Annotated in this window: 120 protein-coding genes and 1 pseudogene (2 of these 121 cut by a window edge); 36 read left to right on the forward strand and 85 right to left on the reverse strand. The window is 60.2% G+C overall.

Annotation, left to right across the window (positions count from 1 at the left end; genetic code table 11):
• The 13 genes from AB4O16_RS12875 to AB4O16_RS12935 form a co-directional block, all read right to left on the reverse strand.
• Positions 1-210, reverse strand: partial view of a S66 peptidase family protein gene (locus AB4O16_RS12875; RefSeq protein WP_460157858.1) — the 5' end (the start) only. The gene continues 741 nt to the left of window position 1, outside the view; 210 of the gene's 951 nt are visible here — the first part of the coding sequence; it begins with the start codon at positions 208-210; the stop codon falls past the left edge of the window.
• A gap of 171 nt (positions 211-381) precedes the next feature.
• Positions 382-1,380 carry a lipoyl synthase gene (gene lipA, locus AB4O16_RS12880; RefSeq protein ID WP_160385797.1) on the reverse strand — a complete coding sequence of 333 codons (999 nt, stop codon included), beginning with the start codon at positions 1,378-1,380 and terminating at the stop codon, positions 382-384.
• Positions 1,381-1,405: 25 nt separating this feature from the next.
• A complete protein-coding gene (gene lipB / locus AB4O16_RS12885; RefSeq protein ID WP_160385772.1) occupies positions 1,406-2,053 on the reverse strand; it encodes a lipoyl(octanoyl) transferase LipB in 648 nt (215 codons plus the stop codon).
• Positions 2,053-2,328 (reverse strand): DUF493 domain-containing protein, encoded by a 276-nt coding sequence (locus AB4O16_RS12890; RefSeq protein ID WP_460157859.1) that lies wholly within the window; start codon positions 2,326-2,328, stop codon positions 2,053-2,055. The genes lipB and AB4O16_RS12890 overlap by 1 nt, the downstream gene beginning before the upstream one ends.
• A gap of 83 nt (positions 2,329-2,411) precedes the next feature.
• Positions 2,412-3,569, reverse strand: coding sequence for a D-alanyl-D-alanine carboxypeptidase family protein (locus AB4O16_RS12895; protein WP_460157860.1), 1,158 nt, complete (start codon positions 3,567-3,569; stop codon positions 2,412-2,414).
• A 183-nt stretch (positions 3,570-3,752) separates the two neighbouring features.
• The gene (locus AB4O16_RS12900) at positions 3,753-4,763 is read right to left on the reverse strand and encodes a septal ring lytic transglycosylase RlpA family protein (protein ID WP_460157861.1); all 1,011 of its coding nucleotides are present in this window, start codon (positions 4,761-4,763) and stop codon (positions 3,753-3,755) included.
• Positions 4,763-5,773, reverse strand: coding sequence for a lytic murein transglycosylase B (gene mltB, locus AB4O16_RS12905; RefSeq protein ID WP_160385775.1), 1,011 nt, complete (start codon positions 5,771-5,773; stop codon positions 4,763-4,765). Before mltB ends, AB4O16_RS12900 begins: the two co-directional genes overlap by 1 nt.
• 17 nt (positions 5,774-5,790) lie before the next feature.
• Positions 5,791-6,894: a rod shape-determining protein RodA gene (rodA, locus tag AB4O16_RS12910; protein WP_160385798.1), complete on the reverse strand. Its 1,104-nt coding sequence runs from the start codon at positions 6,892-6,894 to the stop codon at positions 5,791-5,793.
• 31 nt (positions 6,895-6,925) lie between these two features.
• Positions 6,926-8,821, reverse strand: a complete 1,896-nt coding sequence (gene mrdA / locus AB4O16_RS12915; protein ID WP_160385776.1) for a penicillin-binding protein 2 — start codon at positions 8,819-8,821, stop codon at positions 6,926-6,928.
• Positions 8,822-8,831: 10 nt separating this feature from the next.
• Positions 8,832-9,299 (reverse strand): 23S rRNA (pseudouridine(1915)-N(3))-methyltransferase RlmH, encoded by a 468-nt coding sequence (gene rlmH, locus AB4O16_RS12920; protein ID WP_003185785.1) that lies wholly within the window; start codon positions 9,297-9,299, stop codon positions 8,832-8,834.
• 9 nt (positions 9,300-9,308) lie between these two features.
• On the reverse strand, positions 9,309-9,803 hold the full coding sequence (gene rsfS / locus AB4O16_RS12925) for a ribosome silencing factor (protein ID WP_110658309.1): 495 nt from the start codon (positions 9,801-9,803) through the stop codon (positions 9,309-9,311).
• 72 nt (positions 9,804-9,875) lie between these two features.
• Positions 9,876-10,565 (reverse strand): nicotinate-nucleotide adenylyltransferase, encoded by a 690-nt coding sequence (nadD, locus tag AB4O16_RS12930; RefSeq protein ID WP_160385777.1) that lies wholly within the window; start codon positions 10,563-10,565, stop codon positions 9,876-9,878.
• Between the two features lies 1 nt (position 10,566).
• Complete coding sequence (locus AB4O16_RS12935) at positions 10,567-11,838, reverse strand: glutamate-5-semialdehyde dehydrogenase (protein ID WP_460157862.1); 1,272 nt, start codon at positions 11,836-11,838, stop codon at positions 10,567-10,569.
• A 189-nt stretch (positions 11,839-12,027) separates the two neighbouring features.
• Here AB4O16_RS12935 and AB4O16_RS12940 point away from each other — a divergent pair, with 189 nt between their 5' ends.
• Positions 12,028-12,726, forward strand: coding sequence for a DNA-3-methyladenine glycosylase (locus AB4O16_RS12940; protein ID WP_460157863.1), 699 nt, complete (start codon positions 12,028-12,030; stop codon positions 12,724-12,726).
• A 193-nt stretch (positions 12,727-12,919) separates the two neighbouring features.
• Positions 12,920-14,236 (forward strand): bifunctional DedA family/phosphatase PAP2 family protein, encoded by a 1,317-nt coding sequence (locus AB4O16_RS12945; protein ID WP_160385780.1) that lies wholly within the window; start codon positions 12,920-12,922, stop codon positions 14,234-14,236.
• A gap of 341 nt (positions 14,237-14,577) precedes the next feature.
• On the opposite strand, the gene AB4O16_RS12950 is transcribed toward AB4O16_RS12945, so the two are convergent.
• The 5 genes from AB4O16_RS12950 to AB4O16_RS12970 form a co-directional block, all read right to left on the reverse strand.
• Positions 14,578-14,946 carry a hypothetical protein gene (locus AB4O16_RS12950; protein ID WP_460157864.1) on the reverse strand — a complete coding sequence of 123 codons (369 nt, stop codon included), beginning with the start codon at positions 14,944-14,946 and terminating at the stop codon, positions 14,578-14,580.
• A 203-nt stretch (positions 14,947-15,149) separates the two neighbouring features.
• Positions 15,150-15,314: a hypothetical protein gene (locus AB4O16_RS12955; protein WP_460157865.1), complete on the reverse strand. Its 165-nt coding sequence runs from the start codon at positions 15,312-15,314 to the stop codon at positions 15,150-15,152.
• 117 nt (positions 15,315-15,431) lie between these two features.
• Complete coding sequence (locus AB4O16_RS12960; protein ID WP_460157866.1) at positions 15,432-16,022, reverse strand: LON peptidase substrate-binding domain-containing protein; 591 nt, start codon at positions 16,020-16,022, stop codon at positions 15,432-15,434.
• A gap of 10 nt (positions 16,023-16,032) precedes the next feature.
• Entirely contained in the window at positions 16,033-16,749 is a 717-nt protein-coding gene (locus AB4O16_RS12965; protein WP_046041674.1) for an LrgB family protein, read from the reverse strand.
• Positions 16,746-17,108 carry a CidA/LrgA family protein gene (locus tag AB4O16_RS12970; RefSeq protein WP_160385784.1) on the reverse strand — a complete coding sequence of 121 codons (363 nt, stop codon included), beginning with the start codon at positions 17,106-17,108 and terminating at the stop codon, positions 16,746-16,748. Before AB4O16_RS12970 ends, AB4O16_RS12965 begins: the two co-directional genes overlap by 4 nt.
• Positions 17,109-17,302: 194 nt before the next feature.
• On the opposite strand from AB4O16_RS12970, the gene AB4O16_RS12975 reads away from it, so the two are divergent.
• The 3 genes from AB4O16_RS12975 to AB4O16_RS12985 all read left to right on the forward strand — a co-directional run bounded on the left by AB4O16_RS12975 (position 17,303) and on the right by AB4O16_RS12985 (position 20,260).
• Positions 17,303-17,758, forward strand: a complete 456-nt coding sequence (locus AB4O16_RS12975; RefSeq protein ID WP_160385785.1) for a MaoC family dehydratase — start codon at positions 17,303-17,305, stop codon at positions 17,756-17,758.
• 114 nt (positions 17,759-17,872) lie between these two features.
• Positions 17,873-19,591 (forward strand): C13 family peptidase, encoded by a 1,719-nt coding sequence (locus tag AB4O16_RS12980; protein WP_160385786.1) that lies wholly within the window; start codon positions 17,873-17,875, stop codon positions 19,589-19,591.
• 27 nt (positions 19,592-19,618) lie between these two features.
• Positions 19,619-20,260, forward strand: coding sequence for an oxidoreductase (locus tag AB4O16_RS12985; RefSeq protein WP_150715981.1), 642 nt, complete (start codon positions 19,619-19,621; stop codon positions 20,258-20,260).
• A gap of 48 nt (positions 20,261-20,308) precedes the next feature.
• On the opposite strand, the gene AB4O16_RS12990 is transcribed toward AB4O16_RS12985, so the two are convergent.
• From AB4O16_RS12990 to AB4O16_RS13005, 4 genes are all read right to left on the reverse strand, one after another.
• Positions 20,309-20,593 (reverse strand): YceK/YidQ family lipoprotein, encoded by a 285-nt coding sequence (locus AB4O16_RS12990; RefSeq protein WP_160385787.1) that lies wholly within the window; start codon positions 20,591-20,593, stop codon positions 20,309-20,311.
• The gene (gene ubiX / locus AB4O16_RS12995) at positions 20,586-21,218 is read right to left on the reverse strand and encodes a flavin prenyltransferase UbiX (RefSeq protein ID WP_160385788.1); all 633 of its coding nucleotides are present in this window, start codon (positions 21,216-21,218) and stop codon (positions 20,586-20,588) included. The genes AB4O16_RS12990 and ubiX overlap by 8 nt, the downstream gene beginning before the upstream one ends.
• The gene (mpl, locus tag AB4O16_RS13000) at positions 21,215-22,564 is read right to left on the reverse strand and encodes a UDP-N-acetylmuramate:L-alanyl-gamma-D-glutamyl-meso-diaminopimelate ligase (protein WP_160385789.1); all 1,350 of its coding nucleotides are present in this window, start codon (positions 22,562-22,564) and stop codon (positions 21,215-21,217) included. The genes ubiX and mpl overlap by 4 nt, the downstream gene beginning before the upstream one ends.
• Before the next feature lie 171 nt (positions 22,565-22,735).
• Positions 22,736-24,649, reverse strand: coding sequence for a sigma-54-dependent Fis family transcriptional regulator (locus tag AB4O16_RS13005; protein WP_460157867.1), 1,914 nt, complete (start codon positions 24,647-24,649; stop codon positions 22,736-22,738).
• A gap of 299 nt (positions 24,650-24,948) precedes the next feature.
• Between AB4O16_RS13005 and exaC the strand changes: the two genes are divergently transcribed.
• From exaC to AB4O16_RS13050, 9 genes are all read left to right on the forward strand, one after another.
• Positions 24,949-26,469 carry an acetaldehyde dehydrogenase ExaC gene (gene exaC, locus AB4O16_RS13010; RefSeq protein ID WP_223542021.1) on the forward strand — a complete coding sequence of 507 codons (1,521 nt, stop codon included), beginning with the start codon at positions 24,949-24,951 and terminating at the stop codon, positions 26,467-26,469.
• A 209-nt stretch (positions 26,470-26,678) separates the two neighbouring features.
• Positions 26,679-28,052, forward strand: a complete 1,374-nt coding sequence (gene eat, locus AB4O16_RS13015; protein ID WP_460157868.1) for an ethanolamine permease — start codon at positions 26,679-26,681, stop codon at positions 28,050-28,052.
• A 95-nt stretch (positions 28,053-28,147) separates the two neighbouring features.
• A complete protein-coding gene (locus AB4O16_RS13020) occupies positions 28,148-29,542 on the forward strand; it encodes an ethanolamine ammonia-lyase subunit EutB (protein WP_160390305.1) in 1,395 nt (464 codons plus the stop codon).
• A gap of 8 nt (positions 29,543-29,550) precedes the next feature.
• On the forward strand, positions 29,551-30,375 hold the full coding sequence (gene eutC, locus AB4O16_RS13025) for an ethanolamine ammonia-lyase subunit EutC (RefSeq protein ID WP_460157869.1): 825 nt from the start codon (positions 29,551-29,553) through the stop codon (positions 30,373-30,375).
• A gap of 114 nt (positions 30,376-30,489) precedes the next feature.
• Positions 30,490-30,951 carry a GNAT family N-acetyltransferase gene (locus AB4O16_RS13030; RefSeq protein WP_460157870.1) on the forward strand — a complete coding sequence of 154 codons (462 nt, stop codon included), beginning with the start codon at positions 30,490-30,492 and terminating at the stop codon, positions 30,949-30,951.
• A gap of 270 nt (positions 30,952-31,221) precedes the next feature.
• Entirely contained in the window at positions 31,222-31,878 is a 657-nt protein-coding gene (locus AB4O16_RS13035) for a DedA family protein (RefSeq protein ID WP_160390307.1), read from the forward strand.
• Between the two features lie 4 nt (positions 31,879-31,882).
• On the forward strand, positions 31,883-32,695 hold the full coding sequence (locus AB4O16_RS13040) for a M90 family metallopeptidase (RefSeq protein ID WP_460157871.1): 813 nt from the start codon (positions 31,883-31,885) through the stop codon (positions 32,693-32,695).
• Positions 32,696-32,808: 113 nt separating this feature from the next.
• Entirely contained in the window at positions 32,809-33,336 is a 528-nt protein-coding gene (gene ppa, locus AB4O16_RS13045) for an inorganic diphosphatase (protein WP_007894323.1), read from the forward strand.
• Between the two features lie 228 nt (positions 33,337-33,564).
• Positions 33,565-34,311, forward strand: coding sequence for a S24 family peptidase (locus tag AB4O16_RS13050; RefSeq protein ID WP_460157872.1), 747 nt, complete (start codon positions 33,565-33,567; stop codon positions 34,309-34,311).
• Between the two features lie 302 nt (positions 34,312-34,613).
• On the opposite strand, the gene AB4O16_RS13055 is transcribed toward AB4O16_RS13050, so the two are convergent.
• Positions 34,614-35,627 (reverse strand): PDDEXK nuclease domain-containing protein, encoded by a 1,014-nt coding sequence (locus AB4O16_RS13055; RefSeq protein ID WP_160390310.1) that lies wholly within the window; start codon positions 35,625-35,627, stop codon positions 34,614-34,616.
• A 239-nt stretch (positions 35,628-35,866) separates the two neighbouring features.
• Between AB4O16_RS13055 and AB4O16_RS13060 the strand changes: the two genes are divergently transcribed.
• Complete coding sequence (locus AB4O16_RS13060; RefSeq protein ID WP_160390311.1) at positions 35,867-37,042, forward strand: GGDEF domain-containing protein; 1,176 nt, start codon at positions 35,867-35,869, stop codon at positions 37,040-37,042.
• Here the strand turns inward: AB4O16_RS13060 and AB4O16_RS13065 are convergent.
• The 6 genes from AB4O16_RS13065 to AB4O16_RS13090 are packed head-to-tail and all read right to left on the reverse strand — an operon-like array spanning position 37,029 to position 47,199.
• The gene (locus AB4O16_RS13065) at positions 37,029-37,841 is read right to left on the reverse strand and encodes a YfaP family protein (RefSeq protein ID WP_160390312.1); all 813 of its coding nucleotides are present in this window, start codon (positions 37,839-37,841) and stop codon (positions 37,029-37,031) included. The two genes, AB4O16_RS13060 and AB4O16_RS13065, sit on opposite strands and share 14 nt — an antisense overlap.
• Before the next feature lie 3 nt (positions 37,842-37,844).
• Positions 37,845-39,449 carry a DUF2300 domain-containing protein gene (locus tag AB4O16_RS13070; protein WP_460158058.1) on the reverse strand — a complete coding sequence of 535 codons (1,605 nt, stop codon included), beginning with the start codon at positions 39,447-39,449 and terminating at the stop codon, positions 37,845-37,847.
• A gap of 16 nt (positions 39,450-39,465) precedes the next feature.
• A complete protein-coding gene (locus AB4O16_RS13075; protein ID WP_460157873.1) occupies positions 39,466-44,025 on the reverse strand; it encodes an alpha-2-macroglobulin family protein in 4,560 nt (1,519 codons plus the stop codon).
• On the reverse strand, positions 44,022-44,660 hold the full coding sequence (locus AB4O16_RS13080) for a DUF1175 domain-containing protein (protein WP_460157874.1): 639 nt from the start codon (positions 44,658-44,660) through the stop codon (positions 44,022-44,024). The genes AB4O16_RS13075 and AB4O16_RS13080 overlap by 4 nt, the downstream gene beginning before the upstream one ends.
• Positions 44,657-46,369, reverse strand: a complete 1,713-nt coding sequence (locus AB4O16_RS13085; RefSeq protein WP_460157875.1) for a DUF2138 domain-containing protein — start codon at positions 46,367-46,369, stop codon at positions 44,657-44,659. Before AB4O16_RS13085 ends, AB4O16_RS13080 begins: the two co-directional genes overlap by 4 nt.
• Before the next feature lie 38 nt (positions 46,370-46,407).
• Positions 46,408-47,199, reverse strand: coding sequence for a YfaP family protein (locus AB4O16_RS13090; protein WP_460157876.1), 792 nt, complete (start codon positions 47,197-47,199; stop codon positions 46,408-46,410).
• Positions 47,200-47,476: 277 nt separating this feature from the next.
• Between AB4O16_RS13090 and AB4O16_RS13095 the strand changes: the two genes are divergently transcribed.
• From AB4O16_RS13095 to AB4O16_RS13115, 5 genes are all read left to right on the forward strand, one after another.
• Positions 47,477-48,628 carry a Fic family protein gene (locus tag AB4O16_RS13095; protein ID WP_460157877.1) on the forward strand — a complete coding sequence of 384 codons (1,152 nt, stop codon included), beginning with the start codon at positions 47,477-47,479 and terminating at the stop codon, positions 48,626-48,628.
• A 90-nt stretch (positions 48,629-48,718) separates the two neighbouring features.
• Positions 48,719-48,961, forward strand: coding sequence for an exodeoxyribonuclease VII small subunit (locus AB4O16_RS13100; RefSeq protein WP_056728915.1), 243 nt, complete (start codon positions 48,719-48,721; stop codon positions 48,959-48,961).
• The gene (gene ispA / locus AB4O16_RS13105; RefSeq protein ID WP_460157878.1) at positions 48,958-49,845 is read left to right on the forward strand and encodes a (2E,6E)-farnesyl diphosphate synthase; all 888 of its coding nucleotides are present in this window, start codon (positions 48,958-48,960) and stop codon (positions 49,843-49,845) included. Before AB4O16_RS13100 ends, ispA begins: the two co-directional genes overlap by 4 nt.
• 91 nt (positions 49,846-49,936) lie before the next feature.
• Entirely contained in the window at positions 49,937-51,835 is a 1,899-nt protein-coding gene (gene dxs / locus AB4O16_RS13110) for a 1-deoxy-D-xylulose-5-phosphate synthase (protein WP_460157879.1), read from the forward strand.
• A gap of 157 nt (positions 51,836-51,992) precedes the next feature.
• Complete coding sequence (locus AB4O16_RS13115) at positions 51,993-53,876, forward strand: TonB-dependent receptor domain-containing protein (protein WP_460157880.1); 1,884 nt, start codon at positions 51,993-51,995, stop codon at positions 53,874-53,876.
• Between the two features lie 168 nt (positions 53,877-54,044).
• Here the strand turns inward: AB4O16_RS13115 and AB4O16_RS13120 are convergent, their stop codons facing one another.
• From AB4O16_RS13120 to nrdR, 12 genes are all read right to left on the reverse strand, one after another.
• Positions 54,045-54,845: a cobalamin-binding protein gene (locus tag AB4O16_RS13120; RefSeq protein ID WP_460157881.1), complete on the reverse strand. Its 801-nt coding sequence runs from the start codon at positions 54,843-54,845 to the stop codon at positions 54,045-54,047.
• The gene (locus tag AB4O16_RS13125; RefSeq protein ID WP_160390321.1) at positions 54,845-55,264 is read right to left on the reverse strand and encodes an MFS transporter; all 420 of its coding nucleotides are present in this window, start codon (positions 55,262-55,264) and stop codon (positions 54,845-54,847) included. Before AB4O16_RS13125 ends, AB4O16_RS13120 begins: the two co-directional genes overlap by 1 nt.
• Positions 55,261-55,878 carry a GTP cyclohydrolase II gene (gene ribA, locus AB4O16_RS13130; protein WP_007970170.1) on the reverse strand — a complete coding sequence of 206 codons (618 nt, stop codon included), beginning with the start codon at positions 55,876-55,878 and terminating at the stop codon, positions 55,261-55,263. The genes AB4O16_RS13125 and ribA overlap by 4 nt, the downstream gene beginning before the upstream one ends.
• A gap of 150 nt (positions 55,879-56,028) precedes the next feature.
• Positions 56,029-56,784: a substrate-binding periplasmic protein gene (locus AB4O16_RS13135; RefSeq protein ID WP_460157882.1), complete on the reverse strand. Its 756-nt coding sequence runs from the start codon at positions 56,782-56,784 to the stop codon at positions 56,029-56,031.
• Positions 56,785-56,835: 51 nt separating this feature from the next.
• A complete protein-coding gene (locus AB4O16_RS13140; protein WP_007970166.1) occupies positions 56,836-57,339 on the reverse strand; it encodes a phosphatidylglycerophosphatase A family protein in 504 nt (167 codons plus the stop codon).
• Positions 57,336-58,301 carry a thiamine-phosphate kinase gene (thiL, locus tag AB4O16_RS13145; protein ID WP_460157883.1) on the reverse strand — a complete coding sequence of 322 codons (966 nt, stop codon included), beginning with the start codon at positions 58,299-58,301 and terminating at the stop codon, positions 57,336-57,338. Before thiL ends, AB4O16_RS13140 begins: the two co-directional genes overlap by 4 nt.
• Positions 58,302-58,319: 18 nt before the next feature.
• Entirely contained in the window at positions 58,320-58,820 is a 501-nt protein-coding gene (gene nusB / locus AB4O16_RS13150) for a transcription antitermination factor NusB (protein ID WP_160390324.1), read from the reverse strand.
• A complete protein-coding gene (ribH, locus tag AB4O16_RS13155) occupies positions 58,817-59,293 on the reverse strand; it encodes a 6,7-dimethyl-8-ribityllumazine synthase (RefSeq protein WP_003228649.1) in 477 nt (158 codons plus the stop codon). The genes nusB and ribH overlap by 4 nt, the downstream gene beginning before the upstream one ends.
• Positions 59,294-59,384: 91 nt before the next feature.
• Positions 59,385-60,476: a bifunctional 3,4-dihydroxy-2-butanone-4-phosphate synthase/GTP cyclohydrolase II gene (ribBA, locus tag AB4O16_RS13160; RefSeq protein ID WP_160390325.1), complete on the reverse strand. Its 1,092-nt coding sequence runs from the start codon at positions 60,474-60,476 to the stop codon at positions 59,385-59,387.
• Positions 60,477-60,506: 30 nt separating this feature from the next.
• The gene (locus AB4O16_RS13165; protein ID WP_460157884.1) at positions 60,507-61,172 is read right to left on the reverse strand and encodes a riboflavin synthase; all 666 of its coding nucleotides are present in this window, start codon (positions 61,170-61,172) and stop codon (positions 60,507-60,509) included.
• A 46-nt stretch (positions 61,173-61,218) separates the two neighbouring features.
• Entirely contained in the window at positions 61,219-62,352 is a 1,134-nt protein-coding gene (gene ribD / locus AB4O16_RS13170) for a bifunctional diaminohydroxyphosphoribosylaminopyrimidine deaminase/5-amino-6-(5-phosphoribosylamino)uracil reductase RibD (RefSeq protein WP_160390327.1), read from the reverse strand.
• Entirely contained in the window at positions 62,349-62,813 is a 465-nt protein-coding gene (gene nrdR / locus AB4O16_RS13175) for a transcriptional regulator NrdR (protein WP_003228656.1), read from the reverse strand. Before nrdR ends, ribD begins: the two co-directional genes overlap by 4 nt.
• Before the next feature lie 127 nt (positions 62,814-62,940).
• Between nrdR and AB4O16_RS13180 the strand changes: the two genes are divergently transcribed.
• Genes AB4O16_RS13180 through trxA form a run of 3 tightly spaced genes read left to right on the forward strand, consistent with a single transcriptional unit; the run spans position 62,941 to position 64,970 of the window.
• Positions 62,941-63,405: a YbaY family lipoprotein gene (locus AB4O16_RS13180; RefSeq protein WP_160390328.1), complete on the forward strand. Its 465-nt coding sequence runs from the start codon at positions 62,941-62,943 to the stop codon at positions 63,403-63,405.
• A complete protein-coding gene (locus AB4O16_RS13185; RefSeq protein WP_160390329.1) occupies positions 63,402-64,058 on the forward strand; it encodes a class I SAM-dependent methyltransferase in 657 nt (218 codons plus the stop codon). Before AB4O16_RS13180 ends, AB4O16_RS13185 begins: the two co-directional genes overlap by 4 nt.
• Before the next feature lie 39 nt (positions 64,059-64,097).
• Positions 64,098-64,970, forward strand: a complete 873-nt coding sequence (trxA, locus tag AB4O16_RS13190; RefSeq protein WP_160390330.1) for a thioredoxin — start codon at positions 64,098-64,100, stop codon at positions 64,968-64,970.
• Between the two features lie 85 nt (positions 64,971-65,055).
• On the opposite strand, the gene AB4O16_RS13195 is transcribed toward trxA, so the two are convergent.
• Entirely contained in the window at positions 65,056-65,394 is a 339-nt protein-coding gene (locus AB4O16_RS13195; RefSeq protein ID WP_460157885.1) for a hypothetical protein, read from the reverse strand.
• Positions 65,395-65,529: 135 nt separating this feature from the next.
• On the opposite strand from AB4O16_RS13195, the gene AB4O16_RS13200 reads away from it, so the two are divergent.
• The 5 genes from AB4O16_RS13200 (at position 65,530) to AB4O16_RS13220 (ending at position 69,667) form a co-directional block, all read left to right on the forward strand.
• Positions 65,530-66,108, forward strand: a complete 579-nt coding sequence (locus tag AB4O16_RS13200; protein ID WP_460157886.1) for a DUF2796 domain-containing protein — start codon at positions 65,530-65,532, stop codon at positions 66,106-66,108.
• 131 nt (positions 66,109-66,239) lie between these two features.
• Positions 66,240-66,950 carry an ABC transporter ATP-binding protein gene (locus AB4O16_RS13205; protein WP_057713120.1) on the forward strand — a complete coding sequence of 237 codons (711 nt, stop codon included), beginning with the start codon at positions 66,240-66,242 and terminating at the stop codon, positions 66,948-66,950.
• 1 nt (position 66,951) lies between these two features.
• A complete protein-coding gene (locus AB4O16_RS13210; RefSeq protein WP_160390333.1) occupies positions 66,952-68,217 on the forward strand; it encodes an ABC transporter permease in 1,266 nt (421 codons plus the stop codon).
• Positions 68,218-68,228: 11 nt separating this feature from the next.
• Complete coding sequence (locus AB4O16_RS13215) at positions 68,229-68,747, forward strand: DUF3299 domain-containing protein (RefSeq protein ID WP_056728945.1); 519 nt, start codon at positions 68,229-68,231, stop codon at positions 68,745-68,747.
• Positions 68,748-68,968: 221 nt separating this feature from the next.
• On the forward strand, positions 68,969-69,667 hold the full coding sequence (locus AB4O16_RS13220; RefSeq protein WP_160390334.1) for an OmpW/AlkL family protein: 699 nt from the start codon (positions 68,969-68,971) through the stop codon (positions 69,665-69,667).
• 200 nt (positions 69,668-69,867) lie between these two features.
• Here AB4O16_RS13220 and AB4O16_RS13225 read toward each other — a convergent pair whose 3' ends face one another.
• Together AB4O16_RS13225 and AB4O16_RS13230 are read right to left on the reverse strand one after the other, a co-directional pair.
• A complete protein-coding gene (locus AB4O16_RS13225) occupies positions 69,868-70,797 on the reverse strand; it encodes an NAD-dependent epimerase/dehydratase family protein (protein ID WP_460157887.1) in 930 nt (309 codons plus the stop codon).
• Positions 70,790-71,674: a sugar nucleotide-binding protein gene (locus AB4O16_RS13230; RefSeq protein ID WP_160390336.1), complete on the reverse strand. Its 885-nt coding sequence runs from the start codon at positions 71,672-71,674 to the stop codon at positions 70,790-70,792. The genes AB4O16_RS13225 and AB4O16_RS13230 overlap by 8 nt, the downstream gene beginning before the upstream one ends.
• A gap of 307 nt (positions 71,675-71,981) precedes the next feature.
• On the opposite strand from AB4O16_RS13230, the gene AB4O16_RS13235 reads away from it, so the two are divergent.
• The gene (locus AB4O16_RS13235) at positions 71,982-76,289 is read left to right on the forward strand and encodes a DNA glycosylase AlkZ-like family protein (RefSeq protein WP_460157888.1); all 4,308 of its coding nucleotides are present in this window, start codon (positions 71,982-71,984) and stop codon (positions 76,287-76,289) included.
• A 145-nt stretch (positions 76,290-76,434) separates the two neighbouring features.
• On the opposite strand, the gene AB4O16_RS13240 is transcribed toward AB4O16_RS13235, so the two are convergent.
• Complete coding sequence (locus AB4O16_RS13240; RefSeq protein ID WP_460157889.1) at positions 76,435-78,558, reverse strand: mechanosensitive ion channel domain-containing protein; 2,124 nt, start codon at positions 78,556-78,558, stop codon at positions 76,435-76,437.
• 186 nt (positions 78,559-78,744) lie between these two features.
• Here AB4O16_RS13240 and AB4O16_RS13245 point away from each other — a divergent pair.
• From AB4O16_RS13245 to AB4O16_RS13265, 5 genes and pseudogenes are all read left to right on the forward strand, one after another.
• Positions 78,745-78,939: pseudogene (locus tag AB4O16_RS13245) on the forward strand (MFS transporter); the annotation flags it as partial.
• A gap of 177 nt (positions 78,940-79,116) precedes the next feature.
• On the forward strand, positions 79,117-79,254 hold the full coding sequence (locus tag AB4O16_RS13250) for a hypothetical protein (RefSeq protein WP_460157890.1): 138 nt from the start codon (positions 79,117-79,119) through the stop codon (positions 79,252-79,254).
• Positions 79,251-80,048, forward strand: a complete 798-nt coding sequence (locus tag AB4O16_RS13255; RefSeq protein WP_460157891.1) for an endonuclease/exonuclease/phosphatase family protein — start codon at positions 79,251-79,253, stop codon at positions 80,046-80,048. Before AB4O16_RS13250 ends, AB4O16_RS13255 begins: the two co-directional genes overlap by 4 nt.
• Positions 80,045-81,337, forward strand: a complete 1,293-nt coding sequence (clsB, locus tag AB4O16_RS13260) for a cardiolipin synthase ClsB (RefSeq protein ID WP_460157892.1) — start codon at positions 80,045-80,047, stop codon at positions 81,335-81,337. Before AB4O16_RS13255 ends, clsB begins: the two co-directional genes overlap by 4 nt.
• On the forward strand, positions 81,324-82,310 hold the full coding sequence (locus AB4O16_RS13265) for a lysylphosphatidylglycerol synthase domain-containing protein (protein WP_460157893.1): 987 nt from the start codon (positions 81,324-81,326) through the stop codon (positions 82,308-82,310). Before clsB ends, AB4O16_RS13265 begins: the two co-directional genes overlap by 14 nt.
• A 123-nt stretch (positions 82,311-82,433) precedes the next feature.
• Here the strand turns inward: AB4O16_RS13265 and AB4O16_RS13270 are convergent, their stop codons facing one another.
• The 3 genes from AB4O16_RS13270 to AB4O16_RS13280 form a co-directional block, all read right to left on the reverse strand.
• The gene (locus AB4O16_RS13270) at positions 82,434-83,192 is read right to left on the reverse strand and encodes an alpha/beta hydrolase family protein (protein WP_150716045.1); all 759 of its coding nucleotides are present in this window, start codon (positions 83,190-83,192) and stop codon (positions 82,434-82,436) included.
• A complete protein-coding gene (locus AB4O16_RS13275; protein ID WP_160390342.1) occupies positions 83,182-84,291 on the reverse strand; it encodes a DUF3182 family protein in 1,110 nt (369 codons plus the stop codon). The genes AB4O16_RS13270 and AB4O16_RS13275 overlap by 11 nt, the downstream gene beginning before the upstream one ends.
• A 260-nt stretch (positions 84,292-84,551) precedes the next feature.
• Positions 84,552-85,544: a GlxA family transcriptional regulator gene (locus AB4O16_RS13280; RefSeq protein ID WP_460157894.1), complete on the reverse strand. Its 993-nt coding sequence runs from the start codon at positions 85,542-85,544 to the stop codon at positions 84,552-84,554.
• A 101-nt stretch (positions 85,545-85,645) separates the two neighbouring features.
• Between AB4O16_RS13280 and AB4O16_RS13285 the strand changes: the two genes are divergently transcribed.
• Positions 85,646-86,194, forward strand: coding sequence for a cysteine hydrolase family protein (locus AB4O16_RS13285; protein WP_160390344.1), 549 nt, complete (start codon positions 85,646-85,648; stop codon positions 86,192-86,194).
• A gap of 97 nt (positions 86,195-86,291) precedes the next feature.
• Here the strand turns inward: AB4O16_RS13285 and AB4O16_RS13290 are convergent, their stop codons facing one another.
• Complete coding sequence (locus AB4O16_RS13290) at positions 86,292-86,810, reverse strand: single-stranded DNA-binding protein (protein ID WP_007984430.1); 519 nt, start codon at positions 86,808-86,810, stop codon at positions 86,292-86,294.
• Positions 86,811-86,819: 9 nt separating this feature from the next.
• Positions 86,820-88,217: an MFS transporter gene (locus AB4O16_RS13295; protein WP_460157895.1), complete on the reverse strand. Its 1,398-nt coding sequence runs from the start codon at positions 88,215-88,217 to the stop codon at positions 86,820-86,822.
• Positions 88,218-88,408: 191 nt separating this feature from the next.
• Between AB4O16_RS13295 and uvrA the strand changes: the two genes are divergently transcribed.
• Positions 88,409-91,243, forward strand: a complete 2,835-nt coding sequence (gene uvrA, locus AB4O16_RS13300; RefSeq protein WP_460157896.1) for an excinuclease ABC subunit UvrA — start codon at positions 88,409-88,411, stop codon at positions 91,241-91,243.
• Positions 91,244-91,307: 64 nt separating this feature from the next.
• Here uvrA and bfr read toward each other — a convergent pair whose 3' ends face one another.
• The 35 genes from bfr to rpoC form a co-directional block, all read right to left on the reverse strand.
• Positions 91,308-91,772, reverse strand: coding sequence for a bacterioferritin (gene bfr, locus AB4O16_RS13305; RefSeq protein ID WP_007970123.1), 465 nt, complete (start codon positions 91,770-91,772; stop codon positions 91,308-91,310).
• Between the two features lie 148 nt (positions 91,773-91,920).
• The gene (locus tag AB4O16_RS13310; RefSeq protein ID WP_460157897.1) at positions 91,921-93,375 is read right to left on the reverse strand and encodes a catalase; all 1,455 of its coding nucleotides are present in this window, start codon (positions 93,373-93,375) and stop codon (positions 91,921-91,923) included.
• A 235-nt stretch (positions 93,376-93,610) separates the two neighbouring features.
• A complete protein-coding gene (rplQ, locus tag AB4O16_RS13315) occupies positions 93,611-93,997 on the reverse strand; it encodes a 50S ribosomal protein L17 (RefSeq protein ID WP_007970429.1) in 387 nt (128 codons plus the stop codon).
• A 42-nt stretch (positions 93,998-94,039) separates the two neighbouring features.
• A complete protein-coding gene (locus tag AB4O16_RS13320) occupies positions 94,040-95,041 on the reverse strand; it encodes a DNA-directed RNA polymerase subunit alpha (RefSeq protein WP_007970428.1) in 1,002 nt (333 codons plus the stop codon).
• A 22-nt stretch (positions 95,042-95,063) separates the two neighbouring features.
• The gene (gene rpsD / locus AB4O16_RS13325) at positions 95,064-95,684 is read right to left on the reverse strand and encodes a 30S ribosomal protein S4 (protein WP_003176404.1); all 621 of its coding nucleotides are present in this window, start codon (positions 95,682-95,684) and stop codon (positions 95,064-95,066) included.
• 18 nt (positions 95,685-95,702) lie between these two features.
• Positions 95,703-96,092, reverse strand: a complete 390-nt coding sequence (gene rpsK / locus AB4O16_RS13330) for a 30S ribosomal protein S11 (RefSeq protein ID WP_002555466.1) — start codon at positions 96,090-96,092, stop codon at positions 95,703-95,705.
• A 30-nt stretch (positions 96,093-96,122) separates the two neighbouring features.
• Positions 96,123-96,479: a 30S ribosomal protein S13 gene (gene rpsM, locus AB4O16_RS13335; protein WP_009045849.1), complete on the reverse strand. Its 357-nt coding sequence runs from the start codon at positions 96,477-96,479 to the stop codon at positions 96,123-96,125.
• A gap of 130 nt (positions 96,480-96,609) precedes the next feature.
• Positions 96,610-96,726: a 50S ribosomal protein L36 gene (rpmJ, locus tag AB4O16_RS13340; protein ID WP_002555468.1), complete on the reverse strand. Its 117-nt coding sequence runs from the start codon at positions 96,724-96,726 to the stop codon at positions 96,610-96,612.
• Positions 96,727-96,750: 24 nt separating this feature from the next.
• Positions 96,751-98,079 carry a preprotein translocase subunit SecY gene (secY, locus tag AB4O16_RS13345; protein WP_003228718.1) on the reverse strand — a complete coding sequence of 443 codons (1,329 nt, stop codon included), beginning with the start codon at positions 98,077-98,079 and terminating at the stop codon, positions 96,751-96,753.
• Complete coding sequence (rplO, locus tag AB4O16_RS13350) at positions 98,080-98,517, reverse strand: 50S ribosomal protein L15 (protein ID WP_003228720.1); 438 nt, start codon at positions 98,515-98,517, stop codon at positions 98,080-98,082.
• Between the two features lie 3 nt (positions 98,518-98,520).
• Complete coding sequence (rpmD, locus tag AB4O16_RS13355; protein WP_003176408.1) at positions 98,521-98,697, reverse strand: 50S ribosomal protein L30; 177 nt, start codon at positions 98,695-98,697, stop codon at positions 98,521-98,523.
• A 2-nt stretch (positions 98,698-98,699) separates the two neighbouring features.
• On the reverse strand, positions 98,700-99,200 hold the full coding sequence (gene rpsE, locus AB4O16_RS13360) for a 30S ribosomal protein S5 (protein ID WP_003186035.1): 501 nt from the start codon (positions 99,198-99,200) through the stop codon (positions 98,700-98,702).
• Between the two features lie 3 nt (positions 99,201-99,203).
• Entirely contained in the window at positions 99,204-99,554 is a 351-nt protein-coding gene (gene rplR / locus AB4O16_RS13365) for a 50S ribosomal protein L18 (protein WP_003186037.1), read from the reverse strand.
• Between the two features lie 10 nt (positions 99,555-99,564).
• On the reverse strand, positions 99,565-100,098 hold the full coding sequence (gene rplF / locus AB4O16_RS13370) for a 50S ribosomal protein L6 (RefSeq protein WP_003176412.1): 534 nt from the start codon (positions 100,096-100,098) through the stop codon (positions 99,565-99,567).
• A 12-nt stretch (positions 100,099-100,110) separates the two neighbouring features.
• Positions 100,111-100,503, reverse strand: a complete 393-nt coding sequence (gene rpsH / locus AB4O16_RS13375) for a 30S ribosomal protein S8 (RefSeq protein WP_003186040.1) — start codon at positions 100,501-100,503, stop codon at positions 100,111-100,113.
• A 209-nt stretch (positions 100,504-100,712) separates the two neighbouring features.
• Entirely contained in the window at positions 100,713-101,018 is a 306-nt protein-coding gene (rpsN, locus tag AB4O16_RS13380; RefSeq protein WP_003176414.1) for a 30S ribosomal protein S14, read from the reverse strand.
• A 13-nt stretch (positions 101,019-101,031) separates the two neighbouring features.
• Complete coding sequence (gene rplE / locus AB4O16_RS13385; protein WP_003210069.1) at positions 101,032-101,571, reverse strand: 50S ribosomal protein L5; 540 nt, start codon at positions 101,569-101,571, stop codon at positions 101,032-101,034.
• Positions 101,572-101,593: 22 nt separating this feature from the next.
• Positions 101,594-101,908, reverse strand: a complete 315-nt coding sequence (gene rplX, locus AB4O16_RS13390; RefSeq protein ID WP_003176416.1) for a 50S ribosomal protein L24 — start codon at positions 101,906-101,908, stop codon at positions 101,594-101,596.
• Between the two features lie 11 nt (positions 101,909-101,919).
• Positions 101,920-102,288 (reverse strand): 50S ribosomal protein L14, encoded by a 369-nt coding sequence (gene rplN / locus AB4O16_RS13395; protein WP_002555479.1) that lies wholly within the window; start codon positions 102,286-102,288, stop codon positions 101,920-101,922.
• Between the two features lie 23 nt (positions 102,289-102,311).
• Positions 102,312-102,578, reverse strand: coding sequence for a 30S ribosomal protein S17 (rpsQ, locus tag AB4O16_RS13400; protein WP_003444370.1), 267 nt, complete (start codon positions 102,576-102,578; stop codon positions 102,312-102,314).
• Positions 102,579-102,580: 2 nt separating this feature from the next.
• The gene (gene rpmC / locus AB4O16_RS13405) at positions 102,581-102,772 is read right to left on the reverse strand and encodes a 50S ribosomal protein L29 (RefSeq protein ID WP_002555481.1); all 192 of its coding nucleotides are present in this window, start codon (positions 102,770-102,772) and stop codon (positions 102,581-102,583) included.
• On the reverse strand, positions 102,772-103,185 hold the full coding sequence (rplP, locus tag AB4O16_RS13410; RefSeq protein ID WP_003228729.1) for a 50S ribosomal protein L16: 414 nt from the start codon (positions 103,183-103,185) through the stop codon (positions 102,772-102,774). The genes rpmC and rplP overlap by 1 nt, the downstream gene beginning before the upstream one ends.
• A gap of 12 nt (positions 103,186-103,197) precedes the next feature.
• Positions 103,198-103,884, reverse strand: coding sequence for a 30S ribosomal protein S3 (rpsC, locus tag AB4O16_RS13415; RefSeq protein WP_007970424.1), 687 nt, complete (start codon positions 103,882-103,884; stop codon positions 103,198-103,200).
• A 13-nt stretch (positions 103,885-103,897) separates the two neighbouring features.
• Positions 103,898-104,230 carry a 50S ribosomal protein L22 gene (gene rplV / locus AB4O16_RS13420; protein ID WP_003103908.1) on the reverse strand — a complete coding sequence of 111 codons (333 nt, stop codon included), beginning with the start codon at positions 104,228-104,230 and terminating at the stop codon, positions 103,898-103,900.
• Between the two features lie 11 nt (positions 104,231-104,241).
• Entirely contained in the window at positions 104,242-104,517 is a 276-nt protein-coding gene (gene rpsS, locus AB4O16_RS13425; protein WP_002555486.1) for a 30S ribosomal protein S19, read from the reverse strand.
• A gap of 16 nt (positions 104,518-104,533) precedes the next feature.
• Positions 104,534-105,358, reverse strand: coding sequence for a 50S ribosomal protein L2 (gene rplB, locus AB4O16_RS13430; protein ID WP_003228734.1), 825 nt, complete (start codon positions 105,356-105,358; stop codon positions 104,534-104,536).
• A 14-nt stretch (positions 105,359-105,372) separates the two neighbouring features.
• On the reverse strand, positions 105,373-105,672 hold the full coding sequence (gene rplW, locus AB4O16_RS13435) for a 50S ribosomal protein L23 (protein ID WP_002555488.1): 300 nt from the start codon (positions 105,670-105,672) through the stop codon (positions 105,373-105,375).
• Complete coding sequence (gene rplD, locus AB4O16_RS13440; RefSeq protein ID WP_003228735.1) at positions 105,669-106,271, reverse strand: 50S ribosomal protein L4; 603 nt, start codon at positions 106,269-106,271, stop codon at positions 105,669-105,671. The genes rplW and rplD overlap by 4 nt, the downstream gene beginning before the upstream one ends.
• A 12-nt stretch (positions 106,272-106,283) precedes the next feature.
• On the reverse strand, positions 106,284-106,919 hold the full coding sequence (gene rplC / locus AB4O16_RS13445; protein ID WP_003186059.1) for a 50S ribosomal protein L3: 636 nt from the start codon (positions 106,917-106,919) through the stop codon (positions 106,284-106,286).
• 80 nt (positions 106,920-106,999) lie between these two features.
• On the reverse strand, positions 107,000-107,311 hold the full coding sequence (gene rpsJ / locus AB4O16_RS13450) for a 30S ribosomal protein S10 (protein ID WP_003186070.1): 312 nt from the start codon (positions 107,309-107,311) through the stop codon (positions 107,000-107,002).
• A gap of 157 nt (positions 107,312-107,468) precedes the next feature.
• The gene (gene tuf, locus AB4O16_RS13455; RefSeq protein ID WP_150716055.1) at positions 107,469-108,662 is read right to left on the reverse strand and encodes an elongation factor Tu; all 1,194 of its coding nucleotides are present in this window, start codon (positions 108,660-108,662) and stop codon (positions 107,469-107,471) included.
• 30 nt (positions 108,663-108,692) lie between these two features.
• Positions 108,693-110,798 carry an elongation factor G gene (gene fusA, locus AB4O16_RS13460; protein ID WP_160390348.1) on the reverse strand — a complete coding sequence of 702 codons (2,106 nt, stop codon included), beginning with the start codon at positions 110,796-110,798 and terminating at the stop codon, positions 108,693-108,695.
• Between the two features lie 30 nt (positions 110,799-110,828).
• The gene (gene rpsG, locus AB4O16_RS13465; protein ID WP_007970418.1) at positions 110,829-111,302 is read right to left on the reverse strand and encodes a 30S ribosomal protein S7; all 474 of its coding nucleotides are present in this window, start codon (positions 111,300-111,302) and stop codon (positions 110,829-110,831) included.
• Between the two features lie 108 nt (positions 111,303-111,410).
• The gene (gene rpsL / locus AB4O16_RS13470) at positions 111,411-111,782 is read right to left on the reverse strand and encodes a 30S ribosomal protein S12 (RefSeq protein ID WP_003186084.1); all 372 of its coding nucleotides are present in this window, start codon (positions 111,780-111,782) and stop codon (positions 111,411-111,413) included.
• 216 nt (positions 111,783-111,998) lie between these two features.
• Positions 111,999-112,269, reverse strand: partial view of a DNA-directed RNA polymerase subunit beta' gene (gene rpoC / locus AB4O16_RS13475; RefSeq protein WP_160390349.1) — the 3' portion only. It continues 3,929 nt past the right edge of the window; only the last 271 of its 4,200 coding nucleotides appear in the window; its start codon lies beyond the right edge, outside the window; its stop codon occupies positions 111,999-112,001.

Raw genomic sequence — 112,269 nt, forward strand, 5'->3', positions numbered from 1 at the left:
CACGTCATCGCTGCCGGCCAGGTAGCCGTCCTTCTCGTAGACCCCGGGAAACACTTTCAGTGAATAACCCCGGGCACGCATCCATTGCACCGCCTTGTCGGTGTCCAGCGGCGCGGGACCGGCAGGTGCGATAACGCCTATCACACCTTCCGACGGCAGTGCCGGTACGGGCGCGTGAGGGCAAAGGGTGTGGGTCGGTCGAGCGGTCATCCGTGAATCTCCCTGCGTAAATCTTCAGCACACAGTAGTCAGGAACGGGGACAAACAGAAGAGGAACGTTGCCCCGCAGGTTGCAGGAAAAATGGCCGTTGCCGCAGCCCAGGCAAAAAAACGCCCGCAAGGTAAAAGACCGTGCGGGCGCATTTCATTTCATTACGTCGATCAGGACGACATCAGCTCGGCCTTGACCAGCTTGGCCTGCTCGTCGGCGTGGTACGAGGAGCGTACCAACGGACCCGAGGCAACGTTCTTGAAGCCCATCTTGTAGCCTTCCTCGGCGAACCAGGCGAAGGTGTCCGGGTGCACGAAGCGCTGCACCGGCAAGTGGCTGCGCGACGGTTGCAGGTACTGACCGAGGGTCAGCATGTCGATGTCGTGCTCGCGCATGCGCTTCATGACTTCGATGACTTCTTCGTCGGTCTCGCCCAGACCCAGCATCAGCCCGGACTTGGTCGGAATGTGCGGCATCATCTGCTTGAAGCGTTGCAGCAGGGTCAGCGACCACTGATAGTCCGAACCCGGACGCGCAGCCTTGTACAGGCGCGGCACGGTTTCCAGGTTGTGGTTGAACACATCCGGCGGCTCGGCGGCGGTGATTTGCAGCGCGATGTCCATGCGGCCACGGTAGTCCGGGACCAGGGTTTCAAGCTGCACGTTCGGCGACAGCTTGCGGATTTCGCGGATGCAGTCGGCGAAATGCTGGGCACCGCCGTCACGCAGGTCGTCGCGGTCTACCGAGGTGATCACGACGTATTTGAGTTTCAAGTCGGCGATGGCGATGGCCAGGCTTTCCGGCTCGTTGACGTCCAGTGGCTTCGGACGGCCGTGGCCGACGTCGCAGAACGGGCAACGACGGGTGCAGATGTCACCCATGATCATGAAGGTCGCGGTGCCGCCGGAGAAACACTCGCCCAGGTTCGGGCAGGACGCTTCTTCGCACACGCTGTGCAGCTTGTGTTTGCGCAGCAGGGCCTTGATGCGGTCGACTTCCGGCGAAACCGGGATGCGTACACGAATCCAGTCCGGCTTCTTCGGCAGTTCGGTGGTCGGAATGATCTTCACCGGGATGCGTGCAACCTTCTCGGCGCCGCGCAGCTTGACGCCGGCTTCAACCTTGGGACGCGGGGCCGGGCGCTCGGTGACATCAAGCGTCGGGATCATGGTTTGCACTGCATCAGTAGTCATATCAGTCGATTCCGCCCGTCAGGGTCGTCTGCTCAGCATAGTCGAGGTGTTTGACGAGCTGCGCGCGCAGCCGGGCACTTACCTCGGCAAATTCAATCGATCCTGCGTGATCGCTCAGCTGGGTCATCGCCAGCCCGGCGTAGCCGCAGGGATTAATCCGTCGAAACGGTTCCAGGTTCATGTCCACGTTCAAGGCCAGGCCATGAAAGGAACAGCCGTGGCGGATCCGCAGACCCAGGGAGGCGATTTTCGCCCCGTCGACATAGACACCCGGTGCATCGGGCTTGGCCGCGGCGGTCACACCGTAACTGGCCAGCAGCTCGATGAGGCATGACTCCATGCGGGTCACCAGATCACGTACGCCAAAACCCAACTTGCGCACGTCCAGCAGCAGGTAAGCCACCAGTTGGCCCGGGCCGTGGTAAGTCACCTGACCACCGCGATCGACCTGCACCACCGGAATATCGCCCGGCAACAACAAGTGCTCGGCCTTACCGGCCTGACCCTGGGTGAACACCGGTGGGTGCTCGACCAACCAGATTTCGTCGGCGGCATTGCTGCCACGTTCGTTGGTGAAGCGCTGCATGGCATGCCAGACCGGCTCGTACGCCATCTGGCCGAGTTCGCGAAAGCCCAGCGTGCCGGACATCACAGCACCATGTGCACGAAACCGGTAGCCCGCAGAAAGCTGTTGATGTTGTACAGCTGATCCTGATCGGTCGCGACTATGTGCAACTGAATGGTGGTGTATTTGCCGTTGCTGCTTTGACGCTCATCGACACGCTCATCGTTGATGGTTGCGTATTTCTTGACGATTTCGATGATCGTGTCTTTGTTGCCAGCGCCCGTATCGCAGATCACCTTAACCGGATAATCAACCTGGGGAAATTCGATCTTTGGCGCCTTTACTTCGGTATCGGTCATGGCGTAACGGCCTCGTAAGCGTAAGCCGTGGCGACGGCAAAGCCCCGCGCCGGATCAGCACGGGGCCTTGCAGGAGCACACTATCAGTTGAACAAGCCGTAGAAGAATAGACGGATGCTATCCCACATGCGACGGAAGATACCACCCTCTTCGACGCCGTCCAGAGCGATCAGGTCGGCGCTGTGCACCACCTTGTCTTCCAGTTTGACTTCGACTTTGCCGATCACGTCACCCTTGGCGATTGGCGCAACCAGTTGCGGGTTCATGGTCATGCTGGCGGCGAGCTTTTTCAGCTGGCCTTTAGGCAGGGTCATGGTCAGGTCTTGCGCCAGGCCGGCCTTGACCTGGTTGGTGGCGCCTTTCCAGACAGGTGCCTGGGCCAGTTCGGTACCCTTCTGATAGAAGGTCTGGGTTTCGAAGAAACGGAAACCGTAGGTCAGCAGCTTCTGGGTTTCGGCGGCACGGGCCACTTCGCTGTTGGTACCGAACACCACGGCGATCAGGCGCATGCCATCACGCACGGCCGAGGACACCATGCAGTAGCCGGCTTCGTCGGTATGGCCGGTTTTCAGGCCGTCGACGGTCTTGTCGCGCCACAGCAGCAGGTTACGGTTCGGCTGCTTGATGCCGTTCCAGAAGAACTCTTTCTGCGAGTAGATCGCGTAGTGAGCCGGGTCTTCGTGGATGATCGCGCGCGCCAGCACAGCCATGTCGTGAGCCGACGAATAATGCTCAGGGTTCGGCAGACCGGTCGGGTTCATGAAGTGGCTGTTGGTCATGCCCAGGTCGCCAACGGTTTTGTTCATCATGTCGGCGAAGGCGTCTTCGCTGCCGGCGATGTGCTCGGAGAGCGCGACGCTGGCGTCGTTGCCCGACTGGATGATGATGCCGTGCAGCAGGTCGCTGACGGTGACCTGCGAGCCGACCTTGATGAACATCCGCGAACCGCCGGTACGCCAGGCGTTCTCGCTGACGGTCACCGGATCGTTTTCGCCGATCTGGCCACGGCGGATTTCCAGCGTCGCGATGTACGCGGTCATCAGCTTGGTCAGGCTGGCCGGCGGCAGACGCTGGTCACCGTTGTTCTCGACCAGCACGTTGCCGCTGCTGGCATCCATGAGCACATAGGCCTTGGCGGCCAGTTGCGGTGGCGACGGCATCATCTCGACCGCAAAGGCGGCTGGTGAGAGGAGCAGCGGGACTAGCAGGAACAGGCGTTTGGCAAAGGTGGTGATGTTCATCCGTCTCTCGAAATCGCTAATGGAAACTGCCCGAAGGCAAAACTAATCAGATGACTTTCTAACGAGTCATCGCGTGTTCAGCTGCTCACTCAGTAACCCTTGCCGGGCTTTTGTTCTTCAACGAGCCAACAACCTGGTTCACCCCCCAAAACCGCAGATGAACCGTCAATCAAGTCCTACGTATTACTCAGTCACAACACTTGGCGAACCGAGATTGGCCAGGCGCACACTGTTCTGTACCTGCTGGATCTCACCCGGTGATCCGATCGGCCCCAGGCGAACCCGGTGCAGGGTCTGCTGATTGCGCACGATCGAACTGATGAACACCGGAGCGCTCACCATCCCGCTGAGCTTCGACCTCAGGAGCTCTGCAGCGTCCGGGTTGGCGAACGCGCCCACCTGCAGATACTGGCCAGCGCCTGCCGCAGACGTGTTCTTTTTGGCATCGATCTGCACCGGCACCACAGCGGCGGCGTGTTGCTGCGGCGGCGGTGTCCATTGCTCGACGGTACCGGCCGAAGCCGTGATCACCGGGGCGCTATTCTGCGCGACTTGCGGCTCGTTGAGCATCAATGGTGCCGGACGGCCTTTGGCGGCCCAGTACGCCTGTGGATCAATGCCTTCGACCTTGACCCGCGCCGTGCCGGTTTCGGCGTAACCGAGCTTCTTGGCGGCGGCGTAGGACAGGTCGATGATCCGGTCCGAGTAGAACGGCCCGCGGTCGTTGACTCGCAGGATCACGCTCTTGTTGTTGTCCAGGTTGGTCACCCGAACGTAACTCGGCAGTGGCAACGTCTTGTGCGCCGCACTCATGCCGTACAGGTCATACACTTCGCCGTTGGCGGTGTTCTGACCGTGAAACTTGGTGCCGTACCAGGACGCAGTGCCCGACTGCACGTAGGTCTTGGATTCTTGCAGCGGGAAATAGGTTTTGCCCAATACCGAGTACGGGGCGGCCTTGTACGGGCCGGTATGCAGGGTTGGCGTGGCGTCCGGGATGCGGGAGACATCGACATCCCACCATGGCGCGCCATCCTTGTGAGCACGGTTGATGTCCAGCCCGGGCGTCGCGCGCACGGCGGTGGTGGTGGTTTTCTGGGCCGGCGCACGACTGGTCGAACAACTGGCGACCAGCACTGTCAACGCGGCGAACGCCATCAGCTTCAGGGGTTTATTGATAGGCAATGCCCGCATTACTTGACGCCCCGTGCTTGGACCAGCTGTTCAGACAGTTGATGTACGGCCATGGCGTACATCACGCTGCGGTTATAACGCGTGATTGCGTAAAAATTCTTCAGGCCCATCCAGTATTCGGGGCCATTGTCGCCTTCCAGGCGGAAAGCGGTAACCGGCATATCATCGCGCAGCGCATCATGACTTGACCACCCCAGGGCTCGCAACTCCCCGACGGTTTTCGTCGGTTCGATTCCCGTGGTCAGACCCTGGTCGACCTGATCGCCACGGACATCCGCGCGGCTGACCACCGGTTCGCCGGCGACCCAGCCATGACGCTTGAAGTAACTGGCGACACTGCCGATGGCATCGTCCGGGTTGGTCCAGATGTTGATATGGCCATCACCGTCGAAATCCACCGCATAGGCGCGGAAACTGCTCGGCATGAACTGCGGCAAACCCATTGCGCCGGCGTAGGAGCCTTTGAGCGTCAACGGATCGACCTGCTCTTCACGGGCCAGCAGCAGGAACTCACGCAATTCCTTGCGGAAAAACTCGGCACGGGGAGGATAGTCGAAACCCAGGGTCGACAAGGCATCGATCACCCGGAAATTTCCGGTATTACGGCCGAAAAAGGTTTCAACGCCGATGATCGAGACAATCACCTGGGCCGGCACGCCGTATTCCTGCTCGGCACGGGCCAGCACTGCTTCATGCTGACGCCAGAAATCCACACCCCGGGCTATGCGCGCATCGGTGATGAACATCGGGCGATATTCACTCCACTGCTTGACGCGTTCGGCGGGTTTCGAAATGGCGTCCAGAATCGACTGCTTGCGCTCGGCTTCGCGGAACACGCCCATCAATTGTTCGCCGGCGAAACCGTAGTCGCGGGTCATTTCACCGACGAACTCGGCCACCTGGGGTGTGCCTTCGTAGTCGCCGGCCAATGCTTCCTGCATTGTGCCAAGGATGCTTACCAGGCCGACCCATGGCGCGTATCGAGTCGCCCAGCCACGCATTGCTTGCATTGAAATCTTCACCTTATTCAAACCTGCGCGATCCACTTGCGATGGGTATGGATCGACATCAAAACCCCAAACGCTGACAGCAGCGTCACCAGCGAAGTTCCTCCGTAGCTAATGAACGGCAACGGCACCCCCACCACCGGCAACAGGCCACTGACCATACCGATGTTGACGAAAACATAAACAAAAAACGTCATGGTCAGGCTGCCCGCGAGCAGCTTGCCGAACAATGTCTGCGCCTGGGCGGTAATCACCAGGCCGCGGCCGATCAACAGCAGGTAGATCAGCAACAGCGCGCAGATCCCTACCAGGCCGAACTCTTCACCCAATACGGCAATGATGAAGTCGGTATGGCTTTCCGGCAGGAAGTCCAGGTGTGACTGGGTGCCCAGCAACCAGCCCTTGCCGAACACGCCGCCGGAACCGATGGCCGCCTTGGACTGGATGATGTTCCAGCCGGTACCGAGCGGATCGCTCTCCGGGTCGAGGAACGTCAGGATTCGCTGCTTCTGGTAGTCGTGCATGATGAAGAACCACATGGCAATCGCCACGGGAACGGCGGCGGCCAATACGCTGAGGATCCAGCGCCAGCGCAGGCCACCCATGAACAGCACGAAGGCGCCACCGGCCAGGATCAGCAGCGAAGTGCCGAGGTCCGGTTGCCGCACGATCAGAATGAACGGCACGCCGATCAGCATCAGGCTGACACCCACGTGCTTGAGCTGGGGTGGCAAGGTGCGTTTGGACAAATACCAGGCGATCGTCGCCGGCATCAGGATTTTCATGAATTCCGAGGGCTGGAAGCGCACCACGCCGGGAATGTTGATCCAGCGGGTGGCGCCCATGGCGTTGTGGCCCATGATGTCCACCACCAGCAACAGCATCACCCCGACCACATAACCCAGCGGCACCCAGCGTGCCATGAATCGCGGCTCGAGCTGGGCGATGACGATCATCGACACCAGGCCGATGCCGAACGACGTGGCCTGTTTGGCCAACAGATCCCAGCTTTTGCCACTGGCCGAATACAGCACGAACAGGCTGCCCGCGGCGAGGGTCAACAGCAGGATCAGCAGCGGTCCGTCGATGTGCAGGCGTTGCAGCAGCGTCGCACGGCGACGCATCACATCCTCACTGGAGAGCATGCGATCGAAGTTATTCATCACGGGCGGTAGCCTCTGCACTGATAGGGCTGGCGTATTCGGGCTTCAACCGACCGTTCTGGTCCAGGAGCCAGGCGTCCATGACCTGACGCACCACGGGAGCTGCGACCCCGGAACCGGATTCGCCGTTCTCGACCATCACCGACACCACGATTTTCGGGTCATCGGCCGGCGCGAAGCCGACGAACAAAGCGTGGTCACGGTGACGTTCCTGGACCTTGGAGCGGTCGTACTTTTCACCCTGCTTGATCGCGACCACCTGGGCCGTACCCGATTTGCCGGCAATTCGGTATTGCGCGCCGATCGAGGCTTTGCGCGCCGTACCGCGGGCACCATGCATTACCTGCTGCATGCCGTGGTTGACCTTGTTCCAGTCCGACGGGTCACGCAGGATGATGTCTGGTATCGGGTTAGGATCCACCGGCTTCTCGCCTTCGATGGTCCTGGCCAGGTGCGGACGGTTCCACACGCCTTTGTTGGCCACCAGCGCGGTGGCCTGGGCCAGTTGCAACGGGGTCGACTGCATGTAGCCCTGGCCGATCCCGAGAATCAGCGTTTCACCCGGGAACCAGGCCTGACGGCGGGTCGCACGTTTCCATTCGCGGGTCGGCATCAACCCCGGGGATTCTTCGAACATGTCCAGAGAGACCTTCTGACCGATACCGAACTTGGTCATGTAGGCCGACAACCGATCGATCCCCAGCTTGTGGGCCAGGTCATAGAAATAGGTGTCGTTGGAGCGCATGATCGCCGTATCGAGGTCGACAAAGCCGTCGCCGGTACGGTTCCAGTTGCGATATTTGTGATCGTAGTTGGGCAGCATGTAGTAGCCGGGGTCGAACACCCGCGACGACGCTGTCACCACGCCCGCGTCCAGTCCGGCAATCGCCACTGCCGGCTTGATGGTCGAACCCGGCGGGTACAGGCCACGCAGCACGCGGTTGAACAACGGCCGGTCGATGGAATCGCGCAGCTCGGAATAGGCCTTGAAGCTGATCCCGGTGACGAACAGGTTCGGATCGAAACTCGGCTGGCTGACCATCGCCAGGACTTCACCGGTTTTCGGGTCCAGCGCGACCACCGCGCCACGGCGACCGCCGAGTGCAGCTTCGGCAGCCTCCTGCAATTTGATGTCCAGGCTCAGGACGATGTCCTTGCCGGGAATCGGATCGGTACGCTTGAGCACCCGCAGAACGCGGCCTCGAGCGTTGGTTTCGACTTCCTCGTAACCCACCTGCCCGTGCAACTCCGGCTCGTAGAAACGCTCGATGCCGGTTTTGCCAATTTGATGGGTGCCGCTGTAACTCACCGGATCCAGAGTCTTGAGCTCTTTCTCGTTGATGCGCCCCATGTAACCCACCGAGTGCGCAAAATGCGCACCCTGCGGATAGTGACGGACCAATTGCGCGACCACTTCCACGCCTGGCAGGCGGAACTGGTTCACGGCAATTCGCGCGATCTGCTCTTCGGTCAGCTCGAACAGGATCGGCACCGGCTCGAACGGCCGGCGCCCCTGGCGCATGCGCTTCTCGAAAATGCCCCGATCTTCAGGCGTCAGCTCCAGCACCTGGACGATCACATCGAGCACTTGCTGCCAATCGCCAGAGCGCTCGCGCGTCATGCTCAGGCTGAAGCTGGGCCGGTTGTCGGCGATCACCACGCCATTGCGGTCGAAAATCAGCCCACGGGGCGGTGGAATCGGCTGCACATGGACACGGTTGTTTTCCGACAGGGTCGAGTGGTACTCGTACTGGATCACCTGGAGGAAATACAGACGCGCAATCAGCACGCCAATCAGCGCCACCACTGCAATAGCCCCGAACACGACGCGGCCACGCACCAGACGGGCGTCTTTTTCGTGGTCCTTGATGCGGATCGGCTGGGACATGAGGGCAGAACTACTTGTGGTAAGGGTGACCGGACAGCACGGTCCAGGCACGGTACAACTGTTCGCCGATCAAAATCCGCACCAGCGGGTGCGGCAAGGTCAGCGGCGACAACGACCAGCGCTGGTCAGCCCGCGCACAGACTTCCGGCGCCAGCCCTTCGGGGCCGCCGACCATGAAGTTGACGGTGCGCGAGTCCAGCCGCCAGCGATCGAGTTCGACCGCCAGTTGCTCGGTGCTCCAGGGCTTGCCGTGGACTTCGAGAGTGACTATCCGCTCGTTCGGCCCGACCTTGGCCAGCATGGCTTCGCCTTCCTGGCGGATGAAACGGGCCACGTCGGCGTTCTTGCCACGGGTATTGAGCGGTATTTCCACCAGTTCCAGCGCCAATTCGGACGGAAGACGCTTGGCATATTCATGCCAGCCTTCTTCCACCCATTTAGGCATGCGTGAACCGACGGCGATCAGTCGCAGTCGCACAGCGGTCCCTTATTCCTGGTCTTTGTTGAGCTTGTTGAAGTGCTCGTGACCAACTTCAGGGCTGTGGTGCTTGCCATCGGCCGCACGGCTCTGCTCGGCACCTTTCCACAGACGCTCCAGGTCGTAGAACTGACGGGCGTTGGAGGTCATCATGTGGACGATCACGTCGTCCATGTCCAGCAGTACCCAGTCGCTGTCGCCCTTGCCTTCTTCACCCAGTGGCTTGATGCCCAGGGCTTTGACGGCTTCGCGAACCTTGTCCAGCATCGCGCCGATCTGACGGTTGGAGGTACCGGTGGCGATGATCATGTAGTCGGTGATGCTCTGCTTGTCGCGAACATCGATGACCAGCACGTCCTGGGCCTTGACGTCTTCCAGGGCGGCTACGGCGATCTTGACCAGCTCGTCGCCTTTAGGCGGCTCGGCAGCGAGGACTTTCTCAGGCAGCGGAGCGCTCTTGAACGTGCCTTTGCGTTTTACTTTGGTTTCGTTGTTGCTCGTCATATAAAACTCGTTTTGCTCGTATGTTCGGGGCTTCGATACACGTTGTTGCCACGTGCCTTGAAGCACTCCTATTCAGTTCGACGCACGGTAGAGACCGTGCGCATCGATGTAGGCCAGGACCGCGTCGGGCACCAGGAAACGTACCGACTTACCGCTGGCCAGCAGTTGACGGATCTGGGTGGCGGATACCGCGAGCGGTGTCTGCCAGACGAATGCAATCTGTCCGCTCGGCCCTTTGAGGGCCAGCGGGTCGCTCACCGAGCGCGCTGCCAGCAGGTTGCGCAAGGCATCCGGCGGTTCGCTGTCGGCATCCGGGCGTTGCAACACCAGGATATGGCAATGCTGGAGCAACTCTTCCCAGCGGTGCCAAGTGGGCAGGCCGCAAAAAGCGTCCCAGCCCAAAAGCAGAAAAACCTGGTCATCTGCGGCCAGTTCGGCGCGCATCAGTTCCAGGGTATCAATGGTGTAGGACGGTTTGTCCCGCTGCAATTCGCGGGCGTCCACCACCAACGGCGCCACACCGGCCACCGCGCACTCGACCATCGCCAGACGGTCTTTGGCCGACACCTGCGGCGTATCCCGATGGGGCGGCCTGGCACTGGGTGTCAGTCGCAGCTCATCGAGCGCCAGGGTTTCGGCGACTTCCAGCGCACCGCGCAAATGGCCGATGTGCACCGGGTCGAACGTTCCGCCCAGCACACCAATGCGGCGAGGGGCTGGCTCGCTGACGGTGACCGGGGCTGACGGGTCGAAGTCGCCCAAGTCAGACCGACTCCTGTCCGCGCAACTGCCCGTCGCCGACCACGATGTACTTCTCGCAGGTCAGTCCTTCGAGACCCACCGGGCCGCGGGCGTGCAGCTTATCAGTAGAAATGCCGATCTCGGCACCCAATCCGTATTCGAAGCCATCGGCGAAGCACGTCGGGGTATTGATCATCACCGACGAGGAGTCGACTTCAGCCACGAAACGCCGGGTGTCGCCCTGATGTTCGCTGACAATCGAATCGGTGTGATGGGAACCGTAGTGATTGATGTGTTCGATGGCCTGGTCCAGTCCGTCGACAACACGGATCGACAAAATCGCCGCCAGGTACTCGGTGCTCCAGTCTTCTTCAGTCGCGACCACCGCATCGATGATTGCCCGGGTGCGCTCGCAGCCACGCAGTTCGACGCCTTTTTCGCGGAACTGGGCCGCCATCTCCGGCAGGAAATCCTTGGCAATGGTTTGATCGACCAGCAGCGTTTCCATCGCGCCGCAGATGCCATAGCGGTAAGTCTTGGCGTTGAACGCAATGCGCTGGGCTTTCGCCAGGTCGGCGTGTTCGCTCACGTAAACGTGGCAAATACCGTCCAGGTGCTTGATCACCGGCACTCGCGCATCACGGCTGACGCGCTCGATCAGGCCACGGCCGCCACGGGGCACGATGACATCGACGTATTCAGGCATGGTGATCAGCGCACCGACGGCAGCGCGATCCGTGGTTTCGACCACTTGCACCACCGCGGCCGGCAGATCGGCCTCGGCCAGGCCGCGCTGAATGCAGGCGGCGATGGCGCGATTGGAATGAATCGCTTCGGAACCGCCACGCAGGATGGTCGCGTTACCGGACTTCAGGCACAGGCTCGCTGCATCAATGGTCACGTTCGGCCGCGACTCGTAGATGATTCCGATCACGCCCAATGGCACGCGCATCTTGCCGACCTGAATACCGGACGGACGGAAGCTCATGTCGCGGATCGCGCCGACCGGGTCCGGCAGCGCTGCTACCTGACGCAGGCCGACGATCATGCCGTCGATACGCGCCGGCGTCAGCGCCAGCCGTTCAAGCAGGGCCGGCTCAAGACCATTGGCACGACCGGCGGCCAAATCCAGCTCATTGGCCGCTGTCAGCTCGACACGGGCAGCGTCCAGCGCATTGGCGGCGGCCTGCAGGGCGCGGTTTTTCTGCGCGGTACTGGCACGGCCGATCACGCGGGAAGCTTCGCGGGCAGCGCGACCCAGGCGGGTCATGTAGTCAAGAACGGACTCAGTCATGGTCTGGAGTGGTCTTTGATTAGGTCTTGGTAAAGAGTAAAGCGGCAGATTATAGCTGTCGCGTCCCGGGACTAACAGCGGTGACGGGCGGATGGTCGAAATGGAGGGGTATTTGCCGATGTTCAGCCGGGATTAAGCTGCAAATTGTTATCATCACGACTCAATCAGCCCTGATAAACGCCGATCATCATGTCCAACCTGACTGTTCGAGCGTCCGCCATGAGCCTGCCCACGGGCCTCCCGGATGCGTTTTTCGACCGTGACGCCCAAGTTCTGGCCCGGGATTTACTCGGCAAAGTCATTCGCCATCGCGTCGGTGACCTGTGGCTCAGCGCTCGGATCATCGAGACCGAAGCCTATTACTGGGCGGAAAAAGGCAGCCACGCGTCCCTCGGCTACACGGAAAAGCGTAAGGCTTTATTTCTGGATGGTGGCCACATCTATATGTACTACGCCCGCGGCGGAGATTCGCTGAACTTCAGCGCCCAAGGGCCCGGTAACGCCGTGCTGATCAAGTCCGCCTACCCGTGGATCGATGAGTTGAGCGGGCCGGCCAGCCTGGCGCAGATGCTGTTGAACAATCCCGACGCCCAAGGCCACCCTCGCCCGTCCCAAAAGCTGTGCGCCGGGCAAACCCTGCTCTGCAAGGCGCTGGGCCTGAAAGTGCCGGTGTGGGACGCCAAACGCTTCGATCATGAAGTGCTGCTGGTAGAGCACGTCGGCCAGATACCCGCGCACATCATCCAGACTACCCGTCTGGGCATCCCCCACGGGCGCGATGAGCAGCTGATGTACCGCTTCGTCGACGGCGCCTACGCTGCTCACTGCACGCGCAACCCCTTGCGTCGCGGGCAAGTCGAAGGTCGCGATTATTTTTTGTTGTCCTGAAATTGACCCAGACTTGATGCAAACAGAAATTCCCTGCGGGAGCGGGCTTGCCCGCGAAGGCGGAGTATCAGGCGACGTCAAAATCGACTGAAAGACCTTTTCGCGGGCAAGCCCGCTCCCACAAGGGTCAGTGGCGCATTCAAAATTGCACTTATCCCCTGGAAGCAATTGAACATTAGATGGAGTGGTTTTTATGGGCCCATGGCTCGATAGCGTGACCGGGTGGTTGACGGTCAACCCGCAATGGCTGGCGGCGGCAATATTTCTGGTGGCCTTTGTCGAATGCCTGGCGATTGCCGGGCTGATCGTCCCCGGCACGATTTTGCTGTTTACCGTTTCCGTGCTGGCCGGCAGCGGTGCGTTGCCATTGAGTGAAACCTTGCTGCTGGGATTTCTCGCTGGCGTGTTGGGCGACGTGGTTTCGTACTTCCTTGGACGCCACTTTCATCAGAATATCCGGCGTCTGCCCGGTTTGCGCCATCACCCGGAATGGATTGCCGGGGCCGAGGCCTACTTCCAGCGCTATGGCATCGCCAGCCTGCTGGTCGGCCGTTTTATCGGACCACTGCGGCCAATGCTGCCGATGGTCGCGGGCATGTGCGATATGCCCTTTCCACGCTTCATCGCCGTCAGTCTGCTGGCCGGTGCGGGTTGGTCGGTGGCTTATCTGCTGCCAGGCTGGGCTACCGGCGCGGCGATTCGATTGCCGCTGCCCGAAGGTTTCTGGCTTCAGGCAGGTATCGTTGCCGGCAGCATTGCCGTGATGGTCGGGTTGAGCGCCACCAGCAGCCTGCGCCAGCATCGTCGGGCCACATCAATAATCGCCGGCATGAGCTTTCTCCTTCTGGCAGGGCTGTTCATCGGCTACCCATACCTGAACGCCCTCGATCAAGGTTTGATGACCTTGGTGCAGGAACATCGCAGCCCGATGCTCGATGAGGTGGCGGTAGTCTTCACGCTGATCGGCGAATTCCGCAACATGCTGTTATTCAGCGCGCTACTGACCGGCCTGCTTTTGTTGATGCGTCAATGGCGCCCGGCGATTTTCGCCGCAAGCACCCTGCTCTGCACCGCATTGGCGAACACCGCGACCAAACAGTTCTTTGCCCGCGTGCGCCCCGAAGTGCTGAGCGATCCGCTGACCAGCTACAGCATGCCCAGCGGCCATGCGTCGGGCTCTTTTGCGCTGTTCCTGACCCTCGCCGTACTGGCGGGCCGCGGACAGCCGCCGCGGATGCGCCTGACTTGGTTATTGGTGGGCTGCCTGCCAGCAATGGCTATCTCCCTGTCGCGGGTATATCTCGGCGCGCATTGGCCGAGCGATGTCATGGCCGGCGCGATGCTGGCGGCATGTGTCTGTGCGGCCAGTCTGTGGTTGATCCAGCACAAGGAACCGCTCAACGCCTTGCCACCCAAGGTCTGGTGGCTGGTATTGCCGGCGTTGGCGGCCTTGTTCGGCTTCTTCGTGTTACGGCATTTGCCGCATACGATGTTGCGGTATGCCTATTAAAAGAGTTTCTGCGCCAACCTCAAATCGCCAAAAAAATAATCCCGCTCGAACCGACCGGGATTATTTTTACAAGCAGTACCTTATCTTCAATATGGACAACAGACCACGAACGCAAAACAACCAGTGATTATTTTAAATCCGGGAGATTGTCACGAACTTCGGCACTGCGCTCGGCTGGATTGCGCACAAGCAACTCATAGGCCTTACAGATACTGCCAAAAGCTGCGAACTTTAAAAGAATACCCGACAAACAACTTTTGGACGATTCACCCAACGACGTAAGTTCAATCAAGAGCCGCCATTACATCAATCAACAGCGCATGCCGACAATGTATTAAGCCTTAGCCACCGAACGGGAAATCTGGTAAATCCGAGTCTTCAACACCACGATATTTTACAATGGCCGTATCGGCTTGCTTCGCAACCTGGCCAGCGACGACGACATAATCTTCAAACTTCCAACGAACTTCCGTAGAAAACTTGATCATCGCCTCTCCCGCATAATCATCCCAGAGCCGCTGCTCAAAGTTGTCGCGACCGCCATTCAAACCCGAGCGTCGCACCAGGATCAATGCATTCGCCGCATTCAACGTCGAGTCTGCCGCGAACTCTACTTCATTCTGCGGGGCATTTGGGAACACATACCGAACCATGATCCGGGAAAAACAAAAGTCCCACAACGTACGCTCACCGCCACTTAAATACTTCATAAATAATCCCTTATATATGCAATACCTGCCTCATGCAGGCGGAGCAAATATAACCACCTACATTTGACCATTCAATGCACACCACCCCATCGACTTATTAAAAATCAATACAAAGGCCAATCAGAAAGACTGAGCATTCGAAAAACGACTCATCCATCCATAAAAAAACCCGATCAATCGATCGGGTTTTTTTAAACTAAAATTTAGTTAGCCCACTGACGTTTACGCTGCTCAAGAATCAACGCATCGGCCAACTGACCTGCAATTTCAGCGGTATCTGCGAAGGGCTGGCCGTAACTGGCATGCTTGAGCAAATAGCCAACGACGGCTGCTTCCCAAATAGAGCGTTCGTGTTCGTAAATGGTCATGACGTTAAATCCTTTTAGTAAATTAAGTCGCCCGCTTCTTACGGGCAGCCACAACCTAGATCCACCTGCGCCGTTAAGCAATACAGGCAAACCAGCACAATATTTTCCAAATGCTGCTCAGGCGAACAACTCGCCCTGCAACTCATCCAGCAGCGCCTGAATCGCATCCAGTCGTTGCTGCGGATCATCGAGTTGCAGCAGGTCGATCTTGTCCAGTTCGGCGAAAGGCAGCAGGTAAGCCAACTGGTTGGCCAGCGACTGTTGCCCGGTCGCTTCAGTGCCCATGTTCAATGCTTCGACCATCGGATGTTCTGCCAGGGCCCTGAGCAATGCCACCAGGTCGGCGTCCTCATCCTGCAATGGCTGCTCCGGATCGTCTTCCAGCCACTCGACTTCGGCGACAGTCAACTGATCGCGCTGGACTTGCGTTCGCAATACATGGAAACGCCGCCCACCCTGAACCCGAATTCCCAGCAGTCCGTTGTCCTGTTGCTTGAAATCGGTAATCAGCGCTTCACAGCCCACCAGTGCGTAGCCGGCCGGGGCGATCCCGACTTCTTCGCCGTCGAGAATGCACACGACGCCGAAACCGCCGCCCTGTTTCATGCAGCGCCCGATCATGTCCAGATAGCGCGCTTCGAAAATCTGCAGGTCGAGGATGCAGCCTGGAAACAGCACTGTGTTCAACGGAAAAAGCGGCAGACTCATAGACATTTCCTTACACCACCATCGACACCGCCAGCGGCAGGAAAACCGCCGTGGCCACACCCATCAGGCTCATCGCCAGCGCCGCGAAGGCGCCACACTCTTCACTTTCCTGCATCGCCACCGCCGTGCCGACCGCGTGGGCCGTCATGCCCAGTGCCATGCCCCTGGCTTCCGGGCTGTGCACGCCCAGCCGGGTCAACAGGGCCGGACCGAAGATCGCTCCGATCACACCCGTAATCAAGACGAACACCGCCGCCAGCGCTGCGACCCCACCGATCTGTTCAGCCACCAGCATCGCAATCGGCGACGTCACCGACTTCGGTGCCATGGTCATCAGGATCATGTGCTCGGCACCGAACGACCAGCCCAGCAACACGCCCATCCCCGTGGCCACCACCCCGCCTATCACCAGCGTAGTAAATATCGGCCAGAACAACTGCCGAATCCGTCGCAGGTTGAGATAAAGCGGCACCGCCAGGGCGACAGTGGCCGGCCCGAGCAGGATGCTGAGAATCTCGGTGCTCTTGCGGTACTCGGCGTAAGTCAGACCGCAACCCACCAGCACGCCGATCACCAGCAACATGGAGACCAGCACCGGTTGCAAAAAGATCCAGCGGGTTTTCTCGAACGCTGCCAGAACAAGCTGATAAGCGCCGAGGGTGATACCGATGCCGAACAACGGATGGTGAATCACCGACGTCCAGGCGCCGTGCCAGTCGAAGATCATTGGATGTCCTCGGAGTGAGCGTGACGCTTGACCATACGCTGCATCAACACCCCGGCGAAGGCCATCGAAAGCAGCAGCGACAACACCAGCGCGCCGACAATGGCCCAGAAATCCGCCGCGATGTCTGCGGCGTAGACCATCACGCCCACGGCCGGCGGCACCAGCAATAGCGGCAGGTAACGAAGCAGGCTGCCGGCCGCCAGGTTCAGCGGCTCGCCGACCTGCCCGCGGCAGATGAGGTAGATCAGCAATAGCAGCAACCCCACAATCGGCCCCGGCAGCACCGGCAAGAACAAATGATTGATTGCAGTGCCGAGCAATTGGAAAAGCACCAGCCACGTCAGGCCCCGTAACAACATAAAAGATCTCCCGCAAAAATCCGTCACCCGCATTGGCCGGGCATTATAAGCATGCTCGCGCTATAGACCGGCATTCGCCAAAAGCATGGTCAGTTGACCGCAGCCTTTGGCCATGTTGATCTAAAGTGGTAAGCCGGGAGGTTAAATCCCCACAAGCCAAAACTATAAAACCGATGAACCCAAGGAGAGTCTCAATGCCCTATGTTCCAGTTGCAGAGCTCAAAGATTATGTCGGCAAGGAACTCGGACGTTCCGAATGGCTCACCATCGATCAGGAACGCATCAACCTGTTCGCCGAAGCCACGGGGGACTATCAGTTCATCCACGTCGATCCGGTCAAGGCCGCGCAAACGCCATTTGGCTGCACTATCGCTCACGGTTTCCTGTCGCTGTCGCTGATTCCGAAATTGATGGAGGACATCCTCGTCATGCCCGAAGGCTTGAAGATGGTAGTCAACTACGGCCTCGACAGCGTGCGCTTCATCCAGCCGGTCAAGGTCAATTCGAAAGTGCGGCTCAAGGTCGACCTGACCGAAGTCATCGAGAAAAAACCGGGCCAATGGCTACTCAAGGCCACCACCACCCTGGAAATCGAAGGCTCGGACAAACCGGCGTACATCGCCGAACCCCTGTCCCTTTGCTTCGTGTAAACCGTCCCGGATGCGAAGCAGCTCCTGCTGTTTCGCGACCTCTGGCGGTACCTCGCCCTATATAAGGACACATAGCTGCGGCATACTCCCTCGCCTAATTGCCCGGAATCCGCTATGCGCCCACTTGCACTCCTTGCCTTGACCCTGATGCTCACCGCTTGCGGCGACGGCGAATCTCTTTTGCCCCCCGACGCACGCCTGCCGGACGGCGGACGCTATCGCGGTGACCTGGTCAATGGCTTGCTGCAAGGCAAGGGGCGCATCGACTATCCGAACGGCAGCTGGTACGCCGGCGAATTCGACAAAGGCCAGTGGCAGGGCCAGGGTGAATGGCATGGCAGCAATGGCGAAGTCTATCGCGGGCAGTTCAATCAGGGACTGTTCGAAGGCCAGGGGGCGCTGACCACCAACGCCAGCAGCTACAGCGGCGGCTTCAAGGCCGGACGGCGCAACGGCGAAGGCACCCTCAAGGAAAACGGCATGAGCTATCGCGGGGAGTTCAAGGCCGATCAATACGCCGGCCTGGGCCGCCTCGAACTCGAAGACGGCAGTTCTTATCAGGGCCAGTTCGCCCACGGCAAACCCAATGGCGACGGCCAGCGCGGCGACGGCAACGGCAATCAGTTCACCGGGCACTTTGTCGACGGCCAGCTGGAAGGCAACGGCACGTTCAACAGCGCCGATGGCGACATCTATGTCGGCAGCTTCAAGAACAATCAACTGCACGGCAAGGGCCGCTACGAAAACGCCGACGGCGATGTCTGGCTGGGCCAGTTCAAGGAAGGCTCGCTGAACGGCAAGGGCGAGTTGATCGGCACTGACGGCAGCCACTACATCGGCCAGTTCAACGACTGGCGCTTTTCCGGGCAGGGCCGGCTGAACCTGGCCGACGGCAGCTTTTACACCGGCCAGTTCGACAACGACAGTTACCAGGGCCGCGGCACACTGGTGTTGACCGACGGCACCGTGCTCAGCGGCACCTGGATCAACGGCCAGCGCGTGCGCGACTCCGAGGGCAAATTGCTGCCCGACACTCTGGAACTCGGCCTGCTGGCGCAAGGGCGTTTACTCGAAGCAGCACTGGCCAACATTCCACCCTCGACCCCGGCAGTGGAACTGTATTCGTTGACCCTGGGCGGTGATGGCAAGCAAAGCGTGTTTCTGCGCGAGTCCGACTACGTCGCCAATATGCTCTCCACCCGCTTCGGCGCCTTTGGCCAGATCCGCCTGGTGAACCATCGCGATCACCTCGCCGACCGCCCGATGGCTACCCGGGAAAACCTGCGCCGCGCCGCTCTGACGTTGGCCGAACGCAGCGGTCCGGAAGACTTGATTTTCATCTACCTGTCCAGCCATGGCACCAGCGAACACGAATTTGTGCTGGATCAGCCGCGCATGGAGCTGGCCGATCTGCCAGCCGACGAATTGGCCGCTGTTCTCGCCCCCCTGAAAAACCGCGACAAGATCATCGTGATTTCGTCTTGCTACTCCGGTGGTTTCATCCCCGCCCTCAAGGATGAACGTACCCTGATCATGACCGCCTCGCGGGCCGACCGTGTGTCCTTCGGCTGCTCGGAGGAAGCCAACTTCACGTACTTCGGCGATGCCCTGTTCGCCCAGGCCCTGAACCAGACCGATGACCTGGAGCAAGCCTTCAAACTGGCCAAGGCCACTGTCGCCGAACGTGAGCTCGCGGACGGCTTCGAAGCATCCGAACCACAGATCTGGGCACCGAGAACCGTCCTCTCGCACTGGCAATTACTGCGCAAACAACAGGCACGAAAAGCACTGCAAAGTGCATCCACACAAAGCAAGGATGCAAACAGCAACTAAGCTGAACAGTATCAAGGGAGAAACACTATGTACTTGACGCCTCAGCATGTGCTGCTCGCCGGAGCCACCGGTTTGACGGGTGAACATCTGCTTGATCGCCTGCTTAACGAGCCGACGATTACCCGGGTATTGGCCCCCTCACGCCGGCCATTGGCCGAGCATCCACACCTGGAAAACCCGGTCGGTGACCCGACAGCGTTCCTGCCGCAACTGAACGGGCGGGTCGACATTGCCTATTGCTGCCTTGGCACCACGATCAAGCAGGCAGGCTCGGAACAGGCGTTTCGCGCGGTGGATTTGGACATGGTGGTGGCATTCGCCAAACGTGCCCGGGAAATGGGCGCACGGCATTTGATCGTGATCAGTGCTCTGGGAGCCGACCGCAGATCCTCGATTTTTTACAACCGGGTCAAAGGCGAGATGGAGCACGCATTGCGCGCGCAGGACTGGCCGCAGCTAACCATCTGCCGGCCTTCACTGTTGCTGGGCGAACGAGCCGAACCGCGCCTGGGCGAAAAGGTCGCGGGGCCGTTGTCGCGGCTGATTCCCGGCAAATACCACGGCATCGAAGCGTGCCAACTGGCCCGCGCGATGTGGCGTCTGGCGCTGGAAGAGCAGGACGGGGTCAGGATTGTCGAGTCGGATGAGCTGAGGAAGTTGGGCAAATAAACCGCGGATCTGTGGCGAGGGGGCTTGCCCCCTCGCCACAACCCTCTCCTACAACCCACCCGTAGCCTGAAAGCTCACCCCGATCACCGTCAACAACGACAGCGGCAACAGCAGCGTATCGAGCAACGCACTCGCCGGCAGATCGACGCCCGGGTAGCTCGGAGCTTCAGCGCCAAAACGATCCTTGGCACAGCACCCGCCATTCAACGCGTACAAATCCAGACGAGTCCCCGAGTACACCACCGGTGCCCCCGGCTTGGCTGCATCGAGGGTGCGTGCGGTGGCGCACCCGGCCAATAGCAGCGCCAGCACCAACACCAGCAGCTTATTCATCGCTGGTCAGATGATGCTCGCCCCAACGCGGCAGCATGTCCTGAGGAATACTCAGCAGATTAAGGATTCGCGCCACGACGAAATCGATCAGGTCGTCGATGGTTTGCGGCTGATGATAAAAGCCCGGTGATGCCGGCAGGATGGTCACGCCCATGTTCGACAACTTGAGCATGTGCTCCAGGTGAATGCTCGAATAGGGCGCCTCGCGAGGCACCAGAATCAGTTGGCGACGCTCTTTGAGCGTCACATCGGCGGCACGCTCGATCAGGTTGTTGCAGGCGCCGCTGGCGATGGCGGACAACGTGCCAGTGGAGCACGGCACCACCACCATCGCCGCTGGCGCGCCGGAGCCCGAGGCCACCGGCGACATCCAGTCTTCCCTGCCGTACACCCGAATCTGCCCGGCGGCGGCACCCGTGTACTCGGTGAGAAAGGCCTGCATCATCTGCGGTTTGGACGGCAGCGTGACGTCTGTTTCGGTCGCCATTACCAACTGCGCGGCCCTGGAGATCAGGAAGTGCACTTCACGATCTTCCCGCACCAGGCAGTCGAGCAGGCGCAAACCGTACTGGGCGCCTGAAGCGCCGGTCATGGCCAGGGTAATGCGTTCCGGGCCGTTGTTCATTTCAGCGCCTCGGCCAGCTTGCCGTGCAGGCCGCCGAAGCCGCCGTTGCTCATGATGACCACGTGAGTGCCGGGTTGGGCCTGGCTTTTCACGCGTTCGATGATGCCCTCAAGGGAGTCGCTGACAATCGACGGCACAGTGCACAGCGCCGCCGTGCCCGCCAGGTCCCAGCCGAGGTTGGCAGGTGCGTACCAGATCACCTGATCGGCATCGACCACGCTTTCCGGTAACCCGTCACGGTGCGCGCCAAGTTTCATGGAGTTGGAACGCGGCTCGATGATCGCGATCAACGGCGCGTCGGCAATCCGTTTGCGCAGGCCATCCAGCGTGGTGGCGATGGCGGTCGGGTGGTGAGCGAAGTCGTCGTAAATGGTGATGCCACGAACTTCAGCGACCTTCTCCATCCGGCGTTTAACGCTTTTGAAGGCGCTCAACGCAGCGATGCCCATCGACGGCACAACACCGACGTGGCGTGCCGCAGCCAACGTCGCCAGGGCGTTGGCGACGTTGTGCTGGCCAGTCATGTCCCACTCGACCACACCCTGGGCTTCGCCTTCGAACATCACTTCGAACTTCGAGCCATCTTCACTGAGCAGCTTGACCTGCCACTGACCGCCGGCACCCGTGGTTTGCACCGGCGTCCAGCAGCCCATCTCGATAACGCGCTGCAACGCAGGCTCAGTGGTCGGATGAATCACCAGGCCTTCGCTCGGGATGGTCCGCACCAAGTGGTGGAACTGCCGCTCGATGGCCGGCAGATCGGGGAAGATGTCCGCGTGATCGAACTCAAGGTTGTTCAGGATTGCCGTGCGCGGGCGGTAATGCACGAACTTCGAGCGTTTGTCGAAGAAGGCACTGTCGTACTCGTCGGCCTCGATGACGAAGAATGGCGTATCACCCAGGCGAGCCGACACCGAGAAGTTCTGCGGCACGCCGCCGATCAGGAAGCCCGGGGCCATGCCCGCATGCTCCAGTACCCAAGCCAGCATGCTGCTGGTAGTCGTCTTGCCATGCGTACCGGCAACCGCCAGCACCCAGCGACCCTGCAGTACGTGATCGGCCAGCCACTGCGGTCCGGAGACGTAAGGCAGGCCTTTGTTCAGCACATACTCCACCGCCGGATTGCCCCGGGACATGGCGTTGCCGATCACCACCAGATCGGGGGCCGGATCGAGTTGCGCCGGGTCATAGCCTTGTGTCAGCTCAATGCCCTGGGCTTGCAACTGAGTGCTCATCGGCGGATAGACGTTGGCATCGGAGCCCGTCACGTGATGGCCCAGCTCTTTGGCCAGAACCGCCATTGACCCCATGAAAGTGCCGCAGATACCAAGAATATGAATGTGCATAGTCGACCTCGTAAAACTTGGTCGCAGGTTAGCTTAGGGAGGGGAAAATCGCACCTGATGTTTCCGACTTACGATCGCCATCCTCGCAACGCCGCCCGGAGCAAGCCCGCTCCCACAGAATCTGCGCAGTTCCTGTGGGAGCGGGCTTGCCCGCGATCAGGCGCGACGCGGTTACCGGGCGATACCGTGTTTACGCAGCTTGCGATAGAGGGTATTTCGACTGACCCCCAAGTGCTCAGCCGTATGCGTCATGTGCCACCGCGTTTGCTCCAGCGCGTTGAGCAACGCCAGCCGCTCGGCATCTTCAAGCGGATGCTCCGAAGCCTCCTCGATCGTCGACACTACCGGCCGTGCCTGCCGGATCATCGCTGGCAAATCTTCCAGACCGATCCGCCCGTCCTCACACAATGCTGCCAACGTACGCAGCACATTGCGCAATTGCCGTACGTTGCCCGGCCAGGCGAATCCCAACAAAGCCTCCCGCGCCGGCCCGTCGAGCAACACCGTTTCTCCGTGCGCCTCTTCGGCCAGTAAAAAATCGAGCAACTGCGATTTATCACTGCGATCACGCAGTGCCGGCAGCGCGACTTCCAGCCCGTTGAGGCGGTAATACAAATCCTCACGGAAGCTGCCATCCTCCACGCGATCGAGCAACTTGCGGTGGGTGGCGCTGATGATCCGCACGTTAACCGCTTCCGGCTCGCCACCGATCGGCACCACCTGCCGATCCTCCAGCACCCTTAGCAATCGCGTCTGCAGTGCCAGCGGCATGTCACCGATTTCATCGAGGAACAACGTCCCGCCGTCGGCCTGTTGCAACTTGCCGCGCATGCCTTCCTTGCGCGCACCGGTAAAGCTGCCGCCGCGATAGCCGAACAGCTCGCTTTCGATCAGGCTTTCGGGAATGGCCGCGCAATTGAGGGCGACGAACGCTCTATCCGCCCGCTGGCTGGCGTGATGCACCGCTTTGGCAAATGCCTCCTTGCCGGATCCGGTTTCCCCATTGATCAGCAGCGGCACGTCGCGCTCGTAGACGCGCAAGGCCTTGCGAAAATCCGCCTGCAACGTCACATCATCCAGACAAACGCCCGACAGGCGCGTTGCTGGTGCAACAGGGAGAGCAGGCTCCATCGGAACCGGCAGCGAGCGCCGCGCCTCGCCGCGCAACACCGCGAACAACTTGCGACCGTCCCGGGTACGCAAGGGCCAACTGGCCGCGGCGTTGCTACTGGCCCGCCCCAGCAACTCATCGAGCGAGCAATCGAAAAACGCTTCCACCGGCTTACCCAGCAAGCCGCCGCGAATGTGCCCAAGCAGGTTCAGCGCGCTCTGGTTGACCGCGCAAATGCGCCCTTCTCCGTCGAACGCCAGCAACCCTTCGCTGAACAAACCGACGGACTCGGCCTGCAAGTGGAAACGCAGCAGCCATTGATTGTCGAAGCAACGCAGGAAGTAACAGCTTTCGATCATCTTCGCCGACAGATTGACCAGCGCCATGGTATGGAACTGACTTTGCCGAGAAACATCGCGCCGCGCCGACGACACGTCGAGCACCGCCAGCAATTCGCCATGAGGATCGAAGACCGGGCTCGCCGAGCACGTCAGGCCGGTGTGGCGGCCGCGAAAGTGTTCGTCCTGATGGATGGTCAGGGACTGCCGTTCCACCAGGCAGGTGCCGATGCCGTTGGTGCCTTCGCAGGCCTCGCTCCAGTCGGCACCGAGCCAGAGCCCGGCGCGTTCGAAGATCTGCCGTTCGGTGGGGGCGGTGACGCAGTTGAGGATCACGCCACGGGCGTCGGTCAGCAGCACGGCGTGGCCGGCGCCGGAAAGTTGTTGATGCAGGCTGGTCATTTCATTGCCGGCGATGTGCAGCACTTGCTGCAAGCGTTCGCGGCTTTCCAGGACACGGCCATGTTCCAGCACCGTCGGCGCGATGCTCAGGGCCGGATCGAGGTGATAGTCCTCGAGGCAGCGCAGCCATGAGCGGGCGATGGACGGGTCGCTGCCAGGGCCATGCAGGTGGGCCTTGCCTTGGGTGACGGTCAGAACCTGCTGGGCATGGCGACTCAAATGGTTGTCGTGCATTTCTTATTATTCTCCCCGGGGCTCGGCGTCCCGTGCATGAGGTGATGCCGAGCATCCTCCAGCCCGGCCTGCATTGCAATGCCTGCAAGACTACCCGGTCACAGGCTGTGCCAGAAACGGTACAAATTGTCACTGAAGCTGTACCAAAAGCGTCACAGGTGCCCTCCATCCGTCCGACAAAAAATGCGCAAGGCCTTGATTTGCCTGAGCTGCAACGCACTGGCCCGACCCTTGCTCTACGCTTATAGCAAGCGCACATGCGCGACTCCCTATAAGCACAAAAGCAAGGAGAGACCACCATGCGTTACGCTCACCCCGGTACTGAAGGCGCTATCGTTTCGTTTAAAGCCAAATACGGTAACTACATCGGCGGCGAGTTCGTCGCGCCTGTCAAAGGTCAGTACTTCACCAATACCTCGCCAGTGAATGGCCAACCGATTGCCGAATTCCCCCGCTCCACGGCCGAAGACATCGACAAGGCCCTGGACGCCGCCCACGCGGCTGCCGATGCCTGGGGCGCCACGTCCGCCCAGGCGCGCTCGCTGGTGCTGCTGAAAATCGCCGACCGCATCGAACAGAACCTGGAACTGCTGGCGATCACCGAGTCCTGGGACAACGGCAAAGCCGTGCGTGAAACCCTCAACGCCGACATCCCGCTGGCCGCCGACCACTTCCGCTACTTCGCCGGTTGCATCCGCGCGCAGGAAGGCAGCGCTGCCGAAATCGACGGCAACACCGTGGCCTATCACATCCATGAACCGCTGGGCGTGGTCGGGCAGATCATCCCGTGGAACTTCCCGATCCTGATGGCCGCCTGGAAACTCGCCCCGGCCCTGGCCGCCGGCAACTGCGTGGTGCTCAAGCCCGCCGAGCAGACCCCGCTGGGCATCACGGTGCTGGTCGAACTGATCGGCGACCTGCTGCCACCGGGCGTGCTGAACATCGTGCAAGGCTTCGGTCGCGAAGCCGGCGAAGCCCTGGCCACCAGCAAGCGCATCGCCAAGATCGCCTTCACCGGCTCGACCCCGGTCGGCTCGCACATCATGAAATGCGCAGCGGAAAACATCATCCCGTCCACCGTGGAACTGGGCGGCAAATCGCCGAACATCTTCTTCGAAGACATCATGAAGGCCGAACCGTCCTTCATCGAAAAAGCCGCCGAAGGCCTGGTGCTGGCGTTCTTCAACCAGGGCGAAGTCTGCACCTGCCCGTCCCGCGCCCTGGTGCAGGAGTCGATCTACGACGAATTCATGCAAGTGGTGATGAAGAAGGTCCTGCAAATCAAACGTGGCGACCCGCTGGACACCGACACCATGGTCGGCGCCCAGGCGTCCGAGCAGCAATTCGACAAGATTCTTTCGTACCTGGAAATCGCCAAGGGCGAAGGCGCCGAGCTGCTGACCGGCGGCAAGGTGGAAAAACTCGAGGGCAGCCTGGCGAGCGGTTATTACATCCAGCCGACCCTGCTCAAGGGCACCAACAAAATGCGCGTGTTCCAGGAAGAAATCTTCGGCCCGGTGGTGAGCATCACCACCTTCAAGGACGAAGCCGAAGCCCTGGCCATCGCCAACGACACCGAGTTCGGCCTCGGCGCCGGCCTCTGGACCCGCGACATCAACCGCGCCTACCGCATGGGCCGCGCCATCAAGGCCGGTCGTGTGTGGACCAACTGCTACCACCTTTACCCGGCGCACGCCGCGTTCGGCGGGTACAAGAAGTCCGGCGTCGGCCGTGAAACCCACAAGATGATGCTCGACCACTATCAGCAGACCAAAAACCTGCTGGTGAGCTACGACATCAATCCGCTGGGCTTCTTCTAATCGCGTAACGGCTATTCGCCAGCAAGCCGGCTCCTACAGACCGCGTAAACCTGTAGGAGCCGGCTTGCTGGCGATGGCGCCCTATATGACACAACACCAAAGGCTGGCCGCTCTGGCACGGGCCTTGCGTACCCGTCATTCAGGATTTGCACCCAACCCGTCGTACCCGAAAGTCCAAAAGATCGAACAATAAAAAATAGAGAGGACTTATGACTACTTCTTCCACACAGCTCAAACCCACACTCGGCACCCTGCATTTATGGGGCATTGCCGTCGGCCTGGTGATTTCCGGCGAGTACTTCGGCTGGAGTTACGGCTGGGGCACCGCAGGCACGCTGGGTTTTCTCGTCACCGCGTTAATGGTGGCGACGATGTACACCTGCTTCATTTTCAGCTTCACCGAACTGACGACGGCGATTCCTCACGCTGGCGGGCCGTTTGCCTACAGCCGCCGGGCCTTTGGTGAAAAAGGCGGATTGATCGCCGGCATCGCCACCCTGATCGAATTCGTTTTCGCACCGCCGGCCATCGCCATGGCCATCGGCGCCTACCTCAACGTGCAATACCCGGAACTGGACCCGAAGATCGCCGCCGTTGGCGCCTATTTCGTGTTCATGGGTCTGAACATCCTCGGCGTCAGCATCGCGGCCACCTTCGAGTTGGTCGTCACCGTGCTGGCGGTCGCAGAACTGCTGGTGTTCATGGGCGTGGTCGCGCCAGGCTTCAGCTTCAGCAACTTCGTGCTCAATGGCTGGTCGGGCGAGAATGAGTTCACGATGGCCTCGATTCCCGGGATCTTCGCCGCTATTCCCTTCGCGATCTGGTTCTTTCTCGCCATCGAAGGTGCAGCCATGGCCGCCGAGGAAGCCAAGGACCCGAAACGCACCATCCCCAGGGCTTACGTCAGCGGCATTCTGACCCTGGTGTTCCTGGCCATCGGTGTGATGGTCATGGCGGGCGGCGTCGGCGACTGGCGCCAGCTGTCGAACATCAACGATCCACTGCCCCAGGCGATGAAAGCCGTGGTTGGCAATAATTCGACCTGGATGCACATGCTGGTATGGATCGGCCTGTTCGGCCTGGTGGCAAGTTTCCACGGGATCATTCTTGGTTACTCACGGCAGTTTTTCGCCCTGGCTCGCGCTGGTTACCTGCCCAAGGGCCTGGCCAAACTCTCGCGTTTCCAGACGCCGCACCGGGCGATCCTGGCGGGTGGCGTGATCGGCATTGCAGCCATCTACAGTGATGGCCTGGTCAATCTACAAGGCATGACCCTGACGGCGGCGATGATCACCATGTCGGTATTCGGTGCCATCGTGATGTACATCATCAGTATGCTGAGCCTGTTCAAGTTGCGTAAAACCGAACCGAACCTGGAACGCACCTTCCGCGCACCCGGTTATCCGATCGTACCGGGGATCGCGCTGTTTCTGGCGGTGGTGTGCCTGGTGGCGATGGCGTGGTTCAACACCGTGATCGGCCTGGTTTTCCTCGGCTTCATGGTTGCCGGTTACCTGTACTTCCAGTTGACCGCCAAGCAACGGTCCGAGGCACCGGCGGACGCTATGCTCGAAGGTATCTAGATGCACCGGCACCGGGATTTTTGCCGGTGCCTGCCTAATCAAGGTGCACGCAGTCGTGAATTGAAGACTTGAACATAACAGGAGGACACCGCCCCATGGCCGCATTCGCCCATACCGTCGGCGCCCAGACTTACCGCTTCGACAACCTCAAGGAAGTGATGGCCAAGGCCAGTCCGGCGCGCTCCGGCGATTTCCTGGCTGGCGTCGCCGCGCTCAACGATGGCGAGCGGGTGGCCGCACAGATGGCGTTGGCCGACACTCCGCTGAGCCACTTCCTGCAGGAAGCACTGATTCCCTACGAATCCGATGAAGTCACCCGGCTGATCATCGATACCCACGACAAACAAGCCTTCGCGGTCGTCAGCCATCTCACCGTCGGCGGCTTTCGTGACTGGCTGCTCAGCGATGCCGCCGACGAACAGGTCCTGCGCGCCCTCGCACCCGGCCTGACGCCGGAAATGGTTGCCGCGGTCTCGAAGATCATGCGCGTGCAGGACCTGGTACTGGTGGCGCAGAAAATCCGCGTGGTCACGCAGTTTCGCGGCACCCTGGGCCTGCGCGGTCGACTGTCCACCCGCCTGCAACCGAATCACCCCACCGACGAACCGGCCGGCATCGCCGCGAGCATTCTCGACGGCCTGCTGCATGGCAATGGCGACGCCATGATCGGCATCAACCCGGCCACCGACAGCATCGCCTCGATCTGCGCCATGCTGGAAATGCTCGACGCGATCATCCAGCGCTACGAGATCCCGACCCAGGCTTGCGTACTGACCCATGTCACCACGTCGATCGAAGCGGTCAATCGCGGCGTCCCGCTGGACCTGGTGTTCCAGTCGATCGCCGGCACCGAAGCGGCCAATGCCAGTTTCGGTATAAACCTGAGTCTCTTGAAGGAAGGCCATGAGGCCGGTTTGAGCCTGAATCGCGGCACGCTGGGCCGCAACCTCATGTATTTCGAAACCGGCCAGGGCAGCGCCCTGTCGGCCAACGCCCACCATGGCGTCGATCAACAAACCTGCGAAACACGCGCCTATGCCGTTGCGCGTCATTTCAACCCGTTCCTGGTCAACACCGTCGTCGGCTTCATCGGCCCGGAATACCTGTACAACGGCAAGCAGATCATCCGTGCCGGCCTGGAAGACCACTTCTGCGGCAAATTGCTCGGTGTGCCCATGGGTTGCGACATCTGTTACACCAACCATGCCGAAGCCGACCAGGACGATATGGACACCCTGCTGACCTTGCTGGGCGTCGCCGGGATCAACTTCATCATGGGCATCCCGGGTTCCGACGACATCATGCTCAACTACCAGACCACCTCGTTCCACGATGCGCTCTACGCCAGGCAAACACTGGGGCTGAAGCCCGCGCCGGAGTTCGAGCAGTGGCTGGCGAAAATGGGCATCTTCACTCAATCGGACGGCCGGGTTCTCTTCGGCGACAGCCTGCCACCGGCCTTTCGGCAGGCCCTGGCGCAATTGGGATGAATCACGACATGGATAAATTACCCTTCGATCCGCACAACCCATGGCTGGAGCTACGGCGACTGACACCGGCGCGAATTGCCCTGGGCCGAACCGGCACCAGCATTCCCACGCGCGCCCAACTGGACTTCCAATACGCCCACGCCCAGGCGCGGGATGCGGTGCACCTGCCGTTCGATCATGCAGCACTCGGTTCACAACTGACCGAGCGCGGGCGCGAAAGCCTTCTGCTGCACAGCGCGGCGATCGACCGCAACAGCTACCTGCAACGCCCGGACCTGGGGCGAAAGTTGAGTGAGGCGTCGGCAAAGACTCTAAGGGAATACGCTTCGGCACACCCTGGCGGGGTCGATCTGGCGATCGTCATCGCCGACGGCCTGTCGGCATTGGCCGTTCATCGCCATACCCTGCCCTTTTTGGCACGCCTGGATGAACAGATTGCAGCCGAAGGCTGGACGGTAGCGCCGGTGATACTGGTGGAACAGGGGCGCGTGGCGGTCGCTGATGAAATCGGTGAGTTGCTGGGTGCAAAAATGACCGTGATCCTCATCGGCGAACGCCCCGGCCTCAGCTCCCCGGACAGCCTGGGGTTATATTTCACCTACAATCCCAAGGTCGGTCTTACGGATGCTTACCGTAATTGCATCTCCAACGTGCGGCTCGAAGGCTTGAGTTACGGCATGGCGGCGCACCGCTTGCTGTACTTGATGCGCGAAGCCTGCCGGCGGCAGTTGTCAGGGGTCAATCTGAAGGACGAAGCGCAGGTTCAGACATTGGAGTCGGACGCAGGAACCGACATGAAAAGCAATTTCCTGCTCGACCCGCCGAAGGCCTGAACCGCTTCCGCATTGCACATTCGTACCAGTTTCAGGCAGGATCGTTGCACGGCCGCCAAGGGTTTCCCATCGCCGTCAGAGATGCAAGACAGCCACTTGAAGACGAGACCTACCATGCGGATTACTCAAGCGACCCTCGAACACCTGGACCTGCTGACCCCGTTGTTCGTCAAATATCGCGAGTTTTATGGCTCCCTGCCGTATCCGGACTCGTCGCGAGCGTTCCTCGAAAAACGCCTGCGTCGCAAGGAGTCGGTGATCTACCTGGCGCTGTCCGATGACGACAGCAACAAACTGATGGGTTTTTGCCAGCTGTACCCGAGCTTCTCCTCGTTGTCACTCAAGCGCGTGTGGATCCTCAACGACATTTATGTCGCCGAAGACGCGCGCCGCCAGTTGGTGGCCGACAACCTGATCCGTACCGCGAAAAAAATGGCCAAGGAAACCAATGCCGTACGCATGCGTGTTTCCACCAGCAGCAACAATGAAGTCGCGCAGAAAACCTACGAGTCCATCGGATTCAAGGAAGACACCGAATTCAAGAACTACGTGCTGCCGATCAGCGACGAACTCTGAATCACCTGCACCCTGCTCGCGATGGCATCGACTGGATTACACTGGTCCAACGAGGCAACGGCATCGCGAGCAGGCTCGCTCCCACCTGATCGTTATCAAACATCAGCCCTGCGATGACATTCCCCGCTACAATCTCGACGCGATTTTCACCACTCGCCTCGTATAATCCCGATATTCCCGGCTTGTAAGAAAAACTACCCCTATCCGTAGTCTTACGCGAAGTCATCCGCACAGGCCTGCCGAGTCGGGCCGTCACCACAGGTGCTATCCATGGATTTCAACCCGATCGACATCGTCCTGCATCTGGACGTGTACCTCGACATGCTTGTAGCCAACTACGGGGCATGGATCTACGCCATTCTGTTCATGGTTATCTTTTGTGAAACGGGCCTTGTGGTCATGCCCTTCCTGCCGGGCGATTCCCTGCTGTTCATCGCCGGCGCCGTGGCGGCCGGTGGCGGCATGGACCCGGTACTGCTCGGCGGCCTGCTGATGCTGGCGGCGATTCTGGGCGACAGTACCAACTACATCATCGGACGAACGGCGGGTGAAAAACTGTTCAGCAATCCGAACTCGAAGATCTTCCGCCGCGACTACCTGCAACAAACCCACGACTTCTACGACAAGCATGGCGGCAAAACCGTGACCCTGGCGCGCTTCCTGCCCATCATCCGTACCTTTGCGCCCTTCGTCGCCGGTGTGGGGAAAATGCCCTACCCGCGCTTCTTTGCCTTCAGTGTGCTGGGTACCATCCTGTGGGTCGGCGGCCTGGTGACGCTTGGTTATTTCTTCGGCAATGTGCCGTTCATCAAGAAGAACCTGTCGCTGCTGATCGTGGGCATCATCCTGCTCTCGCTGGTGCCGATGATCATTGGCATGGTGCGTGGCCGCCTGGGCGGTTCAAGCTCAAAAGCCGAATCGCGCTGACGCGATGTGGTCCCTGGGCGCCTGGCGTCGCCAGCGCACCTTGGCGAAGCACCCGATTGCCGATGACATGTGGCAACGGGTGCGCCATCACCTGAGCTTTCTCGATGGCATCAGTGCAGCCGAAGACCAATGGCTGCGCGAAGCCTGCGTACTGTTCCTTGAAGACAAACACCTGACCGCCCTGCCCGGCGTCGAACTGCATCAGGAGCAGCGCTTGCTGCTCGCTGCCCAGGCGCAACTGCCGTTGCTGAACCTCGGCGACCTGAACTGGTATCAGGGCTTCCACGAAATCATTCTCTACCCTGACGACTTCCTCAGCCCCCAGCGCCATCGCGATGCCAGCGGCGTCGAGCACGAATGGGACGGTGAACACAGCGGTGAAGCCTGGCAACAAGGCCCGATCATTCTCGCCTGGCCCGGTGTGATGGCCAGTGGCGGTTGGGAAGGCTATAACCTGGTGATCCACGAACTGGCACACAAACTCGACATGCTCAATGGCGTCGCCAACGGCCTGCCGCCGTTGCACCCGGACATGCGCGTCAGTGACTGGGCCAGCGTCATGCAAGAGGCCTACGACGACCTCGACCGGCAACTGGAACGCAATCCCGATGCCGAAACGGCCATCGACCCCTATGCCGCCGAAAACCCTGCCGAGTTCTTCGCCGTCACCAGCGAATACTTCTTCAGTGCCCCGGATTTGCTGCACGAAGCTTATCCACAGGTGTATCAACAGTTGAAGTTGTTCTATCGCCAGGACCCGCTGGCGAGGCTGAAGCAACTTCAGGCGCATGACCCTGTCTATCAGGCACACCAGTAAGCGCCATACGACTTCTGGTACATGGCGTCGACCCAGGAATATGCCTATAATCGCCGCCACTTTTTGGTCAATCCGGCCAAGTGTTTCTGGTCAACTAACGGGGGCAACGCCCAATGAGCTACAGCAAGATTCCGGCTGGCAAAGACCTGCCGAACGACATCTACGTCGCGATCGAGATTCCGGCCAACCACGCGCCGATCAAATACGAAATCGACAAAGACAGCGATTGCCTGTTCGTTGACCGTTTCATGGCCACCCCAATGTTCTACCCGGCCAACTACGGTTACATCCCGAACACCCTGGCTGATGACGGTGATCCCCTCGACGTGCTGGTCGTGACCCCTTACCCGGTTGCTCCAGGTTCGGTGATCCGCGCCCGTCCGGTGGGCATCCTGAACATGACCGACGACGGCGGCGGCGATGCCAAAGTCATCGCAGTCCCACACGACAAGCTGTCCCAGCTGTACGTCGATGTGAAGGAATACACCGACCTGCCAGCTCTGCTGATTCAGCAGATCGAGCACTTCTTCGCGAACTACAAAGATCTCGAAAAAGGCAAATGGGTGAAAATCGAAGGCTGGGCCGGCGCAGACGCCGCTCGCGACGCCATCACCAAGTCGGTTGCGGCCTACAAAGGCTAAGCCCGGCTGCAGCCTTTAGCTGCAAGCGGCAAGAAAAACCCCGGTTGATCCGGGGTTTTTTGTGGGCGCCTGATTCGCACGCCAAACATCCTGTTTAAACAAATTCAATCTCGGTTTTTTCTCGTTTAAAATTCCCCGGGAACGTCTTACATCCCGTCGTAAATTTCCCTCGAAATTTGAACGAGGCGTTTATTCAAACCCTTACCAGCCGCCAGTAGACTCGTGTTCATGAAAAAGAACACTAGCGGCCCACGCTTCAAGGCGCTCCTCGAAGCAGCGAGCATCACGACCACCGGATTTGCCGAATTCCTGGATACGGCTCCGCAAAATGTACATAACTGGTACACCCGCGGCGTGCCCGCTCATTGCATGGAAGAGGTCGCCAGAAAGCTCTCCGTCAGCAGCAACTGGCTGAAAACCGGCGAAGGCTCGAAAGATGCCCAGCACCTGCGTCTGCTCGACGAGTCCGGCAACACCTTCGATGCCCAGACCATCCGCGGTGTCTACACGGTCATCGAGCCTGTCGACGTAGAGCTGCCGCTCTACAAGGAAGCTGTCACCACCCCTGGCTCGAACAAAACCCACGTCATACAAGACGCCGAGCAATCCATCCGGCTGCCCCGCAGCCACCTTGACTCCCTGGAAATCAACCACGCTGACGCCATTTGTGCCCTCATGAGCGGCAACAGCATGGGAGAGAAAATTGAAGACGGTTCGACCCTGGCGATTGATCGTGGCCTGACCCAGATTGTCGATGGCGAGATCTACGCCATCGAACATGACGGCATGCTGCGCATCAAGTACCTGCACCGACTACCGGGCAACTCCCTGCGCCTGCGCAGCCACAACCGCGCCGAGTACCCGGATGAAATCTTCAGGGCCGCACAAATCGAAGAGCAGAACATCAGGGTACTGGGCTGGGTGTTCTGGTGGTCGACCCTGAACAAACGGCGGCCGGCGGTACCGTTTCTTTAAGCGTTCCAGAATGCCCGTCGGCCACCCACCCGAGTGGCCGAGCGGCTCTGCGCGGCACTTCCCGCTGGGAATTTGCGTCAAACCTGCGTATGCTGCGCCCCACATTTGCGCATCAACCCGCCTCGCGGCTCTGATCGCACTGACCTGGCAGATGATTTTCTCCCCAGGTCCCACAGCCGGACGCAAGATCCGGGTGTACGTTTTGAAGGCTGGCGCGGTTTACCAAAAATGATCCAAGCCAGTCCCCGAGAAGCCGGCCACAAGCCGGCTTTTTAATGCCTCAAAGAAAGTGATTCAAAAAATCACTCAGCCTCTTGCGCATTCAGCGCATAAAACTCCTGGAGCTTGGCTTGCAACAGCTTCTTGTCCGGCAACTGAGTGTGGTACTCCGCGATCAAGGCAGGCGACAGTGATCGGTTCAGGGCGTACTCGACGATTTCGTCCTCTTTGCTCGCGCACAGCAATACCCCGAGCGCCGGGTTTTCGTGTGTCTTGCGGACATTGCGGTCCAACGCTTCAAGGTAAAAATCCATCTTCCCCAGGTATTCCGGCTCGAAGCGCCCGACCTTGAGTTCGATTGCCACCAGGCAGTTCAGCCCACGGTGGAAGAACAACAGATCCAGCGCAAAGTCCCGCCCACCTACCTGCAACGGATATTGCGAACCCACAAAGCAGAAGTCCCTGCCCAGTTCGATCAGAAAATCCCTGAGCTTGTGCAGCAGGCCACCATGCAAATCCATCTCTGCATGGCCACGCTCCAGAGCCAGAAACTCGACCACATAGGCATCCTTGAACACGTCCAGGGCCTGGGGATGAATTTGTCTCAGCGGTGCTGACACTTTTGCCGGGCTGACCACTGAACGTTCAAACAGAGCCGCCTTGAACTGACGCTCCAGTTCGCGGCTCGACCATTTTTCCTGGATTGCCATGCGCAGGTAAAACTCACGCTCCTCCGGGTGTTTGCTCTGGTTGAGAATGATCATGTTGTGTGTCCAAGGCAATTGTCTCAGCAGTGCTGAGACTTTTACGTCATGCCTGTACGCTTCGAAAAATTGACGCATACGAAACAAATTAGGCCGGGTGAAGCCCCTCAGTCCGGGCTGAGTACGAGCGAGGTGAGTGGCCAATCGAGCCACCACCCCATCCCCCCACTCCGCTGCTTCAATTTTTCGACTGATGTAGGCCCCTACCTGCCAGTGCAACTCGATCAGTTCGGTGTTGACCGCCTGCATGGCGCGTTGTCGCGCAGTCACAATCAGTTGGGTGATTTCGTTGAAAGCAGAATCGAGAGAGGTATCGCTACGAAGATCATTCACGTCAGGGCATTTCCATGTCGGTTGCAGGGCCCTTTTAACTACTCCTGATACCGGCGCAGGAACATTCACGATGTATTTCTGCATGAAACAACGCGAACAAGCCTCCATCCCGCCCAGAGAACACTTGCCAAGCCAAAATGGCCGATGCTAAATCCACCCCGTCCAAAGACCGCTACCCTTACCCCGGAAGAAGCTCTGTCGGTCGGACTTCGCTTTCAAGCTCAACGGGAACCTTCGCAATGGATCTGCACATCCCGACCCTGCTGGTAGTCTCGGTCTTCGTTTTTATTCTGATGGGTTTGTTGACCTGTCATGCCTGGTGGCGTGAAACCCGTGAGCGTCCGCTGGCTTATCTGGGTGCCATGATGTTGCTCGCCGCCCTGGGTGTGGTGCTGGTCAGCTGGCGTGGGCGCGGGGTCGACTTTGTCCCGCTGATTTTCGGCAACGTGGCCCTGTTGCTGAGCGCCGCAATGAACTGGACGGCCATGCGCGTACTGGTCGGGCGCGCGCCGTCGGTGCCGGGAATCGTTGCCGGCGCAGGCATCTGGCTGATCCTCTGCCTGATTCCGGCGTTCTATGACGCCATGCCTGTACGCGTCGTGGTGTATTCCCTTCTGGCGGCCGGCTATGGCGTGCTGACAGCCTCGGAGTTCTGGCGCAACCGTCAGAGCCTTGATGTCGCGTACATGCCCGCGCTGGTTCTGACCCTGTTGCATACCGCTTTCTATCTCGTGCGCAGTGTGATCGACAAGAGCTTGCCGCTGGATCAGGCCCTGTCGGGCGTCGGCGAGGGTGTGCGGTTTTTCTCCTTCATGCTGTTCGAATCCATGCTCTATGTCATAGGCATTGCTTATGTGACGCTGGCCATGGTCAAGGAGCGCACCGAGCTCAAATTCAAGGCGGCGGCATTCTGTGATTCGCTCACCGGGATCGGTAACCGGCGCGCCTTCATGTCCCACGGGGAGCGTTTGCTGGCGGATAGCCAACGCCGAACGGAGTCTGTCGCCCTGCTGTTGTGCGACCTGGATCACTTCAAGCGCTTGAACGATAGCTTCGGCCATCCAGCGGGGGATCAGGCGCTGATCGCGTTCAGCCAGATTCTGACGGGCAATCTGCGCCATCATGATGTGTTCGGTCGCATCGGCGGAGAGGAGTTTGCCTGTCTGCTCAAAGGGGCGGATGAGCGGGAGGCGGTTCAGGTTGCCGAACGTATCCGCCAGGCGTTTTCCCGGCTGTCGATGCTGGAGCCGGGGATGCTCAGTGTCAGCATCGGCGTCGTCACCACCCGCGAGGCGGGCTACGACCTTTCGAGCCTGCTTTCACAGGCCGATGAAGCCCTGTATGGCGCCAAGGATCACGGGCGCAATCGAGTGCAAACCCTGCGCAAGTTGTACCTCAACCTCACGGATAACTGAACGACTTCACCAACGTCAACTCCCCGACCGCGCGCATCGGCACCAGGAACGTCTCCATTTTCTCGCTCGGCGTTCCTTCTTCGGTAATCACCGTCACCTGCGCGGTGGTCAGCGGTTGGACCGCGTCTTCCTGCCCTTCTTCATCACTGCTGTAGCCACCGCCGAAGTAGTTCACATAAACCAGATACTGCCCCTTGATCGGTGCGGGCATGGCGAAGATTTCCGGACCATAGCCGGTGGTGACGTCGACGTCGAGCGCGGCGCCGTTGGGGGCGACGCGGTCGCCGTACCAGATGTGCGCACCGTCGGGAGTGATCAGGTGCAGGTCGAGGTCGGTGCCGTCGCTGTCCCACGCCAGCAATACTCGCAATTTGGCCGGGGTGGCGCCGCCGCTGCTGTTGAGGAACTGCGTGCGTTTACGTTGTTGGCCATCCGGGCTGCGAACTTCGACGCTGTTGCTGCCGTTGGGGAATGAGAACGGGCGATCGAAACGGCCGGCTGGGTCGATCTTCAGGGGCATGCTGACGCCGTTGACGATCAAGCGACCGGGCTCAGCGGATTTGGGCGTGGCTTTGATCTGCCCACTGATGCGAGCGGTGTTGGCCTGCCCTGCCGGAGTATTCACCGACGAGGCCGGGTAGTTGACGACCTGCCGGAAACTTTCCCCTTCACCTTCGGATGCTCCGGTGCGCCAGCCGCCTGCGGGGGTGTCGAGTTTGACGCTGTCAGCCGCCATCAACGATGGCAACGCCATCAGCGAACAGAAAAACAGCAAGACCTGTGGATAACGGAGTTTCATGGTCTATTCCAGCAAGAGGTGGCGGGCGAGCCCTTCGATGTAGGTTTCATCCTGGCCGTTGGGGTGTGCCTCGAAGGCCAGGTGCAGGTATTCGTGGGTCAGGTCGAGGCGGTCTTGCAGCGTCAGCACACCGCGCACATAGATGCGCTGGCGTTCGCGGTCGACATAGGGGCGGCCGAAGGCCAGGCGGCACACGGCGAAGGTGCTGACTTCGTTGTAGCCGGTTTCGCTTTCAAGCTGCGGGCGCCAGCCGCGCCGTTGCTTGTGCAGCCAGTCTTGTGCGGCGGGCAACGCTTCGCAGGACGCGACCGGGTTGTCCCAGCGACTGAGGCTGGCGCGCGGGTAGGCGTGCAGCAGGATGGCGTCGTAACGCTGGCCGGCGCGGGCCTGCTCGACGGCTTGCTGCCAGGACAGTTTGTCCGGGCCGGGTTGATCGGAATGGTAGGTCACGGTACTGCCGGCCAAGACCAGGTCGCTGGTCCACGCGGCGATGTCGCGAGCCCCGGGTGACGCCGGACGCGGTGCGACGCGCTGACGGTTGCTGCTGTCGTCGATGCTCAGGCAATCGCCACTGCGCGTGGCGTTTTGCAGCAGGTATGTACGAATGGCCACGGCCAGGGCTTTGGCGGCTTCGACCGGTTCGGCGCTGGCTTCGCGCTGGAGAACCCGGGCGACGTATTCTTCGCGATCCAGCCGGGCGACGAGCTTGTCGTTGAGCAGAAACAGTTCGCCGTCGCTGTGGATATCCAGCGCATTGCCGTTGGCGAATTCAACACGATAGTCACCCTGCAATGCTCCGGAAGTCACCGCCGCGCCCCCTGACAGCACGCGCCGAAGCGGATAGCGCGAGAACAGATCGACTTCTACGCACCTCCCCGCCTCCACAGGCCATGCAACAGGAAGCACCGTCGACATTGCTTGCGCGTAATCACTTAGTACCCGCTGACTGGTGCCACGCCCGCCGGCCCAGACCGGTGTACCGTCCGCCGTCCAACCGGCAAACCCGCCCTGACGCGATGTTGCATCCTGATCCGCCAGCCAGCTCCAGGTCTTCACCCGCAGGCGGCTGCCGAGCTCGCCGACGACATGGCCGTCGGCGGCATTGAGCACCACATCGAGTAACACACGCCGGGCTTGATCCTGTGCCGGCAGCACCGCCAGCACCTTCAACAGCTCTGCTACCGAAACCCGCGTAGCCGGTTGCAACGAAGGTAAATCCAGCAACCATGGCGGCGCCTGCCGCGTCTGCCAATAGGCTCGCCAGTCGCCATCACTGATGCCCAGTCGCGTGGGTTCGAAATACAGACCGCATGACTTCACCAACGCCTGATCACGTTCGATCCTGCCGCCCGCCGTGCAGCAATACACCTCTTCCTTCGATTGGCCACGACATTCATACGCCGGCTCTCGGGCGCCGGTGTCCACCAGCCAGGCGTAGACGAATATCTTCCACACACTGCCCAGCGGCGTCTGCAAGGTCTGCGGCAACGGCTCGCGGGCGATCACCTGTGTTCGACTCAGGGACAACAAATCGCCCTTGAAGGCCAGGCGCAAAGGCTCGTCCTGCGCTGTCGCCAGCGCAGGGAGCAAACACAGCAGCCAACCCATCAGCAGCCTGTGCACGTCAGTGAACCGTGACCTGGCCGAGGGCTGCCTTTTGCTCCATGGCCTGATGTTGCGGCGCATAGACCTGAGTGAAACGCACCGGCGGCAAGTTGAACTGGCCCTTCTGCGAGAAACGCACCAAGTGCCGCAAGCGCAATTCGCCACTCAAGGCATCGACCGGAATGGCGTAAGCCATTTGCCCCGGTTCGAACCGCGCCTTCTCCAGCGCCGTCGGCTCGGTACCGTCCTTGCCCATGAGCTTGATGCCCCAGGTCGTGCGCTCGACATCGGCGCCCGGTGGCAACGGCACTTCCAGCAGGCCGTAGCGCAACGGTTTGGTGGCTTTGCTGGTGACGATCACTTCATCGAGATAGAGGTTGTCGCTGGACAACGGGGCGTTGCCGACCGCTTCGAGTTTGAAGGTGAAGGCCTCGTCCCCCGGCACCAGTCGCGACAGGCGACGGGTGATGGTCACAGCCATCGGATCGACCGCCGGCTGCTGGCTGCGATAGCTCAATGCCGCGCGCAGCGGACGCTCTTGCGCACCGGCCAGGGTCAATACCGCCGGCACTGGCGCAGGCCCCTGCCACGTCCAGTACATCTCACCAGACACCCCGTACTGCTTCTTCCAGCCTTCACCCGGCGCCAATGCAATGGTGGGCGATGCCTGCTCGATACTGCGTTGCAGCCAGGTCAATGCCAATGCACGCTCGAGGGTCGATTGCTGCGGCAACAGACGTTGCAGCAAGGCCTGGGCGTGAGCCTGATCGAAGGGTTGCAGCGACAGGTTCAGCGCTTCGGCAAACGGCTGGGAACTGACCGCCAGGCGCTGCTGCGCATCGCTCAGTTGCCGATTGAACGCGTCCGGTAACGCGACCTTCGCCTGCCTGGCCAGCGATGCCGTCAGCACGCGTGCGGCCGCCAGCCCCAAGGCTGAATCCGGATCGCTCATGACCAGGCTGTCTTCGCCGTCCTCCATCAGGTTCGCCGCCGTGCCCTCGCCCGCTTTCGCCAGGTCGTCCATCAAGCCGCTGAGCAAGGTGTTGACCGGCAACTGCATCTGCCTGGCGAACGACAGGATCAGCGCCCGCTGCAGCAGCGGCGTGTTCTTCGCCTGCTTGGCGTAGACCTCCAGCACCCGCTGCCAATGCTCCGGCGGCAGGCTCAGTTCCAGCACCTGGCTGGCGTGCCAGTCGGCGTAATAGGCGTAGGCGGTGAGAAACGCATCCGGCTCGCCGTCCATGCCCCACCAGGTGAAACTCGCCGAAGGACCGGCCATTTGCACCAGGCGCAGGCGACTGTTTTGCATGATCAGGCGCAGGCGATCGCGGATCTGCGGATTCGCCGCCAGCGTCGGGTAGGCAATGCTCAACGGCAGCAGGCGGCTGGCGGTCTGTTCGACGCCACCGTAGGGGTAGCTCAGCAGATCGTCGAGAGCCGAACGGAACAACGCTTGCGGACTGTCGTCCAGACGCAGGCGGATATCACTGGCGTCTGTTGGCAACGTCAGCGGCGTATCGCCCTCAACCACATCTAGGCTCTGGGTTTGAGTTACCTGCCAGCCTTCACCGGTCGCGCTCAGGCGCATCGCCAGGGCATCAGCGGCTTTGCCATCCTGCACCAGTTCGGCGCTCCACTCGCCATTGGCCAGTTCAAAGGTCGGCAACGGAATGTAGTTGATGCCGCTGTTCAGGGTCACAGGTACGCGCTGTTCGTTGCCGGCGTAATGGGTCACCAGTTCGGCCTTGAGCGGTTTCTCGGCCTGGTTGAAAGCGAACACGCCGAGGTCCGGTTTGTCGCCAGCGCGGAATCGAGTCGGACCGCTCCACTTCAGGTACAGCGGTTTTTCCGAGCGTACGAATTGCTTCTTCTGCCCGACCTGACCGTCATCGGCGATGGCCCTGGCGGTGATGCGCCAGCGGGTCAGGGAGTCCGGCATCTTGAAGGTGAAGCGGGTTTTGCCGTTGGCATCGGTCAGCAATTCCGGTTGCCAGGCTGCCGTGTCGACATCCTCGCGACGCGGCCGCTCCAGCACCTTCACCCCGCGTTCACTGCGATTGGCCTTGCCCGGTGCACCGGGGCTGCCTGGCAAGGCGACGTCATAACTGATGAACGACAAACTGGCGCTGGTGCGCACGTTGTTGCGCCGTGGGTGATAGAAAAACTGGTCGATGCTTGGCGCGACTTCCGGTTGCAGCACGTAGACCATTTCATCGACCACGCTGACCGTCAGGTGCGCGGGAATCGCTTTGCCGACGAACCGGGTGGTCAGGTCCACCGAGACGGTTTCACCCGGTTGATAGTTTTCTTTGTCGGTGGCGATCACCACGTCGATCTGTGGCGTGACTACCTTGATGCCGGCGTTCTGGAAACTGTATTGGCCGCCCTTGGTGTACAGCACCGAGAAGGTCAGGTTCGGCGCGAAACCGTCCTTCACCGGGATGCGCGCGCGGTACTGGGTATCGCTGAGCTTTTCCATTTTCAGCCAGTCGGCGCCCCTGGACAGCAGCGCAGTCGCTTCGACCTTGTCGCGCTCCAGGGACAGCAGCGCATCGCTCACGGGTTCCGGGAAAGTGATCAGCGCCAGCGCTTCATCGCCAGCAATGTACTCGGGTTTGTCGAGGACGATTTCCACGGTACCGGGTACGGCTTTGACACCTTCACCGGTTACCGAATGGCCGGTGGCGCCGACCACCCGGCCATGATCATCCTTGAGCGTCAGGTTGTAGGTGCCCGGCCGGTCGAAGGCCAGGGTGAAGCCCTTGTCGGTTGCCGCGAGCTTGCCTTCGCCGGTGCTCTGGTCTTCCAGGCGTACCCAGGCGTAACTGCCGGGTGAAACGGCTTGGGCCTGCTCGCCCTCGCGGGTGTAGCTGAAGGCAACCTTGTCACCCACCGCACTGAAGCGTTGAGGCGCGCCCAAGCGGAAATTCGCTGCGCCACGGTCGATGAGGATTTCCTTGGTGGTTTTCACGCGATACGCCGCACCGTCGCTGGCAAACACCGTGAGCATGTAGCGACTCGGCTTGTCCGCTGCCGGCAAGTCAAGGGACGCATTGCCCTTGGCATCGGTGGTCAATTCGGTGCTGGTCAGCTCCACCGGAAATTGCCCGAGGTATTGCAGTTCGTTGTCGACCATCGACAGTTGTTGGGCGCGCAGGCTCAGGCTCAACTTCGCATTGGCCACCGGCTTGCCGTCCGGGTACAGCAGCACAAGGTTGCCCTTGACCGGTTCGCCGGTGCGGTAATCCTGCTTGGCCAGATTGAGCGAAATCTCGAAGTGCGGCTTGATGTACTCAGCCACCCGGAAGGCGCTGCTGTAGGCCTGATCCTTGTAGTTGAAACGCAGTTCATATCCACCGGCCACGGCGTTATCGGGCAGCTGGAATCGGCCCTGGGTGCCAGCCTTGGAATCGAGTTTCAGATCGAGGGATTGCAGCACCGTACCGGTCGCATCCAGCACGGTCACGTTGACATCGGCTGCACCTGGTTGCACCGAGTCCCGGGCATTCTTGAACTCACGGCCGACGATTTTCAGCGACACCCAATCCCCCGGTCGATACAGCGGCCGGTCGGTGAAGGCATAGAGTTTGGTGTCGTAGATTTCACTGTCGTAGTAGAAATTCTCGGAGACGAACACCCCGCCCTCTTCGTCCTCGCCGATCACGAACGAACGCTCGGGGCTGACGTGTTTCAGGCGCAGCAAACCGTCGGTATCGGTAGCGCCGCTGCTCATCACGCCGAGGCCATCGGTCCACAGCACATTGACCTTCGGCACCGAACTGCCTTCGTGTTTGCGCGCGGCCCACACCAGCAATTCGTCACCGGCGATCTTGCTCACCGCCACGGTGTTGGAGACGAACACCATGGTGGTCGCGCGGTACTTGCCGATCAGCGCTTCCACCAGATACAGACCCGGTTTGAGATTGCCCAACGGGATGTACACGTTGCCCGGCGCGACGCTGACGAACTCACTGGAAGACCCGGCCAGGTTCACCCCGGCAGGTGGCTGGATCGGCTTGGCCTGCCACAACGGATAGCGGAACTGGCTGACCACCGGCAAACCCGGTATCAGCGCGAATTGCGGCTGCGCATCGTAAGGCGTTGGCGCGGCCATCGCATTGCCCATCTTCAGTTCCGGCACTTCCTCGGTGACTTGTTTACGCGACTCGTAGGAAAACGCCCGCTGCATCACCCGACGGGATTTGCGGTACCAGTTGTCCCACAGGTACGCGAGCGTGTTGGACAGGCCTTCACCCTTGAACTGGCCATCGCTGACCACCCGATGCAGGTTCTTCTGGCGCTTGAGAAAATCCAGCGGTTTGTCGATGCGGTACACGCGGATGTCGGCGCCGCCGTAGGGTTCCATGCGAAACCGGCGATAGTCGCGGCCCGGCGCTTCGAGTCGGACCATCGCCTGTTCATCGCTGGCAAAACTGCTGTCGGCCAGCAGGAAAAAACTCTCGCCGGCTACCGGCGTATAGCCGCTCGGTGCGACCGTGTCTTCGGCGTTGACCACTGAAAATGGCAGCACCAGCAACAACAGCAGAGACAGAAAACGCAGCATGCGGGCACCGGTCATTGGGAGAGAAAATTCAGTCGATAGACGCCGATGAAGTTGGGGTTGGCTGCGTCGGGTATCCATCGGGTGTCCTTCCATGTCATGAGTTGCTGCAGGCTTGCCGAACGCATGCCGTTGTCGGTGGGGGTGTTGGTGCCGGTGTGGTAAGCGATGTAACGGCCCATCCAGATCATCAGGTGCTGGTCGTCGCCCTGATCGAAAAACATCAGGTCGCCAGGGCGTGCTTGAGACACATCGCGACTGACCAGGTGGCTGTTGAACTGGATCAATTTGATTGCGTTGACGTACGGCCCGACCTTGCCTGCGCCCTGCTGCCATTGCCGGGCGAGACCACGCTGGGCATCGCTCAATTGCAGCTCCGGCGGCAGGTAACGATTGGTCAGGCCATTGCTGCGCAGCCATTTGTCGTCATGGACTTTCAGCGCTTCGTTGGCGGCGAAACGCACCAGTCCCGCGCAGTCCTGCTGATACCAGCGCGGGCTCGGGCCCTGGCTCAGTTGCTCTTGGGCGATGCGCACGAACCAGGCGCGGAACACCTGGGATTGCTGTGGGTCGAGCGAAGGTGCCTCGACAGCGCGGGCGCCCGCGCTCAGCAACAGCGCCAGCAGGCCAAGACTGCGGATCAATGCCGTCACAGCGCTTTCCACTCCAGCGGCAGCCACTGCCAGTGGCCGTCTGGCTCGGTGCCTTCGGGCAAGGTCAGGGCGTATATGCCGTAACCGCCAAGCTTGCGCAGTTTCGGGATCAGATAGGTTTGCGCGACGTTGTAGAACACCGGCTCCATGTCCTGGGGCAGGCTGTCGAGGGTTTCCTGCTGCATCAGTTGCGCCATGGAATCGGGGCCGAAATAAATCGGCATCAGCAGGTCTTTGGGCACCACGTCGGCCATCGGTGGGAAGCGCTTGTCGAGGGTGCCGAGGGCCTTGTCCACCAGCTTGTCGTCGAGGGAAAACAGCAGCGTCGAGCCATGGCGCGCGAGGCTGACCTTCATGAACGCCTTGCCGGTGATGGCGTCAGGGTCTGACGCCTCCTTGGCCGCATAAGGACCGAAATTGGAGCTGACCTGGCGTTGCCACTGGTGGCTCTGCCCTGCCTGGTTTTCCACCACCGGGAAGGCACCTTCCTCGACGTTGCCCTCGTGGGCACCGACCATCGAGCCGAACAGGCTGCCCAGATCCCCATCGAGCTTGCCGGTGTCGTCATCGTTCAGGCTGGCCACCAGCAAGGGGGTGTACAGGCGTGAATCGGCATACCAGCACAGGCCCGCCGCGCCGGCCATGTGCTCGGTCAACGCCTGGGCCACTTGCTCCTGCGCACCGAGTTTCACCAGCAGCGGTTTCTGTTGTTCGGCCGCCAACGGCAACACCACGCAAGCACTGGCCCCCATGGGCATGGCTTGCCAGATCGGCTTGAAATCGAAGTCCGGCTGATTTTCCAGTTCATCCATGGCCAGGAAGCTGTGCCAGCCCTTGTCATCCATATCGAAACGCAGCCCGGCGAAGTTCGGGATAAAACGCTGGTAACCCATGGCCAGCACGCTGGCATTCACCGACAGGCGCTGCTTCACCTCCGGCAGACGAGGCGGCAGGCCGAAGGCTTCGGGAAACAATTTTTCGCCGTTGAGCAACGCGGCAATGGCCGTGGTCGACACGCCGCCCGGTTCTTGCGTTGCACCGTTTTGTGGATCGTAGAGTTTCACCGGATTGGACAGCACCACCAGCTTGTCGCCATGGGATGCGAACAGCAGCGCCTTGCTGGCGTTGTAATTGAGTTGATAGAGCGCCACGTCGTCGCTGCCGACCTTTACCTCTGCGACCTTGCTCAGCTGCGAGTCGTCCAGCGCCACTTTGGCCAGCGGTTCCAGCACCCTGGCCAGCCCGCCGCGATCCATCACCAACAGGAAATCCTTGAGCCGCCCATCCGCGCCGCGCCACAACGCTACGTCGGCAGGCTGATCGAACAACTGCTCGATCAAGCTGTCCTGCAGTTTCAGGTCATGTTCGTAGATGATCCGCCGCAGGCTGCCGATCAACCCCAGGCGGTCGGCGTGGGTTTCGTAATAGAAGACGAAATCTTCGGTCAGGGTTTCCTTGAGGAACGGCACTGCCAGCAGGTCCTTGGGCAACTGGCTCAGGGAATGGGTTTCCAGCAGGCCATCGGGGCGGCCCATGCCCAGTTTGTCACTGGCCAACGCAGGCGCCGGGGCCTTGGGCTTGTGCATGAACCACCCCATCCCGCCGGCAACGACCGCGACCAGGCATAACCCGATCAGCAGCGTCGGCCAATGCAGAGACGCTTTGGCCGGCACTGCGCCAGCGGCTGGAGTAACAGTGTTATCACTCATGTTCACAAAACCCGAATGTCATCCGTGGAGCGGGATGCTTAGTAGTTGAAAGTCTTGACCAGCAGCAGGTCGCCGATTGCGCGCAGGGGCACGATGAAGGTCTCGCGTTTTTCATCGACGGTGTTTTCGTTGAGCACCAGGTTGATCTGCGAGGTAATCACCTCGTTCTGGTTGCTGGTCTCATCGAAGTTATAGCCGCCGCTGCCAAAGTTGCCCCAATAGTTCACGTAAACCAGATAGGTGCCACGCAGGGGGGCGGTCATGGTGAACATTTCCGGCCCCGGGCCATCGACGCCGTCAGGGTCGAGGCCGCCGCCATTGGTCAAGGCCGGGCGCGACCAGAAGGCATGCTGGCCATCGGGCGTGACGATGTGCAGATCGAGTTCGGCCTTCGGGTCATCCCACCCCAGCACCACGCGAATCTTCGCCGGAGTGCGCAGGTTGTTGGCTTCATAAAATTGAACGCGCTTGAGCGACTGGCCTTCGGCGCTGCGGATTTCCACGCTGTTGGAACCGGCACCAAAGGCATAGGGCCGGGCAAAACGCCCTTGCTCGTCGGTATAGAGATTCAGCGGATTGCCGTTGACTGCCAGGGTGTGCGGCCCACGCTGGGTGCCCAAGGCCTTCAGTTGGCCTTCGATCATCGTGCGATTGCGCTGCACACCCCGATCAATCGGCGGTGTGGGATAGGCGACTTGCGGGTTTTCGCTCCGGTCCAGCAGACCGTTGTAACGCCAGCCACCCACCAGCTCCGACAGCTCGGCATTCGGCGCGGCCAGCATCACAGGCGCGAAAACCAGCCCGGTCAGCAGCAAAAGAAATGAGCGCATGCGACGCCTCCTGCCATGCATGACGAAACCTTGCGCCTGATCCTGAGCGCGTTACAGGTGTGAATACTGCGTTTCGTCTGAAAGACCCGTGACTGTCGGGTCGTAGATGGCGCGAAGGTTAGCCAGTTGGGTGTTTTTTAACAATCGGACGAATCCGAAATTGCTGCAGGAGTCACGGTAACGGGTGGACGGTGAGCCGAATAAGCATCATATTCGGCTCATTATGTGAGCCGAATATCCCATTTAATCGGCTCACCCCACTTAGAGCATCAAGTTCATGACACCTCAATGGATATGGCAGCAGCCTGATTGGCCGGGTTTTACCTGGAGCGCCGAACGCCTGGCGCCCTTGTTACGCGAGTGCGTTCAAGCACAAGGTCGGCTAATGGGTATGGCCAGCTCCGTGGGGAGTTCGCTGAGTGCGCAAAGTGAGCTGGATGCGTTGTTGCAAAACATCGTCACCTCGTCGGCGATTGAAGGCGAACAGCTGAATGTCGGTTCAGTTCGTTCTTCATTGGCGCGGCGATTGGGGTTGGAACTCAATGATGGCGACAACGTCAGCAAGCGCAGTGAAGGGCTCGCGCAATTAATGCTAGATGCGACGCAGCGTTTTGCCGAGCCGCTGACACTGGATCGTTTATTCGACTGGCACGAATGGTTGTTTCCGGAACAGGACAGCGACCTCACCGCCCGAGCGATTCGTGTCGGCGCATTGCGAGGCGATGAACCGATGCAAGTCGTCTCCGGTCGGCTCGACAGACCGACCGTGCACTTCGAAGCACCACCTCGCCTGGGCCTTGAGCGCCAACTCGATGCCTTCCTCGAATGGTTTGAAACCAGCCGAAATCAGTCCAGGCCCGACCCTTTGCTTCGAGCTGGCATCGCACACTTCTGGTTTGTCACACTCCACCCGTTTGACGACGGCAACGGTCGCCTGACCAGAACGATCACCGACCTTGCATTGGCTCAAGGCGAGGCTCAGGCAATCCGTTTTTATGCCATGTCGGCGAGTATTCTCGAGGATCGATCCGGCTATTACCGGGTGCTGGAAACCTGCCAGAAATCCAACACGGACATTACGGTTTGGCTCGAATGGTTCCTGCAAACGCTATTGCGCAGCCTGCAACAGGCCATGGCACGGATAGAATCCGTGCTGGGCAAAGCGCGCTTCTGGGAGGCGCACCGCGAGTCCGAGCTGTCGACCGAGCAAACCAAAGTACTGATTCGTTTGCTGGACGCAGGGGAGCGTGGATTCGAAGGCGGGATCAGTGCGGCGCAGTATCAGGCCGTGGCGAAAGTCTCCAAAGCAACCGCGACCCGGCATCTGGCCGAACTGCTGGACAAGGATTGCCTGCAGCGCCTGCCGGGTGGCGGGCGCAGTACGCGCTACCAGATCAAATATCCCGACCAGGCGCATCCTGAGCGCTGAAACCCTTGCACCAACCACCCCGCTCATTTGCCCATGAACCCCCTATCTGCTAGTGTCGCGCCGGTTTAACGTCAACCGGAAATCGCCGCCATGGCCCGCAAAAAAGCTGCACTGGATTTCGAACAGTCCCTCGCCGACCTGCAAACGCTGGTGGAGCGTCTGGAGAATGGCGAATTGTCGCTGGAGGACTCGCTGGCCGCTTTCGAGCAAGGCATCGGTCTGACCCGCGATTGCCAGGCGGCGCTGGCCCAGGCCGAGCAAAAGGTTCAGGTGCTGCTCGAGCGTGATGGCGAGTTGGCCGAGGAACCCTTCGAAGCGGACCAGCCAGAATGATTGCAGCGTACTCGGCGACCAGCCAGGCCCGCGTCAATGCGGCTCTGGAAACCCTGTTCACGGCACCCGGCCCGGAGCTGGCACGGTTGTACGAGGCCATGCGCTACAGCGTGATGAACGGCGGCAAACGCGTGCGTCCGCTGCTGGCCTACGCCGCGTGCGAAGCCTTGGGTGGCCAGCCTGAACAAGCCAACGGCGCGGCCTGTGCGGTAGAACTGATCCACGCCTATTCGCTGGTGCATGACGACTTGCCGGCGATGGACGATGACGATCTGCGCCGTGGCCAGCCGACCACCCACAAGAAATTCGATGAAGCCTGCGCGATCCTTGCCGGCGACGGTTTGCAGAGCCTGGCCTTCAGTGCCCTGCTCGATCCGCGTCTGAGCGCCCCGGATGCCGAAATCCGCCTGCAAATGGTCAGCGCCCTGGCACTGGCGGCAGGCCCGGCGGGCATGGTCGGCGGCCAGGCCATCGACCTCGGCTCGGTCGGCCTGAAGCTTGACCAGAAAGCCCTCGAGTACATGCACCGGCACAAGACCGGTGCGCTGATCGAAGCCAGCGTCAAGCTCGGCGCCCTGGCCAGTGGCCGTGCCGAGAAAGACGAACTGAAATCCTTGCAGGCTTATGCACAGGCCATCGGCCTGGCCTTCCAGGTGCAGGACGATATTCTCGACGTCGAAAGCGATACCGCAACCCTGGGCAAACGCCAGGGCGCCGACATTGCCCGGGACAAACCGACCTACCCGGCCCTGCTCGGCCTCGACGCCGCCAAGGCCTATGCCCTGGAGCTGCGCGACCAGGCCCTGCACGCGCTGCGACCGTTTGACGCGGCGGCCGAGCCATTGCGTGAACTGGCCCGGTATATCGTCGATCGCCGCAGCTGACGGCGAATCCGCCAAAAAGGACCAACGCGTGGGCAGGGGACGATGCATCAGGTAAACTGCCGCATCTTTTATACCTATAACGATTCGCCTGATGCCCACGACGTTTCATGAGATTCCCCGCAAGCGCCCGACCACGCCCCTGCTCGACCGCGCGAACACGCCGGACGGCCTGCGCCGGTTAGGCGAAGCCGAGCTGGAAACCCTGGCCGATGAGTTGCGCCTGGAATTGCTCTACACGGTCGGCCAGACCGGTGGGCATTTCGGTGCAGGCCTGGGCGTGATCGAGCTGACCATCGCGCTGCATTACGTCTTCGACACCCCGGACGACCGGCTGGTGTGGGACGTGGGTCATCAGGCTTATCCGCACAAGATCCTCACCGGTCGTCGCGAGCGCATGGGCTCCCTGCGCCAGAAGGACGGCATCGCAGCCTTCCCGCGCCGCTCCGAGAGCGAGTACGACACCTTTGGCGTCGGCCACTCCAGCACCTCGATCAGTGCCGCGCTGGGCATGGCGATCGCCGCCCGCCTGCAGAACAGTGACCGCAAGGCCATCGCGGTGATCGGCGACGGCGCGTTGACCGCGGGCATGGCGTTCGAGGCGCTCAACCATGCGCCGGAAGTGGACGCCAACATGCTGGTGATCCTCAACGACAACGACATGTCGATCTCGCGCAACGTCGGCGGCCTGTCGAACTATCTGGCGAAGATCCTTTCCAGTCGCACCTACGCGAGCATGCGCGAAGGCAGCAAAAAGGTCCTGTCGCGCCTGCCCGGTGCCTGGGAAATCGCCCGTCGCACCGAAGAATATGCCAAGGGCATGCTGGTTCCCGGCACGCTGTTCGAAGAGCTGGGCTGGAACTACATCGGCCCGATCGATGGCCACGACCTGCCAACCCTGATTGCCACGCTGCGCAACATGCGCGACCTGAAAGGTCCGCAGTTCCTGCACATCGTCACCAAGAAAGGCAAAGGCTTCGCCCCGGCGGAAGTCGACCCGATCGGTTACCACGCCATCACCAAACTCGAACCGCTGGACGCCCCGGCTGCCGCGCCGAAAAAGGCCAGCGGGCCGAAATATTCCGGTGTGTTCGGCGAATGGCTGTGCGACATGGCGGCTGCCGATCCGCGCCTGGTCGGGATTACCCCGGCGATGAAGGAAGGCTCGGACCTGGTCGCTTTCAGCGAACGGTTCCCGCTGCGTTACTTCGACGTGGCCATTGCCGAGCAGCACGCCGTCACCCTCGCGGCCGGCATGGCCTGCGAAGGCGCCAAACCCGTGGTGGCGATTTATTCGACCTTCCTGCAGCGCGGTTATGACCAGTTGGTGCATGACGTCGCGGTGCAGAACCTCGACGTACTGTTCGCCATCGACCGCGCAGGCCTGGTGGGCGAAGACGGTCCGACCCACGCCGGCAGTTTCGATCTTTCGTACCTGCGCTGCATCCCCGGCATGCTGGTGATGACCCCGAGCGATGAAAACGAGCTGCGCAAAATGCTTACCACCGGTCACCTGTATGAAGGTCCGGCGGCGGTGCGTTACCCACGCGGCAACGGCCCGAACGCGACCATCGAAAAAGACCTCGAGCCGATCGAGATCGGCAAGGGCGTAGTTCGCCGCCAGGGCAGCAAAGTCGCCTTGCTGGTGTTCGGCGTGCAACTGGCCGAAGCGCTGAAAGTCGCCGAGACGCTGGATGCAACCGTGGTCGACATGCGTTTCGTCAAACCGCTGGATGAAGCGCTGGTGCGCGAAATCGCCGGCAGCCATGAGCTGTTGGTCACTGTCGAGGAAAACGCGATCATGGGCGGCGCCGGTGGCGCGGTCAGCGAATTCCTCGCCCGCGAAAACATCCTCAAGTCGATGCTGCACCTGGGCTTGCCGGACATTTACGTCGAACACGCCAAACCTGCGCAAATGCTGGCCGAGTGTGGGCTGGATGAAGCCGGGATCGAGGCCTCGATCCGCGAACGCCTGCAACTGCTCAACCGCTAAACACACTATCCCTGTGGGAGCGGGCTTGCCCGCGAAGAGGCCGGCACATCCAACATCAATGTTGAGTGTGCCGACGCCTTCGCGGGCAAGCCCGCTCCCACAGTGTTTTGTGGGCCTCTCAAAATTGTATTCGCCTCAAAGCACCATCGGACTACCCATGAAGTTCTCCCGCCTCGCCCTCCCCCTATTCCTGCTGCCCACCCCCCATGCCCTGGCCGACACCTTCGAGCGCGACCAGGCCCTGAAGCTGCCCGACGTGCTGATCAGCGCCAACCGCCAGGTCGAGGCGCGCAACGACAGCAGCGCCGCCAATACTGTGTTCACCCGCGAAGACATCGATCGCCTGCAACCCGATAGCGTCACCGACCTGCTGCGCCGGGTGCCGGGCGTGCAGGTCGCGCAGACCGGCGGACGCGGCAGTCTTCCAGGTGTGTACATCCGCGGCACCCAGTCGGCCCAGAGCCTGGTGCTGGTGGACGGCCAGCGTATCGGCAGCTCGACCTCCGGTGACAGCAACCTGCAACACATCAACATCGAGCAGGTCGAGCGCGTGGAAGTGCTGCGCGGCTCCCGTTCGGTGATTTACGGCAGCGATGCGATTGGCGGGGTGATCCAGATCTTCACCCGCCGTGGCGGTGAACAGGGTCTGCAACCTCGACTGCACATGGGCTTTGGCAGCAACCAAACCTGGGAGCGCAGCCTTGGCCTGTCCGGTGGTGATGAGCGAACCCGCTTCAACCTCGGCGCCAGCCTCGATGAAACCGCCGGGATCAATCGCACCCACGAGTCATACCCCAGCGACGGCGACCATGACGAATACCGCAACAAGTCGCTCAGCCTGAGCCTGAGCCACGCCTTGAGCGATGACATCAAGATCGGCGCCAACGTGCTGGATAACCGTGGCAAGAGCGAGTTCGACAATCCGTTCGGCCGCTTCGACATGAATACGTTCGAGTCGGTCCAGCAACAGCCCTACAGCGAATTCGATGTGAGCAGCGTCAGTAGCTATGTCGATGCACGGGTCAACGATCTCTGGAAAACCCGCATTGATTTCGGCCACAGCGAAAACCGCGAGAAGACCCTCGACAAGCTCAGCGAAGAACGCACGGTGTTCAACACCTACCGCGACTCGGTGACCTGGCAGAACGACCTGACGCTCAACGAGCGCAACAGCCTGATGCTGGGCGGCGACTGGTACGAGGACCGGATCAACAGCACCACGGCGTTCGACGAAGACAGCCGCTGGAATCGCGCCGCATTCATCCAGCATCGCTATCAGGTCGACAGCTTTTCCACGGAACTGGGCCTGCGCCACGACGACAACCAGCAGTTCGGCAGCCAGAACACCTGGAGCGGCACCTTCACCCTGCCGCTGAACCCGGACAACGAAGTGCTGCTGACCTACAGCGAAGGCTTCCGCGCACCGACGTTCAACGATCTGTATTACCCGGACTTCAGCAACCCGGACCTGAAGCCTGAAACCTCGAAAAGCTACGAGCTGCAATGGCGCAGTCAATTGACCGAGAGCAGCCGCCTGGAGACGTCGCTGTATCGCACCGACCTTGAAGACGCGATCATCTTAAGCAGCAACTCACGCCCCGAAAACGTTGCCTCGGCGCGGATCAACGGTTTCGAAGCGACACTCAAGCAAGAACTGTTCGACTGGCAGAGCAATCTCGGCGTGGCGATCATCGACCCGCGCGACCGTGACTCGGGCCACACCCTGGCCCGTCGTGCACGGCGTACCCTGAGCTGGGATCTGGACCGACAGTTCGATCGCCTGGGCCTCGGCGCCAGTTGGCAAGCGGTCAGCAGCAGCTACGACGACCTGAACAATGAACAGCCGTTGGGGGGCTATGCGTTGCTGGGGTTGCGCAGCAGTTGGCAGCTCAATCGTGAAGTCAGGCTGGACCTGAAGGTCGATAACCTGCTGGACAAGGGTTACAGCCGGGCGCTGTACAGCTACCAGGGCAGCCAGTACGGGTATCGCGAAGAAGGTCGGGCGTGGATGTTCGGGGTGACCTGGACGCCGGGGATCTAAAGCCCCACTCGATCATTTGTGGCGAGGGGGCTTGGCGGATCGCCGCACCGTCCCGTTCGACTGCGCAGCAGTCGCAATCACTGCTGAGCGGATCAATCAGAAAGATCGCAGTGCTTGTTTTTTGGGGCCGCTTCGCAGCCCAACGGGGGCAAGCCCCCTCGCCACAGGTCAGCGATCGGGCGCGATCAACCGGCAGAGCTTGGCAGTGGCCTCGATCATCTGCCCGCTCGGCCGCTCCAGGCCTTTGTCCGTTACCAGACGCAATTGCCCTTGCTCCACCGCCGCTACCTGCGGCCAGGCTTTCCACGCATCGAGCTGCGCCTGATCGCTGGCCAGAATCACCTCGGGATTACGCTGCAACACGGCTTCCACGCTGACTTGCGGTGCTGGCAGTTTCAGGTCGGCAAACACGTTTTGCGCACCGCAAACCTGCAGCGCATCGCTGATGATCTGCTCACCGCCGACGGTGTACAGCGGCCGATCCCAGACCTGATAGAACACTCGTAGCGGCTCGTCCCGTCGATAGCGTTGGCGCAGTTCGTCCAGTCGTCGACGCAGATCGCTGGCCAATGAAACCCCGCGTTCAGGTCGCCCGAGTTGAGCGGCAATGACCTCGATCTGCGCGGTGAGTTGGCCCAGGCTATGGGGTTCGGCGACGTAGGTGGGAATGTTCAGGAGCTTGAGCTGGTCGCGCTGGGCCGGGCCGACGCTGCCGGGCCATAGCAGCAACAGATCGGGCTTCAGGCTGAGCAGTCGCTCCATGTCCAACTGGCCATAACGGCCAACGGAGGGCAATCCGTTGAGTTCTGCAGGCCGCTCACCGGCGTCCAGCACACCGACCAGGAGATCGACGGAACCCAGTTCGACGACGATTTCCGAGAGCGACGGTGCCAGGCTGACAACCCGCTCGACCGCGATGGCCGAGGGGCTGGCGGCCAGCAACAAAACCGCCAGCCAGAGCGCGCGCATCAACCGAGTTGACGCGGAATACGGTAGAGGTAGAACAGCACGGCGGTCGACAGCGCCAGCAACATCAACGGCACGGCTTCAAGACCGACGAACACCGCCAGGGCACCGATCCACGCCGGCAGGCCGGCGGCCAGGAACGCCGCACGGCGTTTCGCCGCCAGGCTGATCCACGCGCCAGGTTCTTCAGCGGTATCGAGGGCTTTCTGGGTGGCGATCAGTGCGTGTTTGTAGGCGCCGAAAAACTTCAGGCTGACAAACATCGAGGCGACCCCGGCGATGAACAACGGCATCGCCAGAACCGGCAGGATGGCTTCGCTCTGGCCGAACACCGCGTTGATCACAAACAGCGGCAACAGGGCCAGGGCCAGGTATTGCCACCAACTGACGGACAGTCGCCGCCGAACCTGACCGCGGGTCACGCCCGGTCTACCTCGCCCTGATGTTCATTGCCCATCATGTGGTCGAGTTTGCTGGCCTTGGTCGCCAGGTAGAGTCGGTTGTGCGGGTTGTGGCCGGTGTGCAGCGGCACGCGCTCGGCGACCGCGATACCCATGTCGGTCAAGGCTTTGACTTTGCGTGGGTTGTTGGTCATCAGGCGCAAGGACTTCACGCCCAGGTGCTCCAGCATCGGCAGGCACATGGCGTAGTCACGCTGGTCCGCGGCAAAGCCCAGGCGCTCGTTGGCTTCGACGGTATCGGCGCCACCGTCCTGCAACTCATAGGCGCGGATCTTGTTCAGCAGGCCAATGCCACGACCTTCCTGACGCAAGTACAGCAGTACGCCACGACCTTCACGGGCGATGGCCTGCAAAGCGGCCTCCAGTTGCGAGCCGCAGTCGCAACGCTGGCTGAACAGGGCGTCGCCCGTCAGGCATTCGGAGTGCAACCGGCCGAGTACCGGGGCACCGTCGTCGAACTCACCCAGGCTCAGCACAACGTGCTCGCGGCCAGTGCCTTCATCGAGAAAGCCATGCATGGTGAATTGCGCAAAAGGCGTTGGCAGCTTGGAAGCGGCGACAAAAACGACAGGCACCGGTGTGCTCCTGATCTAAAAGTTCTGAAGATTCGCAGAGCCGGCATTGTAACAGCAGGTTCCAAGCGACGCTTAGGCTGAATTATCGGCGATAACTATCAAATAGTTTGATATTCGCCCTGAAGACGCTCCCACAAGGTTCTGTGTCGGTCATTGGATCCGGGAAGCATTCGAATCAAACGGATACGGCTGTTTCCAGCGTTCGAAGATCGGTTTCAACTCGCCGCTTTTGACCAACTGCTCCATGCGCTGATCGAACAGGGCCATCAGGCTACGCGCCTTCGACGTTTTGGCAAAGCACAGGTACAGCGGCAGCTCGGCGATATGGGTGCTGCGCAACTGTGAAGGATCTTTGGCACGTTTGCGCACGTAATCGACTTCGGTCTGCGCATCGATGTAAAAGTCGGCGCGGTTGTGGGTCAGCATCGACACGATGCCGGTACGCCGCAACACCTCGTCATAGTGGCGCACATTGGGCAGGTAATCCTGATAATCGTAGCCGCGGACCCAGGCCAGTCGATAATTGCCCAGGGTTTCCGGGGTCGGCACCGGACTGCTCGCCAAGCCCAGGGCATAGATGTGATCGGTGTCGAAATTCCAGCGGGGATAAAGCACACCCTCTGACTCGTCGCGATAGGAACCGACGCAGGCATCGACTTCACCCCGCTCGGCAAGGCCCAGCGAACGCAGGTAGGGCTCGGAGCGGATGTCGACCTTGACGCCCGCCGGCTCGAACACCTGTCGCAGCACGTCCCAGCCCAGCCCATGACCGTCGGCGGCGGTGTAGTCTTCCCAGTCTTCACTGGCCAGATGAATCACCGACGGCGGCGTGGCACTCCCTCCTCCCGCCTGGGCAAAGGAGCAAAACATCGAGAACGCCATCACCATCAATCCACGTAGAACCATCCCTGCTTCCCTCGATTAACAGTTGTGCTGGTCAACACCTGGAAACCCCGTTCAGGCGAAAAACCAAACCAGCCCCTGCATCGCCAACCAGGCGAAAACTCCTGCCAGGACATCATCGAGCATGATGCCGACACCACCATGTACGTGCCGATCAATCCAGCGAATCGGCCACGGCTTGAGGATATCGAAGAAGCGGAACATCAAGAAACCCGCCAGCAACCACTGCCAACCTTCCGGCACCAGCCACAGGGTGATCCACATCCCGACCATCTCGTCCCAGACGATGCCTTCATGGTCGTGTACCCGCAAATCGTCGGCCACTTTGCCGCACAGCCAGAAACCGAACAGCATGGTGATGCCCAGCATCAGCCAGTATCCCCAGTCGGGCAGCATCTGCCACAACGGGATAAAGGGTAGCGCAACCAACGACCCCCAAGTGCCGGGCGCCTTTGGCAAGGTGCCCGAGCCGAAGCCGAACGCCAGGAAATGCCATGGATTGCGCCAGACCGACGGCGGTACGAATTCCGCCGGGACCTGTTTGGGATGATCTGTCACGGTGACTCCCGAAAATGTTGATAACCCCGGGTTTGCGGGGTGATGTCTTTGCCATCGGCGTCCAGCAGCGTCACACCTTGCCCCGCTACCACCCGCCCAATCACATGGATCGGCCAGCCATCGGCCAGCAACAGCGGCAACTCGACGGACGGTAGCGTGAAGGCCAGGACGTAATCGTCGCCGCCACTCAGGGCCGCGATCTGTGCCTGCGATCGGCCGAGAAAGTCGACCAGGCTCTGCGACAGCGGCAAACGCTCCCGTTCGACTTCGATGGCGACCTTCGAGGCCAGCGCGATATGCCCGCAATCGGCCAGCAGGCCGTCGGAGATATCCATCGCCGAAGTGGCCTTGCCCCGCAGCGCCTGACCCAGGCCGAGCTGCGGTTGCGGCGACCAGTAATGCGCCAGCAACGGCTCGGCAATGCTCGCCTCGGCCGTGCGCTGACCGAGCACCAGGGGCAAGGCACCGGCGGCATTGCCCAACTCGCCACCGACGCACAGCAGATCGCCCGGCCGTGCGCCGCTGCGGGTCAACGCCAGGCCACTCGGTACGCGACCGAACACGGTCATGGTCAGGCTCAATGGCCCCCGGGTGGTGTCACCGCCCACCAGCGCCACGCCACAGCTTTGCGCCATCTGGTTCAAACCACGGGCGTAGGCTTGCAGCCAATCGGCGGTCACCGTCGGCAAGGTCAGGGCAAGGGTAAAGGCAATCGGGGTGGCGCCCATGGCGGCCAGATCGCTGACGGCCACGGCCAGCGAGCGCTGACCGAGCAGAAACGGATCGCAGGGGTCGGCGAAATGCACACCGGCCACCAGCGTATCGGTAGAAATCGCCAACTGCTCCCCAGGGGGAACCGCCAGCAAGGCGCAGTCATCGCCAATCCCGAGGGCAACGCCTTCGCCGCCCTGCGCACAAGGCGCGGCGGCGAAGAAATTGCGGATCAGCTCAAACTCGCCCATCGCAGTTTCAAGCGCTGGTTAGCGCTTGAACGCCTTCACTTCAGCTTCACGCAGACGTGGCGCCAGTTTGTCGAGCACACCGTTGACGAACTTGTGGCCGTCGGTGGAACCGAAGACCTTGGCCAGTTCGATACCTTCGTTGATCACAACGCGGTACGGCACGTCGACGCGCTTGAGCAGTTCCCAGGTGGACAGGCGCAGAACCGCCAGTTCAACCGGGTCGAGCTCTTCGATGGTCAGATCGAGGCAAGGCGTGAGGGCGGTATCGATTTCGCTCTTGAATTGCGGAACCCCGTGCAGGATTTCGCGGAAGTACGCGCCATCGACATCGCTGAAATCGTTATCGACCCGGAACTGCGCTTCGATTTCGTTCAGCGATTGCTTGGCCATGTGCCATTGGTACAGCGCCTGGGTCGCGAGCTGACGGGCTTCGCGACGCTTGACGCTTTTCGATGGCTTGCCGGCATCCGCAGGCTTTGGATCGCGCGGGTTGAAACGATCGCTTTCGTCGCTAATCACTTGGCCTCCAACTGCGCCAGCAGGCTGACCATTTCCAGAGCGGACAGGGCAGCTTCAGCACCTTTGTTGCCGGCCTTGGTGCCGGAACGTTCGATGGCTTGCTCGATGGAATCAACGGTCAGGACGCCGAAAGCGACCGGTACGCCGAATTCCATGGACACCTGGGCCAGGCCCTTGGTGCATTCGCCAGCCACGTATTCGAAGTGCGGAGTACCGCCACGAATGACCGCGCCCAGGGCGATGATTGCCGCGAACTCGCCCTTCTGAGCGACTTTCTGCGCAACCAGCGGGATTTCGAAGGCGCCAGGCGCACGGATGATGGTGATGTCGCTTTCGCTCACGCCATGGCGAACCAGGGCATCAACTGCACCGCTGACCAGGCTTTCAACGACGAAGCTGTTGAAACGGCCCACTACCAGAGCGTAGCGGCCTTTAGGGGCGATGAAGGTACCTTCGATGGTCTTCAGGGTCATTCGTTAGATCTCTTAAAGAGCCGGGACGCGTCTCGTACGCGTCCCTCAGTGATATTTGAACCGCGAATTCAAGGCCGGGGACAACCGGTCATTATTCGGAGGGCACGTATTCTACAACTTCCAGATCGAAACCGGATATCGCATTAAACTTCATCGGTGCCGACATCAGGCGCATTTTGCGCACACCGAGGTCACGCAGGATCTGCGAACCGGCACCGACAATGCTGTAGGTGGTCGGTTTTTTCACGGCTGTGTGGTCGGCGGTTTCGCGGATATGCGCCAGCAACACATCGCCATCCAGCGGGTGACCGAGCAGCAGCACCACGCCACTGCCAGCCTCGGCAACCGCAGCCATGGCGGCGCGCAGGCTCCAGCGGCCTGGCTGCTTGACCATCAGCAGGTCGCGCAGCGGGTCCATGTTGTGCACGCGAACCAGGGTCGGTTCTTCGGCGCAGACATTGCCCAGGGTCAGTGCCATGTGCACGTCGCCTTCCACGGAATCACGATAGGTCACCAGGTTGAATTGGCCCAGTTCGCTGTCCAGCGGCTGCTCGGCAATCCGCTGAACGGTACGTTCGTGGATCATCCGGTAGTGAATCAGGTCGGCGATGGTGCCGATCTTGATGTCGTGTTCGGCGGCAAAGGCTTCCAGCTCGGCGCGACGGGACATGGTGCCGTCGTCGTTCATCACTTCGCAGATCACGCCGCTCGGCTCGAAACCGGCCATGCGCGCCAGGTCGCAGGCAGCTTCGGTGTGGCCGGCACGGGCCAGGGTACCGCCGGCCTGGGCCATCAGCGGGAAGATGTGGCCCGGGCTGACGATGTCTTCGGCCTTGGCATCACGGGCGGCCGCCGCTTGCACGGTACGCGCGCGGTCGGCGGCGGAGATGCCGGTGGTCACACCGGTGGCCGCTTCGATCGAGACGGTGAACTTGGTACCGAAACCGGAACCGTTGCGCGGCGCCATCAATGGCAACTTGAGCAGTTCGCAACGCTCGCGGCTCATCGGCATGCAGATCAGGCCACGGGCGTGCTTGGCCATGAAGTTGATGTGCTCGGGCTTGCAGCACTCTGCGGCCATGATCAGGTCGCCTTCGTTCTCGCGGTCTTCGTCATCCATGAGGATGACCATCTTGCCTTGGCGGATGTCTTCAACCAGTTCTTCGATGCTATTGAGCGCCACAAGGCACCCCCTTTTTGCGAAATTTGAGCTTCAGGATTTGAGGTAGCCGTTTTGGGCCAGAAAGCTTTCGGTGATGGTGCTGCCGGCAGTCGGCTCTGCGGCCTTGTCGCCCAACAGCAGGCGCTCCAGGTAACGGGCCAGCAAGTCCACTTCCAGGTTCACCCGGCGACCCGGCTGATACGACGCCATGATGGTTTCGCTCAGGGTGTGCGGAATGATGGTCAGCAGGAACTCGGCGCCATCGACTGCGTTCACGGTCAGGCTGGTGCCGTCGACGGTGATCGAGCCTTTATGGGCGATGTACCTGGCCAGTTCTTTCGGTGCGCGGATACGGAATTCCACGGCACGTGCGTTCTCGGTGCGGGCAACCACTTCACCCACGCCATCGACATGACCGCTGACCAGATGCCCGCCGAGGCGAGTGGTCGGGGTCAGGGCTTTTTCCAGATTGACCGGGCTGCCGCTTTTCAGGTCGTTCATGGCGGTGCAGTCGAGGGTTTCGCGACTGACGTCGGCGGCGAAACCGTTGCCCGGCAATTCAACAGCGGTCAGGCACACGCCGTTGACCGCGATGCTGTCGCCCAGCTTGACGTCGCTCAGGTCGAGCTTGCCGGTTTCTACGTGAACCCGCACATCACCGCCCTTTGGGGTCAATGCACGAATACTGCCGATGGATTCGATGATGCCGGTAAACATGAGGTTCTCCTCGAGAACAAAGCCAACGCTGTAGCGTGGCCGGAAATTATACGCTTGCTGCTGGCAAAGGAATGGCAGTGACCCGCCAGTCATCGCCAATTGCACGAATTTCGGTGATTTTGAGTTCCGGCGCATCCTTCATTTGCGCGAGCGGCCAGTCCAGCAGCGGCCGCGCCGAGGAGCCCAGGAACTTGCCGGCGATGAATATCTGAAACTCGTCCACCAGCCCGAGCTGGGCAAACGCACCGGCCAGGCGCGGGCCGGCCTCGACCAACACCTCGTTGACGCCGCGGGCGGCGAGTTCGACCAGCAGTTGATGCAGATCGACCTGGCCATCGTAGCCCGGCACGATCAGGCACTCCGGGCCGTTGGCGTACTGCTCTTCCACTGCCACGCAGGTGGCGACCAACGCCGGGCCAGCCTTGAAGAATGGCGCATCCAGCGGCACCCGCAGGCGGCCGTCGACCAGCACCCGCAGCGGCGGGCGGCTCATGGCCAGGGCCGTTTGCCCGGCATCCAGGCCCAGTTCATCGGCGCGCACGGTCAGCCGCGCGTTATCCGCCAGCACCGTATCGGCGCCGGTCAGTACCACACTGGCTTGCGCGCGCAGACGCTGGACGGCCGAGCGCGCCGCCGGGCCGGTGATCCACTGGCTTTCGCCGCTTTCCATCGCCGTGCGCCCGTCCAGGCTCATGGCCAGCTTGACCCGCACGAACGGCAAGCCGTGTTCCATGCGCTTCAGAAAGCCTTGATTAAGCTTGCGCGCTTCGCCTTCCAGCACGCCGCTTTCGCTGGCGATACCGGCCTGGGCCAGGCGTTGCAGACCGCGACCGGCAACTTCCGGGTTCGGGTCCTGCATCGCCGCGACCACCCGGGCCACACCGGCGTTGACCAGTGCATCGGCGCAAGGCGGTGTGCGGCCGTGGTGGCTGCAAGGTTCAAGGGTCACGTAAGCGGTGGCGCCCCGGGCCAGTTCACCGGCGGCACGCAGAGCGTGGACTTCAGCGTGAGGCTCGCCGGCGCGCTCGTGCCAGCCTTCGCCGACAATCTGCCCGCCCTGCACGATCACGCAACCGACCCGCGGATTGGGGTGCGTCGTGTAATGCCCCTTGCGCGCCAGTTCCAGGGCACGGGCCATGAAATGAGCATCGAGGATGGCTTGTTCTGCGGGCGTGGTCATTCTTTCACCGGTTCACGGGCCAGGCGATCGATCTCTTCGCGGAACTCGTTGAGGTCCTGGAAGCGGCGATATACCGAAGCGAAGCGGATGTAGGCGACTTCGTCGAGCTTCTGCAGCTCGGCCATCACCAGTTCGCCGACCACGAGGGATTTGACCTCGCGCTCGCCCGTGGCGCGCAGTTTGTGTTTGATGTGCACCAGCGACGACTCGAGACGCTCGACACTCACCGGGCGCTTTTCCAGCGCGCGCTGCATGCCGGCGCGGAGTTTTTCTTCGTCGAACGGCTGGCGACTGCCGTCGGTTTTGATCAGGCGCGGCAACACCAGTTCAGCCGTCTCGAACGTCGTGAAGCGCTCGCCGCAGGCCAGGCATTCACGCCGGCGGCGCACCTGTTCGCCCTCGGCGACCAGACGCGAGTCGATGACCTTGGTGTCGTTGGCACCGCAGAAGGGACAGTGCATGGTGGCAGGCAACAAAAAAAGGGAGGGCCATGGTAGCGCATCCCGGTGGCAAGACAAGCCATAGGGTTTGCGGTATACAGACGGGATGATCACTTGATCCATGGAATTCAGCTTTATGGAGCCACTAATGTCGTTACGTCCGCTCATTTTGCTCAGTGTTTTCAGCCTGCTGGTGGCTTGCGGCAGCGATGCACCCAAGCCCCAGCCGCCAACGCCTGGCCCGGCGCCGCAGCAAGCGCAGAAGAAGGCCCGGGAGGCCGCCGACCTTGGCCCGCTGCCTGCGTATCAGCGCGAATTGAGCGGCACCCTGCAAGGCGTGCCGGCCGGCGCTGAAGTCGAACTGGCATTGCTGGTGATCGACGAAAAAGACCGCCCGCAACAATTGCTCGCCAGTTCCAGCCTGATCGGCAACAACCAGGTGCTGCCGTTTCACCTGCGTTTCAATCCGGAATCCTTCCCGGCCGGGGCCCGTGTTGAACTGCGCGGTCGCGCCAGTCAGTCCGGGCAGTTGATCCTGCACCTGCCATCGCAGCAGATTACCCAGCCGACCACCCAGGCCCTTGGCCAACTGCAATTCGTCAAAGCCCCATGAGTGCACCGCTCGACCTGCAACGGGCCTTGGCTGACCTGCTGGGTGATGCGCAACTGGTGGCCTGCCCGTTGCCGGAAACAGATTTAAAGCTGTGGCTGATCGACGGCGACAAGATGGACCGCGCCTTCAGCCCGGAAGAAACCCGGCGCATCCTGCATGAGCCGCCGTACTGGAGTTTCTGCTGGGCCAGTGGCCTGGCCGTGGCCCGCTATCTGGCCGCCAACCCGCATTGGGTCGATGGCAAGCGGGTGCTGGATTTCGGTGCCGGTTCCGGGGTGGCGGGCATTGCCGCGGCGAAGGCCGGGGCGCTCGAAGTGCTGGCCTGCGATCTCGACCCGCTGGCGATTGCCGCGTGTCGGGCCAATGCCGAACTCAATGACGTAGAGCTCAACTACTCGACGGATTTTTTCGCCGAGGCCGATCGCTTCGATCTGATTCTGGTGGCGGACGTGCTGTACGACCGGGCGAACCTGCCGCTGCTCGACCAGTTCCTCAGCCGCGGCCGAGAGGCGCTGGTCGCGGATTCCCGAGTGCGGGACTTCCGTCATCCGTTGTACCAACGCATCGAAATGCTCGAAGCCATGACGCTGCCGGATCTGGCCGAGCCCCACGAGTTTCGGCATGTGAGCCTCTACCACGCTGCCCGCGCCTGACCGTATAGTTGCCCTATTCACGCTTTTACGAGATTGCCCATGAGTCAGGAAACGCCGTACATCTTCGACGCCACGACTGCCGATTTCGACCAGTCGGTGATCGAGAACTCTTTCCACAAACCGGTGCTGGTGGATTTCTGGGCCGAATGGTGCGCGCCCTGCAAAGTGCTGATGCCGATGTTGCAGAGCATTGCCGAGAGCTATCAGGGCGAATTGCTGTTGGCCAAGGTCAATTGCGACCTCGAACAAGACATCGTCGCCCGCTTCGGTATTCGCAGCCTGCCGACCGTGGTGCTGTTCAAGGACGGCCAGCCTGTCGATGGCTTTGCCGGAGCGCAGCCGGAATCCGCCGTGCGCGCCCTGCTCGAACCCCATGTGCAGATGCCGCCACCGGCCGCCGCCGATCCGTTCGAACAGGCCCAGGCGCTGTTCGATGACAGCCGTTTTGCCGATGCCGAAGCGCTGCTCAAAGTGATCCTGGGTGAAGACAACACCAACGCCAAGGCACTGATCCTGTACGCCCGTTGCCTGACCGAGCGCGGTGAACTGGGCGAAGCGCAAGCCGTGCTCGATGCGGTCAAGAGCGACGAGCACAAGGCTGCGCTGGCCGGAGCCAAGGCGCAGATCAAGTTTCTCGGCCTGGCCAGGGACCTGCCGGATGCCGCCGATCTGAAGGCGCGGCTGGCGAAAGACCCGCAGGACGATGAAGCGGTTTATCAACTGGCGATCCAGCAACTGGCCCGTCAGCAGTACGATGCCGCGCTGGATGCCTTGCTGAAGTTGTTCACCCGCAACCGCAGCTACAGCGAAGGCTTGCCGCACAAGACCTTGCTGCAGGTGTTCGAGTTGCTGGGCAATGACCACCCGCTGGTGACCACGTACCGCCGCAAGTTGTTTGCCGCGCTGTACTGACCTGTAGGAGCCGGCTTGCTGGCGATGCAGACGCCGCGCTCCATCAGGTGAACCGCGTCATCGTTCATCGCCAGCAAGCCGGCTCCTACAACCAGCGGTAGATCGGCGTATCGGCGCCGCTTTCCACCTTCACATCCGGACTGTGCCGCAAGCGCACCAACAGGCGCTTGCCGGCCGCCGCGCTACCGGTCAGCCCTTCGAGTTGATCGAGCAGGTCCGGCCCACTGAGCTGCCCGGCCTTGCGCAGTAAATCCCTGGCGATCTGCCACAGCGCATCATCCTGATTCAGCGGTTTCGCCGCCGATGTGCTGACTGCGGTTTTTTCCACCTGCACCTGCGCCCCCAGTCGCGCCCAGTCCGCGTCGTCCATCTCCAGGGTCAAATCCACCGGCCAGTCGCCGATGCTTCCGCGAATTCGCAACATAGGTCTGCTCCCGCACATTTCTTCTATGCATGCTCCCATGGGGCTTGTGCAACGCCAAGCAGGCAGTCAAACTCTTCGCACTTACGTTATAAGATTACATAACATTTTCTTCATTTTACTATTCGGAGACTCGCCATGCGTCGTCTGCTTCTCGCCCTGCCGTTTGCCATGTTGCCGTTGACTGTCGCCCATGCCGCCACCGAACACGATCATGAGCATGCCAGCCTCGGCGCCCACGAACATGGTGTCGGACGCCTGAATGCGGCGCTGGACGGCAAGACCCTGGAGCTGGAGCTGGAAAGCCCGGCGATGAACCTGGTGGGTTTCGAGCATGTCGCCAGCAGCGATGCCGACAAAGCCAAAGTCGTCGCCGCCCGTGCTCTGCTCGAGCAACCGCTGGCCCTGTTCAACCTGCCGAAAGCCGCCGGCTGCACAGTGGAAAACCAGGAACTGGAAAGCCCGTTGTTCGGCGATGCCCCGGATGCCGACGATGACCACGATGAAGACGCCAAGGATGAGCATCATCACGATCACAGCGAAATCCACGCCCACTACCAGTTCACCTGTGCCACTCCAGGAGCGTTGAAGACCCTGGACCTGGCGAACATTTTCAACTCGTTCCCGGCCACCCAGAAAATTCAGGTACAACTGATCGGCCCGAGCGGGCAGCAAGGGGTTGAAGTGACGGCCAAGTCTGCGGCCCTCAAATTCTGAATCCACCCTGTTCCGTAGGAGCCGGCTTGCTGGCGATCGCCACGCCGCGGTCTGTCAATGAAACCGCGTTATCGTTCATCGCCAGCAAGCCGGCTCCTACACAGGTCATCAACATTCATGAAATCGGCTAAATGACCCAAGCACTCATCGAACTGTCCGACCTGGGCTTCAGCTGGCCCGGTCACCCGCCGCTGCTGGACATCCCGGCGTTTCGCCTGGAGCGCGGGGAAACCCTGTTCCTCAAAGGCCCCAGCGGCAGCGGCAAGACCACCTTGCTCGGCCTGCTCGGCGGCGTACAAAAACCCGATCGCGGCAGTATCCGCCTGCTCGGCCAGGAGCTGACGCAACTCTCGGCCGGCGCCCGCGACCACTTCCGCGTCGATCACACCGGCTACATCTTCCAGCAGTTCAACCTGCTGCCGTTCCTGTCGGTGCGTGAAAACGTCGAATTGCCCTGCCACTTCTCGAAGCTGCGTGCCGAACGGGCGAAACAACGCCACGGCAGCGTCGACAAAGCCGCCGCGACACTGCTTGCCCACTTGGGCCTGAAGGATGAAAACATCCTCGGTCGCCGCGCCGACTCACTGTCCATCGGCCAGCAGCAACGGGTCGCCGCCGCCCGCGCGCTGATCGGGCAACCGGAACTGGTGATCGCCGACGAGCCGACCTCGGCCCTCGATTACGACGCCCGCGAGAACTTCATTCGCCTGCTGTTCGCCGAGTGCCGCGAAGCCGGGTCGAGCCTGTTGTTCGTCAGCCATGACCAGAGTCTGGCGCCGCTGTTCGATCACAACCTGTCGCTGGCCGAACTCAATCGCGCCGCCACCCCGTCCGAGGTCTGAGATGTATCTGTTTCGTCTAGCCATGGCCAGCCTGGCTAACCGCCGCTTCACCGCGATCCTCACCGCATTCGCTATCGCCCTGTCGGTGTGCCTGCTGTTGGCGGTGGAGCGCGTGCGCACCGAAGCCAAGGCCAGCTTCGCCAGCACCATCAGCGGCACCGACCTGATCGTCGGCGCCCGCTCCGGCTCGGTGAACCTGTTGTTGTACTCGGTGTTCCGCATCGGCAACGCCACCAACAACATCCGCTGGGACAGCTTCGAACACTTCGCCAGCAACCCGAAGGTGAAGTGGGCAATCCCGATGTCCCTCGGCGACTCCCATCGTGGCTACCGGGTGATGGGCACCACCGAAGCCTACTTCGAGCATTACCAGTACGGCCGCCGGCAACACCTGGAACTGGCCGATGGCAGGCCGTTTGCCACTGACCCGTTCGAAGTGGTGCTCGGCGCCGAAGTGGCCGAGGCGCTGCACTACAAACTCGGCGACAAACTGGTGCTGGCCCACGGCGTGGCGGCGATCAGCCTGGTCAAGCACGACGACAAACCGTTCACCGTGGTCGGCATACTCAAGCGCACCGGCACGCCGGTGGACCGCACGCTGCACATCAGCCTTGGCGGCATGGAAGCGATTCACATCGACTGGCATAACGGCGTGCCGGCCCGGGGCGAGGGGCGCATCACGGCCGATCAGGCGCGCAACATGGACCTCACGCCGCAAGCGATCACAGCATTCATGCTCGGTCTCAACAACAAGATTTCGACCTTTGCCCTGCAACGGGAAATCAACGAATTCCGCGGCGAACCGATGCTGGCGATCCTGCCGGGCGTGGCGTTGCAAGAGTTGTGGAGCCTGATGGGCACGGCGGAAAAAGCGCTGTTCGTGGTCTCGCTGTTTGTGGTCCTGACCGGATTGATCGGCATGCTCACGGCCATTCTCACCAGCCTCAATGAACGCCGCCGGGAGATGGCGATCCTGCGTTCGGTGGGCGCACGACCCTGGCATGTCGCGACGCTGCTGGTGCTCGAAGCCTTCGCCCTCGCGCTGTCGGGCGTGATCGCCGGTGTGGCGTTGCTGTATGTGTGCATCGCGGCGGCCCAGGGTTATGTGCAGGCCAACTATGGCTTGTTCCTGCCTCTCTCCTGGCCGAGCGAGTATGAATGGACACTGCTCGGTGGCATCCTGATCGCCGCGCTGCTGATGGGTAGCGTGCCGGCCTGGCGGGCCTATCGCCAATCCCTGGCCGATGGCCTGTCGATCCGTTTATGAGGACGTTGAAAATGCCCCGCGCTGTACTTGCGCTGTTGATGCTGGTCGCCCTGCCCCTCTGGGCGGCCCAGCCAAAAGACCTGACCTGGTCGGAGATGATCCCGCCCGACGCGCCGAAAGAAGTGCCGAACATGACGCCGCTGCATGATCTGTCGCAGATGAGCAATGCGCTGTCGGCCGAATCGGCGCCCGCCGCCAAGCAAGACCTGCCCAATGCACCGGTGGTCAAGACCCTCGATGGCCAGAACATTCGCCTGCCGGGTTATATCGTGCCGCTGGAAGTGAGCGAGGAAGGACGCACCACGGAGTTCCTGCTGGTGCCGTATTTCGGCGCCTGCATCCATGTGCCGCCACCGCCGTCGAACCAGATCGTGCACGTCAAGAGCGAAGTCGGTGTGAAGCTCGACGAGTTGTATCAGCCTTACTGGATCGAAGGCGCATTGCAGGTCAAGGCGTCCACCAGCGAACTGGCGGATGCCGGGTATCAGATGGAGGCGGACAAGATTTACCTGTATGAATTGCCGGAGTGAATCCGACAGTCATGTAGCGTCTGATCGACAGCCATCGCGGGCAAGCCCGCTCCCACATTGGAATGCGTTCCCCTGTGGGAGCGGGCTTGCCCGCGATGGGGCCATCAAAAACAACACAAGAACCAGTCATCCCTCACTTTCATTGAGCTGCATCAAAAGACTGGATAGTTAGCCGGCTTACCATTGGACATCGAAAACTTTTAACGTCCTCTGGAGCCCCCATGAACAAGTCCATGCTCAGCGCTTCGCTGGTTGCCCTCGCGCTCGCAGCCCCGCTCGCCCACGCCCACGAGGCCGGTGACATCATCCTTCGTGCGGGCGCCATCACCGTTAACCCGAAAGCCGACAGTTCCAGCGTGAAGGTCGATCAAGGCCCGCTGGCGGGCGCCGACCTGGGCGGCAAGGCGACCATGAGCAGCGACACCCAACTGGGCCTGAACGTCGCCTACATGCTCACCAACAATTGGGGGATCGAATTGCTGGCGGCCACGCCGTTCGAGCATGACGTCAAACTCAAAGGCACCGCCCTGGGCGCCGCCAACGGCAAACTCGGCACGCTCAAGCACCTGCCGCCAACCCTGAGCGTGGTGTATTACCCGCTGGACGCGAAGTCCGCGTTTCAGCCGTACGTCGGCGCCGGTATCAACTACACCTGGATCTACGACGAACACGTCGGCAGCGAAGCCCAGTCCGCCGGCTTCAGCAACTTCAAGGCGAAGAACTCCTGGGGCATGGCCTGGCAGGTCGGTGCCGACTACATGCTGACCGAGCACGTCATGCTCAACGCCCAGGTGCGTTATATCGATATCGATACCCGCGCCACCGTTGAAAACAACTCGATTGCCCCGGGCACCCGTGCCAAGGTCGACGTGGATGTGGATCCGTTCATCTACATGGTTGGTCTGGGTTACAAGTTCTAAAGAACGTTCACGTGGTGGTGAATGAGGCTTGCTGGTGAGCAGACTAAATACTGATGGCGACTGCTGCGCAGTTGAACGGGACGGTGCGGCGATCCGCCAAGCCCCCTCGCCACAGGGAATCTACCCGCTTCAAGGTAAATTCCGGCCGTGAAAAAGGCGCCTGTAAAAAGGCGCCTTTTTCATGTCCGCAGGGCAGTCATCTATCGACCCAGCAATCGCGCCAACCCTATACGCATCGGAGTCTGCTCCGCGGTAGTGAAGCGTTCCAACAGACGCCGGTTGTTGGCCCGGGAGTGACGGATATCACCGGAGCGCGCCGGGCCGTAGCTCACCGGTGGCAGCTTGCCGACCACGGCTTCGAGCGCTTCGAGCATTTGCTTGAGGGTCGTCGCCTGGTTCCAGCCGACGTTGACCGCACCGACTTCGACCCGGGGCTTCTCGATGGCCTGCACCAGCAAGTCGACCAGGTCTTCGACGTAGACAAAATCCCGGGTCTGCTCACCATCACCGAACACCGTGATCGGCAGGCCGTTCTGTGCGCGCTCGCTGAAAATGCTGATCACCCCGGAATACGGCGAGGACGGATCCTGGCGCGGGCCGAAGATGTTGAAGAAGCGGAAAACCACCGGCTCCAGCCCATGCTGGCGACGGTAGAAATCGAAGTAGTGCTCACCGGCCAGCTTGTCCGCCGCATAAGGAGTCAGCGGGGCCTTGGGCGTGTCTTCGTCAATCGACTCGCCCTCGCCATTGTTGCCATACACCGCCGCGCTGGAGGCGAACAGCACGCGTTTGACGCCGGTCTGGCGCATGGCTTCGCAGACGTTCAGCGTGCCGATGAAGTTGCTTTGGTGCGTGCGTACCGGATCGTCCACCGAAGCCTGCACCGACGCCACGGCCGCCAGGTGCGCCACGGCGCTGCAGCCGGTCATGGCCCGGGCAACCACGGCCGCATCGGCCACGTCACCGACAATCAGTTCGACCCGGGGATTGTCCAGCGGCAGGTTGCTGCGCTTGCCGGTGGACAGGTCATCGAGAATCCGCACCGCATGCCCCTTGGCAAGCAGGGCGTCGGTCAGGTGCGAACCAATGAAACCGGCACCACCGGTGATCAAAACGGGACCGTCAGCCATGGCGATAGAACCTGTCCAGTAGACCGGGAAGCGCCGCACGCCAGGCGCGTGGTTTGATCCCGAAAGTGTGCAGAATTTTTTTGCAGGCCAGTACCGCGTGTTGTGGCTCTTCCGCCGCATCCGGACGCGCGGCGTGGGCCTGGGCGGTCGGGGCTTCGATGGCCAACTGATGCAGGCTGCGCGCTTCGGTCAGAATCGCCTGCCCCAGCGCCAGCGGCGTGGTCGCCTCATGCCCGGCGTAATGGTAGGTGCCCCACAACGGCGCGGCGCAATCGAGTTGCTTGAGCACGGAAATGATCACCCGGGCGGCATCGTCGACCGGCGTCGGATTGCCGCGCCGGTCATCGGCCATCAACAGTTCTTCGGGTTGTTCGGCACGGGCGAGGAAGCGGCCAAGGGCGCCATCCGGGCTGTCGTCCAACAGCCAGCCGAAACGCAGCAGCACGTGTTGCGGGCAGGTGGCGCGAACGCTTTGCTCGATCCGCCACAATGCCTGGCCGCGCAGGCCCAAGGGCACCGGTTCGTCTTTTTCGCTGTAGGCGGTGGCGCGGGAGCCGTCGAACACGCGATAGCTGGAAGGTTGGAGCAGCACGATGTTGTGGTGCTGGCACAGTTCCGCCAGACGCTCGATCGCACGCTCCTGGCCGGCCAGGCGCTGTTCGCTGACTGCCTCGGCCTGAAACCAGTCGAAGTAGTACGCAAGGTTGATCAATGCATCGGGACGGGTGTCGTCGAGCAGTTGTGTCAGGCTCGCGGCATCCCAGCCGTCTTGCGGCGGGCGGGGGGCGAGGAAACCGATGTCTTCCTCCGCACCGAGGCGAATCAGCGCCTGCCCAAGGGCATTTCCGCCGCCCAGTAACATAAGGCGCATTCGCATAGAGTCAGCAGGCCCAGTCTGATTGGAACGATGGCTATATCGACAACGCGCCCAGGCGATGTCGTTGGTAATTGCCGGAATCGTTGCATTTTGCGGGTTTAGTGCGCAACCGTCATCCGTAAAGTGTAGTTGCCTGAGTTTTGCAGTGTCGCCACTGGCCTCATCGCGAGCAAGCTCGCTCCCACAAAGGTCTTGTGTACACCGGCACACTGTGGGAGCGGGCTTGCCCGCGAAGGGGCCCTGTCAGCCAATGGAGATCCCCAAGTGGTACTTGCATCTTGGCCCACCCACCCGCATAACTTGCAGCATGAACCTGCCCATCCCCGCAGACAGTGCCCTGAGCGGCTTCCACCCTGCCGTCAGCGCCTGGTTCAGCCACACGTTCCCGGCGGTCACCGCCGCCCAGGCCCGGGCGTGGCCGTTGATCCGCCAGCGCCGTTCGACCCTGGTCGCCGCGCCCACCGGCTCCGGCAAGACCCTCACCGCCTTTCTCGCCGTCATCGACGACCTGGTGCATCGCGGCCTGGAAAACCCCGAGGGCCTGCCCGACGCCACCCTGGTGGTCTACGTCTCGCCGCTCAAGGCGCTGTCCAACGACATCCGGATCAACCTGCAAAACCCGTTGGCCGGGATTACCGAGCAATTGCGCGTGATGGGCCTGCCCGAGTTGCAGATCACCACCGCCGTACGCACCGGCGACACAACGCAAAAAGACCGCTCGGCGATGCGCAAGACGGCGCCGCACATTCTGGTGACCACGCCGGAATCCCTGTACGTGCTGCTCGGTTCCGATTCCGGTCGGCAGATGCTCGGCACCACACAAACGGTGATCATCGACGAAATCCATGCGATGGCCGCGAGCAAGCGCGGCAGCCATCTGGCCCTGAGCCTGGAACGCCTGCAGGCACTCTGCCCCGAGCCGCTGCTGCGCATCGGTCTGTCGGCCACGCAAAAACCCATTGAAGCCGTCTCGCGGTTCCTGGTCGGTCGCGACCGTCCGTGCGAGATCATCGACATCGGCCACGCCCGCCCCCGCGACCTGGACATCGAGGTGCCGCCCGTTCCGCTGTCGGCGGTGATGGCCAACGATGTCTGGGAACTGGTCTACGACCGCCTCGCCGCCCTCGCCCGCGAACACCGGACCACGCTGATTTTCGTCAACACCCGGCGCCTGGCCGAGCGCCTGAGCCGGCACCTGAGCGAACGCCTGGGCAAGGACGCCGTGGCGGCCCACCACGGCAGCCTGGCCAAGGAGTTTCGCCTGGATGCCGAGCAGCGACTCAAGCGCGGCGACCTGCAAGTGCTGATCGCCACGGCATCGCTGGAACTGGGGATCGACATCGGCGACGTCGACCTGGTGTGCCAGATCGCCTCGCCGCGTTCGATTGCCGGGTTTCTGCAACGGGTCGGCCGTTCCGGGCACCAGGTCGGCGGCACGCCCAAGGGCCGATTGTTCGCCACCACCCGCGACGACCTGATCGAATGCGCCGCGCTGCTCGACTGCGTGCGCCGGGGCGAACTCGACACCTTGCTGATCCCGCAAGCGCCGCTGGACGTGCTGGCGCAGCAGATCATCGCCGAGGTCAGTTGCCAGGAATGGCCGGAGCAAGCGCTGCTGGAGATGCTGCGTCGCGCCTCGCCCTACGCCGCACTCGACGACAAACATTACCAGGCGCTGCTGCACATGCTCGCCGAGGGCTACAACGGGCGCCAGGGTATGCGCAGCGCCTACCTGCACCGTGACGCCGTAAGCCGCACCCTGCGCGGTCGTCGGGGCGCGAAACTGACGGCGGTGACCAGTGGCGGGACCATTCCGGACAACGCCGACTACGCCGTGCTGCTGGAGCCTCAAGGGCTGAACATCGGCACCATCAACGAAGACTTCGCAGTGGAGAGCATCGCCGGGGACATCTTCCAGCTGGGCAACACGTCCTATCGGATCCTGCGCGTGGAAACCGGCAAGGTGCGGGTCGAGGATGCCCAGGGCCAGCCGCCGACCATTCCGTTCTGGCTCGGTGAAGCACCGGGGCGCAGCGCCGAATTGTCCTCGGCGGTGGCGCGCTTGCAGGCGCAACTCGATGACCTGCTGGGCGCCACACCAGGCCACTTGCAGCCCGCACTCGACTGGCTGACCGAGACCCTGGGCCTGAACCTCGCCAGTGCCGAGCAACTGGTGGATTACCTGGCCCGTGCGCGGCAAGCACTGGGCGCCCTGCCCTCGCAAGACACGTTGTTGATGGAGCGTTTTTTCGACGAATCCGGCGGCACCCAACTGGTCATTCACACGCCGTTCGGCAGCCGCATCAACCGCGCCTGGGGCCTGGCCCTGCGCAAGCGTTTCTGTCGTACCTTCAACTTCGAATTGCAGGCCGCCGCCAGCGAAGACGCCATCGTGCTGTCGCTGTCCACCAGCCACAGTTTTGAACTGGACGACGTCTGGCGCTACCTGCACAGCAACAGCGCCGAGCACATCCTGGTCCAGGCCGTGCTCGACGCGCCGCTGTTCGGCGTGCGCTGGCGCTGGAATGCCGGCGTAGCGCTGGCCCTGCCACGCTACAGCGGCGGGCGAAAAGTGCCGCCGCAGATCCAGCGGATGAAAAGCGAAGACCTGATCGCCAGTGTGTTTCCCGATCAGATCGCCTGCGTGGAGAACCTCGCCGGCGAACGGGAGATTCCCGACCACCCACTGGTGGAGCAAACTCTCGACGATTGCCTGCACGAAGCCATGGACACCGAAGGCTGGCTGGTCTTGTTGCGGCGCATGGAGCGCGGCGACATCCGCCTGATCAGCCGCGACTTGCCGGCGCCCTCGCCACTGGCCGCGGAGATTCTCAGTGCCCGACCCTATACCTTTCTCGACGACGCGCCGCTGGAGGAACGCCGCACCCAAGCCGTACTCAACCGGCGCTGGAGCGACCCGCAATCCACCGACGACCTCGGCGCGCTGGACGCCGAGGCGATTGCCGCCGTGCGCGACGAAGCCTGGCCGGCACCCGGCAATATCGATGAAATGCACGAGGCCTTGATGAGCCTGGCATGCATCACCGATGCCGAGGCCGGCGCCAACCCACAGTGGCTCGACTGGCTCAGGACCCTGGCCGACAGTGGACGCGCCAGCCGTTTGCGGATCAACGCCGGGCAATCGCTGTGGCTGCCACTGGAGCGCCTGACCTGCCTGCAGGCGATTTATCCACAGGCCGAATGGGCTCCCCCGCTGCAAGCCCTGCCGGGATTCGATGAAGCCTGGGAACCTGACGAAGCCGTTCTTGAACTGATCCGCGCGCGGCTCAGCGCCTTCGGACCACTCGCGCTCGATCGGATTGCCGAACCGCTCGCCTTGCCCGCTACGCAGGTCAACCAGGCCCTGGCGCAGCTGGAGCGCGAAGGCTACGTACTGCGCGGCCGCTTCACCCCGGGCACCGCCCAGGAAGAATGGTGCGAGCGGCATTTGCTGGCGCGAATCCACCGCTATACGGTCAAGCGCCTGCGTCGGGAAATCGAACCGGTGGCGCTGCAGGATTTCATGCGTTTCCTGTTCGACTGGCAGCATGTGTCGAGTGCAAGCCAGGGCCAGGGCGCGGCGGTATTACCTGCCATCATCGCGCAATTCGAAGGCTACCCCGCCGCCGCTTCAGCCTGGGACAGTGACATCCTGCCAGCGCGAATCAAAGACTACTCGGCGACCTGGCTGGATGAGTTGTGCCGCAGCGGCAGACTGGTGTGGACGCGCCTGACGGCGCCCCACAAAACCGCCGGCACTGCGCTGCGCAGCACGCCGATTGTGTTGCTGGCACGCAACCGGGTCGGTCTATGGAGCGATTTGACCGAACAGACGCCGGTCAGCGAACTGTCGCCGAAAACGCAAAAAGTCCAGGCCGCCCTCAGCCAGCACGGCGCGCTGTTTTTCGACGAGTTGATCCATGAAGCCCACCTGCTGCGTTCGGAGCTGGAAATCGCCCTGCAGGAACTGGTGGGCGCGGGGCTGGTGAACGCCGACAGCTTTGCCGGGTTGCGCGCCCTGATCACCCCGGCCAGCAAGCGCCAGCCGCGCAACAGTCGGCGTGGGCGCGGGGCATTCATCGGCGGCATGGATGACGCCGGGCGCTGGGCCCTGCTGCGACGCACACCTGCCGCGCCCGTGGTGGAAAACCGGCAGACGCCTGCCGAAACCCTGGAACACATCGCCATGACCCTGCTGCGCCGCTACGGCGTGGTGTTCTGGCGCTTGCTGGAACGTGAGGCGGACTGGCTGCCGAGTTGGCGCGAACTGCTGCGCACTTTCCATCGCCTGGAGGCACGCGGCGAGATTCGCGGCGGGCGGTTTGTCAGTGGCCTGGCGGGCGAACAGTTTGCGTTGCCGGAAGCGATTCCCTTGCTGCGCGAGGTGCGGCGTCGGCCCCATGACGGCAGCCTGGTCGCGGTGTGCGGGGTCGATCCGCTGAACCTCGCCGGTACGCTATTGCCCGGCGTGAAAGTCCCGGCACTCGCGAGCAATCGGCTGGTGTTCCGCGACGGGCTGCCGGTGGCGGCCGAGATTGCCGGCAAGCAGCAGTTCTGGGGTGAACTGGATCAGCAACTCAGTGCCGAGGTGCGCAACAAACTGATCCGGCACTGAGGTTGCCTGGTCTGGCGCCTTCGCGGGCAAGCCCGCTCCCACAGTGAGCTGTGTCGTTCACAAATTCTGTGCTCACAAAAAAATCTGTGGGAGCGGGCTTGCCCGCGATGAGGCCATCTCAGCCTCCGAAGATTTCCTTGTCGACTTACTGAGACCGCGGCCGATCAGGCATCAACACCGCCGAATGATCAGGCTCAACCTCGGGCGGCGCTTCGACCGGATACCTCGGTACCAGCGCCTGCTGTGGATAAGTCTGCGCGAAATGCACCCATGGGGAGTTATCCACAAGCTTTTTCAAACGCTGGTTGAAAGCCCGGCTCACCGCATACTGACCACCGGACACCGTGCGGAATTGCGCGGTCAGCACCACGCCGTTGAGGTCCATCCTGTCGACGCCGAACACATCCAGCGGTCCTTGCAGGTTGTAGCGCAGGAACGGATCGCTGCTGATTGAATGCCCCGCTTCGCGGATCAGTTCGATGGCCTTGTCGACATCGGTGTCATAGGTGAATTGCACCGAGAAAAACGCGTAGGCGAATTGCCGTGATTGGTTGGTCACGGCCTTGATCTGCCCGAACGGTACCGAGTGCACGAAGCCCTTGCCGTCGCGCAGGCGCAAGGTGCGGATGGTCAGGCCCTCGACCGTGCCGGCATGCCCGGAGTCGAGCACCACCCAGTCGCCGATGGACAGGGTGTCCTCGATAATGATGAACAGCCCGGTAATCACGTCCTGCACCAGTTGCTGAGAACCGAAACCGATGGCCAGGCCAATGACCCCGGCACCGGCCAGGAACGGCGCGACGTTGATGCCCAGGTTGGCCATGGTGGTGATCGCGCAGATCACCACCAGGATGATTTTGATCGCGTTGCGCAGCAACGGCAGGATGGTTTTCACCCGCGTGCTCGGCTGGCGCGCCGAGCGTTTGTTGGTCGGCGGTTTCAAGGCCTCCTGGATCGCCGTGTCGAGCAATACCCAGACCATCCAGGTCACCAGCAGGATCAGGCCGATGTGGCCCAGGGAATCACTGATCGCCCGGCCCACGGCATTGCTCACTGCGAATTCGAACAACGACACGCCCCAGATCCGCCCAAGGATGTCGATGAACACGATGGCCATGGCGATGCGCAGCAAGGCATGGGACAGATTGAGAAAGCGCTCCTTGTAGGCGCTGCTGCGGCGCAGATCCGCTTCGCTGCGCGCCTTGAACAGATGGTGCAGCGTGGTACTGAGAAACACCGTGGCAATCAGCAATACCGTGGTGAACAAGGCGCTGCGCAGGACTCTCTGGTTGTCTGCCCCGGCACCGATCAGGTTGATGATCGAGACCAGCACCATCAGTAGAATCGGCCAGTACCAGAGCCCGGAAAATATCCGCAGGGTCTCGCGCAATGCCGGTTGGCCGAGGCGTTGGGCCAGCGGCAGGATGCGGATGACCTGGGCGACCGGGCGACGCATGCGGATCACCAGCAAGCCGAAGGAAATCGACGCTGCCAACCCGGTGAACACGGCGATGCTGCTGGTGAGATTGCTGCCCAGTTGATGGGCGATCTGCGGGCTGGTCAGGGCATCGCTCAAGGCCACCAGAAAGCCGATAACGAACAAGGGGCGGGGACTCTTCTCGCGGATGATCTGCACCGCCCGCCGCTTGTGCCCGACATTGAACACCACCACCAGCGACAGCACCAATGACGCAGCGAATACCCCGGCGCTGGCGGCATAAGCCAGACACAGCGCCAGCGCCCGTCCCGCCGATATCGGCAAAAACTGGCTGGCATAGATGGTCAACGGCAGACTCACCACCGCCGCCAGGGTGTAGGGCAGCACGTAACCGAGCAACGCCTGGCCCCGTTCGCGGCTGAGCAGCAAACGGTGTTCACACAAGCGCCTGACGGTCAGCCGCCCAAGCAGCCAAAGCCCGGCAAACACGGCTGCCCACACGCAGGTCAGTATCAGGAAATCGCCGGCCACGCTCCACGGTGAACGGGCCGATGGCTGATTGACCAACTGATCCACTTCATCGGCCGCGCGATCGGCACGCAAGCGCCAGACGTCGACGAGGTTTTCGTTGAGATCGAGTTTGGTCTGCACCTCGTCGATGCTTGAACTGATGGCACCCAGCAAGCCGCCTTGTACCAGCGGTTCGGGGTGTGCCGGCGGCGTTGCGGCGGTCGAGGTGGCCGGCAGCCCGGGGATCGCGGCGGCCTCCAGTTGCTCGCTGCCCAGAAACAGCAGCGCTCCCAGCAATATCGCGGTCTTGAGCCTGATCAAAACACCCGCTCCTTTGGCTGTGTCGGTAAGGAACTGATCGGGAAATGCCGGGCAAGTTCGGACATTGCCCGCAGAAAGCAGAACGGTGACGCCGTCGTGGTGCGCAGACTAACACTCGCGCTCGCGACTTTTGCGTTCAAAGCAAAATGGTTGGCCTGTTACCCACCATTGGCGCCGACCTCGGCGCTGGCGTGGCAAGCACCGGGCTATAAGTCGTTGATCCTCGCACGGATCGTCACCGGCCTGGCTCACGGAGTGTTTTGCTCGATCGACTCGACCATCGCCACCAGTCTAGTGCCGAAGGAAAAAGCCGCCAGCGCGATCGCCATCATGCTCACCGGCCCAACGCCAATCATTGACGCTCACGGCCCCCCTGTAGGAGCCGGCTTGCCGGCGATGGCGGCGGCACAGTCGACATGGAGGTGACTGACACAGCGCTTTCGCCAGCAAGCCGGCTCCTACAGAACCGGCAAGGTGTACCGTCCGTACCGACGCCGAAACTTTCGCCACTGCCCCGTAGTCATCCCAAGACAGGGTAGGCAGACCGGAGAAGGCAACATGGCGGCGATTCATATCGGCATTTCAGGCTGGCGCCATGTGCCCTGGCGGGAAGTGTTCTGCTATTTCGATATGCACCTCGACAAAAACCTCGCCGCCGTCCCCGGCAAGCCTGCCGCCGAAGGTCTGTATCCATGAGCATTCCCGAGCCGGTCGGCGTCACGGATGAACAGACGCCCATCAACACGACGGTGCGCCGTTTCACGGTGCTGACGGTCAACACTCATAAGGGATTCACCGCGCTCAACCGGCGCTTCATCCTGCCGGAACTGCGTGAAGCGGTGCGCAGTGTGTCTGCCGACGTGGTGTTTTTGCAGGAGGTCCACGGCACCCACGAACAGCATCCCAAGCGCTACAACAACTGGCCGGCGATGCCGCAATACGAATTCCTCGCCGACACCCTGTGGCCGCAGTTCGCCTATGGTCGCAATGCGGTGTATCCCGCGGGCGATCACGGCAATGCGCTGCTGTCGAAATTCCAGATCATCCGCCACGACAACCTCGATGTGTCCATCAGCGGCCACGAGAACCGCGGGCTCCTGCATTGCGTGTTGCGCTTGCCCGGCGACGACCGGGAAGTGCATGCCATTTGCGTGCACCTGGGCTTGCGCGAAAGCCACCGCACGGCGCAATTGAAGTTGCTCGCCCAATGTCTTGGTGCCCTGCCCGAAGACACCCCGGTGATCGTCGCCGGGGACTTCAACGACTGGCGCCAGCGCGCCGATGTACTGCTCAGGCCCTGCGGTCTGCGCGAAGTCTTCGCCGCGCATCATGGCAAACCGGCGCGCAGTTTCCCCGCGCGCATGCCGGCATTGCGCCTGGACCGCATCTACGTGCGCAACCTCAAGGCCAGCCATCCGCAAGTGCTGTCCACCCGGCCCTGGTCGCACCTCTCCGACCATGTCCCGCTTTCGGTGGAGATCGAACTATGAGCAGCCAGTCGATGGAAAAGAACACGCTGGACCACATCCCCGCTCCACCCATCCGCGAGCCGACGACGGTCGATGTCGAATATGGCTGGCAAGGCAGCAATCGCGTCGAGTTGCTGGAAAATGGCGAAGCGTATTTTCCCCGGGTATTTGACGCCCTGCGCCAGGCGCAAAGTGAAATCCTGCTGGAAACCTTCATTCTGTTCGAGGACAAGGTGGGCAATGAGCTGCAACAGATCCTGATCGACGCCGCCAAGCGCGGTGTACGCACCACCGTCAGCCTCGACGGCTTTGGCTGCGGCGAATTGAGTACCGGGTTCCTCACCGCCATGACCGCAGCCGGCGTGCACCTGCAAATGTTCGACCCGGCACCCAAGCGCCTGGGCATCCGCACCAACTGGTTCCGGCGCCTGCACCGCAAGATAGTGGTGGTGGACGGCAGCATTGCGTTCATCGGCGGGATCAACTTTTCTGCCGATCACCTGGCCGACTTCGGCCCCGAGGCCAAGCAGGACTATTCCGTGGAGGTGCAAGGCCCGGCGGTGGCCGACATTCATCACTTTGCCCTGCTGCAATGCGGTCGGCCGGTGCGGGCCAAATACTGGTGGCAACGACGGCGGATACGGCGCTCGGAACTGGCCGTCAGCGATCACGATGGCCAGGTGCGGCTGGTGTACCGCGACAACGGCGAGCACCCGACCGACATCGAAGAGGTGTATCGCCAGGTGTTGCGCCAGGCACAGCGGCGGGTGGTGATCGCCAACGCCTACTTCTTTCCCGGTTTCCGCCTGCTGCGCGAGATCCGCAATGCGGCCCGTCGAGGCGTGGATGTGCGGCTGATCCTGCAAGGGCAACCGGACATGCTGGTGGCCAAGCTCGCCGCGCGCATGACCTACGATTACCTGCTCAAGTCCGGGGTAAAAATCTACGAATATTGCGACCGCCCGCTGCACGGCAAGGTCGCCCTGGTGGACGAGGACTGGAGCACCGTCGGCTCCAGCAATCTCGACCCGTTGAGCCTGTCGATGAACATGGAAGCCAACGTGCTGATCCGCGACCGTGGCTTCAATCGCCTGCTGTTCGACCGCCTGGAAGACCTCAGCGACAACCACTGCAAGGCCATGTCGTGCGACATCACGCCACGCGGGCGTGTCTGGCACATGACCATCGGTTTCCTGGTGTTCCACTTCCTGCGGCATTTTCCGGCGTGGGCCGGCTGGTTGCCGGCGCATAAGCCTCGTCTGAAACCCTTCACCCCTCCGATCGGGAGTGCTGACCATGGACCGCGCTGAGCCCCACTCGGAAACTCACGCCAAAAGCGCCGGGAAGTCGCACTGGAGCCGCTGGAAGCGACCACTGACGATGCTGTTTTTCCTGATGCTGATCGTGCTGTTCGCGACGCTCGCCCAGCGCCTCGAATGGAACGAAGTGTTCGATAACCTGGCCGATTTCAAGGTGCGCACGCTGATCATTGCATCGGGGCTGACCCTGTTGAGTTTTCTGGTGTACGCCTGCTTCGACCTGATTGGCCGCACCTACATCCGCCAGAACCTGACATGGAAGCAGATCCTGCCCGTGGGTATCATCAGCTATGCCTTCAACCTGAACCTGAGCGCCTGGGTCGGCGGCATCGCCATGCGTTACAGGCTGTATTCGCGGCTCGGGGTGAGCAAGAGCAACATCGCCAAAATCCTTGGCCTGAGCCTGGCGACCAACTGGTTCGGCTACATGGTCATTGCCGGCGCCGTGTTCAGCAGCGGCCTGGTGCGCATGCCGCCGGGCTGGAAGCTCAGCAGCAGCGCACTGCAAGGCGTAGGGGTTTTGCTATTGCTGCTGAGCGCCGGGTACCTGGCGGCGTGCCGGTTTGCCAAACGGCGGGAGTGGGCGATTCGCGGCATCGAGATTGATCTGCCGTCGCTACGCATGGCGGTGCTGCAACTGGCCCTCGGGGCCCTGAACTGGTCACTGATGGCAGCGGTGATTTTCACCTTGCTGCCGAGCAAGCTGGACTATCCACTGGTGCTTGGCGTGTTGTTGATCAGCGCCATCGCCGGGGTCATCACGCACATCCCGGCCGGGCTCGGCGTGCTCGAGGCGGTATTCGTTGCGCTGCTGCAACACGAGGTTTCGCGGGGTAGCCTGGTGGCGGGCCTGCTGGCCTATCGGGCGATTTACTTCATCCTGCCGCTGTTGATTACGCTGGTGATGTATTTGCTGGTGGAGGCCAAGGCCAAGTCATTGCGGATATCGAAAAAAACCAAGTGATGTTGTGCTGCCTGTGAGGACGCCATCGCGGGCAAGCCCGCTCCTACATAGATCGGTAGAGCACCCGAAGCCCCTGTGGGAGCGGGCTTGCCCGCGATGAGGCCCGCAAGAACACCCCCGATATCAGGATGATTGAATAATGCTCAACCGTTCCCCCACCACCATCTCGGTAATCCAGTCGACAAGGATCGAGGTGTACGCCTGCTGGGAAACCGGATCGCTCAAGGCATGGTCGGCGCCGTCGAGGATGCGGTGAGTCAGTGAATGCGTCTGCTGGCAGGCCGCCCGGTAGCTCATGATCGTCGCGTGGGGCACATAGTCGTCGGTCTCGGACTGCACCAGCAGGACATCCCCGGTGAACTGTGAGCAGGCATGCAAGGCCCGGTTGCTGTCGGCACGCACCAGGGTGCTTCGATAATCGCGCAGATCCAGCTTGTCCAGATCGCGTTTCGGCGCGTGCCATAGCTCGTCGCGATACAGCGCCGGCACCCGCAGCGCCAGCCAGCGCACCGGCCTGAGCGACGTCAGGATCGAGGCCAGGTACCCCCCGTAACTGGTGCCGACCACGGCAATCGCCGAGGTATCGAGGGCCGGGTGCGCGAGCAGGCGGTCATAGGCCGCCAGCAGGTCGCGCAGGTTGTCTTCGCGGGTCACCCGGGACAATGGAATGCCGGTGCCGCCGGTGTGCCCCCGCAGGTCGAAGGTCAGGCACACGCAACCCAGACCGGCGATGCCCTTGGCGCGTTCCAGGTCCCGCTCCTGGCTGCCGCCCCAACCGTGCACGAAGAGCACGCCGGGGACTTTCGATTTGGGGCTCAGAAAAGTCCCGCTCATCTGTTCGTTGTCGATGTCGATCTGAATGGATTCGCTTCTAGCCGTCATAGGATTTAACCGTTACGTACTTGAGGAGAAAGTCACTGCTCTGCGCCGGCCCGCGGTACACCTCGATGGCGTCTGCCGGCAGCGGTTGATCGATGTAGGTCTCCACCGAAGACACGCGGATCGCGCCCATCCCCGGATCGTTGACGAAACTCTGCAGGGCCGCCACTTCGGCGCTGCTGGCACCGCCCATGCGCCAGGATTGTTCGAGCACGCCGCTGCGCTGTTTGCCGTCGCTATCGATGCCCTGAGCGATGTCGTAGTTGCGCCGTGACGCATAGAACCGCGGATAGGCTTCATCCGCGGCGCTGTCGAACACCTGTGCCTGCCGGATAGCCACCCGCACGTCATCGGCCAGGTCCAGCTTGAGCAGATCGTCGTAGCCGCCCTGTACCACCAACAGGTTCGAGCCGCCATACACCTCTTCGCCCTCTGCATCCTTGGTCAAGTATTGATCACCGCAGTAACTCAGCACCCTGTCGCCGATGAAACTCTGGCCGACGCTGTGGGTGATCACTTGATCCAGGTCCTGCTCCAGCACCACGCCTTCGCTGAACAGCTTTTGGGCTTCGGGCCGGGCGAGTACTTCGTCGAACCGGTCGAGGCTGTCGATCACTTCCTGACCGCGCCCGGCGCAGGCGTGAATCGGCTTGAGGCGGATCGGGCCGGTATACAGCAGATGCTCCGCCGCCGGGCGTGCATCCTTCAGCGAGAACACACTGAGACCGTCGAGCACAACGCTGCGCACCCGCTCGGAAAACAACGGAGCCCAGCCTTGCGGCGCATGGGCGTTGTGGTTGAGCAAGCCATGGCTGATGGCTTTGGTGCAGATGAAATCGTGGTCGACATAACCGCCCCACAGATCCCCCGGCCCCTTGACCCCCAGTTGTCGGGCAGCTGCGGCGCCCACCAGGGTCTGGGTCGGCAACAGGTAGAGGTCGCGCCCCTCGTGTCGTTGCGGGTCGTAACTGCCGCCGTACTTGAGCCCCAGTATCTGCGCCAGCCAGCGAGCCAGCGCACGGTTGGTCTCGACTTCGTGCAGTGGCGCTTGGGCGAACACCGAATGGGCGACCACCAGTTTCTTGCGGTTTGTCGGGGTCATGCATCCCCCTTCCATCGACGCTTGATGAATGTAGCTGAAGGGGTGCAGGGATCAGGCCAAGGCCCTTTGCGGGGTAAGGCGATTTAAATCAGCCGGTTACGCAAAAAGTGATGGCATGGGGCCTGTTTTATTCTGCACGACGCGCTTCGGTATTCCGGCATTTTGCACGATGCCAGCCAGCACACCCAACCCTGTGGGAGCGAGCTTGCTCGCGATAGCGGTGTGTCAGGCACATCAATGTATGGAATTTGGTGATGGGCCTATCGTGCCGCGGCCCCCGGCGTCACCCCGAACCGAGTCCGATAATCACTCGGCGCCAGCCCGGTGATTTTCTTGAACGTCGCACGAAACGCCCCCGGATCCTGATAACCCACGGTCCAGGCAATATGATCGATGGTGCCGTTGGTGAATTCGAGCATTTCCCGGGCCTTGCCGACTCGCAGATGCTGGCAGTACTCGGTGGGTTTGAGCCCGGTGGCCGTACGGAATCGGCGCAGGAGGGTGCGCTCTTCCAGGCCTGCCTTTTCGGCCATCGCCGCCAGCGAGACGTCGGTCGCCCCGGTGCTTTGCAGCCAGTGCTGCACCTTAAGGATCGCCGCATCGCCATGACTGAGAATCGGCGCAAAATTACTACCGCACTCACTGGCGCTGTCGCTGTGCTCAACCACCAGAAACCGCGCGGTGCTGGTGGCGATGCTTGGCCCCAGCAGCCTGTTGACCAGGCGCAACCCCAGCTCGGACCAGGCCATCAGTCCGGCGGTGGTGATCAGATCTCCGTCATCGACAATCGGCGTGTCGGCCTTGAGCCGGATCGCCGGATAACGTTCGGCGAAGGCTTTGGCCGAGGTCCAGTGAGTGGTGGCGCTGCGACCGTCGAGCAGACCGCTTTCAGCCAGCAGGATAGAGCCCACGCACACCCCGCCCAGCGTTGCGCCGCGGGCATGTTGCTCACGCAACCAGCGGATCAGCCCCAGTGGCGCCTGGCCCTCGGAAAAACCGCCGATCGACGGAGGAATCAATACCGCCACCAGGGCGCGCTCCGTGCCGGGATGGCTGTCGAACACCCGAACCGGCATCTGATCGCCCTCGACCTGCCAATGGCTGACCCGCAGCAGCGGCAACCGGGCGCTCTGATGCTCGGCAGCGATCCGGTTGGCCACCCCGAACAAGTCCGTCAAGCCATGCACCGCCGCCATCTGTGCGCCGGGATAGATCAGCACACCGAGCTCGGCGATTGCCCTTTCTGCGTCCATTGTCAGTTTTCCCCCTCTTAATGTCGGTGCGGCCAATCCCCGGACCGCCCGCCAGAGCCAATACTTCATTCCACACCAACACACACTTCGAGGAAACAGTCATGGCCAAGCAAGCGCTCATCGTAGTCGATATCCAGAACGACTACTTCCCCCAAGGCAAGTGGCCGCTGGTCGGTGCCGATGTCGCCGCAGACAACGCCGTTCGCTTGATCGAGGCCTTCCGCAAGGCCGGTGATTCGGTGGTGCACATCCGCCACGAATTCACTTCCGAAGAAGCGCCGTTTTTCACCCCGAACTCCGAAGGCGCCAAGCTGCACCCGAAAGTGCTCAACCGCGCCGACGAACCGGTAGTACTCAAGCACTTCGTCAACTCGTTCCGCGAAACCGCGTTGAAGTCGATCCTCGACGAGCAAGGCATCAAGGAGCTGGTGGTCGTGGGCAGCATGAGCCACATGTGCGTCGACGGCATCACCCGTGCGGCGGCGGACTTTGGCTACAAGGTGACCGTGATCCATGACGCCTGCGCCACTCGTGACCTGGAATTCAATGGCGTGACGGTGCCGGCGGCGCACGTCCATGCGGCGTTCATGGCGGCCCTGGCGTTTGCCTATGCCAGCGTGGTGTCGGCCAACGATTTCCTCGCGGCCTGAGTCTGCGACTAAATATCACCGCTCATAAAAAACCCGCACTTCAGATCGAAGTGCGGGTTTTGTTTTTCAGCTTGCCGTTTGCAGGCTTTCAGCAGCTTTAGAACGGAATATCGTCATCAAAGCTGTCGAAATCCGGAGCTGGCTGAGGAGCCGCCTGCTGTGGAGCCGGGCGCGACTGCTGCGGCGCCGACTGCTGTGGACGCGGAGCCTGCTGGCGCGGAGCGGATTGCTGGTAGTTGTTACCGCCGCCCTGGCCCTGCTGGTCGCCCTGTGGACGGCCGCCGAGCAATTGCATGGTGCCTTGCATGTCGACCACGATTTCGGTGGTGTAACGCTTGATACCGTCTTTTTCCCACTCGCGGGTCTGCAGCTTGCCTTCGATGTACACCTGCGAACCTTTACGCAGGTATTCGCCGGCGATTTCCGCAACCTTGCCGAACATCGACACACGGTGCCATTCGGTCTTTTCGACTTTCTGACCGGTTTGCTTGTCGGTCCACTGTTCGCTGGTTGCCAGACTCAGGTTGGTCACGGCGTTGCCGTTCGGCAGATAACGAACTTCAGGATCCTGGCCGCAAGTGCCGACCAATATGACTTTGTTAACCCCACGGGCCATTGCGTTCTCCTAGGCTTCGCACGCTGTCGCGGCCGGGTTGTTCACCAGACGCTCGAGAGTGGTGCGATCCAATAATTCTGTGTCCAGTTTGATGTAAATGGCGGCTTCATCGGCAACGACAATTGCATCTGTTACCCCTACGACGGCCTTGAGGCGCTCGATCAGGCCAGCTTCACGAATCGCTTCGGGCGACAACGGCAAGCGCAGGCTTGTGACGTAGGGAGGTTCGCGCATGGTAACAGCAAAGGCCAGCCAGAGGGCAGCCAGAGCCGCGCATCCGAGGAACACAACCGACAGACCGCCATGCTGGAACAGCCAGCCACCGAGGATTCCCCCCAGTGCCGAGCCGAGGAACTGGCTGGTGGAATAAACCCCCATCGCCGTGCCCTTCCCGCCTGCCGGTGAAACCTTGCTGATCAGCGACGGCAGTGAAGCCTCCAGCAGATTGAACGCGGTGAAAAACACCACCGTACCGATCACCAGAGCCCGCAAGCTGTCGCCGAACTGCCAGAAGAATAGCTCAGTGAGCAGCAGCGTCACGACGGCGCCGAGCAAAACTCGTTTCATTTTGCGTTTCTTTTCGCCGTAGATAATGAACGGGATCATGGCGAAGAAAGAAATCAGCAGCGCGGTCAGGTACACCCACCAGTGCTGCTCTTTGGGCAGCCCGGCCTTCTCGACCAGCGCCAGTGGCAAGGCGACGAAGCTGGACATCAACATCGCGTGCAACACAAAAATGCCCAGGTCCAGGCGCAACAGGTCCGGATGCTTGAGCGTCGGGATCAGCGCCTGGCGCGCAACGCCGGATTCGCGATGCTGCAACGGGCCGGTGGAGCGCGGCACCATGAACATCACGATCACGATGCCGAACAGCGCCATGCCACCGGTGGCCAGAAACAGCCCGGACAGCCCGAAGGCACGGGTCAGCAGCGGACCCACCACCATGGCCACCGCAAACGACAGGCCGATGGTCATGCCGATCATGGCCATGGCCTTGGTCCGGTGCTGCTCGCGGGTCAGGTCGGACAGCAAGGCCATGACCGCCGCGGAAATCGCCCCGGCACCCTGCAGGATTCGTCCGGCGATCACGCCCCAGATCGAATCGGCCTGCGACGCCAGCACACTGCCCAGGGCGAAGACGATCAGCCCCAGGTAAATCACCGGACGGCGGCCGATGCGGTCGGAAATGATCCCGAACGGAATCTGGAAAACCGCCTGGGTCAGGCCATAAGCGCCAATCGCCAGGCCGATCAGTGCCGGCGTGGCTCCGGCCAGATCCATCCCATAGGTCGCCAGTACCGGCAACACCATGAACATGCCAAGCATACGGAAGGCGAACACCAGGGCCAGACCGCTTGCTGCGCGGGTCTCGCTGCCACTCATGCGCTCGCTGTGGGGATCGTGCATGGAAAAACCTCATGTGAACCGGCGGCGATTCTACCAGTCCCATCGATTGGCGGGGTATATCGCGACGCTTTGACGCGCATTGCTGACACACTCTTCATGCAAAACAGTAACTCACTCGTTTGATAGTGTGCATCCATCCAGTATTTGGCCGTATACTCCTACGTTTTCGACGCCCGCCGAGCGAGGCCACCTTGGACAAGATCCTGATTCGTGGGGCTCGAACCCACAACCTGAAGAACATCGACCTGACCCTGCCACGGGACAAGCTGATCGTCATCACCGGCCTGTCCGGATCCGGCAAGTCATCCCTGGCATTCGACACCCTGTACGCCGAAGGCCAGCGCCGCTACGTCGAATCGCTGTCGGCCTACGCCCGGCAGTTCCTGTCGATGATGGAAAAGCCTGACGTCGACACCATTGAAGGCCTGTCGCCGGCAATTTCCATCGAACAGAAGTCAACCTCGCACAACCCGCGTTCGACGGTCGGCACCATCACCGAAATCTACGACTACCTGCGCCTGCTTTATGCACGCGTGGGTATTCCGCGTTGCCCGGATCACGACATTCCGCTGGAAGCGCAGACCGTCAGCCAGATGGTCGACCTGGTCCTCGCCGAACCGGAAGGCAGCAAGCTGATGCTGCTGGCGCCGGTCATCCGCGAGCGCAAAGGCGAGCACCTGTCGGTTTTCGAAGAGCTGCGCGCGCAAGGCTTCGTGCGTGCCCGGATCAACGGCAAGCTCTATGAGCTGGACGAAGCGCCGAAGCTCGACAAGCAGAAAAAGCACACCATCGATGTCGTGGTCGACCGCTTCAAGGTGCGCGCCGACCTGCAACAACGCCTGGCCGAATCCTTCGAGACCGCGCTGAAGCTGGCGGACGGCATCGCCCTGGTGGCGCCGATGGACGACGAGCCTGGCGAAGAGATGATCTTCTCCGCACGCTTCGCCTGCCCGATCTGCGGCCACGCCATCAGTGAGCTGGAACCCAAGCTGTTCTCCTTCAACAACCCGGCCGGCGCTTGCCCGACCTGCGATGGTCTGGGGGTAAAGCAGTTCTTCGATATCAAGCGCCTGGTCAACGGCGAACTGACCCTGGCCGAAGGAGCGATTCGCGGATGGGACCGGCGCAACGTCTATTACTTCCAGATGCTCGGGTCGCTGGCCGCCCACTATAAATTCAGTCTGGAAGTGCCATTCAACGAATTGGCCGCTGATCAGCAGAAAAACATCCTGCACGGCAGCGGCACGCAAAACGTCGATTTCAAGTACCTGAACGACCGTGGCGACATCGTCAAACGCTCGCACCCGTTCGAAGGCATCGTGCCGAACCTGGAACGCCGTTACCGCGAAACCGAATCGGCATCGGTGCGCGAAGAACTGGCCAAGTTCCTCAGCACCCAGTCGTGCCCGGACTGCCGTGGCACTCGTCTGCGTCGCGAAGCGCGGCACGTTTGGGTTGGCGAGAAAACCCTGCCGGCGGTGACCAACCTGCCGATCGGCGATGCATCCGAGTACTTTGGCGGGCTCAAACTCACCGGCCGGCGTGGCGAAATCGCCGACAAGATCCTCAAGGAAATCCGCGAGCGTTTGCAGTTCCTGGTCAACGTCGGCCTCGACTATCTGTCGCTGGATCGCAGCGCCGACACCTTGTCCGGTGGCGAGGCCCAGCGCATTCGTCTGGCCAGCCAGATTGGCGCCGGCCTGGTGGGCGTCCTGTACATCCTCGACGAACCCTCCATCGGCCTGCATCAGCGCGATAACGACCGGCTGCTGGGCACCCTCAAGCACCTGCGCGACATCGGTAACACGGTGATCGTGGTCGAGCACGACGAAGATGCCATTCGCCTGGCCGACTACGTGGTGGACATCGGCCCGGGCGCCGGCGTGCACGGCGGGCATATCGTCGCCGAAGGCACACCGGCCGAAGTCATGGCGCATCCGGATTCGCTGACGGGCAAATACCTGTCGGGCCGGGTGAAGATCGAAGTCCCGGCCAAACGCACACCGCGCAACAAGAAGCTGACGCTGGCGCTCAAGGGCGCGCGTGGCAACAACCTGCGCAATGTCGACCTGGAGATTCCGATCGGTTTGCTGACTTGCGTGACCGGCGTGTCCGGCTCCGGCAAGTCGACGCTGATCAACAACACGCTGTTCCCGTTGAGCGCCACTGCACTCAACGGCGCCACAACGCTTGAAGCGGCCGCACACGACAGCATCAAGGGCCTGGAGCACCTGGACAAGGTGGTCGACATCGACCAGAGCCCTATCGGCCGGACTCCGCGTTCCAACCCGGCGACCTACACCGGGTTGTTTACGCCAATCCGCGAATTGTTCGCCGGCGTGCCGGAATCACGCTCCCGTGGCTACGGGCCGGGGCGCTTCTCCTTCAACGTCAAGGGCGGCCGTTGCGAAGCCTGCCAGGGCGATGGCCTGATCAAGGTGGAAATGCACTTCCTGCCGGACATCTACGTGCCGTGCGACGTGTGCAAGAGCAAGCGCTACAACCGCGAAACCCTGGAGATCAAGTACAAGGGCAAGAGCATCCACGAAACCCTCGAGATGACCATCGAGGAAGCGCGGGTGTTCTTCGATGCCGTACCGGCCCTGGCGCGCAAGCTGCAAACCTTGATGGATGTAGGCCTGTCGTACATCAAGCTGGGGCAATCGGCGACCACGCTCTCCGGCGGTGAAGCCCAGCGGGTGAAACTGTCACGCGAACTGTCCAAGCGTGATACCGGCAAGACCCTGTACATCCTCGATGAACCGACCACCGGCCTGCACTTCGCGGATATCCAGCAACTGCTGGACGTGTTGCATCGCCTGCGCGACCACGGCAACACCGTGGTGGTGATCGAGCACAACCTGGACGTGATCAAGACCGCTGACTGGCTTGTGGACCTCGGTCCGGAAGGGGGTTCCAAGGGCGGGCAGATCATTGCCGTCGGCACGCCGGAGGAAGTAGCCGAGATGAAGCAGTCTCATACCGGTTACTACCTCAAACCTTTGCTGGAGCGCGATCGGGCTTAACCGGGCGCCATGAAAAAGCCCCTGTCACTTCATCAGTGACAGGGGCTTTTTTGTATCCGCGATATCAGGCGTGGGATTGCAGGTAGTTCTCTAGCCCGATCAACTTGATCAGACCCAACTGCTTCTCGAGCCAGTAGGTGTGATCTTCTTCAGTGTCATGCAACTGAACCCGCAGCATCTCGCGGCTGACATAGTCCTTGTGCTGCTCGCAGAGCTTGATGCCCTTGCACAGCGCAGCACGAACCTTGTACTCCAGGCGCAGATCCGCTTCGAGCATCTCGGTCACCGTAGTGCCGACATCGAGATCGTCCGGACGCATGCGCGGCGTGCCTTCTAGCATCAGGATACGGCGCATCAGCGCATCGGCGTGCCCTGCTTCTTCTTCCATCTCGTGGTTGATACGTTCGTAGAGCTTGGTGAAACCCCAGTCCTCATACATCCGCGAGTGGACGAAATATTGATCACGCGCGGCCAGTTCGCCGGTCAGCAACGTGTTGAGGTAATCGATTACGTCTGGGTGGCCTTGCATCGCCCTACATCTCCCTGCTTGAAAGTTATAGTTTGAACCAACCCGGCCATAACGTCACTCGCAAGACGCAATAAAAGCGAAGATATTCTGAGAAAACCAGCCGAAATAACGCAAAAACCGCCCAAACAAGGGCGGTTCTGCTTCTCATTTAGACTTCGTTAAGCTGTACGTTGAGCAGCTTTGCGATTGCTTCTCCATACGCCGGATCAGCCTTGAAGAAATGCTGCAACTGACGGTCAACCACATCACTCGATACACCCGCCATCGCACCGGCGATGTTGCTGACCAGCAATGATTTCTGCTGGTCGGACATCAGGCGGAACAATGCACCGGCGTGACTGTAGTAGTCGGTATCCTCGCGGTGATCGTAACGATCGGCCGCACCACTGAGGGCCAACGCGGGCTCTGCGTAACGAGGCGCCTGCTTGGGTGACTCTACGTAGCTGTTTGGCTCGTAGTTCGGCGCCGCACCGCCATTGTTGCCAAAGGCCATCGAGCCGTCGCGCTGGTAAGTATTGACCGGGCTGCGCGGAGCATTGACTGGCAGTTGTTGATGGTTGGTGCCGACACGGTAGCGGTGTGCGTCCGCATAGGCGAACACACGCCCTTGCAGCATGCGATCCGGCGACAGACCAACGCCTGGCACCATGTTGCTGGGGCCGAACGCCGCTTGCTCGACTTCCGCGAAGTAATTCTGCGGATTGCGATTGAGCTCCAGTTCACCCACTTCAATCAGCGGGAACTCTTTCTGCGACCAGGTCTTGGTTACATCAAAGGGGTTCTCGTAATGCGCAGCCGCCTGAGCCTCGCTCATGATTTGAATGCACACGCGCCATTTCGGGAAATCACCCTGCTCGATGGCTTTGAACAGGTCACGCTGGGCGTAATCCGGATCAGTACCCGCCAGGCGTGCAGCCTCGGCAGGAGCCAGGTTCTTGATTCCTTGTTTGGTCTTGTAGTGCCACTTCACCCAGTGACGCTCACCTTGAGCGTTGATGAGGCTGTAAGTGTGGCTACCAAAGCCGTGCATGTGCCGGTATCCGTCAGGAATACCCCGATCGGAGAACAGGATGGTGACCTGGTGAAGCGCCTCGGGCGAATGCGACCAGAAGTCCCACATCATCTGGACACTCTTCAGGTTGCTTTGCGGCAAGCGCTTCTGGGTGTGGATAAAGTCGGGAAACTTCAGCGGATCACGAATGAAGAACACTGGCGTGTTGTTGCCGACAATGTCCCAGTTGCCTTCCTCGGTATAGAACTTCAGGGCAAACCCGCGCGGATCACGCTCGGTATCGGCCGAACCACGCTCACCACCCACAGTGGAAAACCGCAGGAAAGTGGGAGTTTGCTTGCCGACTGCGTCAAACAGCCTGGCACTGGTGTACTGGGTGATATCGCGCGTCACGGTGAACGTACCGTAAGCGCCCGAGCCTTTGGCGTGCACTCGGCGTTCCGGGATGTTTTCACGGTTGAAGTGGGCAAGCTTCTCGATCAGGTGAAAGTCGTCGAGCAGCAGCGGGCCACGAGGGCCGGCGGAGCGGGAATTCTGGTTATCGGCAACAGGAGCGCCGCTGGCGGTGGTAAGCGTTGTGTTCTGGCTCATGCGATCTTCCTTCATCTGTCGGTCTTGAACTGCCGGCTAATCGGCTGAGAAGGAGTATTGACCATCAATATGACAGCTACAAATTCATTAACTTGCATGAATCGATAGATAAATACTAATGATCATCCCCATTTCATAATGAAGACACGGACACAGAAGATGCTTGTACAAACAGCGCGTTTCTTACAGGCACAAAAAACCGGGCACTAGGCCCGGTTTTTTGTATTTTGACGTCTTACTCGGCGGATACAGCTTCGCCAGCAGTAGCACGATCAACCAACTCGACGTACGCCATAGGCGCGTTGTCGCCAGCGCGGAAACCGCACTTGAGGATGCGCAGGTAGCCACCCTCACGGGTAGCGTAACGCTTGCCCAGGTCGTTGAAGAGCTTACCAACGATAGCTTTCGAACGAGTACGGTCGAAAGCCAGACGACGGTTAGCAACGCTATCTGTCTTGGCCAGAGTGATCAGCGGCTCGGCAACGCGGCGCAGTTCTTTGGCTTTTGGCAGAGTAGTTTTGATCAGCTCGTGCTCGAACAGCGACACCGCCATGTTTTGGAACATGGCCTTGCGGTGCGAGCTGGTGCGGCTCAGGTGACGACCACTTTTACGATGACGCATGGTTCATTCCTTACCAAACACTACGTTCGGTGATTACGACGATCAGGCAGTCGCCTTGTCGTCCTTCTTAAGACTTGCAGGCGGCCAGTTGTCGAGGCGCATGCCGAGGGACAGACCGCGGGAGGCCAGAACGTCCTTGATTTCAGTCAAGGATTTCTTGCCCAGGTTCGGAGTCTTCAACAGTTCCACTTCGGTACGCTGAATCAGGTCACCGATGTAGTAAATGTTTTCCGCCTTAAGGCAGTTAGCCGAACGTACAGTCAGTTCCAGATCGTCAACCGGGCGAAGCAGGATCGGATCGATCTCGTCTTCCTGCTCGACAACCACTGGCTCACTGTCACCCTTGAGGTCGACGAACGCAGCCAACTGCTGTTGCAGGATGGTTGCAGCGCGGCGAATTGCCTCTTCAGGATCCAGAGTACCGTTGGTTTCCAGATCAATAACCAGCTTGTCCAGGTTAGTACGCTGCTCGACACGGGCGTTTTCCACCACGTATGCGATACGGCGAACCGGGCTGAACGAAGAGTCAAGCTGCAAGCGACCGATGCTGCGGCTTTCGTCTTCATCGCTCTGACGCGAGTCTGCCGGTTCATAACCACGACCACGAGCTACTACGAGCTTCATGTTCAGGGCGCCGTTAGACGCCAGGTTAGCGATTACGTGATCGGGATTAACGATCTCGACATCATGATCCAGCTGAATATCGGCAGCGGTAACCACCCCCGAACCCTTCTTCGACAAGGTCAGCGTAACTTCGTCACGACCGTGCAGCTTGATAGCCAGACCTTTAAGGTTCAACAGGATTTCAATTACGTCTTCCTGTACACCTTCGATGGCGCTGTACTCGTGGAGCACACCGTCAATCTCGGCCTCGACTACTGCACAGCCGGGCATTGAGGACAACAGGATGCGGCGCAGCGCGTTGCCCAGGGTATGGCCGAAACCACGCTCGAGAGGCTCGAGAGTGATCTTGGCGCGGGTTGGACTGACAACCTGCACATCAATGTGGCGGGGTGTCAGGAACTCATTTACCGAAATCTGCATGGATGCACCTATTTTCTAGCCCTTACTTGGAGTAGAGCTCGACAATCAGGCTTTCGTTGATGTCGGCGGACAGATCACTGCGAGCTGGAACGTTCTTGAAAACGCCCGACTTCTTCTCAGTGTCTACTTCTACCCATTCTACGCGGCCACGTTGGGCACACAGATCGAGAGCTTGGACAATGCGAAGTTGATTTTTTGCTTTCTCGCGAACAGCGACCACGTCACCAGCACGAACCTGGTAGGACGGAACGTTAACGGTCTGACCGTTTACGCTGATCGACTTGTGCGATACCAGCTGACGGGATTCGGCACGAGTCGAACCAAAGCCCATACGGTATACAACGTTGTCCAGACGGCATTCGAGCAGTTGCAGCAGGTTTTCACCGGTTGCACCTTTCTTGCCAGCAGCTTCTTTGTAGTAGCCGCTGAATTGACGCTCGAGAACGCCGTAGATACGACGGACCTTCTGCTTTTCACGCAGTTGGGTGCCGTAGTCGGACTGGCGACCGCGGCGTTGGCCGTGGATACCAGGTGCTGCTTCAATGTTGCACTTCGATTCGATCGCGCGCACGCCGCTCTTCAGGAAGAGATCGGTGCCTTCGCGACGAGCGAGTTTGCATTTTGGACCAATGTAACGAGCCATTCTTTACAATCTCCTGGATTACACGCGGCGCTTCTTCGGCGGACGGCACCCGTTGTGCGGGATTGGCGTCACGTCGGTGATGCTGGCGATCTTGTAGCCACAGCCGTTCAAAGCGCGGACTGCGGATTCACGACCTGGACCTGGACCTTTGACATTGACGTCGAGGTTTTTCAGGCCGTATTCCAGCGCAGCTTGACCAGCACGTTCAGCAGCTACTTGAGCAGCAAACGGGGTGGACTTGCGGGAACCGCGGAAACCCGAACCACCGGAGGTAGCCCAGGAAAGAGCGTTACCTTGACGGTCGGTGATGGTCACGATGGTGTTGTTAAAAGATGCATGGATGTGGGCGATGCCATCAACCACTGTCTTTTTAACTTTTTTACGAGGACGAGCAGCAGGTTTTGCCATGATTAAATTCCTGTCGATTCGCTGGGGCGATTACTTGCGGATCGGCTTACGCGGACCTTTACGGGTACGCGCGTTGGTCTTGGTACGCTGACCGCGTACTGGAAGACCGCGACGATGACGCAGACCGCGATAGCAACCGAGGTCCATCAAGCGCTTGATTTTCATGTTGATTTCGCGACGCAGGTCACCTTCAGTGGTGAACTTCGCCACTTCGCCACGCAGCTGTTCAATCTGCTCGTCGCTCAGATCTTTGATCTTTGCTGCTGGGTTTACCCCAGTCTCTGCACAAATTTTCTGTGCAGTAGTGCGACCAACACCATAGATGTAGGTCAGCGAGATAACAGTATGCTTGTTATCTGGAATGTTGACGCCTGCAATACGGGCCATTCAGTGGGACTCCAATTGACAGCTACCTACGCCCCGGAAGCCAAGAAATAGGGCGCGAGATAATATCGCTGTAATAACAAATAATCAACCCGGCAGCGCACTAGCTGCCGGGCTTGAAGCACAATCACACTCAGCCTTGGCGCTGTTTGTGACGCGGTTCCGCGCTGCAAATTACTCGAACAACACCTTCGCGGCGAATAATCTTGCAGTTACGGCACAGCTTTTTCACCGATGCACGAACTTTCATCACCAACTCCTCGAACCTTATGGGTCAGCGCAGCATGCCGCTGCCGTAACCCTTCAGGTTGGCTTTCTTCATCAGGGATTCGTACTGGTGCGAAACGAGGTGCGATTGTACTTGGGACATGAAGTCCATCACAACCACGACGACGATCAGCAACGAGGTCCCGCCAAGGTAGAACGGTACGTTGGCTGCAACCACCAGGAACTGGGGCAACAGGCAGACGGCCGTCATGTAAAGAGCACCGAACATGGTCAAGCGAGTCAGAACGCCATCAATGTAGCGCGCAGACTGCTCACCTGGACGGATGCCCGGAATAAAGGCACCGGACTTCTTCAGGTTTTCCGCTACGTCTTTCGGATTGAACATCAACGCCGTATAGAAGAAGCAGAAGAAAATAATCCCTGCACTAAACAGCAGAATATTCAACGGCTGACCAGGAGCGATCGACTGCGAGATGTCCTGCAACCAGCCCATACCTTCAGACTGACCGAACCAGGCACCCAACGAAGCCGGGAACAGCAAAATGCTGCTCGCGAAAATAGCCGGAATAACACCGGCCATGTTCACCTTCAACGGCAAGTGGCTAGTCTGCGCAGCGAAGACCTTGCGGCCCTGCTGACGCTTGGCGTAGTGAACAGCAATACGACGCTGACCACGCTCAATGAACACCACGAAACCGATAATCGCTACTGCCAGCAAACCGATGGCAACCAGGGCGAAGATGTTGATATCACCCTGACGTGCAGACTCGAAAGACTGCCCGATCGCTCTCGGAAGACCGGCGACGATACCCGAAAAAATCAACATCGAGATACCGTTGCCAACACCACGCTCAGTAATCTGCTCACCCAGCCACATCATGAACATCGCACCAGCCACAAAAGTGGATACCGCGACGAAATGGAAGCCAAAGTCACCAGTGAACGCAACGCCCTGCCCCGCCAGACCAATGGACATGCCAATAGCCTGAACGAGAGCGAGGACGACAGTGCCGTAGCGGGTGTACTGGCTGATCTTGCGACGGCCAGCTTCACCTTCCTTCTTCAACTGCTCCAGCTGCGGGCTGACGGCTGTCATCAGTTGCATGATGATCGATGCCGAGATGTACGGCATGATCCCCAGTGCAAAGATGCTCATCCGTTCCAGCGCGCCGCCGGAAAACATGTTGAACAAGCTAAGAATGGTCCCCTCATTCTGTCGAAACAGGTCCGCGAGTCGGTCCGGGTTGATACCTGGAACCGGGATGTGTGCGCCTATTCGGTAGACGATAATCGCCAGGAACAGAAAACGCAGACGAGCCCAGAGTTCAGACATACCGCCTTTGCCGAGCGCAGAGAGAGCACCTTGCTTAGCCATTTATTCCTCGAACTTGCCGCCAGCTGCTTCGATAGCCGCACGCGCACCTTTGGTGGCGCCGATTCCCTTGCCGATAGTGACAGCGCGAGTCACTTCACCGGACAGCATGATTTTCACACGCTGTACGTTGACGTTGATCACGTTGGCATCTTTCAGGGACTGCACGGTGACGATGTCGCCTTCCACTTTAGCCAGCTCGGACAGACGCACTTCTGCGCGGTCCATGGCCTTCAGGGAAACGAAACCGAACTTCGGCAGGCGACGATGCAGCGGCTGTTGACCGCCTTCAAAGCCTGGAGCAATGGTGCCACCGGAGCGGGAGGTCTGACCTTTGTGGCCACGGCCACCAGTCTTACCCAAACCGCTACCGATACCACGGCCCGGACGATGCTTTTCGCGACGGGAACCCGGCGCTGGACTCAGATCATTGAGTTTCATCGATTAACCCTCGACACGCAGCATGTAGTAAGCCTTGTTGATCATCCCGCGATTCTCGGGAGTATCCTGGACTTCTACAGTGTGACCGATGCGACGCAGACCCAGACCCTTAACGCACAGTTTGTGGTTAGGGATGCGGCCGGTCATGCTTTTGATCAGCGTTACTTTAACGGTAGCCATGATCAGAAGATCTCCTTGACGCTTTTGCCACGCTTGGCGGCAATGGATTCAGGAGACTGCATTGCTTTCAAACCCTTGAAAGTGGCGTGAACCACGTTTACCGGGTTAGTCGAGCCGTAGCACTTGGCCAGAACGTTCTGAACGCCAGCAACTTCGAGGACAGCACGCATAGCGCCGCCAGCGATGATACCGGTACCTTCAGAAGCAGGCTGCATGTACACCTTCGAAGCGCCGTGAGCGGACTTCATTGCGTACTGCAGAGTGGTGCCGTTCAGATCAACCTGGATCATGTTGCGGCGAGCAGCTTCCATTGCCTTCTGGATCGCAGCAGGCACTTCACGCGACTTGCCACGGCCGAAGCCAACACGGCCCTTACCATCACCAACCACGGTCAACGCGGTGAAAGTGAAGATACGGCCGCCTTTAACGGTTTTGGCTACGCGGTTAACTTGAACCAGCTTCTCGATGTAGCCTTCGTCGCGCTTTTGGTCGTTATTTGACATAACTTAGAACTCCAGCCCAGCTTCACGAGCAGCATCAGCCAGCGCTTTAACGCGGCCGTGGTACTTGAAGCCAGAGCGGTCGAAAGCCACTTGCGAGACGCCAGCGGCCTTAGCACGCGTAGCGACCAGCTGGCCAACCTTAGTGGCCGCGTCGATGTTGCCGGTGGCACCATCACGCAGTTCTTTATCCAAAGTCGAGGCGCTTGCCAGGACTTTGTTGCCGTCGGCCGAAATGACCTGGGCGTAGATGTGCTGCGAAGAGCGGAACACGCAGAGACGCACGACTTCGAGTTCGTGCATTTTCAGGCGTGCTTTGCGAGCGCGACGCAGTCGAGTAACTTTTTTGTCGGTCATTTGCTATGCCCTACTTCTTCTTGGCTTCTTTACGACGGACGACTTCGTCCGCGTAGCGCACACCTTTGCCTTTGTACGGCTCTGGTGGACGGAAGTCGCGGATCTCGGCGGCCACTTGACCTACCAGCTGCTTGTCGATGCCCTTGATCAGGATATCGGTCTGGCTAGGAGTCTCAGCGGTGATGCCTTCCGGCAGTTCATAATCCACTGGGTGCGAGAAGCCAAGAGCCAGGTTCAGCACTGTGCCTTTTGCTTGCGCTTTGTAACCAACACCGACCAGCTGGAGCTTGCGCTCGAAGCCTTGGCTTACGCCTTGGACCATGTTGTTTACCAACGCACGAGTGGTACCAGCCATTGCGCGAGTCTGTTGATCGCCATTGCGAGCAGCGAAACGCAGCTCACCAGCTTCTTCAACGATCTCAACGGACGAATGGATGTTCAGTTCGAGAGTGCCCTTGGCACCCTTCACCGAAAGCTGTTGGCCTGCGAATTTTACTTCGACACCGGCTGGCAGCTTAACGGGGTTCTTAGCGACGCGAGACATGCTTATCCCCCCTTAGAACACAGTGCAAAGAACTTCGCCGCCGACACCGGCAGCGCGCGCAGCACGATCAGTCATCACACCCTTGTTGGTGGAGACGATAGACACACCGAGACCGCCACGAACTTTTGGCAGATCATCGACGGACTTGTACTGACGCAGGCCTGGACGGCTAACGCGCTTCACTTCTTCGATAACCGGACGGCCTTCGAAGTACTTCAGCTCGATGGACAGCAGTGGTTTGATTTCGCTGCTGATCTGATAACCCGCAATGTAACCTTCGTCCTTCAGGACTTTGGCAACAGCTACCTTCAACGTGGAAGATGGCATGCTTACGACGGACTTTTCAGCCATCTGGGCATTACGGATACGAGTTAGCATGTCCGCTAACGGGTCCTGCATACTCATGGGCTAGACGCTCCTAATACAAAAAAATTAGCCTTGCGGCTATTACGTGTCGCCGAGAATCTCCGGGCATGAAAAACACGGGCTCAGGCGAGCCGGGTATTCTAGACACACCGCAGAAATGAATCAAGCCCCAAAAGGGGCTTGATCCAGATTCAAGGCCACCGGTGGTCAGGATCTTGCGATCCTGGACACCGAGACTTTGACAGTACTTACCAGCTGGCTTTAACCAGACCCGGTACGTCACCACGCATGGCAGCTTCACGCAGCTTGTTACGGCCGAGGCCGAACTTGCGGTAAACACCGTGTGGACGACCGGTCAGGCGGCAGCGGTTACGCATGCGCGAAGCGCTTGCGTCACGTGGCTGCTTCTGCAGGGCTACTGTAGCTTCCCAACGCGCTTCTGGACTTGCGTTCAGATCAACGATGATAGCTTTCAGTGCTGCACGCTTCTTGGCGTACTTGGCAACCGTGAGCTGACGCTTCAGCTCGCGGTTTTTCATGCTCATCTTGGCCATGGTCCTACTCCAATCAGTTGCGGAACGGGAATTTGAACGCACGCAGCAGAGCGCGGCCTTCATCATCGTTCTTGGCAGTGGTGGTCAGGGTGATGTCCAGACCGCGGAGAGCATCGATCTTGTCGTAGTCGATTTCCGGGAAGATGATCTGCTCTTTCACGCCCATGCTGTAGTTGCCACGACCATCGAAGGACTTGGCATTCAGGCCGCGGAAGTCGCGAACCCGAGGCAGGGAGATCGACAGCAGACGATCCAGGAACTCGTACATACGCTCACGGCGCAGGGTCACTTTGACGCCGATCGGCCAACCTTCACGGACTTTAAAGCCAGCGATGGATTTGCGAGCGTAGGTCACAACGACTTTCTGGCCGGTGATCTTTTCCAGGTCAGCAACAGCGTGCTCGATGACTTTTTTGTCGCCGATCGCTTCGCCCAGACCCATGTTCAGGGTGATTTTGGTAACGCGCGGAACTTCCATCACGTTCGAAAGCTTAAGTTCTTCCTTAAGTTTCGGAGCAATTTCCTTCCGGTAAATCTCTTTTAGTCGTGCCATGGTCTCATCTACCTAGCAGTGTTCAAGCATCAACCGCTTTTTGGGTCGACTTGAAGACACGAATTTTCTTGCCGTCTTCTACTTTGAAACCAACGCGGTCAGCCTTGTTGGTTTCGCCGTTGAAAATGGCGACGTTAGAAGCATCCAGTGGAGCTTCTTTTTCGACGATACCGCCCTGCACGCCCGACATCGGGTTAGGCTTGGTATGACGCTTGACCAGGTTCAGACCACCAATAACCAGACGGTTGTTAGCGAGAACCTTAAGCACCTTACCGCGCTTACCTTTGTCTTTGCCGGCGATCACGATGATCTCGTCGTCACGACGAATCTTTTGCATGTCGGATCTCCTTACAGCACTTCTGGGGCGAGCGAGACGATCTTCATGAACTTCTCAGTACGAAGTTCACGGGTCACTGGCCCAAAGATACGGGTGCCGATCGGCTCTTGCTTGTTGTTCAACAGAACAGCAGCGTTGCCATCAAAGCGGATAATGGAGCCATCAGCACGACGTACGCCGTGACGAGTGCGGACTACAACAGCAGTCATCACTTGGCCTTTTTTCACTTTACCGCGAGGAATTGCTTCCTTCACGGTAACTTTGATGATGTCACCGATACCAGCGTAACGACGATGGGAGCCACCCAGCACCTTGATGCACATAACACGGCGAGCGCCGCTGTTATCGGCCACATCGAGCATGGATTGAGTCTGAATCATATAATTTCTCCGACCCCTAGTCCTTAGACTTCCACAGCGCGTTCGAGAATATCAACCAGCGCCCAAGACTTGGTCTTGGCCAAAGGACGAGTTTCACGAATAGTGACTTTGTCGCCGATGTGGCACTGGTTGGTTTCGTCGTGCGCGTGCAGCTTAGTCGAACGCTTAACATATTTACCGTAGATCGGGTGCTTAACGCGACGCTCGATCAGAACGGTGATGGTTTTGTCCATCTTGTCGCTGACAACACGGCCAGTCAGCGTACGGACAGTTTTTTCGGCTTCAGCCATGATTACTTACCTGCCTGCTGGTTGAGCACAGTCTTCACGCGAGCGATGTCACGCTTAACTTGCGAGAGCAGATGAGACTGCCCCAACTGGCCAGTTGCTTTCTGCATGCGCAGATTGAACTGGTCGCGCAGCAGGCCGAGCAGTTGCTCGTTCAGCTGCTGTGCGGATTTTTCACGAAGTTCATTCGCTTTCATCACATCACCGTCCGTTTAACAAAGGAGGTGGCGAGCGGCAGCTTTGCAGCAGCCAGGGCGAAAGCCTCACGCGCCAGCTCTTCAGAAACACCCTCGATTTCATACAGGACTTTGCCTGGCTGAATCTGGGCAACCCAGTATTCCACGTTACCCTTACCTTTACCCATCCGAACCTCGAGAGGTTTTTTGGAGATCGGCTTGTCCGGGAATACACGGATCCAGATCTTGCCGCCACGTTTTACGTGACGGGTCAGAGCACGACGTGCTGACTCGATCTGACGAGCGGTGAGACGACCACGAGCAACAGACTTCAGCGCGAACTCGCCGAAGCTGACTTTGCTACCGCGCAATGCCAGGCCACGGTTGTGACCAGTCATTTGCTTGCGGAACTTCGTACGCTTTGGTTGCAACATTTGGCGTACCCCTTACTTAGCAGCTTTTTTACGAGGCGCTGGTGCTTGTGGTTTCAGTTCTTCTTGGCGACCACCAATTACTTCGCCTTTGAAGATCCAAACCTTTACACCGATCACACCGTAAGTGGTGTGAGCTTCGTAGTTGGCATAGTCGATGTCGGCACGCAGGGTGTGCAATGGCACACGACCTTCGCGATACCATTCAGTACGTGCGATTTCAGCACCGCCGAGACGACCGCTCACTTGGATTTTGATGCCTTTGGCACCAATGCGCATGGCGTTCTGTACAGCGCGCTTCATAGCGCGACGGAACATTACGCGACGCTCCAGCTGCTGAGCTACGCTCTGCGCAACCAGCATACCGTCGAGTTCCGGCTTGCGGATCTCTTCGATATTGATGTGCACAGGCACACCCATTTGCTTGGTCAGGTCCTGACGCAGTTTCTCAACATCTTCACCTTTCTTCCCGATAACGATACCTGGACGAGCGGTGTGGATGGTGATGCGTGCAGTTTGGGCCGGACGATGGATATCGATACGGCTTACGGACGCGCTTTTTAGTTTGTCTTGGAGGTACTCACGCACATTCAGATCTGCGAGCAAATAGTCCGCATAAGTCCGACCGTCTGCGTACCAGACGGAGGTGTGCTCCTTGACGATTCCCAGGCGAATGCCAATGGGATGTACTTTCTGACCCATCTCTTCGACTCCGTTACTTGTCAGCAACCTTGACAGTGATATGGCAAGACCGCTTGACGATGCGATCAGCACGGCCTTTGGCACGTGGCATGATGCGCTTCAGCGAACGCCCTTCGTTGACGAAAACAGTGCTGACCTTCAGGTCATCAACGTCTGCGCCTTCGTTATGCTCGGCGTTGGCTACGGCCGACTCCAGCACTTTCTTCATGATCTCGGCGGCTTTCTTACTGCTGAAAGCCAACAGGTTGAGCGCTTCGCCCACCTTCTTCCCGCGGATCTGGTCGGCGACCAAGCGGGCTTTCTGGGCGGAGATTCGAGCGCCCGACAACTTAGCGGCTACTTCCATTTCCTAACCCCTTAACGCTTGGCTTTCTTGTCTGCCACGTGCCCGCGATAAGTGCGGGTACCGGCGAACTCGCCCAGTTTGTGGCCGACCATGTCTTCGTTCACGAGAACTGGGACGTGCTGACGACCGTTGTGTACTGCGATGGTCAAACCGACCATTTGTGGCAGGATCATCGAACGGCGCGACCAGGTTTTCACTGGTTTGCGATCGTTCTTTTCCGCCGCCACTTCGATCTTCTTCAGTAGGTGAAGATCGATAAAAGGACCTTTTTTCAGAGAACGTGGCACTGTCGTATCCCTCTATTTACTTGCGACGACGGACGATCATTTTGTCGGTACGCTTATTACCACGAGTCTTCGCGCCCTTAGTCGGGAAGCCCCATGGCGATACCGGATGACGACCACCAGAGGTACGACCTTCACCACCACCATGTGGGTGGTCAACCGGGTTCATGGCAACACCACGAACGGTTGGGCGAACGCCACGCCAGCGTTTGGCACCAGCTTTACCCAGCGAACGCAGGCTGTGCTCGGAGTTCGAGACTTCGCCCAGGGTCGCACGGCATTCAGCCAGGACTTTACGCATTTCACCGGAACGCAGACGCAGGGTAACGTACACACCTTCACGAGCGATCAGCTGAGCCGAAGCACCAGCGGAACGAGCGATCTGTGCGCCTTTACCTGGCTTCAGTTCGATGCCGTGTACGGTAGAACCGACTGGAATGTTGCGCAGTTGCAGAGCGTTGCCTGGCTTGATTGGAGCCAGAGCGCCTGCGATCAGCTGGTCGCCAGCACTCACGCCTTTAGGGGCGATGATGTAGCGGCGCTCGCCGTCTGCGTAGCAGAGCAGTGCGATGTGAGCAGTACGGTTTGGATCGTATTCGATACGCTCGACAGTGGCGACGATGCCATCTTTGTCGTTGCGACGGAAATCGACCATACGGTAATGCTGCTTATGACCACCACCGATGTGACGAGTGGTAATACGGCCATTGTTGTTACGACCACCAGTCTTCGACTTCTTCTCGAGCAGCGGTGCGTGAGGAGCGCCTTTATGCAGCTCCTGGTTGACCACCTTGACCACAAAACGGCGGCCAGGGGAAGTCGGTTTGCATTTAACGATTGCCATGATGCACCCCTTCCTTACTCAGCACTGCTGCTGAAATCGAGATCTTGGCCTGGCTGAAGGGAGATAACTGCCTTCTTCCAGTCATTACGCTTGCCCAGACCGCGAGCAGTGCGCTTGCTCTTACCCAGAACGTTCAGGGTAGTGACGCGCTCTACTTTCACGCTGAACAGGCTTTCGACGGCCTTCTTGATTTCCAGCTTGGTTGCATCAGTAGCAACCTTGAAAACGAACTGGCCTTTCTTGTCTGCCAGAACCGTAGCCTTCTCGGAAACGTGCGGGCCAAGCAGAACTTTAAATACGCGTTCCTGGTTCATCCCAGCAGCTCCTCGAATTTCTTCACGGCCGACACGGTGATCAACACCTTGTCGTATGCGATCAGACTAACTGGATCGGAACCTTGCACGTCACGTACATCAACGTGTGGCAGGTTACGAGCAGCCAGGTACAGGTTCTGATCAACAGCGTCGGACACGATCAGAACGTCGGTCAGGCTCATGTTGTTCAGTTTGCCCAGCAGGTCTTTGGTTTTCGGCGTTTCAACGGCGAAATCCTGAACCACGACCAGACGATCAGTACGCACCAGCTCAGCAAGGATGGAACGCATTGCTGCGCGATACATCTTCTTGTTCAGCTTCTGGGAGTGATCCTGAGGACGAGCTGCGAAAGTGGTACCGCCGCCACGCCAGATTGGGCTACGGATAGTACCGGCACGAGCACGGCCAGTACCTTTCTGACGCCATGGGCGCTTGCCGCCACCACGAACGTCGGAACGGGTCTTTTGCTGCTTGGAACCCTGACGGCCGCCGGCCATGTAGGCCACGACTGCTTGGTGAACCAGCGTCTCGTTGAATTCGCCGCCAAATGTCAGTTCGGAAACTTCGATCGCTTGAGCGTCATTTACATTTAATTGCATGTCAGCTTCCCCTTAACCGCGAGCCTTGGCTGCTGGACGTACAACCAAGTTGCCGCCAGTAGCGCCAGGAACAGCGCCCTTGACCAACAACAGATTGCGTTCAGCGTCCACGCGCACTACTTCGAGGGACTGCACGGTCACGCGCTCAGCGCCCATATGACCGGACATTTTTTTGCCCTTGAATACACGACCAGGAGTCTGGCACTGGCCGATAGAGCCTGGAACGCGGTGGGATACGGAGTTACCGTGGGTGTTATCTTGCCCGCGGAAATTCCAACGCTTGATCGTACCCTGGAAGCCTTTACCCTTGGACTGACCGGTTACATCAACCAGTTGACCAGCGGCGAAGATTTCAGCGTTGATCAGATCGCCGGCCTGGTACTCGCCTTCTTCAAGGCGGAATTCCATTACGGTACGACCAGCGGCAACGTTCGCTTTAGCGAAGTGGCCAGCCTGAGCTGCTGTTACACGCGAAGCACGACGCTCGCCGACAGTGACTTGCACTGCACGATAGCCATCGGTCTCTTCAGTTTTGAACTGGGTGACGCGATTCGGCTCGATCTCAATGACCGTGACCGGAATGGAGACACCTTCTTCGGTGAAAATACGGGTCATACCGCATTTACGACCGACTACACCAATAGTCATGTTGTAAACCTCATGAGTGTACGGGGCTTTCACCCGCTATGGCCGCCCATTTCAGAGCGTTACACGACTAAGACCGAGTCTTAGCCGAGGCTGATCTGCACTTCCACACCGGCCGCAAGATCAAGCTTCATAAGAGCATCAACGGTTTTATCCGTTGGTTGGACGATGTCCAGAACGCGCTTATGAGTACGGATCTCGTACTGGTCACGCGCGTCTTTGTTGACGTGCGGGGAGACCAGAACGGTGAACCGCTCTTTACGGGTAGGCAGTGGAATTGGACCACGCACTTGAGCACCAGTACGTTTCGCGGTTTCCACGATTTCCTGGGTTGATTGGTCGATCAGGCGATGGTCGAAAGCCTTCAACCTGATACGGATTTGCTGATTTTGCATTGGATTTCAGACTCCGGCTGCTATTCCCACCGGGCGCAATACGCCCGTTAAAAGGAGGCGCAATTCTATAGACGCCCCAGATGGGTGTCAACCCAATAAAAAAGCCCCCGCTGAGCGGGGGCCTTTCAAAGCATCGAAGCTATCTCAAAAGAGATGCTTACTCGATGATTTTAGCTACGACGCCAGCGCCGACGGTACGACCGCCTTCACGGATAGCGAAACGCAGGCCGTCTTCCATTGCGATGGTCTTGATCAGGGTAACTTCCATTTGGATGTTATCACCTGGCATTACCATTTCAACGCCTTCTGGCAGCTGGCAGTTACCAGTCACGTCAGTAGTACGGAAGTAGAACTGTGGACGGTAGCCTTTGAAGAACGGAGTGTGACGGCCGCCTTCTTCCTTGCTCAGAACGTAAACTTCTGCGGTGAACTTGGTGTGCGGCTTAACCGAACCCGGCTTAACCAGAACCTGGCCACGCTCAACGTCGTCACGCTTGGTACCACGCAGCAGAACGCCGCAGTTCTCGCCAGCACGACCTTCGTCGAGCAGCTTGCGGAACATTTCAACACCGGTGCAGGTGGTGGTGGTGGTGTCACGCAGACCAACGATTTCCAGCGAATCCTGAACGCGAACGATACCGCGCTCGATACGACCAGTCACAACAGTACCACGACCGGAGATCGAGAATACGTCTTCGATTGGCATCAGGAATGGCTTGTCGATAGCGCGCTCTGGTTCTGGGATGTAGCTGTCCAGGGTTTCAACCAGTTTACGAACGGCAGTGGTGCCCATTTCGTTGTCGTCTTTGCCTTCCAGCGCCATACGAGCCGAACCGATGATGATTGGAGTGTCATCGCCCGGGAAGTCGTAGGTGGACAGCAGGTCGCGAACTTCCATCTCGACCAGTTCCAGCAGCTCAGCGTCGTCTACCAGGTCAGCCTTGTTCAGGAAAACCACGATGTACGGAACGCCTACCTGACGGGACAGCAGGATGTGCTCACGGGTTTGTGGCATCGGACCATCAGCGGCCGAGCAAACCAGGATCGCGCCGTCCATCTGGGCAGCACCGGTGATCATGTTCTTCACATAGTCAGCGTGACCTGGGCAGTCAACGTGAGCGTAGTGACGGATCTTCGAGTTGTACTCGACGTGCGCGGTGTTGATGGTGATACCACGAGCTTTTTCTTCTGGAGCGCTGTCGATTTTATCGAAATCAACGATTGCGGAACCGAAAACTTCGGAGCAAACGCGAGTCAGAGCTGCGGTCAGAGTGGTTTTACCGTGGTCAACGTGACCGATGGTGCCAACGTTGACGTGCGGTAGGGAACGATCAAATTTTTCTTTAGCCACGACAATTAACTCCTTGCCTAAAGGACTGAATCAGCCTTGTTTTTTGGTTACAGTTTCGACGATGTGCGACGGAGCTGTATTGTATTTTTTGAATTCCATAGAGTAGCTTGCGCGACCCTGGGACATCGAACGAACGTCAGTTGCATAACCGAACATCTCGCCCAACGGAACTTCAGCACGGATCACCTTACCGGAGACCGTGTCTTCCATACCCAGAATCATGCCGCGACGACGGTTAAGGTCGCCCATCACGTCACCCATATAGTCTTCAGGCGTAACAACCTCTACCGCCATGATCGGCTCGAGCAACTCACCACCGCCCTTCTGGGCCAGTTGCTTGGTCGCCATGGAAGCAGCCACCTTAAACGCCATCTCGTTCGAGTCGACGTCGTGGTAAGAACCATCAAACACGGTAGCCTTCAGGCCGATCAGCGGATAGCCGGCAACTACGCCGTTCTTCATCTGCTCTTCGATACCCTTCTGGATAGCCGGGATGTATTCCTTAGGAACCACACCACCCACTACTTCGTTCACGAATTGCAGACCTTCCTGACCTTCGTCAGCAGGAGCAAAACGGATCCAGCAATGGCCGAACTGGCCACGACCGCCGGACTGGCGAACGAACTTGCCTTCGATTTCGCAATTCTTCGTGATGCGCTCACGATACGAAACCTGAGGCTTACCGATGTTGGCTTCGACGTTGAACTCACGGCGCATCCGGTCAACCAGGATGTCCAGGTGCAACTCGCCCATGCCAGAGATGATCGTTTGACCAGTCTCTTCATCAGTCTTGACGCGGAAAGACGGGTCTTCCTGAGCAAGTTTGCCCAGAGCGATACCCATTTTTTCCTGGTCATCCTTGGTCTTTGGCTCAACGGCAACCGAAATAACCGGCTCCGGGAAGTCCATGCGAACCAGGATGATTGGCTTGTCAGCGTTGCACAAAGTTTCACCAGTGGTGACGTCCTTCATGCCGATCAGGGCCGCGATGTCACCAGCGCGCACCTCCTTGATCTCTTCACGGGCGTTTGCGTGCATTTGCACCATACGACCCACGCGCTCTTTCTTGCCTTTGACCGAGTTGATCACGCCGTCGCCGGAGGCCAACACGCCCGAGTAAACGCGGACGAAGGTCAAGGTACCCACGAATGGGTCGGTAGCGATCTTGAACGCCAGAGCCGAGAACGGCTCGTTGTCGTCTGCATGACGCTCCATCTCTTCTTCCTCGTTATCAGGGTTGGAACCCTTGATAGCAGGAATGTCGACAGGAGCCGGCAGGTAGTCGATAACGGCGTCGAGAACCAGGGGAACACCCTTGTTCTTGAAGGAAGAACCGCAAACAGCCAGAACGATCTCACCAGCGATAGTACGCTGACGCAGAGCGGCCTTGATTTCCTCGATGGTGAGTTCCTCACCCTCAAGGTACTTGTTCATCAGTTCTTCGTTGGCTTCGGCCGCAGCCTCGACCATGTTGTTGCGCCACTCTTCAGCCAGCTCCTGCAGTTCAGCAGGGATAGCTTCACGACGAGGAGTCATGCCTTTGTCAGCATCGTTCCAGTAAACCGCTTCCATGGTCATCAGATCGATCTGACCCTGGAAGTTGTCTTCGGAACCGATAGCCAACTGGATCGGCACCGGAGTGTGACCCAGACGCTGCTTGATCTGAGCGATCACGCGCAGGAAGTTCGCACCGGCACGGTCCATCTTGTTCACGTAAACAATACGTGGAACGCCGTACTTGTTGGCTTGACGCCATACGGTTTCGGACTGAGGCTCAACGCCGGAGGTGCCGCAGAACACAACGACCGCGCCGTCGAGTACACGCAGGGAACGTTCAACTTCAATGGTGAAGTCTACGTGACCCGGGGTATCGATGACGTTGAAGCGGTACTGGTCTTTATGCTGCTTGGCGGAACCCTGCCAGAAGGCGGTAATGGCAGCAGAAGTAATGGTAATACCACGCTCCTGCTCCTGAACCATCCAGTCAGTGGTCGCAGCGCCGTCATGCACTTCGCCCATCTTGTGGCTTTTGCCAGTGTAAAAAAGGACGCGCTCGGTGGTGGTGGTTTTACCAGCATCCACGTGAGCAACGATACCGATGTTACGGTAGCGATTAATCGGTGTAGTACGAGCCATAAAGCCCTCGCAAAATGAGTGACGCTAGAATTAGAAGCGGTAGTGCGAGAAAGCCTTGTTGGCTTCAGCCATACGGTGCACGTCTTCACGCTTCTTAACTGCAGCACCTTTGCCTTCAGCGGCGTCCAACAGTTCGCCAGCCAAACGCAGAGCCATAGACTTCTCGCCGCGCTTGCGGGCGAAGTCTACCAACCAGCGCATTGCCAGAGCGTTACGGCGGGAAGGACGAACTTCGACCGGAACCTGGTAAGTAGCACCACCAACGCGGCGCGACTTCACTTCGACCAGCGGAGCGATGGCGTCGAGTGCTTTTTCGAAGAGTTCCAGGGGATCGGTGCCGGCCTTACGAGCCTTCACGGTATCCAGGGCACCATAAACGATACGCTCGGCAACGGCTTTCTTGCCGCTTTCCATTACGTGGTTCATGAATTTGGCGAGGATTTGGCTTCCGTATTTCGGATCGTCCAGAATCTCACGCTTGGCTGCTACGCGACGTCTTGGCATTGATAAGCCCTCAAACGGTCTTCAGGTTAGCCCGGGACAGATCCTGTGGATACGTGCCCGACCTTACTCTTATCGACTCAATAAAATGAAAAACTGCAAAACGGCCGATTACTTCGGACGCTTGGTACCGTACTTCGAACGACCCTGGTTACGACCTTTAACACCGGAAGTATCCAACGAACCGCGAACGGTGTGGTAACGAACACCTGGCAAGTCTTTTACACGACCGCCGCGGATCAGTACCACGCTGTGCTCTTGCAGGTTGTGGCCTTCACCGCCGATGTACGAGGAAACCTCGAAACCGTTGGTCAGGCGCACACGGCATACTTTACGCAGTGCCGAGTTAGGTTTTTTCGGCGTGGTGGTGTACACACGGGTGCACACGCCACGACGTTGCGGGCAGTTCTGCAGCGCAGGCACGTCGGATTTCTCGACGATACGCTTACGCGGCTGACGTACCAGCTGGTTGATAGTTGCCATCTACTAGCTCCACTGTTGTCTTGCGACGCTATTGTCTTGCAAGAAAAGCAAAATGGCAGGAACGAGTTCCCGCCAAATTTAGGGGTACAAGAGTCTAAAGAGGATCTTGCCCCCAGTCAAGGCAAAGCCCCGCCCTCCCCGCTCATCCAATCTCGACAATTTGTCTCGATTCGATGAACGGGGCGACCAGGGCCTCACACTTATTTATCGCAGAACTCAGTTACCGCTCGAGTTCAGCGCTTCGGTCAGTGCAGCTTCCACTTCACTGGCGCTTACGCGCAACGGCTTGTCTGCTTCACGGCGACGCTTACGCTCGCTGTGATATGCCAGGCCGGTACCGGCCGGGATCAGACGACCCACGACCACGTTTTCTTTCAGGCCGCGCAGGTAATCGCGCTTGCCGGTTACCGCCGCTTCGGTCAGTACGCGGGTGGTTTCCTGGAAGGAAGCCGCCGAGATGAACGATTCGGTGGACAACGACGCCTTG

This window comes from Pseudomonas sp. S2_H10, assembly GCF_054668285.1.

Excerpts from the sequence above, each read along its gene's own strand:
- lipA (WP_160385797.1), bottom strand. The coding sequence starts at position 1,380 with ATGATCCCGACGCTTGATGTCACCGAGCGCCCGGCCCCGCGTCCCAAG.
- lipB (WP_160385772.1), bottom strand. The coding sequence starts at position 2,053 with ATGTCCGGCACGCTGGGCTTTCGCGAACTCGGCCAGATGGCGTACGAG.
- AB4O16_RS12890 (WP_460157859.1), bottom strand. The coding sequence starts at position 2,328 with ATGACCGATACCGAAGTAAAGGCGCCAAAGATCGAATTTCCCCAGGTT.
- AB4O16_RS12895 (WP_460157860.1), bottom strand. The coding sequence starts at position 3,569 with ATGAACATCACCACCTTTGCCAAACGCCTGTTCCTGCTAGTCCCGCTG.
- AB4O16_RS12900 (WP_460157861.1), bottom strand. The coding sequence starts at position 4,763 with ATGCGGGCATTGCCTATCAATAAACCCCTGAAGCTGATGGCGTTCGCC.
- mltB (WP_160385775.1), bottom strand. The coding sequence starts at position 5,773 with ATGCAAGCAATGCGTGGCTGGGCGACTCGATACGCGCCATGGGTCGGC.
- rodA (WP_160385798.1), bottom strand. The coding sequence starts at position 6,894 with ATGCGTCGCCGTGCGACGCTGCTGCAACGCCTGCACATCGACGGACCG.
- mrdA (WP_160385776.1), bottom strand. The coding sequence starts at position 8,821 with ATGTCCCAGCCGATCCGCATCAAGGACCACGAAAAAGACGCCCGTCTG.
- rsfS (WP_110658309.1), bottom strand. The coding sequence starts at position 9,803 with ATGACGAGCAACAACGAAACCAAAGTAAAACGCAAAGGCACGTTCAAG.
- AB4O16_RS12935 (WP_460157862.1), bottom strand. The coding sequence starts at position 11,838 with ATGACTGAGTCCGTTCTTGACTACATGACCCGCCTGGGTCGCGCTGCC.
- AB4O16_RS12940 (WP_460157863.1), top strand. The coding sequence starts at position 12,028 with ATGTCCAACCTGACTGTTCGAGCGTCCGCCATGAGCCTGCCCACGGGC.
- AB4O16_RS12945 (WP_160385780.1), top strand. The coding sequence starts at position 12,920 with ATGGGCCCATGGCTCGATAGCGTGACCGGGTGGTTGACGGTCAACCCG.
- AB4O16_RS12950 (WP_460157864.1), bottom strand. The coding sequence starts at position 14,946 with ATGAAGTATTTAAGTGGCGGTGAGCGTACGTTGTGGGACTTTTGTTTT.
- AB4O16_RS12955 (WP_460157865.1), bottom strand. The coding sequence starts at position 15,314 with ATGACCATTTACGAACACGAACGCTCTATTTGGGAAGCAGCCGTCGTT.
- AB4O16_RS12960 (WP_460157866.1), bottom strand. The coding sequence starts at position 16,022 with ATGAGTCTGCCGCTTTTTCCGTTGAACACAGTGCTGTTTCCAGGCTGC.
- AB4O16_RS12965 (WP_046041674.1), bottom strand. The coding sequence starts at position 16,749 with ATGATCTTCGACTGGCACGGCGCCTGGACGTCGGTGATTCACCATCCG.
- AB4O16_RS12970 (WP_160385784.1), bottom strand. The coding sequence starts at position 17,108 with ATGTTGTTACGGGGCCTGACGTGGCTGGTGCTTTTCCAATTGCTCGGC.
- AB4O16_RS12975 (WP_160385785.1), top strand. The coding sequence starts at position 17,303 with ATGCCCTATGTTCCAGTTGCAGAGCTCAAAGATTATGTCGGCAAGGAA.
- AB4O16_RS12980 (WP_160385786.1), top strand. The coding sequence starts at position 17,873 with ATGCGCCCACTTGCACTCCTTGCCTTGACCCTGATGCTCACCGCTTGC.
- AB4O16_RS12985 (WP_150715981.1), top strand. The coding sequence starts at position 19,619 with ATGTACTTGACGCCTCAGCATGTGCTGCTCGCCGGAGCCACCGGTTTG.
- AB4O16_RS12990 (WP_160385787.1), bottom strand. The coding sequence starts at position 20,593 with ATGAATAAGCTGCTGGTGTTGGTGCTGGCGCTGCTATTGGCCGGGTGC.
- ubiX (WP_160385788.1), bottom strand. The coding sequence starts at position 21,218 with ATGAACAACGGCCCGGAACGCATTACCCTGGCCATGACCGGCGCTTCA.
- mpl (WP_160385789.1), bottom strand. The coding sequence starts at position 22,564 with ATGCACATTCATATTCTTGGTATCTGCGGCACTTTCATGGGGTCAATG.
- AB4O16_RS13005 (WP_460157867.1), bottom strand. The coding sequence starts at position 24,649 with ATGCACGACAACCATTTGAGTCGCCATGCCCAGCAGGTTCTGACCGTC.
- exaC (WP_223542021.1), top strand. The coding sequence starts at position 24,949 with ATGCGTTACGCTCACCCCGGTACTGAAGGCGCTATCGTTTCGTTTAAA.
- eat (WP_460157868.1), top strand. The coding sequence starts at position 26,679 with ATGACTACTTCTTCCACACAGCTCAAACCCACACTCGGCACCCTGCAT.
- AB4O16_RS13020 (WP_160390305.1), top strand. The coding sequence starts at position 28,148 with ATGGCCGCATTCGCCCATACCGTCGGCGCCCAGACTTACCGCTTCGAC.
- eutC (WP_460157869.1), top strand. The coding sequence starts at position 29,551 with ATGGATAAATTACCCTTCGATCCGCACAACCCATGGCTGGAGCTACGG.
- AB4O16_RS13030 (WP_460157870.1), top strand. The coding sequence starts at position 30,490 with ATGCGGATTACTCAAGCGACCCTCGAACACCTGGACCTGCTGACCCCG.
- AB4O16_RS13035 (WP_160390307.1), top strand. The coding sequence starts at position 31,222 with ATGGATTTCAACCCGATCGACATCGTCCTGCATCTGGACGTGTACCTC.
- AB4O16_RS13040 (WP_460157871.1), top strand. The coding sequence starts at position 31,883 with ATGTGGTCCCTGGGCGCCTGGCGTCGCCAGCGCACCTTGGCGAAGCAC.
- ppa (WP_007894323.1), top strand. The coding sequence starts at position 32,809 with ATGAGCTACAGCAAGATTCCGGCTGGCAAAGACCTGCCGAACGACATC.
- AB4O16_RS13050 (WP_460157872.1), top strand. The coding sequence starts at position 33,565 with ATGAAAAAGAACACTAGCGGCCCACGCTTCAAGGCGCTCCTCGAAGCA.
- AB4O16_RS13060 (WP_160390311.1), top strand. The coding sequence starts at position 35,867 with ATGGATCTGCACATCCCGACCCTGCTGGTAGTCTCGGTCTTCGTTTTT.
- AB4O16_RS13065 (WP_160390312.1), bottom strand. The coding sequence starts at position 37,841 with ATGAAACTCCGTTATCCACAGGTCTTGCTGTTTTTCTGTTCGCTGATG.
- AB4O16_RS13070 (WP_460158058.1), bottom strand. The coding sequence starts at position 39,449 with ATGGGTTGGCTGCTGTGTTTGCTCCCTGCGCTGGCGACAGCGCAGGAC.
- AB4O16_RS13075 (WP_460157873.1), bottom strand. The coding sequence starts at position 44,025 with ATGACCGGTGCCCGCATGCTGCGTTTTCTGTCTCTGCTGTTGTTGCTG.
- AB4O16_RS13085 (WP_460157875.1), bottom strand. The coding sequence starts at position 46,369 with ATGAGTGATAACACTGTTACTCCAGCCGCTGGCGCAGTGCCGGCCAAA.
- AB4O16_RS13090 (WP_460157876.1), bottom strand. The coding sequence starts at position 47,199 with ATGCGCTCATTTCTTTTGCTGCTGACCGGGCTGGTTTTCGCGCCTGTG.
- AB4O16_RS13095 (WP_460157877.1), top strand. The coding sequence starts at position 47,477 with ATGACACCTCAATGGATATGGCAGCAGCCTGATTGGCCGGGTTTTACC.
- AB4O16_RS13100 (WP_056728915.1), top strand. The coding sequence starts at position 48,719 with ATGGCCCGCAAAAAAGCTGCACTGGATTTCGAACAGTCCCTCGCCGAC.
- ispA (WP_460157878.1), top strand. The coding sequence starts at position 48,958 with ATGATTGCAGCGTACTCGGCGACCAGCCAGGCCCGCGTCAATGCGGCT.
- dxs (WP_460157879.1), top strand. The coding sequence starts at position 49,937 with ATGCCCACGACGTTTCATGAGATTCCCCGCAAGCGCCCGACCACGCCC.
- AB4O16_RS13115 (WP_460157880.1), top strand. The coding sequence starts at position 51,993 with ATGAAGTTCTCCCGCCTCGCCCTCCCCCTATTCCTGCTGCCCACCCCC.
- AB4O16_RS13120 (WP_460157881.1), bottom strand. The coding sequence starts at position 54,845 with ATGCGCGCGCTCTGGCTGGCGGTTTTGTTGCTGGCCGCCAGCCCCTCG.
- AB4O16_RS13135 (WP_460157882.1), bottom strand. The coding sequence starts at position 56,784 with ATGGTTCTACGTGGATTGATGGTGATGGCGTTCTCGATGTTTTGCTCC.
- thiL (WP_460157883.1), bottom strand. The coding sequence starts at position 58,301 with ATGGGCGAGTTTGAGCTGATCCGCAATTTCTTCGCCGCCGCGCCTTGT.
- ribH (WP_003228649.1), bottom strand. The coding sequence starts at position 59,293 with ATGACCCTGAAGACCATCGAAGGTACCTTCATCGCCCCTAAAGGCCGC.
- AB4O16_RS13165 (WP_460157884.1), bottom strand. The coding sequence starts at position 61,172 with ATGTTTACCGGCATCATCGAATCCATCGGCAGTATTCGTGCATTGACC.
- ribD (WP_160390327.1), bottom strand. The coding sequence starts at position 62,352 with ATGACCACGCCCGCAGAACAAGCCATCCTCGATGCTCATTTCATGGCC.
- nrdR (WP_003228656.1), bottom strand. The coding sequence starts at position 62,813 with ATGCACTGTCCCTTCTGCGGTGCCAACGACACCAAGGTCATCGACTCG.
- AB4O16_RS13180 (WP_160390328.1), top strand. The coding sequence starts at position 62,941 with ATGTCGTTACGTCCGCTCATTTTGCTCAGTGTTTTCAGCCTGCTGGTG.
- AB4O16_RS13185 (WP_160390329.1), top strand. The coding sequence starts at position 63,402 with ATGAGTGCACCGCTCGACCTGCAACGGGCCTTGGCTGACCTGCTGGGT.
- trxA (WP_160390330.1), top strand. The coding sequence starts at position 64,098 with ATGAGTCAGGAAACGCCGTACATCTTCGACGCCACGACTGCCGATTTC.
- AB4O16_RS13195 (WP_460157885.1), bottom strand. The coding sequence starts at position 65,394 with ATGTTGCGAATTCGCGGAAGCATCGGCGACTGGCCGGTGGATTTGACC.
- AB4O16_RS13200 (WP_460157886.1), top strand. The coding sequence starts at position 65,530 with ATGCGTCGTCTGCTTCTCGCCCTGCCGTTTGCCATGTTGCCGTTGACT.
- AB4O16_RS13205 (WP_057713120.1), top strand. The coding sequence starts at position 66,240 with ATGACCCAAGCACTCATCGAACTGTCCGACCTGGGCTTCAGCTGGCCC.
- AB4O16_RS13210 (WP_160390333.1), top strand. The coding sequence starts at position 66,952 with ATGTATCTGTTTCGTCTAGCCATGGCCAGCCTGGCTAACCGCCGCTTC.
- AB4O16_RS13215 (WP_056728945.1), top strand. The coding sequence starts at position 68,229 with ATGCCCCGCGCTGTACTTGCGCTGTTGATGCTGGTCGCCCTGCCCCTC.
- AB4O16_RS13220 (WP_160390334.1), top strand. The coding sequence starts at position 68,969 with ATGAACAAGTCCATGCTCAGCGCTTCGCTGGTTGCCCTCGCGCTCGCA.
- AB4O16_RS13225 (WP_460157887.1), bottom strand. The coding sequence starts at position 70,797 with ATGGCTGACGGTCCCGTTTTGATCACCGGTGGTGCCGGTTTCATTGGT.
- AB4O16_RS13230 (WP_160390336.1), bottom strand. The coding sequence starts at position 71,674 with ATGCGAATGCGCCTTATGTTACTGGGCGGCGGAAATGCCCTTGGGCAG.
- AB4O16_RS13235 (WP_460157888.1), top strand. The coding sequence starts at position 71,982 with ATGAACCTGCCCATCCCCGCAGACAGTGCCCTGAGCGGCTTCCACCCT.
- AB4O16_RS13250 (WP_460157890.1), top strand. The coding sequence starts at position 79,117 with ATGGCGGCGATTCATATCGGCATTTCAGGCTGGCGCCATGTGCCCTGG.
- AB4O16_RS13255 (WP_460157891.1), top strand. The coding sequence starts at position 79,251 with ATGAGCATTCCCGAGCCGGTCGGCGTCACGGATGAACAGACGCCCATC.
- clsB (WP_460157892.1), top strand. The coding sequence starts at position 80,045 with ATGAGCAGCCAGTCGATGGAAAAGAACACGCTGGACCACATCCCCGCT.
- AB4O16_RS13265 (WP_460157893.1), top strand. The coding sequence starts at position 81,324 with ATGGACCGCGCTGAGCCCCACTCGGAAACTCACGCCAAAAGCGCCGGG.
- AB4O16_RS13270 (WP_150716045.1), bottom strand. The coding sequence starts at position 83,192 with ATGACGGCTAGAAGCGAATCCATTCAGATCGACATCGACAACGAACAG.
- AB4O16_RS13275 (WP_160390342.1), bottom strand. The coding sequence starts at position 84,291 with ATGACCCCGACAAACCGCAAGAAACTGGTGGTCGCCCATTCGGTGTTC.
- AB4O16_RS13280 (WP_460157894.1), bottom strand. The coding sequence starts at position 85,544 with ATGGACGCAGAAAGGGCAATCGCCGAGCTCGGTGTGCTGATCTATCCC.
- AB4O16_RS13285 (WP_160390344.1), top strand. The coding sequence starts at position 85,646 with ATGGCCAAGCAAGCGCTCATCGTAGTCGATATCCAGAACGACTACTTC.
- AB4O16_RS13290 (WP_007984430.1), bottom strand. The coding sequence starts at position 86,810 with ATGGCCCGTGGGGTTAACAAAGTCATATTGGTCGGCACTTGCGGCCAG.
- AB4O16_RS13295 (WP_460157895.1), bottom strand. The coding sequence starts at position 88,217 with ATGCACGATCCCCACAGCGAGCGCATGAGTGGCAGCGAGACCCGCGCA.
- bfr (WP_007970123.1), bottom strand. The coding sequence starts at position 91,772 with ATGCAAGGCCACCCAGACGTAATCGATTACCTCAACACGTTGCTGACC.
- AB4O16_RS13310 (WP_460157897.1), bottom strand. The coding sequence starts at position 93,375 with ATGAGCCAGAACACAACGCTTACCACCGCCAGCGGCGCTCCTGTTGCC.
- rplQ (WP_007970429.1), bottom strand. The coding sequence starts at position 93,997 with ATGCGTCATCGTAAAAGTGGTCGTCACCTGAGCCGCACCAGCTCGCAC.
- AB4O16_RS13320 (WP_007970428.1), bottom strand. The coding sequence starts at position 95,041 with ATGCAGATTTCGGTAAATGAGTTCCTGACACCCCGCCACATTGATGTG.
- rpsD (WP_003176404.1), bottom strand. The coding sequence starts at position 95,684 with ATGGCTCGTTACATTGGTCCAAAATGCAAACTCGCTCGTCGCGAAGGC.
- rpsK (WP_002555466.1), bottom strand. The coding sequence starts at position 96,092 with ATGGCAAAACCTGCTGCTCGTCCTCGTAAAAAAGTTAAAAAGACAGTG.
- rpsM (WP_009045849.1), bottom strand. The coding sequence starts at position 96,479 with ATGGCCCGTATTGCAGGCGTCAACATTCCAGATAACAAGCATACTGTT.
- rpmJ (WP_002555468.1), bottom strand. The coding sequence starts at position 96,726 with ATGAAAGTTCGTGCATCGGTGAAAAAGCTGTGCCGTAACTGCAAGATT.
- secY (WP_003228718.1), bottom strand. The coding sequence starts at position 98,079 with ATGGCTAAGCAAGGTGCTCTCTCTGCGCTCGGCAAAGGCGGTATGTCT.
- rplO (WP_003228720.1), bottom strand. The coding sequence starts at position 98,517 with ATGAAACTCAATGATCTGAGTCCAGCGCCGGGTTCCCGTCGCGAAAAG.
- rpmD (WP_003176408.1), bottom strand. The coding sequence starts at position 98,697 with ATGGCTACCGTTAAAGTAACGCTGATCAAAAGCATGACCGGCCGCATC.
- rpsE (WP_003186035.1), bottom strand. The coding sequence starts at position 99,200 with ATGTCAAATAACGACCAAAAGCGCGACGAAGGCTACATCGAGAAGCTG.
- rplR (WP_003186037.1), bottom strand. The coding sequence starts at position 99,554 with ATGACCGACAAAAAAGTTACTCGACTGCGTCGCGCTCGCAAAGCACGC.
- rplF (WP_003176412.1), bottom strand. The coding sequence starts at position 100,098 with ATGTCTCGCGTCGCTAAGAACCCCGTTAAGCTGCCAGCCGGTGTCGAA.
- rpsH (WP_003186040.1), bottom strand. The coding sequence starts at position 100,503 with ATGAGTATGCAGGACCCGTTAGCGGACATGCTAACTCGTATCCGTAAT.
- rpsN (WP_003176414.1), bottom strand. The coding sequence starts at position 101,018 with ATGGCCAAGATGAGCATGAAAAACCGCGAGCTGAAGCGTCAGCTCACG.
- rplE (WP_003210069.1), bottom strand. The coding sequence starts at position 101,571 with ATGGCACGACTAAAAGAGATTTACCGGAAGGAAATTGCTCCGAAACTT.
- rplX (WP_003176416.1), bottom strand. The coding sequence starts at position 101,908 with ATGCAAAAGATTCGTCGTGACGACGAGATCATCGTGATCGCCGGCAAA.
- rplN (WP_002555479.1), bottom strand. The coding sequence starts at position 102,288 with ATGATTCAGACTCAATCCATGCTCGATGTGGCCGATAACAGCGGCGCT.
- rpsQ (WP_003444370.1), bottom strand. The coding sequence starts at position 102,578 with ATGGCTGAAGCCGAAAAAACTGTCCGTACGCTGACTGGCCGTGTTGTC.
- rpmC (WP_002555481.1), bottom strand. The coding sequence starts at position 102,772 with ATGAAAGCGAATGAACTTCGTGAAAAATCCGCACAGCAGCTGAACGAG.
- rplP (WP_003228729.1), bottom strand. The coding sequence starts at position 103,185 with ATGTTGCAACCAAAGCGTACGAAGTTCCGCAAGCAAATGACTGGTCAC.
- rpsC (WP_007970424.1), bottom strand. The coding sequence starts at position 103,884 with ATGGGTCAGAAAGTACATCCCATTGGCATTCGCCTGGGAATCGTCAAG.
- rplV (WP_003103908.1), bottom strand. The coding sequence starts at position 104,230 with ATGGAAGTAGCCGCTAAGTTGTCGGGCGCTCGAATCTCCGCCCAGAAA.
- rplB (WP_003228734.1), bottom strand. The coding sequence starts at position 105,358 with ATGGCAATCGTTAAATGCAAACCGACTTCCCCTGGCCGCCGTTTTGTG.
- rplW (WP_002555488.1), bottom strand. The coding sequence starts at position 105,672 with ATGAACCAGGAACGCGTATTTAAAGTTCTGCTTGGCCCGCACGTTTCC.
- rplD (WP_003228735.1), bottom strand. The coding sequence starts at position 106,271 with ATGCAATTAAATGTAAATGACGCTCAAGCGATCGAAGTTTCCGAACTG.
- rplC (WP_003186059.1), bottom strand. The coding sequence starts at position 106,919 with ATGACTATTGGTGTAGTCGGTCGTAAATGCGGTATGACCCGTATTTTC.
- rpsJ (WP_003186070.1), bottom strand. The coding sequence starts at position 107,311 with ATGCAAAATCAGCAAATCCGTATCAGGTTGAAGGCTTTCGACCATCGC.
- fusA (WP_160390348.1), bottom strand. The coding sequence starts at position 110,798 with ATGGCTCGTACTACACCGATTAATCGCTACCGTAACATCGGTATCGTT.
- rpsG (WP_007970418.1), bottom strand. The coding sequence starts at position 111,302 with ATGCCAAGACGTCGCGTAGCAGCCAAGCGTGAGATTCTGGACGATCCG.
- rpsL (WP_003186084.1), bottom strand. The coding sequence starts at position 111,782 with ATGGCAACTATCAACCAGCTGGTACGTCAGCCGCGTAAGCGTATCGTC.